The sequence below is a fragment of the Sporolactobacillus laevolacticus DSM 442 genome (assembly GCF_000497245.1).
Classification (GTDB): domain Bacteria; phylum Bacillota; class Bacilli; order Bacillales; family Sporolactobacillaceae; genus Sporolactobacillus; species Sporolactobacillus laevolacticus.
This window is the reverse complement of record NZ_AWTC01000012.1, coordinates 1-96,420: the sequence shown is the minus strand read 5'-3', so window position 1 is coordinate 96,420 and position 96,420 is coordinate 1. Positions and strand designations below refer to the sequence as shown.

Genomic DNA, 96,420 nt, shown 5'->3' with positions numbered 1-96,420 from the left:
GGTTTGGTCACTTTAATGATAACACCGGATTTTATAATGGTGTTTTATTCCTCCAACCTAGCTGGCTAATTTGATTTTACAACTGGCCGTTTTTCTTCTATTACAAAATCAACGTTAGTAGATATTTTTTGTTGAAACTTTATTTAAAAGCTACAATACTAAAAAGAAAACATTATTAATTCTTCTTTCATAATCGGGCGCTATTATACAGCAAGAATTCTTCTCTTTCTTTAAGATAAGGATCAGATAATTGAAGAAGTTAATTCGACGAAAAGGACATTTCTGGTAGAACAGGGATGCCCTTTATCACTGTTTTATTAGAATTTAAAGTCTAGAATCATCTTACTGGTTTGACCTGTAAATTTATAATTATAAGACCCTTGCAAGTTTTCTAAGTCACCGGTAGCTTTGATGATTGTTCCTGGAGAATCTAGATTTCCTTTATCAAATATTCCTTGCTCTATAGCTGCAAATGTCCCCTGTTTTCCTTTGTAAGTTCCTTCGAAATGCAGAAATCCGGAAATTTTAGAAGTGGCCAAGTGACCATCATCTATATTAGAGTCTATATAATATAATAAATATTCAACAAAAGCTTTTCCTGTTAATTCACCCTCTATATCATATTCGACATGGGCTATATTAATAGGAAATTCTTTTCTAATATCATCTACTGGCTTTTCGTCCCATTTGCTTACTGTAAATGTTACCTCCATGCATAAATCTCCCTCCATTATTAAATAGAAATCACCCTTTATTATAATATCCAGAAAGTACCATTGTCAATTTTGGAATAGGAATGTTTTTATTTGTTTTCTTTACTAATTTTTCGAAATATTGCACTAATTTAACGGGGGGTTAAGTTCAACAAATAAAGTAGCAATCATAATAATTATCTTAATCTTCAACAATCGGGCGCTTTTCCAGAGCAACAAAAAAACGAGCTAATGTTGGACAATCTCAAAATACTCTACCCAACGAATACATTATAAATTTCAGAAGTATTTTAATAGATTTCCCGAATAAAATTTCGATAGACTGCCAATGCAGCATTACCTGGGCTATCTGGAAACATATACTGTGGTGCATCTTTTGCAAGAACCCACTTGGCGGAGGCTAATTCGTCAGATATTTTGAAGTCTTGTTTAACAGTCGTACCAATGAATCCATGCATTAGTGCCTCATTCTTGGCAAACCAATATGTGCCTGAATATCGAAGACTAGTTAAAGAGATTCCCAGTTCTTCTTGTACTTCACGGTTAGCAGCAACTTCAGCAGTCTCACCCGGCTTCATGTAACCAGAGATTAATGACTCATATTTTTGCGAAAGATACGGCATTTTTACTAAAGCAATTTCATTTAGTTCATTTGTGACGAGGACAATCACGCAATCGGAAAATGTTGGGAACCAAAATTTGTCACATTGGGGACAAAATGGGGTTGGTCCATCGTCACCTGCAAGCTTACCAAGTAATTTTTCACCACACACAGGGCAATAATTATAGATCATCGAATATAGCACTCCTTGTAATTCAGAGTTAAGTTCTGAATCTTAGATTTTTACCTGGAACAATTTGATTGTAGCATCCCGCGCAGACATCATCTATCTTTTCGGGGTTGAATTATTCAATATAATAGTAGCACCAACCAATTCTACAGAGGTGATATGCGTGGCTGTTCAACTTATGGTCTAAAAAAGCAGAACTGCTCATGGTTTGTTGAACAGTTCTGCTTTTTTCAAAGATACTTTTCTGTGGAAAAGCGGGGTTCCCGAACTTAATGCGATGCCGAAAATAATAATTAAGCCACCAATTATTTGAGACGGGAGAAGTTTTGCACCCAGTAAGGCGCTGATGATCGCTGTGAAGATACAGATTAGATTCATCGACAGTCCGGCGACTCCGGGACCTAACATTTGCGTTGCCATATTCCACATCACAAAGGAAAGAAACGACGGGAAGATACCAATAAAAACTATTCCAATCACTGCCGACAAATTGAGATTTGATAGTTTTATCGGATACAATGGCAGGAACGGAAGCGTCACAATAAACCCTATAAATGAAGTGATGGTGATTAGTGTAATTGGGGGCACATTTTTTGCCGCCCGTCCGACAATGGAATAGATCGCCCACATAAAAATAACAATCAGCATGAGGGCATCCCCTTTATTGTAATGCGTCTGGAAGGCCAGCAACGGCTGTCCTTTAGTAATGACAAGTAATACACCTGCGAAAGATAGAACTAATCCAATTATTTGTCCGATCTTCATTCGGGCGTGCAGCAATATTGCCGAGAATAAGATAATCAGACCTGGATTAAGGGCGTTGATCAGTGAAGCGTTGAGTGATGTTGTGTATCTTAAAGCCGTATAGGTGATCCAATTGTACAGAACGGTTCCAATAACAGACATAAAAAGAAGGATTTGATAATTTTCTTTAAATAGTTTCCACCATTTTGGATGTTCCAGAAAGTGGGCAAGCGGCAATAAAAAAAGGAAAGCGATCAGCCATCTGGCAAATATCATCCAGACTGTTGGAAAATGCACGGTAACAAATTTCCCGACGATCATATTACCGGCCCAAAACAAATTACAGAAGAGCAAAAGCAGCCAGGCTTTTATTTTCATTCATTTTATCCTCCTTCAATCTTGTGACCTTGTACTAATACTTTACCAATTATATTCATCAAACTTTCTTACACGTGAGTTGATAAAAGATGACACATTTTTCTATTTACACGAGTTTGATTAAAAGGACACCCATTAACATGATAATCAGGCCGATGAGTTTGAATTTAGATATCGGTTTTTGCTGAGCCTCCAACCAGCCGAACTTTTCAATGAGTAAACTTCCAGCGATCTGTCCGAAGAGTACGATCGAAACTGTTAGACCCGTTCCGATCTTTGGCGATAAAAAGGCATTGCCTAAAATGAACAAGGAACCGAATAATCCACTAGTCCAAATCCACCAGGGCTGATCAGAAGTTACCCCTTGATAGATACCCAAGGATCGATCTTTTATAAGAGTGAGTATCAACAATGTGAGTGTTCCAATAACAAAAGAAATGAAGGTAGACTGTATCGGTGAATGAATCACTTCCCCCAAATGACCGTTTATTGCGGTCTGTGTCGCGTTGCACATGCCAAGTAAAATGCCGATGATTTGCCATGGCAAAAGCATACCTGATTTGACATTGTCGGTTGACTTGCTTTTCTGCTTTTCCAGTTGTTGATCCACTAATACTGCGAGAATAATACCCCCAAGGATCAGCAGAGAACCAACACCGCGTATCCAGTCAAAACGATGTTGTGCTAAACCAAACCATCCAAAATCGTCAATGAGCATGCTCATAATAATTTGACCGAGCACTGGCATAATGACCGTCTGTACACTGCCTAAACGAGGGAATAAAATAATATTTCCGGTCACATAAATAACACCCAAAAATCCACCGATCCATAACCACCATGGCTGTTCACTAATAATGATTGGATCGATTAATAGCGAATGACCGGACAAAATGAGAATCAGTCCTAAAAAAACGGTTGCGATGAAAAAAGTGGCAAATGCTGCACGAAGCGGTGATCTAAGCGCTTTTCGGAGCTTGACACTGATGGCTGTTTGTATCGGCAAAATAATCCCGGTTGCAATACCAATAATAACTTCAAACATAATTGACAATCCCCTCACTTCTCTAGATATTGAATCAAAAATCTTGCTTAAAACAGATGGCCTCCACCGATCATTTCATTGATTTATCCTCCTGCGATCTTGTGACCTAAGTATAGATAGGCTATAATAATAGATCAATACTATTTATTCTATATAAATGATAGATGTAAACTATATATAGACTTTTGGACAATGATCATGACACGTTTTTATGGGAGGGATTATGTTGGAGCTCCGACATCTTAAATATTTTGTATCGGTTTACCAGACGCTTCACTTTTCAAGAGCTGCAGAAAAGCTAGGGATCTCACAACCCACTTTAAGCCAGCAGATTCGAGTTTTAGAGGACGAGATCGGGTCACGTTTATTTGATCGTGTCGGTAAGAAGATATACCCGACACAGGCTGGAGAACTTCTTTACCAAACATCTTCTCGGATTTTCAATGAACTATCCGGATTTGAAACCAGACTTAAGAAGCTTCAGGGAAGTTCAGAAGGCACCCTGCGGCTTGGTTTTTCATGCAACGAGTTAATCACGCGTGTTTTGATTCAATACAATCACTTACATCCGGGCATTGTGATTCAGGCAAATATAAAATCAACGAAAGAGACAATAGAGGACATTGAGGAGAATAAAAAAGAGATAGGGGTTGTCCGTTCCTCATATCATTTACCTGATCTGACCTCCATTCCGCTTTACACCGAACATTTTTCATTGATCGCCACAAAAGACATTTTAAAAGATTTGCAAAAGAAAAAAGTCCTGTCGATTTGTGACCTTGTTAAAATACCCTTAGCATTATATCCGTCAAACTTTCTTGTCCGTGAAATGATAAATGATGAAGCTGAGAAACAAGGTTTTACGATTGATCCTAAATTTGAATTCTCGACGATGAATTCTTTAATCAAATTCGCTGAAAGCGGAGTGGCAGCGACCATTTTGCCTGAGCCATTTGTCCGCGAAATAAACAGTGATTGCGTGACGTGCCTTCCATTTGCCACGGAAGAACTCTCTCAATTGGTGCAGATCGTTTATTTGAAAGGGCGGCAATTATCGAAAGCGGCAGAACTGTTCGTTGATCTTTTGAAGGAGCAATATCGCGAGAAGGCAGACAGCGAAATGGTCTTTAATCACTGATTGTCTTTTACTGCCCAAATATAAAAAAACAACCCATCTGAGTGACCGGGTCGCCTTTTTGTATAAAAAATCAGTATTGCATAAAACCTTGCGACTTAAGAACATTGAGCATGGACATTCTTTTTTCTGGGTGCTTTTCCATGGCTTTTGCAATTTGATCGGTAAATGTGTCAATCCGGCGATTTTTGTTACGCAGGTCATAATACTGAGAAACGGTTTGATCATAATTTTCTAAGTCATGAACCATTCGCTCCGAAGAGTGATATTCATTTTCATGGTAAATCTCGATTTGAGGCAATCGCGGCTTTAATTCTGGCGATTGGTCAGGGTAACCAATCGCTATGCCGACAACCGGAAAAGTGTATTTTGGAAGATGCAATAAATCAATAACGGCCTGAGCATCATTCAATATACTGCCCAGGTATACGGTTCCAAGTCCCATACTTTCAGCAGCGATGACCATATTTTGAGCGGATATGAATGCATCACTAAAAGATCTCAGGCAATAATCGAACGAACCTAAAACTTCAGTGGATTTTCCTTTTTCCTGAGCAATTTCTGCGTTCCGGTGCAAATCAGCGGTGATAACAAACAACCGGTTTGATTCAGCAATGTAAGTCTGATTACCGATTTTGGCTAATGTTTTCTTCTTCATTTCATCCGTGACATCAATAATGGAGTACTGTTGCAGAAAGTTGTTTGTCGGTGCATGCTGTGCTGATTGAATTAATAGATCGATTTTTTCCTGTGAAATATTTTCAGTCGAAAATCCGCGAATACTGCGATGATGAAATAATAACTGGATTGTTTCATTCATTTTTAAAACCTCGCTTTATTTAGATATTTAGGGAATCACTAATCAAAATGACGCTTTTAATATACAATGGGGGCTTTTCTTTGTATAATAGTTAAAAATTAGATCAGGTATTAGTTATATTAATATCAGCGGGGGCTTCATTAATGGAACTAAGTGATTTACGTATTTTCCAGGCGGTCGCCAGATCCCAATCTTTTTCCAAAGCGGCGGAAAATCTGGGCTATGTACAACCAAATGTCACGTTGAGAATAAAAAAGCTGGAGAACGAGTTGAAAATTCCTTTATTTCGGAGAACCAATCGCGGAGTAGAAACACTTCCATCGGCTTTGACTTTGTTGACATATGCGGACAGAATTCTGTCGCTGATGGATGAGGCCGAAGAAAAACTAACTTCCCAGGCTCTGTTATCCATCGGAGCGACACCCATCTTATCTGCTCAATTATTCCCAAAATTTACTCAAGGGGTCCATCTCCATTTTCCACTGGTGAAAATCGAGTTGAAAACGGATAAAAAATCACAATTGTATTTAGATCTGAAACAGAATCTCCTTGATGGAATTTTTGTGAATGAAAGGACAATACCTGATGGATGCATCTCTATATTTTCTTACACTGAAAAACTTTTTTTAGTATCGGCACGATCCGTACCTGACAGTGGAGATGAAGGAATAGCTGTCGTGAATAAGAATCCGCAATGCCCTTATAGAAATACGTTGCTCCGTTACTTAGATAACAAAATGAATACAGTGGACATCATCGAATATGATACCCTGGAACCTATTATCAGAAGTGTCGAGAGTACGAACGCGGTAACCGTTTTGCCCCAATCCCTGGTCACATCAAAAATGAGTAAAGTTTCCCTGCCGAAAGAGATGAATTCAATCATCATCCACTTTGTTGTCAAGCAGGGGAGTGCGAAGAATAAAACAGTGAGAAAGATTATTGAAACGTTAAGCGAATAGTAATCAATAAAGGATGAGGACCAGTACTGCAAAAGCAAAAAAACGGTTGCCCATAGTGTTTAACTAGAGGCAACCTCTAATAAAGCAAAATAAAATTCTAACTTTCGCACTATTAATCATGTTTTACCCAAGTTAATCAGTAGTACACAGTGATCAATTTTTTGAAAAAGCAGCCCGCTTGGTAACCGGGTCGCCTTTTTATTACGCGTTTTCGTCAACTTTTCAGCAAAGATGAAGGCGACTACTTTAAAGACATTTAAAAAACGCTTTACCTAAGAACTGATTGAGACGTTTTAGCGACTATTGGCTTTTCCACATTCCTACTCCTGCCAGAAAAACGAGTGCGGCAAGACTCAGCCATGCCCACGTATATCCAACTGTGTCCACGATCCATCCGAACAGCGGGGGTGCTGCGATAATCATTGCTTGATTAAGTGTCAAGGCAAAACTTACCGTGACGGCAACCGAATCTTTTTCCGCCTTTTCGGCTACTTCCACAATAAAAAGACTATACCATCCCATCCCAAAAAAACCGAGTAACCCGCTAATCAAAAAAAGGATCCACACCGGATAAGTCAACGGTTTGAGTGCAAACAAACAGATCAATAAAAAGGTTGATACAATAGAAATCAAAAAAGGTCTGCGACGGTTGCCATGGAAAAAGTAATCGCTGATCCATGCAAGCAGAACCCTTCCCGCCATGCCGCAAAATAGCGCAACAGAATATACGAATCCGGCAAACACAGGAGTGAGCGCCTCGTTGTGAACAAGGAAGATAGTGAGATGACCAATCATAACCATTTGTAAGGAGATCATGCATATTCCTGTGAAACAGATCGGATAGAGCGACTTATCTTTAAGGATGGCTCCGATCTGCATATGAAACGTTTTTCCATACCCATATATAGAAACTCTATGAGAAGTTGGTGGTTCTTTGTAGAAAATCAGGAATAAGATCCCTGCTCCCGCGCATAATCCTGAAATGACAAAAACAGCAGAGGGCCATCCATACATGACCGAAATCGGGGGGATAATTAATCCGCCTAATCCGCCGCCAATAGGAATCCCCGCCTGCCGTATCCCCATTGCCAGCCCGCGAATTTCGCGGGGGAACCACTTGATTACAACTTTGCTTCCTCCGGGTTGTGCCGTACTGTAAAACATTCCTGCTACAAGTAAAGTGAAGAGTAGGGCTGGAAAACTGGGCACTTTCGCTACCGCCATGAACGAGAACCCGAGCAATATGGATCCCCAGCCGATAATCTGCCGCTCCTGCCAACGATCCAGCATTCGGCCAATAAGCAGCATGCACACGAGCGGCCCAATGCTCATCGCCGATATGATTGTTCCAGTCTGCATTTGAGTCAGATGATACTCCTGCTTCCAGAAATATGCCAGAGGGCCGACCCCATAGTTGACCATTGTCGCACTTGCCTGCGTCCCTGTCGCAAGTAGCAGCATTTATAACCTCCATCGTTTCACTGATTGGCTTGGTCATGTACCATGGTTGGCCTGCTTACGCAGTACTTTTAGTTGTACTCGGCTTAGGAACGGGCATCGTCGTCATATCGATTAATTCATTTGCCGCCAGTATGTCCGGCTATGATCACCGTTATGTCTTTAATTCAATTTATCTCGGACTTAACGTTGGGGTGGCCGTCGGCACGTCGATTGCCGGGTTCATCGCTGATATCAATATTACGCTTATATTTGCTGCTAACCTGCTGTTATACATCGCCTTTTTAGCTATTGTTTTATTTTTTTACAAAGATCTGGCGGTTGTGCATCATCCGGATCATCCTGAAGAAACAAAGAGAATAAAGACGGGCCGCAGAAGTCAGAAACAGTTCATGAACGTCCTTGTCATTTGTGCTCTTTATCTCGTTATATGGATCGGTTATGTACAGTGGCAGAGCAACATTGCAGCTCGTTTACCGGAATTACATATGTCAATGGAGCAGTATAGTTTCTTGTGGACCATCAATGCCGTGCTGATTGTTATCGGGCAGCCGCTTATCTCGCAGATTATTAAGAAAGCGGCACGGACTTATAAAGCACAAATTAATATCGGTGTTATTTCATTTATTTTGTCTTTCGTTGTTCTCATGTTCAGCGTGCAGTATGCGGGATTCTTAGTAGCAATTGTTTTACTGACCCTTGGTGAAATGCTCGCGTTTCCGGCGATACCGGCCATGATCAGTACGATTGCGCCAACCGGGCAGAAGGGAGCCTATCAAAGTTTTGTGAATATGTCATCCACCATCGGAAGAGCGATCGGACCAGTAATAGGCGGAATTATTGTGGAACGATCCTCTTATACTTACCTCTATATTGTGATCATCATTCTAATGGGACTATCGGTTTTCATATTTCACTATTTGTTAAAAAGCATATAAATCTAGATCAAACGATAGAAGCATGTTTGCAAGCTATTAAATTCTAAACATCAATCATCAAAATTTAGCGTTTGTGGGATCAGTTTAAAAAACAAACAATCGTTTGTTTGACTAAAAAATATAATCATCCAGCATAAAAAACTGTTATTATGAGCGAATCATAGCAGTCTTTCATAGAGTCTGAACCAATTCAATCCATAGTTTTCAAGTCCCAAATCAACGGTATCAATATATTTAAAACCACATTTTTCATACAATTTGATCGCAGGCATGTTTTTTTCGTAAACATCCAATCGGATTGATTTAGCGTGTGACTTATTACCGTATTCAATAGAAAAGTCCATTAATGCTTTGCCTACGCCGCATTTCAAAAAATTGGGATGCACGGCAAATGTATGTACAACAAAGACATCTGAATAGTCGTCAGACTCAAATTTCCACTTCGCTTTATCATATGCAGGCTCAGGCTTATGACTTAAAATAAGGGAACCAATAATTTTCCCATCATATCTTGCTACATAGAGATTACTCTGTGTAACTCCGTCAATTGCATTCTGCCTCACAGGATAAATACCTTTTATCCATCCAGGATAGTTAACTTCCCTTGCTAAGTGGTCATTCAAATCGTTATAAAGCTGTTCTAATTCATCAATATCATTGGTTTTTCCTAATTCAATCATGATGTCCATATGTTTAGCCCTTCTGCAGCATAAAACCAAACAACTATTTTTCCAAATGATAAAGTGATTTTCTCACAATTCTATTACGTAGTAAACATGAACTGCGAAGAAACGTTTCACTCGGCTTATCCATGATCTCTCTTCATTAAGATAAAGTATTATGTCAGAATCGTTCGTAAGGGGTATGGGGAGGGTACAATGAATAGGATAATTGCTGCTCATAACAAATGATGGAGATAAAAAATGTCGGTTGAACCTAAGTTAGTAGAACATCTCACTAATATTGGCTGTACGAAACAGTGGCGTTTTGTTCCTGAAATCAAAACAACCGAACAGTTATGGGTTAACTTTAAGAGAATTCTTGAAAAAAATAATCCTGATAAACTCAATCAGCTAAACTCATAGCCGTGTTATTCAGACAAAAGCAAAATAAAATCCGTTGGTGTTCTGGCATCAACGGTAGGGTGACAACAAAAATCGCTGAGCGATCATACACTGCGTGAATCACGAAAAAGTAATCCATCACAGGCTGCAAACCGGGTGGATTACAGCATCGGACACGAACGAAGGAAGTTTTGGATTGGATCACAAAGAAATTTCCAAATTTAAAGCCAAGAATTGCGTGGAATCAGCCGATGTTTACGGATCACGGTACATTCATTATTGGCTTTAGTGTGTCCAAACATCATTTGGCTGTTGGTCCGGAACGCGCTGGGATTGATCATTTTTCTGATGAAATTGAACAGGCTGGTTATGATCACACTAAGCTGTTGGTACGTATGCCTTGGGATCGTCCGGTTGATTTCTCATTACTTGAGAAAATGAACGCGTTTAACATTACGGATAAGGCAGACTGTTCGACTTTCTGGCGTAAATAGGAAAAATAAAATCTCTTATTTTGCATTTTGTATGTTCCGTTCACCGACTCGTCTGACGGCAGAAGAGTGACTTATGCCGTCATCATTTTTCCGTGCTTTTATCCGTGTCCAGCCGTTCTTTGATCCACCGGTGAACTTTTTCATCTGTTTCTTTTGTAAGCAGATTTTCTAATGATTGAATCATCTGCGCGCGCGTGTCGGGTTCGAAGCGATCCCACATTTGCTGAAGCGTCCAGGTGACGGTGCGGCGAATCACCGGACGTGGATCTTCGTTCAGCAGGCGAAGGAGTTCCGGTGCGGCGGAGACTTCTTTGTAATTGCCGAGTGCCACAATCGCATTGCGTTGGATCGGCTTTTTTCCCCGCCAGGAGCCGGACAGCGGGCCGAAGGTCTCTTTGAATTCACGATTGGACAGCGATAACAGCGGCTGCAAAAGGGGACGGGCCAGTTCCGGTTCTGGCTCCATCTCTTCATGGAAATGACTGTCTACATCACGGTTGTACGGACAGACCTGCTGACAGGTGTCACAGCCATAGAGCCGGTTGCCGATCGCTTTTTTGTATTCTTCCGGAAGTTCCTGCTTGGTCTGCGTAAGATAGGCGATGCATTTTTTGCTGTTAAGCTGTCCGCCCTGAACCAGGGCCCCGGTTGGACAGTGGTCGATGCAAATCGTACAGTCACCGCAAAGGTCGGTTGCCGGCTTGTCCGGCGGGAACGGGATATTGGTCAGCATCTCGCCAAGATAAACATACGACCCGAATTCTTTCGTAATGAGGTTGGTGCTTTTTCCAGACCAGCCGATTCCGGCACGTTCAGCCACCGCCCGATCAGACAATTCTCCGGTATCGACCATACTTTTGTATTGGGCTCCGGGAATTGTGTCAACCAGAAATTCGCCAAGCTTTTGCATGGCCTTGCGAAGAATCATATGATAGTCCTGCCCCCAGGAGACCCGGGCAAAAGCACCGCGACGATGACCTTTCGTGTTTGCCAGTCGTTCGGGCATTCTCTTCGGATACGCCATGGCGATTGAAACAATCGACTGCACACCATCCATGAGCAGAGACGGCTCGGTTCTTTTTTCGATATCCTTCTCCTCGAATCCGGACTGAAACCCAAGCGCCTGCTGCTGGTAGAGTCGTCCCTTTAACTCGGTGAACGGATCAGCCGTCGTGAAGCCAATCTTGTCCACGCCTATTTCTTTACTATATGTGATCAGCTGTTCTTTCAGCTTTTGAAAATCCGTCATTACTTTTGTATCCTTTCATCGCCTGTCGATAAAAATTTCGGGAGACAGTGCCATGTTTGATATTCCATTGATCCGGCTCTGAAAACTGCATTCTTAATTTCAAAGCTACTGATCTCATGATAGCGTGATTAGCGGATGCTCGCAAATAAGTGCTGATATGTAAAAATTGCTGTTTTTAATTCATTGCTTTCCGTTCATATATAGTTTTTTTAGAGTACGCTGAAAAAGTTGTACCGTTTCACTCCTTTGGCTATGATTATCTAAAATAGGTAAGTGGATGAAATGATGTCATGAAGTATTGGCCATATTGGCATGAAAAGATACATCGTTCAACAATAATTTTTTTAGGAGAGAATGACATGGAAGTCTTTGCAGACTATTTAGCACATATTGATAACCCGGAACATCGAGCTCGAACGGAAGAAGTATTGGCTTGGATCACTAAGAAATTTCCAAATTTAAAGCCAAAAATCGCTTGGAATCAGCCTATGTTTACCGATCACGGTACATTTATTATTGGCTTTAGCGTAGCCAAACATCATTTGGCTGTTGGCCCTGAAAAGGCGGGAATTGATCATTTTTCCGATGAGATTGTGCAGGCTGGCTATGATCACACCAAGCTTTTGGTACGTATCAAGTGGGAGCGTCCGGTTGATTACTCATTACTTGAGAAAATGATCGCGTTTAATATTATGGACAAGGCAGACTGTTCGACTTTTTGGCGGAAATAAAAAAAGGATATGAAGGATTCAATGAATTTTACTTCTATAATAAAATCACCCTTCGTAGCATGCTTTTGATCAAACTTTATTACAAATCAACTTCAGTGCTGAGAACCCCTCGGAAGATTCAAGAGGATTTTTGTCTCTATAACGGAAAATGTTTTTATGATACGAAGTAGTTTAGCGCCAAATCGATTTCTTTTATCAGAAATTGTAAAATGAAGCAAATAAAAAAGTGACATATAGAGTTCATATTTTCCCTTTACAGAATAAAAATCCAAGCGTATAATTGCCTCAAAAATTGAATCATTCTTTGTTCGCTGAATCCGTAAGGAGCGGGGGAACCAACACTGTGATGACCAGTATCACTTGGGGTGAATCCTTTAACGTAGGGACGGGCTACTCTCATGGTCCGAATCCGACAGCTAACCTCGTAAGCGTTAGGAGAGAGGACGTGAACTGATGATCGGAAAATAATTCGACCACAGGGTTGATCCTCTGTGGTCTTTTTGCTGTACCGATTTTTAATTGAATAGGTATTGGCCTTAATGGCGGATATTAACTAAGTAATAATAGTAATTTTAAGCCATATCCAAAAAATATAAGAAGATTCAATACGCGCTCATTATATTTTGAATAAGTCAGTCATCAACAGTTGCTTTAACGATAGTGATTGACTAAAAATTTTCAAAGAGGAGTTCAGTAAAGATTATGGATAATATAACAAACCAACGCTTGTCGCTTGGTGGCATGTTGGTTACTTTGGGGATTGTCTATGGCGACATTGGTACTTCGCCATTATACGTCATGAATGCGATTATTTCTGATGCCGGAAAAATGCAGGATGCCATTCCTGAATATATTATAGGCTCTGCATCTTTAATCTTTTGGACATTAATGATCATTACAACAGTAAAATATGTCTTCATAGCGATGCGCGCAGATAATAATCATGAAGGAGGCATTTTTGCTTTATATGCATTAATTCGCAATCGTGCTCGCTGGCTGATCTTTCCTGCACTCATAGGCGGTGCTGCGCTCTTAGCGGACGGAACGTTAACGCCTGCTGTGTCTGTAACCTCAGCGATTGAAGGCTTAAAAGGGCAGCATATTGGCCCGCTTGAATTCAGCAACAATCAATTCGTCGTCGTTCTCGTTGTGACGGCGATCTTATTAGGCGTTTTCTTGATTCAGCATTTTGGAACAGCTATTATTGGACGTTCATTTGGACCTATAATGTTTCTATGGTTCATTTTTATCGGTGTCACAGGTTTTATGAATATGGTGCCACATTTGGAAATTCTAAAGGCACTTTCTCCATACTATGCCATTCAGTTTTTATTCAGTCCAGTAAATAAAGCAGGAATTTTTATTCTTGGAAGCGTATTTCTAGCAACTACCGGAGCAGAAGCACTTTACTCGGACATGGGTCATGTTGGAAGGAAAAATATTTATGGAAGCTGGCCATTTGTGTATCTTATGCTGATGCTCAGTTATTTGGGCCAGGGCGCGTGGGTTATCGGTCATTACCAGAATGCTGCTTATCGTAATCTTCTTGATGTCAATCCTTTTTATGAGATGTTGCCGGAACAAATAAGATTATTTGCCATTGTCATTGCTACTTTAGCAGCGATCATCGCATCCCAAGCGTTGATCACTGGCAGTTATACATTGGTGAATGAAGCAATTGGCCTAAAGTTTCTGCCTCGAATGGTGATTAAACGCCCAAGTAATATTCGGAGTCAAATTTATATTCCTACCGTAAATTGGTTTTTGTGCATTATTACCCTGGGCATTGTCTGGTTGTTTCAAACCTCACATCACATGGAAGCTGCTTATGGTTTAGCCATCACTATAACGATGCTGATGACGACTCTGCTGTTGTTTGAATTTATCAAGGATAAGATTAATCAATTTGCTGCTTTTGGGATGGTTCTGTTTTTTGGCGTCATCGAAGTCCTATTCCTGACGGCGAGCCTCGTCAAGTTTGCTCATGGGGGCTATTTAACGCTTTTAATTACGCTATTAATCCTTTTTGTTATGGTTGTTTGGTACTTTGGCAATAAGCTGCGTGAGAACTATGAGCGGACGAGTGAATATGTTTCTTTGATGGACTATAGGAAACAGTTAATTCAACTGAGCAACGATAGTTCAGAGCTCCTTTATGCAACGAACCTAGTTTATATGACCAAAGTCGGACCCCATTACAGCATTAAACGGAAAGTCCTGTATTCAATTCTGGACAAGCGACCGAAACGGGCGAAACTGTATTGGTTTGTGACGGTTAATGAAACAGATGCGCCATATGAGAGCCAATATACTGTAGATATGCTGGGTACTCGTAATATCATCAATGTACAGCTCTATCTGGGTTTTAAAAATTCACAACATGTTAATGTCTATGTCCGACAGATCGTGAATGATCTTATTGATCAAAAGATCATTGATACACAATATCCTAAATATACAACGCTTAAAAATAGACGCGTCGGTGATTTTAAATTTGTCATCACAATGGAGCAGTTGATGGATTTAGCGGCAGATCCAAAAATGAATCGCTTTAATCGTTTACTGATCGGCGGACGTATTTTCCTACAAAACATCACTACATCTCCTGCGATTTGGTACGGTTTGAAATTCAGTGAAGTGGTTGAAGAACCCGTCCCATTAATACTTTACGATCCAGAAGTTCTACGCTTAAATCAAAAAGAAGTACGCCATGCAGTTAAGGACACAGACAAATAAAAGCCATACCAATCAATAACCAAAAATAATAGAACGGTTGCACGCGTGAAAAGGTCAGCCGAATAAACGAGAGGGATTTTTTCATCCCTCTCGTTTTCTGTCTTTTCTATAGTCTGGTACTAGTTAAATCAGTAATGTAGATTATAACAATCATGGTATTTACACATTTTAAGGTATTGGATGGTTTTTAAACCACGTTTGAATCGTATCCATCAATTCAGTTTGCTTATTTGTCAATGCATGATTTCCATCCGGAACTAATTTAAGCGTCACGTTTTTCCCGTCAGCTTTCATTTTGTCACTGAATCTCTGGACCGTTTGCCAAGGAATAATTTCATCCTTCTTTCCTTGAATTAAAAGTACAGGAACGTTTATCTTTTTATAGTCAATTGATTCCTTTATATATGGCGATTTTGAAGGATTATAAGGGCCAAATGCTTTCTCCATGTAAGTAAAATAATTTTTATAGGTGGAGTTATCCAGATGTTCTTTGTACCATGCCCCTAATAAATCAGCACCAAGATAAGGACTAATGGCAATAACAGAGGCAATACCCTTTTGTTGAGACGCCACTTTTAATGCAACGCCACCGCCTGTAGAGGTCCCTATCAATATGGTCTCTCCTTGGTAAATGGTAATTCCGTTCTTTTCTAAGTATTTTTTCGCTGCCGTGATCGCATTTTGCGTATCTTTTGTGTTCCCCTCTAGGCCATTAACTGTCCCTCCACTCTCCCCATAGCCCCGATACATTGGCACCACAGTGATGATGTTCGGCATTGAACCTTCGATTAAGTGCTTATCAAAGATAACACCTCCCACTGATGAAACATGTGTTTGTTTGACTGGTCCAATCCATCCACCATGCAAATTGACCTCTAGTGAATAGGTTCCTCCCCCTTTGGGGACCGATAAATAGGCCTCAGTTTTCACTCCGCTACTCCAATACATCATTCGATATGCCTTTAGACGATCGTCTAATTTTTGTAAATGGATCTGATGTACGGAAATTATTTGTCCATCTTTTCTGGAGTGATTCGGTGACTTTCTTTCAATCGGATGATTGATTGAACAACCAGTTATGAAGAATAGACTGATAAATAATAGAGTAATTAATGAGCCTTTCTTTCTAAAATTCATAAAATTACTCCTTCCTTGGGACTTCTTGAATAGCATGCAGAGGAACTAGGCGGGGTGTGGCTACCGTATGCTGATAACAGTAAAATTCACGATTTATCTGTTCGTACAGTTGTGAAAGCTTTTTCTGATTTATATAGCAAGATGAACAATTGGGCAATGACACCGATCATATAAAGAAAGAGCAGAAGAAAGAGTAAAGTTCCTTCGTTTCCGTTAAGCTGAGCAACTTCAGAGGAATTTATTGTGAAAAGGATACCTGCTGCTGTGAAGATAAATGTGACGATCAGATAGGACAAAAAGAACATACACGTCCGATTAGCTGATGAAGCTATTTGGATATTTTCAATACGCCGAGCCTCTTGTTCAATGCCCCTGCACAAATGATACACGCAGTAAGCAAGAAGTGACATATTTACGGCAGCAAATAGAAGTGAAAACATCCTGCCGCTAAACTGTGTGCTGTTGATGACACCGTTTAAAAGAACGGAATGTTGGATAAAGAAATCTAATCCCGATAGCAAAATCAGCAGCAAGCTTGAAAATTTTACATACACAAATTGATCATTGTGAACATGAGATAATAAGGTGCGTGTCCCGTAAAATACAAGAATATACCCGACCATATCAGGAAGGATATCAAACGAATTTATATTTAGGTGGAAGAAAATGAAGACAAAACCGATTAACATGAGGTGAAAACCCACAAAGAATAGCCCCAATCGTGTTCGATTTTTAATTCGTTCCTTGGTATCATTATACTATATATCAGCTGAATGAGAGGGGAATTGTCTGATTAATAGAAAAATATTGATTGCGTATGCCGTTGTCATTGGTCTGCTGCTTGTTTATGTAGGGTATACATTTTTCGATCAACTGTATCAATCAGCCTTGATTATCAATCCTCGTACGCTGCAAACACAAGATCAAGCTTTGCATTTGAAAAAGCGTATTCAGGGTGTATCGAAAGAACTTGGCTTGTCAGATTTTTCTCTTGCAAATCGATCAGATATAGAGCTGAAGCGGTTGAGCCAGTTGAAGGGTAAAATCGTTGATCGCGCGACGATCTATCTGAAGGTCGCCAAAGATCATGAGGAAAAATTGACAAAAAAGGAATACGAAGGCGCACTCTCTCAAGTCTCTCGTTCAAAGTTTCCGCAGCGTACACAATTCGTACGAATCCACTTGAATCTCCTTTACAAAGGTCAACGCACATTTGTACTTGTAGGCGATGAAAGGGTTGACTATAGTCCGGCTAACATGAGGCCATCATCAATTAAGATACAGTACAGGCAAGATTATCACCCGCTGGCGAGCAATGCAAAGCAGATCTGGGCAAGTGTACCGGAGTTCGACATTCATCAATTGACTATTGGCAGCAGATCTTATGGCCCTTCCGCTTTTTCAAATGATACAAATATGGATATCATGGATGACAGCAATGAAACAAATATATCTTATCATGTGGACTGGCAGCAGCCCGACATCTTTCGGGATATTGTCGGACTGGATTTTATTCATGTAACCGAGTTTGAAGTGCCAAAAAATGCATCGCGCGTGGATGTCTACGTGCAGCAAGATCAGCCGCATGTGTCGGAACAATTGACGTATGAGCTGAAGAGTCAGTCATTTGCGCCATGAAGATTTCTACGGCAAGTGGCATGAACGCGATCACGGTTATCGGTGATGCTATTTGTATGTGCTTGTTCGGGAAGACACCGGTAGCACGGTGGTCAATGGCATAAAGCCTTTATAAGGATGCCGGATGTGACGCTCGATTTGTGCTCTATCCCGGAGTAGAGCATACCATCACAAAAGAAATCCAGAACGACATTCTCCAGTTTCTGAAAGAAAACAGCAAGCCTGAATAAATACGTTTTTAAACTCAGATTTGCTGACAAGAGATGCTGTTGGAACATCTTAAACGTATTCTTCAGAGACGGAAGCTTATACCAGGCGCTTGATGTAATTAATCAAAAAGCTAGAAAGGTATGAAAAAGTAAACCTGTAATCAGTTCATCTAAGCTCAAAGTTATAGTTATTAATCAGCTCTATGAACTGTTTCTCAATGGGTGTTAATTTATGATTGCTTCGTGTGATTAGGTAGGAATCCATGCATTTAAAGGGCTTCGGTACTTCTAAATAGGCGTCAATTTTATAAAAGGCTGCAATGCGTTTGGGGGCTAGCGTAATGCCCATACCCATGGATGCAAACTGAATTAACGTTTCAAGGTCGCCAATTTCAACATAGTCTCCGGATGGAATGCCTAAAGTCTTATAGATGTTGCGTAAAATGGAAAAATAGAGACATTTCTTAGAAAGAATAAGAACGTTTTTCTTCGTTATATAGTCGGTAAAAACGGTGCGTTCATTTATTCCTGCACCGATGATCACCATTTCTTCAGTGCCTGTCTTTTCGTAATGGATTTGTTTGTTTTGAAGTGAACCGATGCTGAGCCCCACATCAATCTGTCCATTAATGAGAAGTTGGTCAATTTTCTCGGTTGAACCTGTCTTTAACGTGACATTTAAATCGGGATATCGTTTATAGAGAACATTTAGCGTTGCAGAAATCTGTTTTCCCCCAAAAGACACCATTGTCCCGAGCCTCAGATTGCAGTCACTATTGTTCATCTTGCCTTCGGTTTGTTCCCACAGCAGGATCATTTTCTTGTATTGGTCATATAACTCCTTACCTTTCTTCGTTAACGTGACGCCTTTTGAATTTCGTAAAAATAATTCAGTATGATAATGGGCTTCGATCTTCTTAATTTTTGCAGATATATTTGATTGCAGATGATTCAGTTTATGTGCTGCCGCAGACATATTTTGTAATTCAGAGACGGATACAAATGCTTTCATATCCTCAATATCCATCGTTCATTGACTCTCCTTTATCAAAAATAATGATGGCAATATCAAATATTAACGTTTTTAATGATAACATATAGGCGTTAAAATGACAGCAACAGCAATGAGGAGATGATTGGATGGCGCATCAACAGATTAATGTTGGCGTTGTGGGCGGGTCTCTTAATAATCAATGGGCAAGTCAAACGCATTTACCGGTATTAAATGAACATCCCAACTACACGCTTAAAGCGATTGGAACGTCTCATATGGAGAGCGCAAAGAAAAGTGCAGCATTATATAAGGCGTTACCCTTTGACGATCACAAAAAATTAACCAGATCAGAGGATGTTGATTTAGTGGTTGTCAGTGTTAAAGTACCTTTTCATTACGAGATTGTTAAGGAGGCTATCTCCGAAGGGAAGCTAATCTACTGTGAATGGCCATTAGGAAAAAATACGCAAGAAGCTGAAGAGTTGGAAAAACGAGCAAACCAGAAAAAGATACACCATGCTGTTGGACTTCAAGCAAGACAATCTCCTGAAATCAACTATCTAAAGAAGGCATTGGAAAGTAAGGAAATTGGAGAAGTACGCTCATGTACCATGGAGATAGCTACTCATGCTAAAGGTAGGATAACAGATCAAAGAAGTGCCTATCTACTAAAAAGAGAAAACGGAGCCAGTCTACTCACCATAAATGGTGGGCACGCGCTGGATGTTCTTTGTTACCTCTTAGGTGACTTTAAGGAAATTTCAGCAATCACAAACACAAATTATAAAGAAGCATTGATACGAGAAACGGGTAAGAGCGTGATGAAGGATACGGCCGATCAAATCATGATTCATGGAACGTTAAAAAACGGTATATCTGTCTCAGCTCACATTCAGGCAGGCGTATACCCAAAGTTTAAGCTGGAGATTAAAGGGGAAAAGGGTGTTTTTCGATTAACGCAGCCAAATTCAGTAGGTCATGTTCAATTTGGTGGTTTAAAACTAGAAAAGATCTCGCACCAGGACTACTCGGGCTTAGATAGTGTAGTAGAGAAAGCTCACATTGAAGAAGTCAAGGTTTCTCGGGAGAATGGAAAAGGTCCTAAAGAGTATATTGAGAATGCCTATACAGTGTTTGCTCAAGATATTCTTGAGCATAAACGAGAAATTCCAAACTTTAATGATGCGGTTAAACTGCACTATTTGTTAGATAAAGTGCAAGAATCAGCAGATACGGGTAGAAAGATTAAATTATAGTAATAGGAGTGAGTCGTTTGCCTTTCGTAAGAGTGTCTATGATCGAAGGAAAAAATAAGGACTATAAAGGAAAAGTAGCTGAAACCATTTATCGGTCATTGAGGGAAACATTTGATGTTCCGGAAAGAGACAAATTTATTGTGATTCACGAACATAGCAAGGACAATTTCATTTATGATGAAAATTACCTGGGTCTGAAAAAGACGGATGACTTAATAATCATACAAATCTTCGCGAATAACACAAGAACAATGGAACAGAAGCAGAGTCTCTTTCTCTCGATTACGGAGAACTTGTATCAAGAAGTAGGAATCGGAAAAGAAAATCTTTTAATCGGGATCGTGGGAGTTGGGAAGGAAAACTGGTCCTTCGGAAATGGAATGGCACAGTATGTCTAGAAACAGCGGTTGATTTCAAAGTGAATTTTAACTTTTGGTCATTAAAAAGGAGTCTCTTAGTAAAAAAATGACTAAGGAGACTCCTTTTTTATCTTGAAAAAAGGCTTCAGGCCGTTGTTAATTAATCCACTCTATATTTCTTCATAATCAGCACGGCATTATGTCCTCCGAATCCAAATGAATTGGAGAGTCCAATATTGAGTGTCTGCTTGCGAGCAACATTTGGAGTATAATCCAAATCGCATTCAGGATCTGCCTTTTCTTGATTAATGGTTGGAGGAACGATATTTTCTTGAAGACTTTTTATAAGGGCAATGGCTTCTACACCGCCGGTTGCGCCAAACATATGACCGGTCATCGATTTGTTTGCTGTGATCGGGATGTCGTATGCTTTTTTCCCAAACAAATGTTTAATCGCTGAGGTTTCGGATAAATCACCCGGTTTCGTGCTTGTCGCGTGCGCGCTGATCACGTCTATAGCATCAGCCGATATTTTTGCATCCTCAAGCGCTTTTTTCATGGCTAAGCATGCGCCTCTTCCTTCTGGTTCAGGAGCGACCATATTAAAAGCATCTGAACTGGCACCATAGCCAATTACCTCTGCATAGATAGGCGCTTGTCTATTCAGGGCGTGGGTCAGTGATTCCAGAATAATAATTCCTGCACCATCAGCCATGACGAAACCATCTCGATCTTCATCAAAAGGTCTGCTCGCTTTTTCTGGGTGATCATTTCTTGACGACAAAGCAGTTGCATTTTCAAAACCTGCCAATGAAAGTTCTGTAACTGCGGCTTCTGTTCCACCGGCGAACATGACATCCACTTCACCGCTGCGAATGAGTTTAAATGCTTCGCCGATCGATGTATTGCTAATCGCACAGGCGGTTACCGGTGCCATGGAAGGCCCTAATGCCTGCCATTTAATACTTATTTCGGCAGCTGCCATGTTTGCAATCATTGTTGGAACAAGCATCGGACTAACTCTTCGTGGACCACGTTCATGAAGTTTTTTGGCATTATCAAGCAGGGTTTGAATGCCGCCTATTCCCGAACCTACATAAACCCCTAAACGATCTGGTGCTACCTTGTCATTTTCTAGTCCGGCATCCTTCCACGCCTGTTGTGCGGCCGCGAGTGCATAATGGCAAAAGGGATCCAACCTTCGTGCATCCTTTTTTCCAATCCACTCTGCTGCATCGAAATTCCTTACAAGGCCTGCAATTTTTGTTTTAAATGGTTCCGTATCGAATGTATCTATTTTTCGAATACCCGATTTTCCGGCGACTAAATTGTCCCAAAACGTATGGACATCATTCCCAAGTGGTGAAACGATTCCCATTCCTGTAACAACAACTCTTTCCATTATGGTTCCCCCTTATGGCGATGATTGTAATCTGTTAGTTTAGTAATACACCTTGGATGATCCTAGTACAAGTTGTTGTTTATACTGGTATAATGAGTAACAGAGTAACCATAGAGAGGATGGAGCGGATGGGGGAGAAAACAAGACAAGAAGAACTTTCAAGTTTTTTAAAAAGGAAACGTGCTTTAATTTCGCCTCAATCGGTTGGCTTTCCAACGGGATCTAGGCGGAGAACACCCGGACTCAGGAGGGAAGAAGTTGCTCAGTTAGCAAACGTAAGCACAACCTGGTACACCTGGCTTGAACAGGGAAGGGATATTAAAGTTTCTTCGAGTGTACTGGACAGCGTTTCTTCGGCCTTGCAATTGACAGAAGATGAACGGACCTATCTATTCAATCTGGCGCTGGATATGAATGCAAAACTAGTACAGAAAAAAACGGTGCAAACGAAAATTACTTCATCCCTGACGACCATCCTAAAAGCGCTGAACTATTGTCCAGCTGTAGTCACTGACCGTTATTGCCAGATTGTCGGCTGGAATCGTGCGGCTGCCTATGTATTTCTTGATTTTGAAGAAATTCCTATTGAACAACGTAACCTTATTCGTTTACTTTTTACTCGAAAAGAATTAAAAGCGCTCGCTGTGAATTGGGAACACTTCGTCAGAGGATTTTTGGCCATTTTTCGCGTTTATTATGGGCGCTACGTAGAGGATGATTGGTATAAACAGTTTATTGACAACATGAGCCTATTGCATCCGGAGTTTCAACCTTTATGGCAACAGAGTGAAGTCAATACTGCACCGGATGTACTTATTGAATTTCGTCATTCAAAAGCAGGAAAAATGGAATTTAATCTAACTTCACTTGATGTACAGGGAAACGATGATTTGCGACTGAGTATTTATACGCCGGTACCCGGGACCGCTACAGAGAAAAAGTTGAGAGAATTTATGTGTTAGTCCTTCAGAAACTCATTAGTAGTATAGAGGGAAACAATTAAACCATTAACGGTTGTGATTATAGATATAGGTTTCAGTTTTTTTCAAGAGAGTCACTTCGAAATGTAATTTAACAAACAATAAACTACCACGGTAAAAGCAAGTGGTAGTTTGGCAGAAAACGGCATTCTTTCCTCGTGAGTTATTATTTGCATTGATCATCAAACCGTTTAATTAGAGAATCGGATGCTATTTATTTTATGGGCACGCAGATTTCGCAGTAATGATTGGCAACCATCTCTCCGATGTATCTTTCGAAAATTGGCCGATCATCAATCTGATACCCACCGTTTGATAACTCAGAAAAAATTATGCGCCACGCTTTTTGAATGGCCTCCGCTGTGTGTTTCACTTTGAATACGGCATATTTCCCACCGATAAATTCGCCTTCGTTAATGAAATCGTCCATTTGATAATCGTCTGAGATAACGATACCGGCATCGTAGCGGCAGTTTTCAGGTAACGTTGTTTCGGGGCTGTCATGTGAAATGCCAAGAATTATTGATGTATTGTTGATTAGATTTTTGGCCGAAGCCCATTTCTTTAACTGTTGCATCGTTTGAACATTTGCATGACCATATGGACCAACTTGTCGCACGTATGCGATACGGTATTTTGGAAGCATTTCGATTTTGATCTCCATTTTTTCTCTTCCCTTCCTGTTTTCGTTTTTCCTACATTCCGAATGCTAACATGATGTGAACTACATCGGCACTAAAGTACCGAGCTTCTGGGAACATTGCATACTTGCTTTTTTGTCCGAAGACGCAAAAGTAGAGGTGACAACTCTTTTACCAAGGCTTGTCCCAAGCCAATTGTTAAGATGTTTTTCGCAGCATTGACGTCGCGATCGTGATGATGATGGCAAGATGGACACGTCCATTCACGGACGTCCAAAGGGTGTTTTCCATCATCATGCCCGCAGTGGGAACAGATCTGCGATGTTTTGTAGGGGTTAACAACGATGAGCTGTTTTCCATACCACTCGCATTTATAGCTGAGCATTCGGCGTAGTTCTCGCCACGCTTGATTGGCGATTGCCCGTGCCAGTTTATGGTTGTGCAACAGGTTCTTTGTTTTTAAATCTTCAATGGCGATCACATCATACTGTTTGACCAGCTTCGTTGTCAGTTGATGCAGATAATTGTTACGTTGATTGGCAATCTTTTCGTTATATTTTGCCACCATTACCTTGGCTTTTCGGTAATTAACAAAATCAGAAAGAACTCTTGGATTCAACACTTTATTGTGTTTGTCCCATGCAATTTCTTTTTGAGCGATTAATCTGCGTCGCGCTAATCGTTTTTCCCAATAATGCTTTCTTTGGGCAAGTCGTTTATCAAATCGAATGGTCGGAACTTTTGTGCCATCCGAATAAACGAGCAGATCCTGGACGCCCATGTCTAAACCAATTTGCTGATTTGTTTTCTCAAATGCTTGGTTTTCGCATTCGACCAACAAAACCGCATAGTATTTTCCGGTAAACGATTGTTTTATCGTTACGGATTTAATTTTATCTGGAATCGGGCGTCCGGATTTAAAACGCAGGATGCCTAATTTAGGCAACTTGATGTACTTTGCCCCCACTTGTTTGATGTTCTTATTGACACATTTTGACTGATAAGACTGTTTTAAAAACTTCTTTGACTTAAACTTAGGAAATCCTTTGTGTTCGTTAAAGAACTTTTTATAGGCTTCAATTAAGTCATGATTGGTCGCCTGAAGACTGGTGCTTTCTGCATCCTTTAGCCAAAGGTATTCCCTTTTAAGTGCAGGTAAAAGAGTGTTTAACGCATAAGCATTTAAAAAGGGCGCTTTTGGATTGTTTTTATACCGTTCAATCAACATATTGAGCATTTGATTCCAGACAAAGCGGTTGTAGCCAAAGTTCATTTTAATTTTGATCTTTTGCGCTTTATTTGGATAGATCCGTACTTTTAGTCCTTTTAAAGGCATGATCTCACCTCTTTTCACTATTGATTATAGCACGTATGTTCGCTGCTTTGTTCCTTTAGACAAGGAGTAAGAGAACGGACACCGAAGCCGTTGATTCATCTCGGCAATAAATAACCAAGTTTTCTCAACTGATGTCCTATATAAAAATTTTTCGTTTGAATTTTTAAAAAATAATGGGCCGCATGACGAGACGTCAGCATCTCTGGGGAATACTTGTCTGGAAAATGACAGTTTTGTGTTTTCTGTATAAATAGTGTTGTGGGGCTTCAAAAAAGATCTATAATTGCTTTAATCTCAAAGGAAGTGAGCAAATGAAGCCGAGTAAGAGCGCTTTGAAAGCTATAGAGGCTAAGAAGAAACATTGAAACATTGTGATCCTAACGAGCATAAATCATTAATCGACTTGTTAACTGAATATAAGCATGAATTAAGTACTCAAGTGAATGATGTGCCTTTATTAAATAGTTTAATAAATAAAATTTCTTGGTGTATTTTAGAAAACGATTTGAAAGCACCTAAGGAAGTTACTGAGTTAGTCAGAACGCTAAATGTATTATTATATAAAGACCCAACTGTATTTTTGATAAACACAATACTTTAAAGTTGTGATATGGTCGCGATACGAAAAGTTGAAAGGGACACCATTTGCTTGCGCATTAGGGGTTCCTTTTTTTTACCGACTGCCCTAGGAACGCAATCGGCTAAGCGTCTTTTTCTTGACGAAGATAACCAAGGGCAGCCGGGGAAGCCTCGAAAGGATTTCGTGTTGTGAAGTATATTTTTGGATGAATTGAAAGCAAAAGTGTTCATTTTATTTTTACTTGAGGATTACATTAATTAAGAGAGAATTGAACTTCCAAAATAAGTTTGGAAGTTCAGTTCTTTTATTGTACTCAAGGACAATAAAGTTGCTTTAGACACAGCTATTGAAAGGTCATGGAACGATGCCAAGTTGAAAAATATAATTAGAACTGGAATCATTACAGTGGATGCATAGGCAGGATTATATTGGGAATCAATGTTTTGATAATAAAAAGGACACCAAGAAAAGGCGTCCTTTGAAATGTCCAAAAGCAATGGGAATGATTCAGCTTATTTTGCAGCCCAAGCTTCAATTTCCACTTTGATTTCGGGTCTGGCTAAAGCTGAAACGTAAGCCAAGGTTGTAGCCGGTGGCGTTTGATTAGCGAATTTACTCCATTCTTCTAAATAGCGTTCTCGATCCATTTTTTCAGTAAACCAAAAGTTGACTTTGAAGACATTCTTTAAATCAACGCCTTCACTCTCAAGAATGGATTTGATATTTTCTAAGGCATTTCCAAACTGTGTTTCAATATCTGTGGGCAATTGCCCGTTTTTATCGTTCCCAATTTGACCGGATAGAACAACCAGTTCTGCATCTTTTGGGATTACAGTTACGTGAGAATATTGAGCAACCGGAGGCGCAACGTTGGTAGGATTTGATTTTCGTATTTCCAATTCTGATGCTCCCTTACTAATTTGTTATTTAACCATACACATATTGTAAAATTTCAACAAGTGTTTTAGATTGAGTATCTGCGGAATATAAAAGGTCTTGAAACTATAACCAAGTCCTGTATACTCTTGATGCAAAACAAGGGTCCCACCTAAATAATATGAGATAAGTAGTCAATTTTTCCTCGTTCAGGAGACCGTGGAACAAGCAGACTTGAGTATTGGAGATGAACGTAATGAAAAAAGAGTTGGAAAAAGCAGTTGACTTAAGAAATAGTGGAAACCACAAAGAATCTAACCAATTACTTCTAAAACTTGTTCGAGATTTTCCTGAAGATGCCTCAATTAACTATCAATGCGCTTGGAGTTATGATTTATTAGGTGAGGAATCGAAAGCTGTTCCTTATTATGAAAAAGCTATACGCCTAGGGCTGCCCCCAGGCGAGTTAGAAGGAGCCTTGCTTGGGTTAGGGAGCACATATCGAACATTAGGGGCGTATGAAAAGTCAAAGAAAACATTTTTAAAGGGAATTGAAGCATTTCCAAACAGTAGAGCACTTAAAGTCTTTTATTCGATGACCTTATATAATTTGAACGAACATCGTAAAGCAATGGAGTTACTCCTAAAATGTTTGGCAGAAACCACATCAGACAATGAATTACTAAATTATAAACGAGCAATCCATTTCTATTCGGATAAATTAGATGAAGTTTGGGATTAGACAGTGAAAAAGTGTTCTATAGGAAACAAGGGGTACAATGCATAAATCGCCAAAATCTGCAGCACAAAAACTTATCTTTAAACGTAGTGGTCATTTTCGTTCTTCTTAGTGTAGGTGCGCATGTTACGAACTCCGATACCGATTAAGAACAGATGAGTTTGTGATACAAACGGGGCAAGGACAATCCAAATGAAAAAGGATATTAAGGGATGCTGAAGACGAATACCTGACCATGAATCATGCTGAATGAATGGTATACTAGCTGTAGTTATTTGCTGAGGAGTTTTGTCGATGAAAAACAATCAATTTGCACGGATTAATACCGATCACCAGACCGTGGTCGAAGAATTACAACAGATTCATTTTTTAGATGATGAAATCAGAGTTGCGCTAACGCCTGCTGCTGTCTATCATTTGCTGCTCAAAAAGGCGTTCTTGAAGGTTAGAGGAGGTCATGACTATGATGTCAAACTGAAAAACTATCTAGCGACCCCTGAAATTGATCTTAAAGATTACTTTGATGCCAGCAAGCCGATCACGGCGGAGGTATTCTATTTAATCGCTCTGCAACTCTTCGGTTTTTTAGCGGATGTTGACTATGAGATTACTGATCCACTGGCTGCGATGAAAAAGATGCAGCTGCCGATGATTGAAGCTGAAGGCGCATGGAACAAAGATCAGGTATTAGATGCTTGGTATCTGCTGCTCACATCCCATACGAAGAATGGACAGACGTTCCTTGATCAACTGACCAATCAAGGATATTGTGCTCCATTTTATGATTTGTCGGTAGAACAGAAGCCGCTTTTCTTTAATGGCAAAGCCCAAGCTGTGTTTGACACGTCCAAACTGATTCGCGAGGTTGTTTACGTGGAGTCTTCCGTTGATTCGGATCATGATGGTAAGCGAGATTTACTAAAAGTTGAATTTATTCGTCCGGCGGAAACGGAAAACGGACTCAAGGTACCGGCACTTTTTACAGCTAGCCCGTATAACCAAGACACCAATGATGAAGCCGGTGCCAAAGCCATGCATAAGGTCAATGTGCTGCTGGCCGAAAAGCAGCCGAATGATCTTAGCTATGAGGACATTGCCTACCAAGATGAGGAAATGGTGCTGCCGGAGCCGCGGCCGGTTGCCGGAGAAACAAAATACGCTACTGAGACGTTCAGTCGCGAATTTTCCTATACATTGAATGATTATTTCTTGGCGCGCGGTTTTGCGGCGGTATACTCCGCCGGCATTGGCACGTTAGATTCGGATGGTATTCAAACCTGTGGGGATCCGCAACAGACCGAAGCAACCATCGACATTATTGAATGGCTGAACGGCAAACGACGTGCGTTCACTAATCGCACGGATCACATAGCGATTACGGCTTGGTGGTGCACGGGTAACGTCGCGATGACCGGACGTTCTTATCTCGGGACCTTGGCAACAGCTGCTGCTACAACTGGGGTTGAAGGATTAAAGACGATCATTTCTGAAGCTGCCATTTCATCCTGGTACAATTATTATCGCGAAGGTGGCTTGATGGTTGCACCTGACGGATTCCCTGGTGAAGACGCAGACGTGCTGGCAATTGAGACACTGAGCCGAATGAAGGCGGCTGCCGATTATCATTTGCGCATCAAAGAATTTTTTACTGAGCAGATGAAACAGATGGTGCGCGATATGGACCGTGAATCAGGTAGCTACAACACCTTTTGGGATGCACGCAACTATCTCAAAAAGGTGAAGAACATTAAATGCGACGTGCTCATGGTTCATGGACTGAACGATTGGAACGTAAAACCGGGCCAAGTGGAACAGCTGTGGCAGGCATTGCGTGAGGTTCCGGTAACAAAAAAGATCATCCTGCACCAGGGGCAGCACATCTACATTAATGCGTTTCGCTCCATTGATTATACGGATATGATCAACCTCTGGATTAGCCATGAACTCTATGGTATCGAAAACGGAGCAAAGGAACTTCTGCCTAACGTGATCGTTCAGGACAACGTGACCCCGGAAACATGGAACGCTTATCAAGATTGGTCTGAGCCGAATACACCGAAGGAAACCTATCACTTTGCTGTCGAGAAACTAGTTTCAACTCCGGTCGGCCATGAAGTGCTGTCCATTAAAGATAGCCTTCCGGAGGACATCTTTAACCGTTACGCTGATCATATTGATCAATGGGAACAGGACATTCTGGCGGAGCGGAAAAATGATTTGAGTGAAAACCGCCTGTTGTTCAAGACCGAGCCGATTGAAGCGGACAAGATTATCGATGGCCGGGTGCGTATTCACGTAAAAGCAGCCTCAAATCAATCATTGGGGATGCTGAGTTTTCAGCTTGTTGATTATGGCGAAGCAAAGCGATTTAATGCAACGCCAACCCCAATTGGCATGAATGGAATTGATCAAGGGTACCGTTGGCGCGAAGATCGGCTGAATGAATTTACTCCGGCCAAGTTCGCCACACCATTCAAAATGATCACGAAAGGCCATATCAATTTACAAAACCGGGAAAATCCTTGGAAAGTTGATGAATTAAAGCCTGACCAGTTCTACGAGATCGACATTGATTTGCAGCCTACCTTCCACCGATTGGCTGCCGGGCATCAACTAGGACTTGTTATTTATGCGACCGATTTCGGAATGACCGTTCGCGGCAATCAAGATTTGCGTTATTCAATTGACTTAAGCAGTTGTCATTTAGATGTGCCGTTTAGGTAACTTTTTGTTGTTATTGTTATGGAAAAATAACACTTTGAGAAGAGGCCAAGATCATGGATGTAAATATCCTGCTCTTTCCAGATTTTGAAACGCTGGACGCTTTTGGACCGGTAGAAGTACTGGGGCAGATCAGCGAATATACTCTGCGCTATGTGTCTATGGACGGTGGGACGATAACGAGCAGACAGAAGACGCCAATAATGACTGAGCCGATTCACCACACAGATGTAACAGGTATTCTTCTGATTCCGGGTGGACAGGGGACGCGCCCTCTGGTTAATAATGATGATTTTATTAGGAAGCTGGGGGATGCAGCCAACCTATCTACCTACTGTCTGACGGTTTGTACCGGTTCGGCTCTATTAGCGCGAACATCACTTCTGAATGGACGAAAAGCAACGTCAAATAAATTAGCTTTTGAATGGGTAAAAAGTGTGAATCCCTCGGTACAGTGGATGGAACACGCGCGATGGGTCAACGATGGGAAATACTATACATCATCCGGGGTCTCTGCAGGCATTGATATGACTTTAGGTTTTATTGCCGATCAGTTTGGTGAGGCACAAGCGCGAGAAATTGCGCATCATATTGAGTATGTCTGGAATAGCGACAAAACCAATGACCCTTTTTCAATATGTTAACCAAATGCTAACCTGTTGAAAAAATCGCTATCGGAGGAACACGGGCTTGCCGTCTGCCATGTCGTTGCTACTTTACAAGTGACTGTGCTTTGATTTAAACTAAGAATAATCAAATGAACGGAAGGGTGAACCAAAGGCCGATGAAAAACTAATCCTATTTTCGAAATCCGGTAACTGAAAGATGTTTGTGAGCAGCGGATTTTTTCTGCACATATGTCTTCAGATCGGAGTTTTCAGGATAGGATTGGTTATCTGCGGCCGGCCGAAAAGATCGGGTTTCTTTTTGGTATTCGCCTATATATGCCTCCTATTCTGAGTCCAGATAGGGGGCATTTTTATACAAATAGGATTGTATAAAAATTAGCGGAAGCTAGTATAAGAAAATCTAAGGCTTAGCCTGCGTCAAAGCATTGGCTTCGCCAAGTTTTTCTTTATGTCCCCAGAAAATGATAAACGGGGATGATTCGATGATCTTGTTAGAAGCGCTTCATATAAAGCATTATGTAAAGGATCGTTTATTACTTGATGTAGATCAGCTACACATTCTTCAAAAGGATCGTATTGGATTGGTTGGCCGGAATGGATGCGGGAAAACAACGCTTCTGAATATTTTTGCTGAAAAGATCGTTCCGGAAGAAGGAACGGTGATTCAACGTACTCAATGTACCCTGTTGCCACAGCTAAAGCGAACCGATACAACGAAAAGCGGCGGAGAAGTGACTCAGGAATACATCCAAAAAGCACTTATGAGCCATCCGGAGTTGTTGCTTGCTGATGAACCAACGACCAATTTGGATACGGATCATATTGAATGGTTGGAGAAGAAGCTCAGTGAATGGCAAGGGGCGTTTGTTATTGTGTCGCACGACCGGGCCTTTCTGGATGCACTTTGTACAACGATATGGGAAATCAATGAAGGCAAGCTCAAGGTATACACAGGCAATTACAGCGATTATGCCAGACAAAAGGAAATAGAGCGTACAGAGCAACAGTCAGCTTATGAAAGCTATGAAAAGAAGAAACGGCAGCTGGAAGAAGCATTAAAACTAAAAGAGAGGAAAGCTCAGCGGGCAACAAAGAAACCGAAAAACTTGAGCGGCTCTGAAGCACGAATTACAGGAGCCAAACCCTACTTTGCCAAGAAACAAAAAAAGCTTCAGCAAACGGCCAATGCCATTGAAACACGATTAGAAAAGCTGGAAAAAGTTGAAAATGTGAAAGAGCTTCAGCCGCTTAAGATGAACCTTCCAAATGCAGAAACGTTTAAAAATCGAATCATTCTTCGTGTCGAAGATGTATCGGCGCGGTTCGGTAAACGTGAGCTCTGGCACAACACCAGTTTCTTTATCCGCGGCGGGGACAAATTGGCAATTGTCGGACCCAATGGAAGCGGGAAAACGACACTCGTTAAAAAAATCATGAATCAAGATCGCGGAGTTTCGTACTCACCGTCGATGAAACTTGGCTACTTTAATCAGAACCTAACGATCCTTGATGAAGAAAAGTCGATTATTGATAACGTCCGTGCGACCTCAAAGCAAGAGGAATCGCTGATCCGCACGGTGCTCGCCCGGATGCATTTTTTTGGTGAAGATGTGTATAAGCCGGTCGGTGTTCTGAGCGGCGGCGAGCGGGTCAAAGTCGCACTCACTAAAGTGTTTTTGAGCGACATGAACACATTGATTCTGGATGAACCGACGAATTATCTGGATATGGAAGCCGTCGCTGCATTAGAGTCGCTGCTTAAGGACTATGAAGGAAGCGTCATTTTTGTTTCCCATGATCGCCGGTTCATCGAAAACATCGCAACACGGATCCTGGAAATCCGCAGTCAGACGATTCACGTATTTGAAGGAACCTATCGACAATGGAAAAACGATAAACCGAAAAAAGTGCGCGATGACGATAAGGAAAAGCGATTGGTCCTCGAAACAAAAATAACGGAGGTACTCAGCAGGTTGAGTATTGAGCCTTCTCCAGAACTAGAGGAAGAATTTCAGCGGCTATTAAAAGAAAAAAGAGAAATGGGGAAACCGCATCAAAGATGAGTCGTTGATGCGGTGCTAAGTACCTGAATCTGTACTGAGAAAATCAAGTTAACGAATGGTTTCTGTTTAGGACGAGGCTGTCCCAAAAAGTAGTCTCCACAAAAAACTCGAGAGGGAATAAAATCCTCTCGAGTTTTTTTTCGAGAAAGCCATCTACCAGTTTCTGCCAAATGCAAGATTTTATTCTGCCTGAAAGGATCTGCTTCGCAGCACCAAATGGCTGTGCGTGTGTGCGGTTGCAGTGTGAATACGTTTTTTTCTGCACTTTTAAGACCTCAAGCAGATTGCAACAGGGTGAATGAACAGCGGAAGAAATCAATTGACAGCTAAAAAGCATACTATTAATATAGGATATACCACATTAATTTGATAAGTTGGTAATCATGAAAGTCAATTTAAATAATGTCCATATGTTGTATACAAGCCATGTATAGTGTTGGATAATTATGGAATATTTGACTAAATCTGATTTTTCAGATAACATACCATTAAGAGTTAAAGGAAATGGTTCATTTTGACCTAATGGATTGCAGGTATACACAATCTGAATCACAGGACCGAGTTTTCTTCTTTATCAAAATGGAGGTTAGAAAGACTATGACGAAATCATTGTATGCCATTGGCGGCGGCCAAATGGTTGAGGCAATCATTCGTGCATCGCTAAAAAATCAGGCGACTTCTCCTGAGACGACGCATGTGGTCGATATCAGTCCGGATCGGGTGCGCTATTTAGCAGATACTTATCACATTTCAACCAGCCGGGAATTTCAAACTCAAGCATTAAAGGATTCTGATTTAATTCTGCTCGGTGTTCGCCCACAAGATGACTGGGCAGGCATTTCCAAGCAGATTGGTGCAAGCGGCCAAAAGAAAACAATTATCTCTATTGTTGCTGGTGTCACGATTGAACAATTGACGGACGCAATCGGAGATGAGGATTATCCAGTTGTACGTATTATTCCGAATACACTCACGGATACGGGATTCGGAGTTTCCGGCGTAGCTTTGAATGCGTCGGCGAGGCAAGAGGATGTGGATGAATTTCTGAAGAGCTTCGGGAAAGTCGATTACATTCCTGAAAAACAAATTGATATTTACACAGGTTACGCAATAGCGGGACCAAATTATATTTACAACTTTTATCTTGCCTTAACAAACGCCGGTGTTCTTGGCGGCTTATCGAGAAAACAAGCAAACGAAATAGCACTTGAGAATTTGCAGGGCGCGGCGAAAATGCTGGAGATCACAGGCAAACATCCTTATGAGTTGTTGGATATCAACAATTCAGCAGGTGGGGTTGGCATTGCTGCTCAGCATGAGTTGGATGCTAGTGATTTTGCGGCAGGCGTCCAGAATGCGGTGTTGGCAGCGATCAAACGGACGACAGAATTGGGAAAGGAGAGCTAAAGAATGGCCGTTTTAAATTGGGATCACACAATGATCAATGTTCAAAATGTTGATGAGGCTGCGAAGTTCTTCGGCGATCATGGAATTGTCTTTGCACGCGGTGGCCGTCATGAAAAATGGGGTACCGAAAATGCCTTAGGGTATTTTGGCTTGAATTATATCGAATTGATTTCTGTGTATGATAAAGTACGAGCAAAGCAGTTTTCCCGCTCAGACGCTTCCGCAGTTTATGATGCGGTTAAAGATTATCAACAAAAAGTTCAGCGAATCAACACGATCGCGATCCGTACTACGGATATTGAAGCGGTTCACAAGCGTCTGAAGGATGCCGGGATCAATGTTGGTGAAATCGAAGAGGGTCAGCGCTTGGACGAACAAGGCCACCTGATCACATGGTTGATTTTCTTTATCGATGACACCATTGACGGATTGCCGTATCCGTTTTTCATTCAATGGCAGGGCAGCGATAAAGATCGTGAACAAAAACTCACGGAGCAAGGCTTGATCGTGCAGCATGCTGCCGGAGATTTAGTGGCGAGACAAGCTGTTTTCAGTGTTCCTGATCCGGAAAAAGTTGCCGGAATCTGGAGTGGATTATTGGAAAGCAAAACTGAGAATACAGATTCCGAATACCATGTTCAATTGGGCGATCGGCAATTGACTTTTAAACAGGGCCCGGAAAACCACATTGTTCAACTGAATTTTGACGGCGCTGGTGATCAGTTAAAACAACAAACATTAGCACTTGATAACATAAAATTTTCATTTAAATGAGGAGGATTCACAACATGAGGAAATTGGACAAGATTATTATTGGGGTTATAGCAGCAGTTGTCATTGTATTTGCCGGAGTTTATTTTCTCGGCAATCAGGGTTCGGATAAAACAAAGTCTTCCAGCAAAGCCAGCTCGGATCAGCCAAAGGTGATTAAAGTCGCATATGCGACCACGAACTTCCCGATTACTTATCAAAATGACAAGAAGCAAGGCGACGGTTATGATGTGCAGATCTTACGTGAAGTTGATAAATTATTGCCGCAGTACAAGTTCGAATATGTAGGTACCAGTGACGATGACGTTTTGATTGGTGTAAAAAGTGGCAAGTACCAAGTCGGCGTTAAGAATGTATTCTACACCGCGGATCGTGCCAAGACATACCTTTATCCTAAGAACTATTTAGGTGTGAGTGACTCTGGATTTGTTGTCAGAACAAAAGATAAAGATAAATTCGGCGGTTTAGCTAAATTGGCAAATAATAAAGGTAAATTGGTTCCCATCGCTCCGCAAAACGGACAATACGCAGTGATCGCTGACTATAACAAGAATCACAACCCTAAGATCGATCTAGGCAGTGCCGACACATTCGTCGTTTCTGATGCTCTGAAATGGGTCAATGAAGGCCGTTACGATGCTTACTTCGCGATCCGTCCAATGTTTGAAGCAAACGTTGAAAAGAAGAACGGTGCGAATGCTGATCTGAAAGGTAAGTTAACCTATGTTACGTTAGGCGGAATCAAGACGTACCCACTGTTTAACAAGGACCAGAAAGAATTAGCAGCAGCTTATGACAAGGCCATTAAGAAGGTTATTGATTCTGGTAAGGCAGCACAACTCTCAGAAAAATACTTCGGTCAGGATAACTTTAAGTTGTTGAACAAGCCGTTTGAATAATTCGAGTAAATAATAGATGAGGTTGTGTAAATGGAGAATATTAAATTAATCATTAATTTTTTAGGCCAACTATTACCAGCCATTAACATTACCTTGATTGTATCTGTATCATCGATCGTTTTGGGAAGTCTGCTAGGCCTAGGACTCGCGGCGGCCAAGCAAAGTCAATCGATCATTTTACGTGTGCTTTCCAGCATCTATGTGAGTGTTATTCGGGCAACGCCGTCAATCATCATGATTTTCGTTGTGTATTACGGAATGCCGCTCTTATTTAGCGGATGGCTTCATATAAACATTGAGGGCTGGAACCGCATGTACTTTGTCATTATTGCGCTGACACTGCTGTTTTCAGCACCTGTTTCAGAAATTATGCGGTCAGCCTATGAGTCGATTTCCAAGGGGCAGATGGAGGCGGGTCTGATGGTCGGCATGACGCCGTTCCAGACTTTTTATCGGATTCTGTTACCGCAGGCTTTCGTTGTCGCACTGCCCAATTTTGCGAATTCAGCTATTAACCTTTTGAAAGAAGGCGCGCTGACATTCACGATCGGGGTTGTCGACATGGTGGCCAAGGCTCAGATGATTGTAGCCAATAACTCTGGCGGCTATGCTTGGCAGACCTACTGTGCCTTAGCCTTAATCTACTGGGTGATCTCGCTGGCGATTGACAAAGGCGTGACCTTGGTTGAGAAATCCTATCAGGCAAAAAGAAAAACGATTGCCGCTTAAGGGGAGCATCTTAAATGTCATTAAATACAGATTTTATGGTTAAAGTTGCCCAAACGGCCATACAGGGTGTCCCCGTCACGCTGCAGATTGTTCTCGTTGCATTATTGATTTCATTGCCGGTCGGCTGCTTGTTTGCCTTAATCAGAATATATCGGGTCAAGGGTCTGGAACAAATCGTAAAGCTTTATGTGTCCTTTGTGAGAGGTACACCGATCATTGCGCAGATTCTGATTGTCTACAGTGCATTTCCAAGCCTGTTGAACATGATCATCGGCAAGGCTGCATTCAGCATAAATCCGATTTATTACGCGTACATCGTCTTCACATTGAACAGTATTGCAACCTTGACGGAAGTTTTTCGTTCAGCTCTGCAAACGGTTGATAAGGGTCAGATGGAAGCGGGTTTGATGGTCGGCATGCAGCCTCGCCAGACCTTTTGGCGGATCATTTTGCCTCAGGCGTTAATTTCAGCGCTGCCGAATATTACGAATGCAACCTTATACCTGATTAAGAATTCGTCGTTAGCGTTCATCATGTCGGTTAAGGATATTACAGCGATTGCTAAGACGGAAGCGGCCTTCAACTACAATTTTCTGGAAGCCTATTTGGTTGTTTGGATTTACTATCTGATCATCTGTTATAGTGCGGAAGTGATCTTCTATCTGCTCGAACGCTACTTCAGCAAATTCCGAAGATCAACGAAGAAAACAAACCTCTTCAACTGGCGTCCATTGAGTATCAAGCAGCCTGAAGTGAGGGCGGAAGCAGATTTAACAGAAAGTGAGAGGACCAATCATGCTCAAAATAGAGGGCTTAAAAAAAGGCTATGACGGTAATGAAATTCTAAAGGGCATCAGTTTGGATGTGAACAAGGGGGACGTGATTTCGATTATCGGACCCAGTGGTTCCGGGAAGACGACGCTTTTGCGAAACATAACCACTCTTGAGCAGGCAGACGGCGGGCACATCCAATTTGCCGGAGTCGATAATGACTTTCAAAAATTGAACAGCAAAGACATCCAGACCATTCGTCGCAATGTCGGATTTGTTTTCCAGAATTATAACCTTTTTAATAACAAAACAGCGTTGCAGAACATCACCGAAGGGCTGATCGTTGCCCGAAAGGTGAAAAAAAGAGAGGCTGAGAAAATTGCTCTGGAGGCACTGGAACGGGTCGGTCTGTCGGATCGCCGGAATCACTACCCGTCACAGCTTTCCGGCGGACAGCAGCAGCGGGTCGGAATTGCCAGGGCAGTTGCGTTGAATCCCCAGGTTATTTTCTTTGACGAGCCTACTTCAGCTTTGGATCCGGAATTGGTCGGGGAAGTGCTTAAAGTCATGCGGAATCTTGCTGATGAGGGGACGACGATGGTTGTCGTCACGCACCAGATGAATTTTGCACGTAATGTTTCAAATAAAGTGATCTTTATGGCTGACGGCTACATTGTCGAGCAAGGATCACCTGAGGATATTTTTGAACACCCTTCAGAAAAAAGAACTCAAGAATTCCTGACAGACATCTTAGCGAATGTCTAAAGAATAAACATAAAATCGTGGCAAAATTGCCTGCTTTGAGTGTTTCTTAAAAAGATTTCAAGAATTCGACGAGGTTTAAACCATTTTAGAAGGAGACACAGGCAGGTGGCAAATGAAGAAAAACATGTGATTGTTACTGGTGCAAGCAGCGGTATTGGTCAAGCAACTGCGATTGAACTGGCACAGCGAGGATACACTATTCATTTAATCGGTCGGAATGCAGAACGGCTGGCTGAAGTCCAGTCAAAGACGACGATTAACGGCGTTCATAGCCATATCTATCAACTGGAGTTGACCGATAAGGAAGCCGTTAAACAAACGTTTGATGATATTTATTTGAAAACCGGTCGAATTGACGGGTTAGTGAATTCGGCAGGCTTTTTCTATACAACAGACGTCTTAGATTATGATGATAAATCCTGGAAAGAAATCATGGATGTAAATTTCTTCGGCACCTTGTACCCAAGTCTAGCATTGCTGCCAAAGCTGGTTGATCAGGGCTTTGGAAGTATCGTGAACGTTACTTCTGTCGATGCTTTTGACGGAATCTTGGATTACGATGCTTATGCAGCTTCAAAAGGTGCGGTGACCAGTCTAACCAAAACACTGGCACTGGAGGGCGCTTCGAAAAATGTTCGCGTTAATGCGGTCGTTCCTGGAATTACTGATACTGAAATGACACATGAACGGATTCAGGAGAACATTGAAAAGTACCGCAAAAAGGTGCCGATGCAGCGTCCTGCCCAAGCTTCTGAAGTAGCTAAGCCGATTGCATTTCTGATTTCTGACGATGCCAGCTATATCACTGGTCAAAGTCTTCACGTCAATGGCGGCTGGCGTTTGGCATAATGATAAAAAATTGATAATTACGGGTGACTAAAGTGGCAGAAAACAAACATCAGATTTTCTTAGATACATTGGATAACAAACCCACTGATCGGATACTGTCCGGTTTCTGGCATCACTATCTGTCAAACGAGCAGCAGCAAGTGCTTGGATATCGTGATTCAGCTGTGATCGACAAGGTGGTTAAGTTGCAGCAGAATTTTTATGATCGCTACCACCCTGATTTCACAAAGATTATGAGTGACGGCTTCTTTTTGCATCCAAGTGTGATCGATAATGAGTTTGAGACACCGGAAGACCTGAAAAAAATTCAGCACATTGAACATGACGATCCTTGGATCACACGCCAAGTCGATGCGATTAAGGCAATTGTCGATCATTATGACGGGGAGATCGGCAGCTTCTACAATTTTTTTTCGCCGTGGTATCAGCTGCGTCTGCGATTCGAAATTATTGAACATGATCCCGAAAAAATTTATCGTTTATTCAAAGAGAATCCTCAGGCAATTGCCAATGCTTTTGATGTTCTTGCCGATGATCTGATTGTATTGAGCACCAAATTGATTAAGGATTCGGGGATTGACGGCATCTATTTGTGTGTGCAGCAACCCCAGGATTCGGTCATTAGTACAAAGCAGTGGCAGCACTATGTTCAACCAAGCGAAGTTAAATTGTTGCGGGCTGTTCAAAATGTTCATGATTACAATATGATCCACATCTGCGGCTTTGAAGGCAAACGCAATCGACTGGGCGATTACAAGGACTATCCGGTGAAAGCTTTTCACTGGGCTTCCTATGTTGAAAACGTCTCTCTGAAAGAAGGAAAGAAGCTTTTCAGCGACCGCGCAGTGATGGGTGGATTTGAAAACACGGAAAATGGTGTCTTTTACAAGGGCACAAGAGAAGATGTTCAGACTGAAACAAAGCGTCTGCTCAAAGAAAATGGCCGCAAAGGTATTCTCCTTAGCGCCGATTGTAGTATTCCTTTTGATACGGATGATTCACGTGCTGTGTGGATCTCAGAAGCTGCGAACGATTAACGTCAAGTTGTACGGAAAAGTGAAAATGTGTGGCAGAAAAAAGCCGATCATTGGCTCCTGGAAGGAGTAATGATCGGCTTTAATAGTTAGGTTTAAATTGCAGACTTCCTAAGCAGCTTGGGTAAGGTAAACTAGTTATTCCTTTTCGTTCTTTTCTTTAGTAGAGGTTTCTGCATCCTCTGTATTGACTAATGCTTTGATCTCCGGAACATCAGGCCGGGTGTGACCATACAGATTGATGTAGATTTCTTCAATTTCTTCTCCTGTGAGATCGCCGCGTGTCAATAATTCTCTGGAAATGGCATGAACAAATTCGGTGTGCTCTTCGATTAATGTCTTTACTTGGCTCATTTGATCCTTTAACAACGTATTGATTTTTGGTCTGAGCTGCTTGAGTGCGTCAGGTCGTGAACCTGTCGAAAGAAAGCTGAACAGTTCGTCCCCCATCCCAACTGCGCCGATGTAAGCACCGGCCAGTTCAGTTGCTTGCTGCAAGTCGGAGGTGACGCCGTTTAATTTTTTTCCTAAAAAGAGTTCTTCGGAAGCACGTGAGGCCAGGCATACTTGAATTTCTGCCAGCATTTCGCTGTCACTTTGGTTATAGCGCTCATGGGTTGGTTTCGTTGCGGCCAGACCGAGCGCGCTGCCTCGGCGGATAATGGTTACCTTCCAGACACGTTCATGAGGCTTCAGTAAATATTGAGCAACAGCGTGACCCGCTTCATGATAGGCAACATTTCGTTTCTCATCGGCATTCATTGAGCGAAGAGGCTGCTTAAGCCCCCATTCATAGGTTTCCATGGCAGCTCTGAAATCTTCATAGTTTGCGTTTTTCGCCTTGCGTTCGTGTGCAATGACAATCGCTTCGTTAACAATATGCTTAATTTGCGCCGGACTGTAGCTAATCGTGTCTAGAGCAGCCTTTTGCGGCGTTAAAGTTTCATCGTGGTTCACTTTCTTAAGATAATAGTCGAACACATCCACCCGGCCATCATAATCTGGTGGATAAACCCACAGTTTCCGATCAAAGCGACCTGGGCGAAGCAGGGCAGGGTCAAGCACATCAGGCAAGTTCGTTGCGCCGATGGTCAGGACTGCACGAGGCTCTGCTTTTTTATGTCTCAGCCCAAGCCCACGTAGGAGTTTAGCAAAACGTGAATGATCGATATTCGGCGGATCCATTTGCAGAAGCAGTTCATTAAGCAGCCCGGAGCCTCCCATGCCCATCAGTCCGCCGAGACCGCCGCCACCCATATTCGCTTGCCGTGACATGCCGATTGCGTCAATTTCATCGATGAAAATAATGCAGGCACCATACGGTTTTGCGAGTTTCCGAGCTTTTCTGTAAAGGCTCATGACTTTTAAGTTGCCGACACCGAAGAACATATTTTGAAAGCTTGGGGCTGAAGCATAGGCGAAGGGAACCTGGGCTTCGTTGGCGATTACTTGGGCGAGATAAGATTTACCAGTTCCCGGAGGCCCGCAAAGCAGCATGCCTCGTATCGCTTGTCCCCCCATTTTCTTAAAGCCTTTAACGCCTTTAAGCAAAGTGACAATACGTTTGGCATTTTCAACAATTTCTGGGTTGCCCCGATAATCATCCCAGCTCGATCCGGTTTCGCCAGGCATGATCCAGTAGGTCCGGCCCCTAGCAAGGAACCAGAAGAGCGCGACAAATTGAATGATCATCACGAGAATTGCGAAAAACAATTGAAACAGAAGGCTGAAGACCGTCCATGCGAAATTCTGTGCAACTTGTCCCCCTGCCCAAATAGAGCTAACGATGATGGCGATAACCGCAACAAAAATGAGTACTTTCCGCCACATAATCCAGCGATATTTTTTCATGACCTCACTCCTCGCTATACTTTTTTATTTGCTGTTTCATTCTCAAGGAATGAGATGGGAGGTACAAAAATCAAGAGAGTAAGTTCCCTCTGAACACATTGTTGACAGTTTATGATGGCGTGCGCTGAATGATGAGCCGACAATGTGTTACATAAATCTAAAAATTTTTACATATGTTCATTATAATAGTTTCAGGGATAATTAACACAAAATTGAAATTAAACACATGACTTCCAAATAATAACGAACTACTGAAAAAATCATAGAGGATAAATGATGCAACGATTCACGTTCCTTAAGACAAATTTCTATAGCAATAGAGCGTTTTTGTGTGTTATTTTTACTTTATGGAACAAAGATAATCATTTAACTTATACGCATCATAAAGCAGGAGGATAAACTTTTGAACTACTCGAATAAAGTTGCAGCGATTCAGCCTTCGCCTATTAGAGATATGATGGTACGCGCATCACGTATCGACGATGTGATCTCTTTTGCAGTTGGCGAACCTGATTTCATCTCAGCACCAAACATCATTGCGGCTGCTAAACGATCCCTTGATGAGGGAGAAACAAAATACGCACCTGGCGCAGGCATGACCAAGCTTAGAGAGGTCTATGTAAATTATTTAGAGAAGACGATCGGTGTTCCCTATCATGTAGAAAGCTGCCTCGTAACTACCGGAGGCATGGGTGCTCTTTTTCTGGGTCTGACCACCCTTCTTAATCCTGGGGATGAGGTCATTTTGAGCTCGCCATATTGGACCAATTATGGTCAACAAGTCGTGCTTTGCGGAGGGAATCCGGTCTGCGTCGACGTAACTGAAGAAAATGAATTCATCATGTCGCCTGATGATGTACGAAAAGTCATCACGCCAAAATCCAAGGTTATTCTCTTAAACTCCCCAAGCAATCCTACCGGGAGCGTTATGGATAAAGAATCGCTACGTGAGATCGCTGAAATTGCAAAAGAGCATGACCTTTTTGTCATCAGTGACGAGGTCTACCGTCATATTTTGTTTGATGATCAGGAATACACCAGTATTGCTACCTTTCCCGGCATGAAGGAGCGTACCTTGATTGTGGACAGTTGCTCCAAGACACATGCCATGACCGGCTTCCGTGTCGGTTTTGCTACTGGCCCCATCAGTCTTATTCGTGAAATGACGAAAATTACTGAAGACGTTTGGAGCTGTGTCAACTCTTCTGCGCAATATGCCGCAATTGAGGCATTTTCCAATGGCGCCGAATATAGAGAAATGATGGTGAAAGAATACGAAAAGCGGCGAAATTATATCTATGAACGGATTAATTCGATAGATAGGATTTCCTGTATCAAGCCTATGGGCGCTTTCTACCTCTTTGCGAATATCAAAGATATAGGTCTTTCCGCTAAGGAATTCTGCGACCGCCTTTTGGATGAGCAGCACGTTGCCGTAGTACCGGGGGATAACTTCGGGACCAATGCCTCCGGATACGTGCGTATCTCCTATGCAACCTCTATGGAGAAGATCAAAGAAGGCATGGATCGGATCGGAAAATTTATCATGAGTTTACGATGATCCGAATAAATCACTTATTTGAAGTTATTTTTCATTAAATTATTGCCAATTGTAAAAAAGGTTTGATTCTTTTTCTAAAATAAGTGATACTAGTGGTACATTTGCGGTAAGTGACCAATAGTAGGGGTTGTCAGAATGAAAGTTGTTAAATTTGGCGGAAGCTCACTTGCTTCCGGAGCGCAAGTCGAGAAAGTTTTTCATATTGTTGCATCGGATCCTGAACGCAAAATCGTGGTCGTTTCAGCTCCGGGAAAACGTTATTCGGATGATATTAAAGTCACCGATTTATTAATCAGCTGTGCGGAACACTATCTTAACGGTGAAGATGCAAGTGAACTTGTCGAAACCATTATTGGCAGATATAAAAGTATCGCTGACGAGCTGAATCTCTCAAATAATATTATTGAAAAAATAACGGATGATCTTTTGTCCCTGCTTAACGGTGACAAAGACAACCCGGCTTCCTTTATAGAAGCAGTAAAAGCAAGCGGCGAGGATAATAATGCTAAGCTGATCGCAGCAGTCTTTAATCATAAAGGCTTAGAAACACACTATGTTTCTCCAAAAGAAGCGGGGCTTTTAGTAAGTAACGAACCGGGGAATGCGCAAGTATTGCCTGAGTCGTATGAACGTTTATACGAATTGAAAAAACAATCAGGTATTATTGTATTTCCAGGATTTTTTGGCTACAACACGGAAGGCGATGTTGTGACCTTCTCACGCAGTGGTTCGGATATTACTGGTTCAATTTTGGCAAATGGTATAAAAGCGGATCTTTATGAAAACTTTACTGATGTCGATGCAGTTTATGCAGTGAATCCGAATATTGTTAAGAACCCGAAAGAAATTCGCGAACTAACCTACCGTGAAATGAGAGAGTTATCGTACTGCGGGTTTTCGGTTTTTCATGACGAAGCGCTCATCCCTGCGTTTCGAGCGGGTATACCGGTTAATGTGAAAAATACAAATAACCCCGAAGCACCTGGAACGCTAATTATGAGTGCAAGGGAAAATATAAACGGTCCTGTAGTGGGTATTGCCAGTGATGATAAATTCTGCAGTATCTATGTCGGCAAATACATGATGAACAAAGAAATTGGATTTGGAAGAAAAATTCTGCTGATTTTAGAAGAATTCGGCTTGTCCTTTGAACATATTCCATCGGGTATCGATGACATTACAATTATTGTCAGGCAGAACCAAATGGATGAAGAAATTGAGAAAAGTATTGTGAAAAGAATTATAGATGATCTTGATGCCGATGAAGTCAGGGTCGAGCATGACCTGGCACTAATCATGCTTGTTGGTGAAGGCATGCGCCAAAAAGTCGGTACGGCGGCTAGAGCGTCGAATGCATTAGCCGCAGCGAATATTAATATTGAAATGATTAATCAAGGCTCCTCTGAAACAAGCATGATGTTCGGCGTAAAGGATGCCGTTGAGAAAAAAGCCGTACAAGCGCTTTATGAAGAATTTTTTGCAGAAGTTAAGGTTAGATAATGTCACTGCCAAGTGTTTAGAAGTAAAGTAATCGAGATAGAGTTCTTTACTGATTGACGAACAGCGATCAGTAAAGAACTTTTTTGTATATTGATGTATAAATATATTTATACAATATACATAAAAACATAATTTGTTTTATATATAGTCTGGGATTAGAATGACATTGTAAACGAAAAAACTTTATAGGAGGTTATGGTTGTGTCAAAAAATATCTTAATGGTTGTCACGAATCATACGAAACTCACAGAAGGCAAATCCACGGGGATTTGGTTGTCCGAGTTTGGTGAAGCATATATTGAATTCAAAAAGAAAGGGTACAGTATTACGGTTGCGAGTCCGCTTGGCGGGGTAAGCACTCCTGATCCTGGTAGTGTAGATGAAAATACATCGCAGGAGATTCTTGATACGGAAAAGTATTTGAAGGACACTGTAAAACTTGATGATGTATCCTATGATTCTTTTGATGCGATTTTCCTCCCAGGTGGACATGGAGCAATGTTTGATCTCCCTGAGAACAAAAAGTTACAAGAATTGCTGCGTGATTTCTATGAAGCAGACAAAATTGTCGCTGCTGTTTGCCACGGTCCTGCAGGATTGGTTGGTGCAACGCTATCGAATGGCCAGCCGCTTGTCGCCGGCAAACGTGTGAATGCTTTTACGGACAAAGAAGAGGAACAGACAGGACTGGAACCGGTACTGCCATTCTTGTTGGAAAGCAAGATTCGTGATCTGGGTGCGATTTTCGTTGCTGCGCCAAATTGGACTACCCATTACGAAATAGACGGTAATCTGATTACCGGTCAAAATCCTCAATCCACGATAGCTGTAGCCAAAGCAGTGATCGAAACACTAGGTTAATCTACGAAAAGCTGGTATCTTAAAGAATATCAGCTTTTTCTTTTGTAGGAAAAATGAGGTGGAAACTATGGAAATGGCACTTGTTACCGGAGTATCTAAAGGACTTGGGTATGAAATTAGTAAACTTTTGATTGAACAGGGTATTGAAGTTATCGGTTTGTCCCGAAACACGAATGAAAGGTTACAAAACCTTATAACTCAAAGTGAGGGGCGCTTTTCGCACTACCCCGTCGATCTTATTAATGTAGAAGAAATCGAAGCGATTATAAAGGAAGTAAGCAAACAGATTGTTGAAAGAAAGCCTCAAAAATTATATGTCATTAATAATGCAGGAATGGTAGAACCGATTGAACGCTTAGGCTATCTAGATAACAGTGCGATCCAGCGAGCTGTCCAGTTAAATCTTCTTGCGCCTATGCTCATGAACAATACACTTTTGAAAGAATTAAGGGATGAAGAGCTTGAAGTGATTATTGTTAATGTAACCTCTGGTGCGGCTGAACGGCCGATTCATGGATGGAGTGTCTATAATGCGACCAAAGCGGCGATTAATATGCACACAAAGGTAGCCGGTCTTGAACAGGAACGTATAGATAGTGCTCACAGGATTGTAGCTTTTAGCCCCGGTATTATGGATACAGAAATGCAGGGGACAATCAGAGGCGCTGAAAAAGAAGCATTTATTGAACTTGATAAATTTCAAGACTTCAAAACCAGTGGAGCTTTACGGCAACCTGTTCAAGTAGCGAAAGCATTGGTTGATTTGGTGTTGAATAAACGTTTAATTAACGGACATGTTTATGATGTTAATGAACTGATCTGAGGAGGAGATTTTACAACTTGGTGGATTTTGAATGGTATCGCAGCTTTGTTTCTATATATAAATATAATTCGGTGTCTGAAGCTGCCAAGATCCGCATCATGACACAGCCGGCGATGAGTCAGCACTTAGCTTCATTAGAAGCTGAGGTTGGTGAACCGTTATTCGTACGGACAGCGAGAAAAATGGTGCCTACTGAAAGAGGAAAGGCATTATATTCACAGCTCGCGCCTCTTGTTGAATCCTTAGAGGAAGCTACCTTAAGTTTTAAGGCGGCTTCTTTGCCAACGCTTTCTATTATCAGAATTGGATCTGCCATAGAGTACTTTTATGAACATATTCTGGATCAGCTTGAGGAGTATCAAACAGGTACCGTTTCCTACTTTGGAACAGCCGATCAATTATTGGAATTATTGAAGGAAGATAAAGTCGATTTGATCATTACCTCGCAAAAGTCGCAAATACCGGGAATTGAATTCACAAAATTAGATGAAGAGGAATTTGTCATTGCTGCGCCAAAACAATTGGAAGTACCCATGAATGATGATGATTTAACTTCAAAAGAAAAATGGCTTTTATCACAGGATTGGATCAGCTATGGTCTGGATTTGCCAATCATCAGAAGGTTTTGGCGGGTACATTTTAAAAAACGCCCAATTATTAAACCAAAGCATATCATTCCTAATTTGCACTTAATTCTAAAGGCAATCGAAAACGGAGCAGGAATCAGTTTAATCCCGACATATATATTAAAAAATTCAATGGATGAAGAAAAAGCCAAGGTTATATTAGAGAAGTTAAGCGTTAAAAATGTCATTTATATTGCATATAAAAGCAAAAACAAGCATCTGCCCGCATTGAATCAGATCATGAAGATTATTCGGGAAAACAGGTAGAGTTATCAATTATCTGAACGAGTTGCTTGTCACTTTGTCTTCTCCTTTTTTACATTATTATTGTTTACTTAGGTGGACCATCATCAATTCTCTCAAAACCCAGTAGCAATGATGAGAATTGAGAGGGCAACCATCTTGTTAAAATGAAAAAAATTAATCAGCATGCCCAAAATTGCTATTTTAACATCGCCGGTCTCCGGAGATAATCATTAGCATTTAAGTCTTTATTTCTTTTAGCTCAAAGAGCTTAATTTTCACTGCAAAGCAATGAATGCAAGTATCTGAAACATACACCGCTCAATACAATTTGTTGTGTTCTGAACAGGGATAATAAGCCTACCACCCGAGACTGTACCTAGTGATACACCCAAATTTGCAAGGAATGCAAACGAACTATTAGTAAACTTAGGTGCCTCTAAAGCCTCAGTTGTAAGTAAAGCTTAGCAAGCAATGAGACCCGGTAAAATAGCTTCCACAAAATGATAAATGACATTTTTGTTTATAGCTTAGCTTCCTGTATATTACCGAACACCGATTGTAGAGGATGAATTTAATATGGAGCAAAAAAATACCACCATCCGATTGATGACCTTTAACATACTTGTCGACCGACGTACGGATGCCCCTTATTCGTGGGACTGTCGTTGTCAACAGATTGTATCATTATTGAGATATTATAATCCGGATATTTTCTGTGTTCAGGAAGCGTTAGAGCATCAAAAGGCTTTTCTAGCGGAATGTTTTCCGGAATATGCATGTTTTGGTATCGGACGTAATGATGGAAAATTAGATGGTGAACAAGTGCCTATATTTCATCGCAAAGATATGTTTACCCTAAAAGGTGAAGGAGATTTTTGGTTATCTGAAACACCGCATATTGCAGGTAGTATCGGGTGGGATGCTAAAAAACCTCGAACGGTCGTTTGGAAGCAATTAAAACATCAAGCATCCAACCACTCTTTGGTAATTGCAAATACTCATTATGATCACATTGGTAAGCTAGCAAATGCTAATAGTGCGAATGTAATCAACAATGAATTAGCCTTGGTTGAGCCGAACTGCCCAATATTTCTGTGTGGGGATTTCAACTCTCCGGAACAATCTCCTGCCTACGAACAGATTTTGCATTCTGGCTTTATAGATGCTTCGACAGCAAAAGAGACAATCTGCTATGGCTTACCTTTTACTTATCATCGTTTCTTGATGCATCAATATACGACAGATTTGTTGAGCTTACAGCAAAAACATGATCGGATATTCCGAGCAATCGATCATGTTTTTTATCGAGGAGTGGGAAGGATCAAGATTCTACTCTATGGAATTCTTGCCGATAATCAGTTAGGCATCTATCCTTCTGATCATTTGCCTGTATTATGTGATTTTAGCTTTACAGATAGCTAAAGGAAAATATCGCTTTTAAATATTTGTGTGCCCTGAAAGTTTCACTTTTTGGTGATCATCCTACGTAAAGAAAAGTTTGGTTAACTGTTTGTGAAATTAAGGTGTCACACTGCACTGCTCGGATGATTTGTAATAAGGCAGCCAAGCCTTGTGCAATAGTTTAATGCCTTGCTTTATATCATTCAATGATAACCCGCCGAATCCAAGTAAGATAGGCAGGGAACATGAAGTTTTGTTCTGATTTAGGTAGGAAGAGGTACCGTATACTTTTATACCCGCTTTTTCGGCACATGCGATGAGTGTGTCGGCAGGACAATTGCTCTTCACGTGAAGGACGATATGTAACCCCGCATTCTGCCCACTCACATGTACATGTTCTCCCATCACTGACTTAATGGTTTCAAGGAGTACCGCTTGCTTTTTCTTATATAGTGTCCGCATTTTACGAATGTGTTGCTCCCATTCTCCATTTTCAATAAACAAGGTTAACGTTTGTTGATGAAGCCGTGAAGCGGTTTGCCCCCATTCAAGATGTTTATAGGTTTCGAGAAGAGCTGGAGGAAGGACCATATAGCTCACTCTGATCGCAGGCATTAGGGATTTTGAAAAAGTGCCGATGTAAATCACGCGGCTATGTTCATCAATCCCCTGCAATGAAGGGATCGGCTTCCCACGATAACGAAATTCCCCATCGTAATCATCCTCAATTATCCAGCTCTCCTGCTCATTGGCCCAGGCAAGCAGTTGAATTCTTTTTGCGATCGGCATGACCATACCAAGAGGATATTGATGGGAAGGCGTAATATAGACTGCATCTGCTTGAACCTTTTTAAATTCACGAATGGATAGACCATCCTTCTCAACCGGGATTGGCACCAGTTTTATATCTTGCCCTTGTAAAGACCGCCGAACGCCTTGATAGCCCGGGTCTTCCATAGCTAAACGCTTATTTTTCCACCTTATAAGTTGATAGAGAATATGCAATATAGATTGGGTGCCTGAAGCGATAACCACTTGCTCCGGAGTACAATGGACACCTCGAGACCGGTGCAGATAATCAGATAAAGCCTTCCTTAAGCCCAACTCACCCTGATATTCTCCATATTTGAGCACATCCTTATGTTCAGAGTTTAGCAGTTTGTTCGCATACTTCCTCCAACTAGCCAGTGGAAAATGATCGGTATCGATGTCTGACATAAAGAAGTCGTATAAAATGTGCTTTTCTTTTTGCTCAGAAGAATCCTCAGAGGAAAGTTTTGTGCATGGAGTTACGGTTGATTCAATAAAATCACTGTCCAGTTCGGCAATAAAATAACCGCTGCGTGCCCTGCTTTCAATATATCCTTCAGCGAGAAGCTGTTGATAAGCCATTTGTACAGTGGTGTTGCTTACATTTAATCGGTCTGCAAGATAGCGGATGGATGGAAGGCGCATGCCTGTTTCAAAGGTAAATTGCTCAATTTCATGTTTAAAATAGCGATAAAGCTGAATATATAATGAATCCTTTAAACGATCGTCGAGCTTCGGAATGATTTCCACGTTTCTCCCACCTCTGTACTGGTCTAAAACTAGGAATCTGTATCTTTTAAAAGATACAACTGTTCTTATAATAAACATTATAAACGATAAATGACAGAAAAGGTGGAAAATAATATGCGTCCATTGCGTAAACAGATGTTCGAATGTCGTGATCAAGAGAAAATTAGTCAATTTTTGACGAAGGCTAGGATTGGTTTTTTAGGACTTTCTGATGAGGAATATCCTTATGTCGTTCCATTGAATTTTGTTTGGTACAACAACAAGATCTATTTTCACGGGGCAAGTGAGGGCAAAAAGGCAGATTTAATGAAAGCCAATGCCAAGATCTGTTTTACAGTTTGTGAAGAATACGGGACCATGGCACATCCAGTACCAGCGCACACAGACACCGCTTATATGAGTGTCATGGTATTTGGTGAAGTCACGCACATCTCCGATTGGGATGAAGCGACAGAAGTGATGCAAAGATTACTTGATAAATATGTTCCCGGATATTATGACCGGGCCTTGTCACGAAACCATGTTGAGAAATACCGCTCATCTCTTGGAAGTGCGACCGCAGTATTCTGCCTGCAACCGGAAGTGATCACTGCTAAAGAAAAACCGCTTGATCAAAGCCGGAATTTTGCGCCGGGAATGAAAGCGGGAAATCATGAAGTGTGAACGAAATCCAATTGAATTAGGGATCATGAGAAAAACGATCTGTTTAGATTATCAACTCTGATATTTTGTGTGCGTGTCTTATCATTTTCTTTTTCATTTCTTCCCATTTGTCTGTATCCTGAATGGGATTAAGTGTGAAGCCACCTAGCACAAGAATAATCTTTTTCCTTTCATCAAAGATGGGACAGGCAACGGCATTGATTCCGACGTTATATTCTCCGTTGCTTTGTGCAACGCCCTCTCGTCGAATTTGATCAATCTGCTCAAGCAATTGATCAAGGTGAGTCAATGAATGATCGGTATACGTTGGAAACGTGCCATTTGTCGTGTACTCACTTAATAATGCTGCCCTTGTTGCAGTATCTAAATAGGCCAAGAAGCATTTCCCCAACGCGCCTACATGTATCGGAAAAGTTTCCCCAACAGTAACCGTCAGCCTGATTTTTTGAAGCGGCTCTTGCTTGCCGATATACATCAGCCGATGATCAATCCTTTTAACTAATACAGCAGTTATCCCGGTGTCTTCTGCCACTTGGGGCAAATAAGCAATTGCTCGGCCAATACGGTCGTTGATTTCTTGTGACCTGATCCCTAATGGAATGAGTGAGAATCCTAAACTATAGTTCTTTGAATCAGAGTTATAGGAAAGATAACCTTTCGCCGTTAATGTTTTTAATATGCGTAAACAGGTGCTTTTGCTTATGTGCAAGTTATTAGATAGATCCGTTAGTGTTGAATACTTATGCTCTTCTTTTGAAAGCCACTCTAATATTTCTAAAGAAGAATGGACAGAAGGCACGAACAGTTCTTGATTCTCCATAATTATCATCCCTTGACAGTGTTAATCACAAACAATTATATTAGTTGTATCATATAAGAAACTTAGTTTCAAATATGAAACGAAAGGATGACAGCTATGATTATTTCAATTCTTACTTATGTAAAACCCATTCAAGAAGTAGAAAAATATCTGCAGCAACATAATAGCTATTTGGACAATTATTATAACGAGAAAAAATTTATCGCTTCCGGAAGAAGGAATCCACGAACGGGCGGAGTAATTTTAATGGACGCGACATTAGAGGAAGCTCAGGAAATTGCAAAGCACGATCCATTTTTGATTCATGAGGTTGCCGAGTATTCGTTCATTGGATTTCTGCCATCCAAGTGTGCGCCTGAATTTACTCATCTATTAAAATGAATCCAATGAAATCGCAAAAATCGATGAAGGGATGGGACTAAAATGATCTATCGAAATCTTGGTCGGACCGGACTTAAAGTATCCTCGATTGCTCTAGGCACAATGGCCTTTGGACGCTGGATTGATGAAAAAGCATCTAGTGAGATTATTGACCTTGCATTAGATAGAGGGATTAATCTCATTGATACGGCAGATTTTTATGGGAAAGGGCAGGATGAAGCATTTCGATTTGGTACCGGAGCTTCTGAAGAAATTATTGGCCGCGCTTTAAAACACAGGCGAGACAAAGTGATTCTTGCAACTAAGGTTGGGTTTCCGACAGGTCGTGGTGTTAACGATCAGGGGCTGTCAAAGATACATATTATGAAAGCTGTTGAAGATTCTCTGCGCCGGCTGCAAACCGACTACATCGATCTTTATCAGGTCCATTATTTTGATGAAGAAACGCCGATTGAAGAGACACTCGAGACGCTAACGGATCTGGTACGTCAAGGCAAGATTAGGTACTTCGGTTGTTCTAATTTTGCCGCATGGCAGATTGAAAAGTCACGGAAAATCAGCCAAGTAGCCGGACTGTCGGCGTTTATCTCGTCACAGTCACAATACAATCTCCTTTCAAGAGAAGCGGAGCAGGAGCTTCTTCCCTACTGTCAATCGGAAGGAATAGGCCTGCTTGTCTACAGCCCGCTGGCAAGGGGGATGCTGTCGGGAAAATATACAGAGAGTGCCGAATATCCGACAGAAAGCCGTGCAGCAAGCGGTGAGAAGTTAATTTTCCGCTACTTCACTGAGCAAAATTTTGAGAAGGTGCGAAAATACAGTCAGTTGGCGAAACGTCTGGATCGCAGTATGTCTCAATTAGCACTTGCTTGGATTCTGAATCGTCCAGGTGTAACTACGGCACTCGTTGGTGCCAGTCAACCGAAACATCTTGCCGAAGCACTGGACGTCAGCGATTGGAGATGGGACGACGCGCTAATAAATGAAGTCAGTGACATCTAAAAGCCAAGAGTGAAGGACGGGCATAAAAAGATATCTGCTTCAGAGTGCCAAACAAAAAGTATAATGAGCCAAAATAGACCGCGTAATGGCGGTCATTATAATTTATGATTAAAGCTAGAGAACATCCACTCCACAATTCCGAGATCTAGCAATCGGTTTTGCTGATTAATTATTCTTTATGATATTATTATGTGAATTTCAATTGCTAAAGAGAAAGGAGAATGTTGGTGAGAGTAACCTTGTTTGAAATCGGTGGTTTTGCCGTTCACTCATATGGTGTGATTATCGCCGTTGCCGTTTTGCTTGCCCTTGGTGTTGCGTACTTTTTGACGAAGAACACAATTTATCAAGCGCATCTGCTTGATTCATGCGTTTATGCAATTATTGGTGCACTAATTTTTGCGCGGATTTGGCATGTATTCTTCTTTCAATGGGGCTATTACTCCAAGCATCTAACAGAAATTTTTGCGATTTGGAACGGTGGAATCTCGATCATGGGCGCAATTGTCGGTGGAGCAATCGGGATCGTCATTTATGCATGGCGGAAAAAACTGTCGTTTTGGGAATATGCAGATTATCTTGCTCCGGCAGTGATATTGGGACAAGCGCTTGGACGGATCGCTTGCTTCTTAAACGGAGACGCCTTCGGATCGCCAACCGGTTCCGGATTTGGTATTGTTTATCCGGAAGGGACAATGGCTTATGACCGCTATGGATCACAGCCTCTATGGCCGGCTGAAATCTGGGAAGGGCAATGTGATCTCATAATTTTTGCGGTACTACTTATCCTGCGGAATAAGAGACTGCCTGCAGGTAGCCATTTCCTCATCTATAACATCTTGTACGCATTTGCCAGATTCATGCTGGAATATCTTCGTGGAGATTCACCGCGCTATGCTCTGCAGTGGACAGCCGGGCAATGGACAAGCGTATCCTTGATTTTTGGCTCATTGCTTTTAATCGGTTATATTTATACAGGTCGCCAACTGAGAAAACTCGGTAATTGATTACCACGATGAATCAGTGTCTCAGGCGACCTCATTGATAAAAGCGATCGTACGTTCTATAATATACTCATTAAGACGAAAACCAAGTTGCCACAAACATCACCTACTGGCTTGGGACGAGCCTTAGTAAAAGAGTTGTGACCTCTACCCATTTTTTGGACAAGTGTGCAATGTTCCTAGAAGCTCGGCATTTTAATGCCGATGTAGTTCACATGCGTTCGAGGCGGACACCTCAATCGGGCGAAAATCCAGTGGGGAGCCAAATAAGTAAAAAAAGGCAAGCCTCGTAGTCGAAAAGATGTGGGATTACTCCCTACATCCTTTCGGCTTATTTGCGTCCCAAAACAATGGGAAACTTGGGATCGGTGCAATTGCAATAAACTGAGTTATCTTAATTTAAACATTTATTGATTATCTTTTTTTACTCGTGTAATCATGCTGACAATCAGTTGTACGGCTTCATCCAGAAGAATCGTATGATCTAAATCAGGTCGTTGATTGAAGGCTAACTCGTCTTGAAGCGTGTCAAACATACGAAAAAGAAGGAAAAACTGTTCGCGCGGTTGTGGAAACGTATAGCCATGTGCTTCAACAATTTTGGTGACCATTTTGGCCATTCGGTCTTGAATTTGGACGAAAAAGTTAGCAACATCTGTGTCACGGTACTGAAGGGATGTAATTTCATTATGATAGAGTAAGCTTTGACGCTTATGAAAAGTTATGGTTATTTGCAGCACTTTTTTGGTCGTTTCATAGATATCGTAATCTTCAGGGATACGATTCAGTTCAGTTCGGATATGTTCGTGAAGATCATTGGCAGACTGTTCCATACAGGAAAGCAAAATATCTTTTTTGTCTGCGAAGTAAGCATAGATACTGCCAACGGAGAGGTCTGCTTCTTTAGCAATGTCGGCAGTGGATGTACTGAAATAGCCTTTTTTTGTAAACGTACGGTAGGCGGCATCCATAATACGCCTTTTTTTCTGGATTGACCGTTGTTGCTGTGGGATACGGACATTCTTTTTTTCCACGAATGATACCTCCAAAGTTGTGCTCTTTTTATATCTTAATAACCATTAAGATTGCTGTCAATATGAATGTAATTTCATATTTTTATTTACAAGTGTAAAAAACAAGTATAATATGAATGTGATTTCATATTTGATATTGTGGAGGTTCAAAATGAGTAAGGGGAAAACGATCGTTGGTTTCATCGCTCTATCCATTGCCATGTTCATGGGAATTCTGGACAGCACGATCATTAACATTGCTTTACCTGATATTACGGATTATTTTCATGCGAATCTGAGCGATACAAGCTGGATCAGCACGATCTATGTACTGGCGCTGTCCATCTTTACGATTACCGCATCAAAACTGGCCGATCAGTTTGGCAGAAAAAAGGTAATGCTCGTTGGTTTGTTTTTGTTTGGTGCCAGTTCGGCATTATGCGGTTTTTCTCAGTCACTGCTTTTCCTAATTATTGTGCGGTTTATTCAGGGACTTGGCGGTGCGATCCTAATGCCCGTGGCAATACCTATGGGAATTGCTTTGTTTGGCAAAAAGAAAATGGGCATGGTTTCCAGTGCAATGGGGGCAGTTACCGCGTTAGCGGCTGCAGGGGGTCCACTGATTGGCGGTGTACTTCTACATTACTTCAACTGGCAGAGTGTATTTTTTGTCAATGTACCTTTTACCGTGATTGCCTTTGTATTGATTGTCTTCTTCACAAGAGAGTCCTATGACACAACCGTATCGAAGAGTGTGGATTTTGCCGGAATGTTGCTCTTAACTGCTGCATTATTTCTGATGACGTTTGGTTTGCTGAAGGGCAATGACTATGGTTGGCATTCACCGACAATTGTCCTAATGTTTCTTGGTACGGCCGTCAGTCTCGCCTTGTTTCTTTTCGTCGAAGCAAAAGTCAAGGCACCGATGATTGAATTTCATCTGTTCCGTGAGTTAACCTTCACCGCATCCTCAGCGGTTTATATGATCTCAGGGTTTGGTATCGTGACGACGTCGCTGATTTTCAATTTTTTCCTGCAAAATGTGCTCAATTATCAGCCGCTCCAAGCAGCCTATATTGTGATGACGGTATCACTGACCATCATCATTGCGATGCCACTCGGAAATCTAATTTCCAGCAAATTTGGTTTTCGGCCGGTCAACGTTCTCGGTATTATCATTATGGGGGTTGCCACACTTTTATTGGCACGGCTGGATGTTGACACGTCCAAACCGATAATGATCATTGAAATGATTATTTTTGGGCTTGGGTTCGGCTTTTCCTGCTTGGCGATGGTTTCAGCGATTAAGTACCTGCCAGAGGAGAAAAGCGGGATTGGTTCAGGGATTGTAAATGCTGCGCGTCAGGTTGGTACATGTATCGGCATTGCACTGCTTGTCAGTATCCTGGATATGCATGTTTCCGATGCAAAAACGGAGATCAGGGATGAAGCCATTCATACCATTCGACAATTGGATGTGGCTTCTTCAGTAAAGAGCGTTGCAATCGGGGACATGAAACGGGTTTCAGCTCATTCGGGTTCTAAGAACCAAACTCATTTAGAAAACCAAATGAAGAAAGATATAAAAAAGGCATTAACTGCGTCTTCCTATGAATCCCATCCTTCTGATAACCAGACGCTTCGGAAATTGTATGATGGTGCTGACAGGATGCAAAACGGAGCACAGTCTCTTTCAAAATATGTGAAGACGTACGCAATGGGCGTCAATCAGACTCTATTTTTTATAATCAGAAATGACCGTATGTCTACACAGAAATTAACACTTTATCGGGAAGAACTTGCTCAGGAAGTATCCGATTATCAGGTAGCAACAGGCAAAAAGAAGGACCAGCTGCAAAAAGGCATAGCCAATCTTACCGGATTGATAACGTTGTATACAGTGGGAACGGATCCTTCTGTAAAAAATGCACAGATGTTTGAGGCAAAGCTTCAGCAAATGGCAAATCAGGATAAAAAGAATACAACGCTTGTTTCAGCCGGTCATGATTTGGAAGCAGCCGGGGCAAAACTCGAACACGGCAGTGCTCAGCTCAAAAAAGGGATTGCTCTTACTGGTCAAGCGGAAGCGATGCAAAAAGCGATGAAACATATTGAGTCAATAAAAAATGACAAAATTGCAGAGGCTTTTGATAAGGATTTCATGATTGCCGGCATTATTCTCCTCGCCTCTTCATTCCTTGGATTGTTTACTGACAAGAGGGTCAGAAAAAAATCGATTAAAGACTCTACTGTCAGTACGCAACATAGATAATCTTTGAATCACGTATAGAGTTAATGTCTCAGAAACATTGTTTTTGAGACATTTTGCCGTACACCGGATCTGATAAAGTATAGGCCAATCCGATGATTGACTGCGAGAAGATCAATGCTAGTATTAATGGTAGCAAATGGACTGAGGTAACGAAAAAAGAGCCTAAAATCATTCGAATTATATGGAAATAAAGGAGATACACCTCGTGTTTGAGAACAAGGATTATACAAATCCAAAGCGTGATAGGAGTCGCAGCAACTTACGTCCTGATTGTGGAAACTGTTTCGGTTTATGTTGTGTTGCACTGCCGTTCTCAGCGTCAGCAGATTTTGCAATCGAAAAAGATGCCGGTAAACCCTGCCCCAATCTGCAATCGGATTATCGCTGCAGCATTCATGAAAAGCTCAGACAACAGGGATTCAAGGGATGTACCGCCTTTGATTGCTTCGGTGCCGGGCAAAAGGTTTCTCAAGTCACTTTCGGAGGAGTCAGCTGGCATGAAGGTCCGGAAACGGCCAAGGAAATGTTCGAAGTGTTTCCCATTATGCTTCAACTCCATGAGATGCTTTGGTATCTGAATGAAGCGCTCACGATGAAAGCGACTCTTCCGATTCAAGAAGCACTTTGTTCCGCACTTGATCAGACAGAACGGTTGACTCAACTTAGTCCTAACGCACTTATGGATTTAGACATTCCGTCACACCGAATAGAAGTAAACGCGTTACTTATAAAAACAAGTGAACTTGTATGGAAGGAATCGCAACAGCAGCAAAAGGGTTCAAGAAAGCGTAAGCGAATCGATCGTAGGGGCGCTGATCTTATGGGTGCGAACCTTAGTGGCGCTGATCTCAAAGGAGCGAACTTAAGAGGGGCATACCTCATTGCCACTGATCTCCGTGATGCTGATTTGAGAGCAGCTGACTTTATAGGTGCTGATTTACGAGACGCTGACCTTAGTGGAGCTGATCTTACAGGGAGTGTTTTTCTCACTCAAGCTCAACTTAGTTCGGCGAAGGGAGATGCACGCACAAAATTGCCGCGCTTGCTTTCTCGCCCGTCCCATTGGTCTACTTTCTTTAACAAGAAACAAAATAATAATCCTGCGGAGGATATCTATGAAGATAAAAAGAGATGATTTAACCGGAACTCAAGTGATCGGATTGATTAGAGAACATCTTCAAGGCATGGAGAAAAACTCTCCGAAGGAAAGTATCCATGCACTGGATCTTGATGCTTTGCGAAAACCGGAAATAACCTTTTGGAGTGCATGGGACGGGGAAGAATTGCTTGGCTGCGGAGCGCTTAAAGAGCTTGATGATCAACACGGGGAAGTTAAATCCATGCGAACATCTTCGGCGCACTTAAGAAAAGGCGTTGCGAGACAGATCCTCCAGCACATCATCGAAGTGGCCACGCAACGCGGGTATCAGAGGTTAAGTTTGGAGACGGGCTCAATGGATGCTTTCGAACCGGCCAGAAAACTCTACGCAAATCTCGGATTCCATTTCTGTCAGCCGTTTTCGGATTACAAAGCGGATCCAAACAGCGTATTTATGACAAAGGAATTCTAATTTTTCTGCAACCCAATCAATTCAAAGGCTTTAATACTATTAAACTTTGTTTACCTTTGGGGAATAGACATGCTCATCCTATATTCTCTAGGAGTAAATGACACATGTTTCTTAAAGGTCTCTATATAGTAACTTGTACTGCCGAATCCGACGGAATCAGCAACTTGGCTAATCGTCAGTTCTGTCGTTTGCAGCAATTCTATGCTTTTGTTGATTCGGTAGTTCTTGAGATAGTCGAACACGGTGCATTTGGCAATACGCTTAAAGAAACGACAGCATTCACCTTTGCTGATATGAACAATGTCTGCTAGTTCTTGAAGTGTTATTTTTTCCATGTAATGCTCATGAATGTAGGACATGATCGTTTTTACCCGCTGTTGGTCCACGTATTCATTTGTGGTTATCTCTGGTCGGTTTTTCTGATTTGAGATGAGCGTCCGCCACATCGCTGCAAGTAGCATACATATGTCCAGCTCATAACCGAAAGCCTCTTGGGTATATAATTCATAAACTTCTACGATTTTTGCTCGAATGTCCTTGTGCCACTCCGCTTCACCATCTATAATGACTTCCGAAAAGCCGCTAAGCTTAAGATAAGGTTTTATATAGTTTTGCTCTACGGCACTTCCCGGGAAAAACGACAGCAGCTTAATATCGGCATCAATACAAATATAAGTGCTATCGGGCTCTGAAACAGGCCTAGACATATGTAGATAGCCGCTATTGATAAAAAGACCTTGACCTGCTTTTAATCTGTAGGATCTTTGGTTCACCCAAAACTCAACTTCACCTTTGGTAACTAGTGAAAACTGAATCTCATCATGCCAATGCCAATTGACGAAGCCTAAGCTGTTCCTATCCAGCTGATCCAGATAAACCGCCATTGGAAATTCATAGCTGCCATGCAGCGTTATTTCTCTATGATTTTGGTCAATAGGTATATCTTTTATCTGCATGATTTCTCTTCCCATCAATATAGCGATAGATTACGTTAATATTTTTGTAGAATAAAAAACTATATATCAATATAATTATATTACATTTTCAGTGACAAGAGTGATAAATCAAATGGTTAATGATGGGATGAACGATGGAAAAACAAACACAGGCAACACTTTATGAGACTAAAAGCTATTCTAGGATCAAGGGAGTGGCACTTGTTCTGACAGGAGCTATTCTGTGGGGCGTTTCAGGAACAGTCGCTCAATTTCTCTTTCAACATTTAAAGGTTAATGTGGAATGGTTATCGGTATTAAGAATGTTGATGTCCGGTGTTTTACTGTTGGGACTTTACTACAAAAAAGAGAGGTCCCGAATATGGGGCATTTGGGCAGATAAATCTGGAAGAATAAGCATTATACTTTTTGGCTTAATAGGAATGCTCGGTGTTCAGTACGCCTATTTTGCGGCCATTAAGCATAGCAATGCCGCAACAGCGACGGTCCTGCAAAGCTTAGGACCTGTAATCATTACGTGTTACTTAGCCGTTAACTTAAAAAGGCTACCTAACGTTAAGGAAATAACTGCGGTTAGTTTAGCTGTTTTAGGCACATTCTTTTTGGTTACGCACGGTAATATCCACCGTTTGTCGATCTCCGGCTTAACCCTATTTTGGGGCTTGAGTTGTGCTCTCGCAGCAGCTTTTTACACGTTGCAGCCTCGAAAGCTGCTCAGCAAGTGGGGTTCCGTAGTTATTGTCGGGTGGGGCATGCTTATTGGCGGAGTGGGTTTAAGTTTTGTTCATCCGCCATGGATCATTACTGGGGAATTTTCGCTTTATTCCATTGCACCTATTGCCTTTATCATTATTTTTGGAACATTGATTGCATTCTTCTGCTATCTAGAAAGTCTGAACTATTTAAGTGCTGCTCAAGCGAGTATACTGGCAACAGCCGAACCACTGTCTGCAGCAATTCTATCGGTAGTATGGCTTCATGTTTCCTTTGGCTTTTTTGATTATATTGGAGCACTTTTGATCATTAGTACAATTTTTATTTTATCAATGAAAGAAAAGAGGACTTACAAATAATTATGATGTTAAAATCAGAACCTTGGCTTAAAAAGCATAATCTAATCGGATAATCTTTAGCTTTTGTTACTTCTGCCTGAATGAAAATTGAACGTAAGGGAATTGGGAATCCCCTTACGTTCAATTTAAACCAATCCAAGATAGTATCCCTGGGAAAGTAATCTCTCAGTTTTATCCAGTAATTGAATAGCTTCATCTCGATTGTTTTGAAGTACTGCCGCCACGATATAATCAATTATGCATATCGGAGCTGCAAATGAATTCTTATACGTGACTTCCGAAACCGCACATGGAATAATAATATCCCCGTAACCTTTGAGAATGGAATAATTTAGACTGGTAAATAGAATAATCTTTACGCCGCTTTCTTTTAATGACGACACCAAAGTAGACGTGGTCTTTGAATAGCGAGGAAATAAGAAAACAATGCAAATATCTCCGCTTTTCGCTCCGGATATTTCTTCTGGAAAAGTCATTCCCGATGATTGAACAAGATGGGTGTGTCCTTTAATTTGGCCTAATCTGGATGCTGTGTAGAATGCTAAAGAAAAGGAACTTCTCATCCCGATAATATAAACGTTCTTAGCATCTATAATTAATTTTATCACTTCATCTAAATCATCTTCTGATTGGGCAGCAAGTGTCTTTTGTATATTATTGATCTCATTATTAAAAACACTTCTTAATAACTGGTTGCTTGGGATATCCCCTATCTCACTTACTCGGTGGGGCAATGTATCTTTATTTTTAATCCCATTTTGAATATCTTTTTGCATCTCTGAGTAGCCTTTGTATCCCAAGACCTTTGTGAATCGTATAACGGTTGTGGTACTGGTATCGATTTTTAAAGCAAGTTCCTCTAATGTGCTGAAAGCGACGGTTTCAAGATGGTCAAGGATATAATTAGCTACTTTTTTTTGAGATGATGTAAATTGATTGAAATTTTGATTTACATTTTGTGTAAAATGTTCCATTTTTCCTCCGGGAATTTCTTGTATGAAATTAATTTAAAAATAGAATCGACTGGTTGCTGGATCAAACGTTACTGTATCTCTGTCTTAGTCAATGTTTGTATGAGCATTAATGTTCGGTTCCAGTGTTGTTTAACGAGTTGAGGTGAAGCGTATGAATCTTTTCGTTGTAGAGCCTCTATAATATCCTTGTGTTCAAAATAGGATTTATGAAGATCAGTATTATGTTCAAAAAAAAGATACTCAAGTCGATATACATGATCCATTAATAGCGTACAAAACTCAATGACATATTGGTTTTCAGACATGTTGATTAAATATTTATGAAATTCCTGATCTTTTTTCAAAATATTGTTTGTCTGCCTCAAACTGATTGCCCTTTTAAATTCTTCATTAATTTGATTAAGATGATCCAAATTGTTTTCGCTGCAACGATCAATGCATAATGACATAGCAAGACCTTGCAGGGTGATCAGTGGTTGGTACAATTCGTCAATGTTATCTACTTCTAATTCAGTTACGACAGTGGATTTTCCTGGATAAGATTGTATCAAATTTTGTGTTTCTAATAATTGAAATGCCTCTCGGACAGGTGTCCTACTAACAGAAAAATAGTTTGCGATTTCATTGTGATCCAATTTTTCCAAAGGACAGAGTTGACCTTCAATGATCCATTTTTTCAGTGTTCGATACACAATTTCTTTTGATGATAATTCACCATGATCATTCACTTTTTTTATCTTTGGAATAGGCATATATACTCACCCAATTAATAGTTGTCTATAACTAAATATTACTTTGACAAAATAAGGTTCGTTTGTCAAAGTAATATATCAATTGTATAAATTTAATAAGAAAAGAAGGTTAAAAATAGAAAAACGTCTATGTTGTCAAATTTTTAGTCGAATTTAATTAAATGAGAAAGGTCGGCCAATTTAATCTCTGGATTTAAGCTGCAAATGCGCATTAAATAATTCAATTTATCTATTCTTTCCCCCGAACGTGGGGCGCCGTTTTTGATGAATCCGACTTGCAGACCCACGGCAAAATCCATGGCAATGTCCCCAATAACACCACCGGATCTACCGGAAGGTACAGCAATTAAATGATTCTTCTTGGCGTAATCGTAGGTTGCCAAAGCTTCGGTAAGTGTACCAACCTGATTAGGCTTCAGAATAAAGCCATTCACGGCACCCATTGTATTAGCATACTCGAGTTTGTCAGAGTTGGTTACGATGAGATCATCACCGATTATCATACATCTGTTCAGTGTTTTAGTAGCTTTAACAAAAGCAGGCCAATCATTCTCATCAAACAAATCTTCAATGAAAACAAAATTGAATTTCTCTGAAAGGTCCTTCATATAGGACAATAATTCATCTGAAGTTACCCGATGACCTTTTAATAAATAAGTATTGGTTTCTTTGTCATACATTTCACTTGATGCGCAGTCTAATGCAAACGCCATCTTTTCTGTGTAGTGGCAATTGTCGATGGCCTCCTGAATTAAGGAAAACACGACTTCAGGATCTTCTGAAGGAGCGGCATATCCATATGAAGGTGCAGTGGTTGGTTTTTTGCCCAGATATTTTGTAAGTACTTTCTCTAGTTCTTGAAAAGTATTAACTGCCATTTCTACCGCTTCGAAGATTGATTCGGCTTTATAAGGCATGATAATAAATTCATTAAAGGGTTGAATGAATGTGTCATATTTGCCGCCATTAATGACATTAAAGCTTGGAACTGGTACCTGTGTGATATGATCTTGTGAAATATATTGATAAACTTCCTGTTTTCTGACTTTGGCTGCAGCTCTCATACATGCAATAGAAACAGAGTAAATCGCGTTTCCTCCCAAATTTCTCTTGTTGTCTGTTCCATCTAGTTGAATCATTTTGTAATCAATCGCTTTTTGATCAAGTACGTCCATGCCAATTAATTGCGGTGCGATAATATTAATAATATTACTAATCGCTTTATGCACGCTCATTCCATGATATTCGTAGTCGTCCTGGTCTCTCAAAACAAATGCTTCGTACATACCGACTGAGGATCCGGTGGGTGCGCTTCCTCTGCCGATACATCCATTTTCAGTAATGACATCTACTTCAATCATAGGCCTACCTTTACAATCTAAAAGTTGTCTAGCCAGAATCTGTTTAATTTTCATAGTTGTTCTCCTTTTTTAGGAATATATAAAATATTTAGATCGCAAACATTTGTGCCTGTGTTTCCTGTAATAACGATATCTCCGATTTCGGACAGCGCTTCATAACATGAGTGTGAACGTAGTGCGGAGAATAAATCCACTCCCTTGTTTTTTGCTTGTTCCATACTTGTTGCGTCTGTAATTCCACCGGCAACCTGTGTTGTGCCGTCTGTACCTTCGGAATCAATTGAGAGCATGCACGCACCAGGAACTGCAGCAATGGATGCTGCAAAGCTTGCTGTCAATTCCTGAGATGGGCCGCCATGCCCTTTAATCAAGCGGTTATCCAAAATCTCAGTTGTTGTTTCCCCTGTACTAATTACAATGCAGGGTGCTTTCACCGGATTTCCGTATTCTTGTATTTCTTTTGCGATACTTGCGAAAAAGATCCCGGCTTCTTTACTTTCACCTTCCAAGTAAGATGATAGAATAATAGCCTTTATTCCCAATTCTTCTGATATTTTTTTTGCATAAATACCAGAATCAGGCAAGGTGTTAATTAAGTAATACGTATTATCTGGGAACTCTTTTGGTGTTTCTTTTTCTGGTCCTGCGTTCATCAAATAATCAACAACACTTTTTGGAAGACGATCCTGCACATTGTACTTTTGAATAACATGTTGCGCGTCTTCAAATGTTGTCTTATCCGGACCTATTGGTGTACTGGAATAATTTTTATATGGAATACGGATATTTTGTGTCGGAGGATTACCAACGGCGTCACTGATTCCGAACCCTATCAGCTCAGCGCCTTTTTCTTGGATGCGCTTTGCAAGCATTCCGCCATTCATTTGTGATATGTGCCGTCTGATTGCGTTGATTTCATAAATGCCGGCACCTGATTTCAACATGATATCCGTTGTTACTTTTTCATCCTCGAGAGTTATTCCGTCAATTGGACAACTCATCAATGAAGAACTTCCGCCGCTTACCACTGCAAGAAACAGATCATCGGAATCTGCAGAATCAACGAGCTGGAGAATTTTCTTACTTGCAAGATATCCTTCATGATTGGGCAATGGATGTCCCCCAACATAAACTTCTGTTTTGTTATATACATCTGTTTTTTCTAATACTTTCACAATAATAATGCCTTTTGTCAGCTTATCTCCAAGAATTTCATCAATTGCTTTGGCCATTGCATTGCATGCTTTACCGGCGCCGATAAGGTAGATGTTTTTCTTTTGAGACAGGTCCCACTTTTTTTCCCCGATAATCAAGGTATCATCTTCCAAATGAATGATTTGCTTCATTCTGGAATAAGCATCTAGTTCATCTAGTGTTCTATTCACTATATCAAGAATAATTTTACGAGAATGACTATATCCGTGTGAGATCAGATCGTCATAATTTCGTATTTTTCCCATTATCATCAGCCTTCCGTTGTAATTAAATATACTATTTGTATTATTTTATACTAAAATTATATTGCGATATATCAATTTGGTCAATTAGCAAAAAGATTTAGGCTGATTTGTGTTATGTTTTATGACAAAAAATGCCAAAAACAATAAAAATCATAAAGCAAATCTTATTAATCACCTGATATTATATAAATTATATAGTTTAATGTTAGTATTTGTGACTTTAATAGCGATATATTATTGACAGTAAAAAAGTATGATGATATTCTTTTTGTATTAAAACATATTTTTCTAGATAGAAACAATAGAGAGGGAGAGTGCATAGTGCCTAAAAAGACTGAATTTTTGTACCTGTCAGAATCAAACGTGATTGATGCAGGTGTATTAGATACAAAAAGAAATGTTGAAATCGCTGAAGAAGTATTTACTTTATTAAGTAAAGGTGACTATCTAATGGGTGGCAGTAATCACAATAGTCATGGCTTAGGTGTCTCATTTCCCCAGAGAAGTCCTTTTCCAAATATGCCGGTTGCAGGACCAGATAGAAGGTTTGTGGCTATGCCGGCATACTTGGGAGGAAGATTCGATGTGTGTGGAAATAAGTGGTACGGATCCAATGCTGAAAATAAAGAAAAAGGACTACCAAGATCAATATTAACCTTAATGTTGAATGATAAAGAAACTGGTGAACCTTTAAGCTTGATGTCGGCTAATCTTATCAGCGCTTGCAGGACAGGAGCCATTCCTGCGGTAGCAACAAAGTATCTGGCAAATCCAGATGCAGAGGTTTGTGCTGTTATCGGTTGCGGTCCAATCAATAAATTCTGTTATCAATCCATTGTCTCGCAGGCACCTAATATTAAGAAAGCGATTTTCTATAATCGTACTGTTGAAAAAGCCCAACAACTTGCAGATTGGTCAGCAGAATTTTTGGGCATTAAAGGAATTGTAAGTACTTCATTGGAAGAGACGTTAAGAGAGAGTGACATTGTGACTATAGCGGCTTCTAGAGCCAAGCCACTTTATTTAAAGAATGAATGGATTAAAAAAGGTTCGATCATACTTTTTAGTGGTCCGGCAAATGCTGACCGTGCATTTTGGGAAACAAATAAAATTATCTATGATCATGTGAAACTTCATGAGAATTATGTTGCAGAAGCAGAAACTTCAGTTGATAAACAAGCTTATTACGATGGAGTTATTGGCGGTCCCATCTATAAGCTGATCGATGAGGGTAAAATTGAACCACTTATCCGATCAACGAGTATAGGAGACGTTATTTTAAAAGAAAAGGAAGGAAGAACAAATAAAAACGAAAAAATAATATTCGTGGCATGTGGAATGGCCGTTTTTGATGTGGCACTTGGATACGATATTTACCAGAAGGCATTGGAAAAGGGAATTGGGACAAATTTGTTGCTTTGGGATACCCCTTATATGGTTAAATAAACAATCCCATAGTGAATTAATTATAAAACAAGTTCTAAATTAATGAGTTTCATTTAACAATGCATGCACTCTCTGTTAAAAAATACATGATCCATTGGAGGAAATAAGAATGAAGACAAAAAAATTAAGATTAATATCGATCTTTGTGTTTTTGGTAATAAGCGTATTAATTACCGGATGTTCAAGCCAATCGGGAAGCAGCAAGAAAAGTGATAAAAAATACGTAATTGCTATGGATATGAATTATGCCCCCTTTGAGTACAAGGAGAATGGAAAATGGGTTGGAATTGATGTTGAGTTACTAAAAGCAGTATCTAAGGTTGAGCATTTCAAGTATGAAGAAAAACATATGAATTTTAATGGTATTATCCCTGCTCTCCAAGCAAACCAGGTCGATGCGTCTCTAGCAGCAATGTTCATCACCGATGAAAGAAAGAAAACGTTAGACTTTTCTGATGGCTATTATGAGTCAGGGGTTGGGGCATTTGCGAATAAAGACAATAACAAAATTAACAGTGAAAAAGACTTCCTTAATAAAACGGTTGCGGTAAAAAAAGGTGAATCTGGAGCAGCGTGGGCTGAAAAAAATCAAAAAAAATATAACTTTAAAATTCAATACTTTGATGATGCACCAGCCTTGTTCCAACAAATAGCAAATGATAATGCCGATATTGGCTTAACTGATTACCCAGTTGTCGCTTATCGAATGACTGTAGATAAAAACTCGGGAATAAAAATGGTCGGAAAATTTGATAAAGCAAACTATGGGTTTGCTGTTAAAAAGGGTAATAATGAAGAATTACTCAAAAAATTTAATGATGGAATTAAAAAACTAAAAGCTAATGGTGAATACGATAAAATTATTAGCAAATATATTAAAGTTAAATAATTTAGAGCGGGTGATTTAATTTGGATTTTTTTAAACTGTTTGAGGCGAGCTTACCTGCTCTCTTGGCCGGATTGGTACTGACATTAAAAATAATTAGTGTCGGCATCATCGTTGCTGTAATTATTGGATTAGTGCTTGGAATTATTAATGTCGGACACAACAAAATTCTAAAATTAATTGCGAAACTATATATCGATTTAGTTAGAGGGACACCACTTCTTGTTCAGGTATTCTTTATCTATTTCGGATTACCGAGCGTCTTAAATTTCAAATTGGATGCTATGCTAGCCGGGATCATTGCTATTGGTATCAATGCTAGTGCTTATATTTCAGAAATTATTCGTGCGGGTATCAAATCGATAGACAGTGGGCAAATGGAGGCTGCAAGAAGTTTGGGACTTCCTTATGGGGTATCCATGAGGAAAGTGATATTGCCTCAGGCGTTTAAAAGGATGATTCCTCCATTGGTGAATCAATTCATTATTTCATTAAAAGACACTTCAATTCTCTCTTCGATCGGGGTAATAGAACTTACATCTAGCGGACAAATCATAATCGCTTCATCATTCAAAGCTTTTCAGGTGTGGATTATGGTTGGTATATTATACTTCATGGTAATAGAAATCTTGACGCTGCTATCATCCAGACTTGAGAGGTGGGTATCATGATTGAAGTTCAGAACCTAAAAAAAAGTTATGGGATCCACGAAGTTTTAAAAGATATTGATTTACATGTTAAAAAAAATGAAGTTGTTTGTATTATTGGTCCGTCAGGTTCTGGAAAGAGTACATTACTCAGATGTCTGAATGGATTAGAGAGCGCAACGGCTGGCTCCATTTCGATAGAGAAGGTCGAACTCACAAATAAAAAAGCTAACATTAATAAAATTAGAGAAAATATTGGTATGGTGTTTCAATCTTTTAATCTATTTCCAAACCTCAGTGTCCTTAAAAATATAACCCTTGCCCCTATGTATATTAAGAAACTAAAAAATGGCGAGGCAGAACATTTAGCACTAAATCTTTTGGGACAAGTAGGGCTTAGAGAGAAAGCAAACGTTAATCCTGACACACTTTCTGGAGGACAAAAACAGCGGGTAGCTATTGCAAGAGCCCTAGCCATGCAACCTAATATTATGCTTTTTGATGAGCCAACATCTGCCCTTGATCCTGAAATGGTGGGGGAAGTTTTAAATGTAATGAAAAAGTTAGCAAAAGAAGGTATGACAATGGTTGTTGTTACGCATGAAATGGGGTTTGCACGTGAAGTATCTGATCGTGTACTTTTTATGGAAGACGGTCGGATTATTGAGGAAGGAAGCCCCGAGCAAATTTTTGAAAAGCCTACCCAAAAAAGGACTCAATCTTTTTTAGAAAAAGTTCTATAATTGAGTTATTAATTTAAGTTCTTTACTCAAAGGATAAACATCCTTTGAAAAAGAACTTTTTTTGTTTAAGGAGAGTTCTTGATTGCGAAAATCTGTTTTTATGTCACCGTATCTTTTACTAACGGTGGGTGTCCTTTCTGTTTCCTTTTCAGCGATCTTTGTCAAATGGTCAACTGCGCCTGCATCGATCATCGCGATGTACCGGATGCTGCTGACTGTGTTGATGCTGCTGCCGATCGGTGCATGGCGGTACGTCATTCATGGAAAACTGAATAAGTCAGATTGGATCCGACTCATGTTATCCGGAGTGTTTTTAGCCATGCATTTTTTATTTTGGATGGAATCTTTGAAATTAACGTCTGTAGCAAGTTCAACAGTAATCTTAACACTTCAACCGGCATTCACAATGGTCGGCATGTTGTTGTTCTATCGATCTAAAACGAGTGGTGCACGAATAACGAGTCTTGTGATTGCTATCTTAGGCTCCTTGATTATTGCCTGGGGAGACATCGGTTTATCAGGAAAAGCATTGCTTGGAGACTTCCTTTCAATGCTTGGTGCTGCGGCTTACGCGATCCACCTGTTGTTTGGACAACAGTTAATGAAAAAAATGTCAGGGGAATCCTACAGCTTTATTGTATTTTTCATCGCAGGACTTTGTTTGCTCGTATTCAATGTGTTCACGAATGTTGAGATGTACCGCTACTCATTAAATAATTGGCTCGTTTTCATTCTTCTTGCTCTTGTTTCGACCGTATTAGGCCATATGCTCTTTAATATCAGCCTAAAGTATGTTGACGCAACAATGATATCGATGTCTGTTGTTGCCGAACCCGTCATTGCATCGGTCTTAGCCTTAATTTTATTACACGAAGCGATTGTGCCGGTACAGTTCGTTGGCGGAATCATAACTCTTTTCGGGGTTGCCTTGTATTTTATGAATCCTAAAAAGGGAATTATACGGGGCCTTCGTTAACGTTCTTGAGATAAGGTACAAAATGACCAGCATGCTGCACCCTGATTATCAATGTACATCATCACGAATTTGTTACTGCTTCTTCGTTTTTCTTCAATTTATTTGAAGCATCTTCGGATACGTGCATCGCATTATCCACGCAATCTGGCAAACCAACGCCGTGCAGAATAGCACCACATGCATAAATCCCGCTGATTTTCGCAAGAACTTCTTCAAATACTTGAACACGTTGATTATGGTTGATGGTGTATTGCGGCATATTATCGATCTGGCGGGTGATGACTGAGAACAAAGGTGTCCCGATTTTTCCGATCTTTCTCAGATCGGCCAGTGCTTTTTTCTCGATCTCTTCATCGCTTTGCCCAACGATTGCCGCATTGTCAGCCGTCCCAACGTAGGTGCGGATAAGCGTGCAATCTTCCGGGGCGGTGTAGGACCATTTATGATCCATGAAGCTGCACGCTGTAATATTCAATCCTTCTTTTCTGGATACAACATAACCGGTACCATCCAGCGATTCTACCTCACCTTTTTTAAAAGCAAGAGCCACAGTTGCCGTTGTTGTTCGCTTATCATTACTCAGATTCCAAGCTTCGGGAAAATCAAGCAGCGGGCCAAGTTGTTTCGGTGATGTCGCCAGAATAATGGCGTCAGCTTTCAACTCAGTGAAATCTTCTAGGGTGACCTTCCCAGATTCGATCCGGCGTACTGGTGTATTCAGCTTGATCTCGTCCGCATAGGAAGCCAGCTTCTCTACCAGGACATCAAGTCCGCATGACAGGGATAAAAATCGTCCCACGGCTTTTTTCGATGCGCCAGCCTGCTTTGGCGGCTGAATGCTTTTCATGCCCAAAATCAGACTTCTGTGCTTCTTCTCAATAGCTGCAAATTGAGGCAGTGTCGCTTCCAGGCTCATATCCGATAGATTGCCATTGTAAATGCCGGACAGCAAGGGTTCAATCATATTAGTGACCAGTTCTGCCCCAAGACGCCGTTCGAAAAATTCATTTAGCGAAATGTCTTTGTCCTGATAAACGCGCGGAATCAGCAGATCCAAAGCTGCACGCAGTTTTCCGAGCGGGCTGATTAAACCAGTTGTAACCATGGGAAGCAATTTGGTCGGTATCCCCATGACGGAACCGTTCGGCATTTTTCTGAGCCGATGATTCACGTAAATGTAGTAGGTACCGCTGCCGGAACGAACCAGCTTATCGCCAAGGCCAATGTCCTTGATCAGGTTTGTCAGTGTTGGCTTGCGTGCCATATAACCTTCAGGACCGCATTCAATGATAAATCCATCTCGCCGCACAGTCTTGATCTTCCCGCCGATCCTGTCAGAAGCTTCCAGTAAAGTAACCTGTGCCTCCGGATTTTTCTTCTTCATATAATAAACAGCAGCCAGTCCTGAAATACCGGCGCCAACAATGATAACCTTCTGTTTCTCCGACATGATTAACCTCCGTCTAGCATTATTCCGTTCCATTCGTGATTCTGAGTAAAAAACTACGAATTCAATCACTGTTAATCTAATATTAGCACGTCAGGGCAAGCATTGTTCATTATAATGGTATTAAATGGAGTGTGCTTATTAAATTTACAAATAGGAGACGCACAATGAAAAAATTGATCATCATTAATGGAACAATGGGTGTAGGGAAAACCACCGTATCCGAAATCGTGTCCGAGAAGCTAGAGCCAAGTGTATTTCTTGATGGCGACTGGTGCTGGAAGATGAATCCATGGGTCTTTACGGAAGAAAATAAAAACATGGTCATAGACAACATTACGCATCTGCTCAATGCATTCTTGAAGAATTCAGGCTTTCACTACATTGTGTTTTGTTGGGTGATCCATCAGGAGCAGATCTTTGATGATCTGTTGTCTCGATTGAGCGGTGACTACGAACTCCACAAAATCTCATTAATCTGCTCCGAAGCTGCGCTTAGAGATCATATAATGAACGATGTAGAAAAAGGGACAAGAACCATTGATTCAATAGAGGGAAGTATTGCTAGGATGAAGCTGTACAAAGAGATGAATACGCAAAAGATTGATGTCAGCACCATTTCAGCTGTTCAGGCTGCTGATCAGATTGTTAAGCTTGTTAAATAGAGATCATCCAAGCAAGAATGCCGAAGCTAATCAGTTAAATCTGAAAGTGCTCCGAACGAATGGGCGAGCGCTCCGAACAAAGAGGTGCGCTCCAGAGTTGGTAGATTTCGATCCAAACCTGTAATGTTTCACTCCAAAGTGGATTGCACTTCTCCTTAAAGTAGAACGTTTTACCACAAAAAACGAACCATGATGTATAATGTCATTAATCAGTTGATTATAGAGGTGAGACAAATGTTTTCAGCTCCGTTATTTGAAAATGATGTGCCAGCAGCACTCCTCCGTCCTTAATGGAGTAGTGTCTACGCTCTCCGTTAGGGGCATGTATTGACCTGATTATAAATACGGAGGGTGCAAAAATTGAAAAACACGTGGTTAGGTTCATTATATTTAGCTTTAGCTGCCAGTATTTGGGGCGGAATGTATGTCGTCGTTAAAGTAGTTGTTTCCGTGATACCGCCGATCGAACTTGTTTGGATGAGGTATTGTGTTGCTTTTATCGCGCTGCTTATCATTGGGCTGATCAAACGGCAGTCATGGCGCATTCAGAAACGTGATCTCTTATTACTTGTCATCATTGGGATCATTGGCAACACGATTTCAATTGTTACGCAAGAATATGGCACGAAATTCTCCTCGGCACAAATGGGCGCAATCATCACTTCTTCTACACCGGCATTTATGGTCATTTTTGCCCGCATATTGCTTAAAGAGCGGCTGAACGTGAAAAAGATACTGTCCGTTTGTTTAGCCACAATAGGCGTATTGCTGATTGTCGGGAACGGCACGATTGACATGTCCGGTCAACTTGGCGGGATCTTCCTTCTGATTGCGGCTTTAACATGGGCATTGATGTCTGTTCTTATAAAACGTGTACCAAAAAGTTATTCACCTATTGCGATAACCACTTATCCGATTCTGGTTGCCATTGTGCTGCTCACCCCGTTTGTTTTGGGCAGGCTACATGAGATTGATACTGCTCAATTGGTTCATCCGACGATATGGGGCGGCGTTTTGTATTTGGGCATTATTTCAACCGCCTTGGGATTTTTACTTTGGAATCGCGGATTACAATTGTTGAATGCTTCAAGCGGCGGGTTGTTTTTCTTTTTCCAGCCTTTAATGGGAACACTACTTGGATGGCTTCTGTTAGGAGAAAACATAGGCGGAACATTCTGGATTGGCGCTTTCTTAGTGCTCATCGGTGTTCTCATCGTTATTAAGGAAAAAGACTAGATTATAGGTTAATTCAATCCCTTTAGATATTTTCTATCTGAAGGGATGTTTTTTTTTTCGAAAAAAGAAAATGCATCAGTTAGTTCTTGTTAAACATCGTTCCTTTTCCAAAAAGACTCAGGAATCATTCTCTTTCCAAAGAACTTCTCCATTTCGGGTAAGATCCAGCGGTCCAACTGGTTTTGCTCCCCTTTTTCAACCAGTCGATTAACAAGGACATCATGCCAGATGTAGTCCTCCAGCAAGAAAATGTGAACAGAATCATCGGTATAAAAAGCATTTTCGTTTTTTTCAGCGGCGTGGCCATATAAAAGTTTCCGGCTGTCTACAGATAAAATGAACCATTTATTCGATGACAAGCTTGACATATAGTCATTGCTTCTGTGAACGATTAGTTCAGGCATAGGGTTATCGATTTCAAATGCAATGCCCCGTATTTGACAGCCTTTGCTTGCTTTGTCTTGTAAGTCCGGAAGTAAAACCTGATACATCGGATTCCATATGGACAGCACAATTTGGTGTTCTGCCTGCTGAATTAATGTTTTACAAAAAGAGAGAATGCTGCCTTCCCCTTTGACCGTGGAGACATAGCTCTCCGATTTGGCTTTCTGCTCATCCAGGATTTTTAATTCAGTTTCCATTACTTGATAGGAATCGTTCCATTTTTTCCTTTGCTGCTCCAAAAAAACGTCTATGGGTATTGCACGATAGGTTTTCGTGCCGTCATTCATGACCTCTCTCATGGCCAGTCCTTTTTCAACAAGAGAGTCTAACGTGTCGTAAATGCGGGCTCTTGGAATGCCGGAAAATTTACTGATTTGAAACGGTGTATTGGCCCCGTTACTAACCAGCGTGATAAATGTTTTTGATTCATACTGTGTTAAGCCAATGGATTGCAGAGTATCGAGTAAATCCATTTATATTTTCCTCCAAACCAATGATAAAGCTTTCCTAAACACATCTTATCAGAGTCAGAGATGGATTTCGAGAAACCTTCGCTTGTTAAAGACCAGAGTGCTTAACGGTAAAAAAAGATACTTGTTATTTTTCACGGATGAACTTATTATAAAAGTAGCGTTACTACTACGATAGTAACTATGTTAACTTGAAGAAAAAGTACGTAAGAGTAATGCCAAATGAAATACATTAAGGAACAGGAGCCTCATTATGATTACTTTAGGATTTTCTCAACTTGTAATACTTATTGTCGGAGGATTTTTCGCTGGAGTTGTTGATACGATTATTGGTGGTGGAGGACTGTTCAGTATTCCTGCCCTTTTTCTCGTTGGCGCACCAGCACAGGTCGTTTTGGGTACCAATCAATTTGCTCTATCGATGGGTTCTTTAATAGGAACGGTAAAATTTTCGCAAAAAGGGTATATGCGCTGGTGGCCGGAGACACTAATCTGTTTAATTGGTACGCTGCCGGGTACGATTTTAGGCGTCGTAACAACCATTCAAATCCCTCCTGAAATCCTCCAGGTGATTATTATGATTCTATTAGTTGTGATTGGGGTGATTGTCCTTCTGAAAAAGGAATTTGGAACCCAAGAGAGGATAGGAAAGGGTTCTTTAACTTTAGCTAGGGCTTTGATCATTTTTTTGTTAGGTCTTTTCTTCGGATTCTATGAAGGTTTTTTTGGACCCGGATCCGGACTGCTGATTATTTTCTCATTGACCATATGGTTTGGGTTTTCGCTTTTGCAAGCAAGCGGTTCAGCGAAAGTGATCAGTCTCGTGGGAAATGTAACTGCGTTTATCGTTTTTGCAATGCATGGCAGCGTACTCTGGGTCGCCGGATTGGTCATGGGCATTTCAGTCATTATTGGAGCCTATGTAGGTGTCTATTTTGCACAATATGGTGCTAAAATCCTTCGTCCGGTTATGCTTACCGTAATTGTGTTGCTAATCGTGAAAATACTATTACCTATTTTTTGATGAGAAGGGAACCTGCAAACGTGTTAAGGAATACGGCCGATGCATGATTAAGCTTGAAATTGTTTCAAAAAAGCGGCAACGGCTTTGCAAAAAGCCAATGGTTCATCGTCATGAATGGTGTGCCCGCTCTTTTCAAAGAATTGATAGGTTGTATGCTTGCGCTTTTTGGCCATTTCAATGATCTGTTCATCAGAAACGACGTGAGAAAGCTTGCCATGCAGTAATAGAGCAGGACAGTCCGTTGCCAGAAAATCATCCCACCATGCTCCATTTAAATAGTTTTGAGAAAAAGGGATATTTTTCTTATCAAAACGAAAGTTCCAACCGTATTCGTTTTCATAGGCGCTCTCAATGAAGTAGTTATCGTCATCTATTCCAACAGCTTTCAGTCCTTCTCCGAGGGCGTGCAAAGTCGGCTTTGGTTCCATTATCGAAGAAGCAAAACTTAAGTCATCATCAATCACCGCCCCAATATCCTCAATAATTAATCCGCGGACACGCTGTTTCAATCTTGCCGCTGCTTGGTAGGCATTAACACCGCCTAATGAATGACCAAGGAGGACCACTGGTTTATTCTGAAGTACGTGATCCATAAACGTTAGTATATCCCGGACATAATCTTCCCTTTGATAATCTTCGCTCTCTGCATGTTGGCTCCATCCATGCCCTCTTTGGTCGAGGCTGTACACATGCCAGTCCGGCAGCTTTTCTGCTAGGCGTGCAAACATTGCAGCATTGCCAAAGTGGCCATGAAGGCATAGAAGTATAGGCTTGTCCCTGCCTTCAAAGTCTAGATAAGATAATCGGAGTTCAGCTGATTGATAATAGTTTCGCTTCATCTATTTTTTTCTCCTCTAGCAATTCATTCAGATTGTTGGTGCGACACGCTTTTTGGTGTGTTTCCAGCTAATGATAACATGCATATCGGCGTTTTGACTATGAATCAATGCATACCGAAAATCGGCTAAAATTTCCAGATCAGTATCCGGATGCCAATCGTTCAAAAATATAGCGTAAATATGATTTTTTTCTCGTTTTTTGTAAACGAACTGTATCGCTGCTGTCAATTGCGTGTTACGGCTTTGCAATTTTGGGAGCCTATGATTGATTTTGTTGGCAATCGTTTACATAGAAGAGCGAACAATAAAAAAAGAGGCTTAGGAAGGTCTCATCTGGGGGCAAAACGATGAAACGAACTCTATTATCAGTTACGTTAATTGGAGGGTTGGCATTAACGAGTCTGGGAACACATCAAGCCCATGCTGCATCATCCGTTTCAGCAGTGGATTTAGCGGAACAAGGCATTGGCAAAGCGTATTCATGGGGACAAAATGACTGTTCAGGATTTACGATGCGTGTCTTTTCACACTTTGGCATTCAGTTGCCGCACAGTGCGGCGGCGCAAGCAGGTTATGGGATGGCGATTAACCGCTCGGACTTGCAGCCTGGTGACCTAGTTTTCTTTAACACATCAGGCAGCGGTATTTCACATGTCGGTATCTATGTTGGCAATAACCGCATGATCAGTGCTGAAACAGCAAAGATTGGCGTCCGTGAAACACAGATCTTTGGTGGTGGAGCATCAAGCTATTGGGAACCACGATATGTCACTGCACGACGGATTGTAACGAGCAACCAAGCGCAGCAATCATCGAGTGCACCACAGACTCAGTCACAGACATCAACGCCGTCTCCTCAAGCATCATCGACACAAACCGATTCATCACAGAGCTCTTCAGTTTCGCAAACGAATAACAGTGGATCAACCACTCGGATTTCTGCAGCGTCGCAGCAAGGGTCTGAACCTTCTGGTAGGACTGGCACACAGAATGCTTCGGGGGTTTATATTGTGCAGGCAGGAGACACGTTATGGTCGATTTCCAATCATCATGGACTTTCCGTGCAGAAGATTGAACAATTGAACCAGCTGAACGATTCAATGATTTATCCTGGGCAAAAGATCTATGTACAGGAAGTATCTGAAAATTACACGATTAAATCAGGAGATTCGCTTTGGTCGATTGCCAAAATATACGGAACAACCGTTGAGCAATTGATGAAGATCAATCATTTGTCATCGGATCGAATCTATCCAGATCAAGGGCTTGCGCTTCCTGAAAAGTAATGAACACATGACAATTGAATGCAATTCATTGGGACTGTTGGTATGAGTCAATCATAGCGACAGTCTTGTTTTATTTCGTCAAAGAAAAAACGTGTTATAGAAATGTGGCTTTTTAATAGAACTCAAATGGTTTATTGTGTTAATCACAAAATAATGATCGAATCTCAAACACTCGCTAGAAATGAATCAATAAATTGCAGGATCTTTTTGACTCCGCGGTACACAGGCTACTTTGCATTTTCCAGCCATTCATTCACTTTTTTATCGAGCTGGTGTTGGATTGCCTCGACACCAGTACCCTTAATTGCTTCGTTGGCATATTTCGGCGGGAACATTTTCTTTATGGACGGTGTCCAACCAGACCCATCGTCAGGCTCTTTATAACCGATCACTTTATATTGATTGTCTATCTTCTTTAATTTTACTAAAGCAGGTAGAGACCCTCCAGACTTTACCTTGTTTTTTGACTCTTTATCGAATCCCTCGTAAACCGAATAGATGTATACATCTATGCCACCCTTGCCGTTTTTTGAGGCACCATACAGTTTATGAACTTCAAATTGTTTGTCCGTTTTTAGATACTTGTTTTTGTTGTACTTTAGAATATAATGCGAGATTGCTCGATCCATGGGATTCGTGATTTTCACCGGTTTGTTTTCTTGCGAACACCCCATCAATAGAGCACCAAGAACAGTTCCAATAATGATAAATATAAATCCTTTCTTCAATATAATCCCCCTCCTGAAGCAACTCCTGCTAATAATCTTTATTTTTATCCTAACATGAGTGCCAGAAGGGAAACAATAGGGATAGTTACAACGGATAGAAGGGTGGAAACGGTCATCAATTTAGTGGGGAAGGTTTGGTCGAAATCGTTGAGCAAGGCGAAAAGCACAACGATGCCGGCGATTGGGCAGGCAGACAAAAGGATTACAGAGAGAAGGGCGGTCTGGCTGATTCCTGTCAAATGAAGCAGCAAAATCGCCACTGCAGGCACGATTAAATTGCGCATGATTACGCCTGGCCATATTCCACGGTCATTGAAGAAGCTGAGCAGCGGCAGAGCGGCAATGCTGTCACCGATCACAATCATACTCAGCGGCGTATTCAAATGACTGATGTACGTCAGTCCAGTGACCAAAAACAGTGGCAGCTTTAAAGAAAAAAGAAATAGGATCAGCCCAACCTGGACTGCGATGATATTCGGGTTGAACATATTCTTGATGATTGTCCTTCTGTCTTTCTTTTTTCCATAGAGCCCAATACCATGCGTCCAGCAAAAGAGATTGAATCCGGCAAGGTAGGTTGTTGCATAGAAAACACCTTGTGTTCCAAGCACGGCATTGACGAGTGGGATGCCCATGAATCCGGCATTTGAATAGGTCGCACTGAATTTCAATGCGTTTCTTCTTCCCTCATCTTTAATTAAGCGTCGGTTGAAAATCAGCCGAGATGCCGTGATGGAAAAGAGGAAGATACAGACAACACAGAAAAAAGAGATTAGGAGCACGTGCAGTCTTCGAATGGTGAACGGCTGCTGAAAAGCAAGAATGATGACGCAGGGAGACACAATATAGAGTAAAATTTTTGTCATGTCTTTTGCGCCGCTTTCATGGATTAAGTTCCATTTGTGAGCAAAGAATCCGACAGCCATAAGCGTAAAAATCATGAAAACCTGGTAAAGAACCGTTGAAAATTCCATTTTTAATCGATACCCCGCACTCTACTTACAACATCATCAATTTACCAAAAAATAGCATAGATCAGAATTTGTGTAAACGAGACTGGGTAGAAGCTTTAATGCGTTTGATTAGTGAAGTGTGCGTGTTTTCAAGAATATGTACGATTTCTTTTGTTCGTAACGAAACGTGAAAAAGTGGTTCCATTTGAAAAAGTAAACATGATGAAAATCGTGTTGATAACTAGTGATCTAAGCTCTCGATCCGAGATCGGAGTACGTTCTCGAAAAATTAAAGCACATTTTCGTTACTGAATAGTGGATGTTCTCAGGGTATAGACTACGTAGAGGTGAAAATACCTAACGAAGGGAGCAATGCACGATGATTACAACCGTCACACTGAATCCTGCACTGGACAAGTTGCTTGAGACAGACGCGTTAGAAGTGGGAAAGTCGAACCGCATGCGGCTTTTATCCGTTTCAGCGGCAGGAAAGGGCATCGATGTTGCCAAAGTCTTGTGTGATCTTCACAAAGAAGTTGAGGCGACCGGATTTCTCGGCGGAGATGTTGCTGACATCTTTGTCCGGTGTTTTCAAGAAGAAGGCATTGGCAACTCTTTTGTAGCTATTGAGGGGTCGACAAGAACCAATATCCAGCTTTTTGAGAAGAACGGGACACGCACCGAGCTGCTGGAAAATGGACCAACCGTTACCGAAGCAGAATGCACTTTGTTAATGGACCGATTCCGGTCATTGGCTGAAAAAAGCGATGCGGTAACCATTTGCGGAAGTGTGCCACAAGGTGTCAGCACTGATTATTTTCGTGAACTGCTGCGCACAGCAAGAAAGTCTTGTAACTTTGTGATTGCGGACACATCCGGCGAGTGGCTTAGCATTGCTGTTGAAGAAAAACCGGATCTGATTAAGCCGAATCGTGACGAAATGACCGATCTTATGGGCAAGGAAGAAGCGACCGATGAGGAGATTATTGTGTTTGGACAGCAACTTGTCGGCAAAGGAGTCCCTTATGTACTCGTTTCTTTGGGCGGGGAGGGTGCCATGTTAATCTGCAAAGATGGAGTATGGCGTGGAAAAGCTCCTGAAATAGAAGTGAAAAGCACATTGGGGTGCGGAGATACGATGGTTGCTTCACTCAGTGTTTCGCTCTTTGAAAAGCGTCCTCCTGAATACGTGTTGCGACATTCCATCGCTCTGTCGGCAGCCAACGCGATGACTTTTGAAACTGCTCATGTGATCCTGGAGGACTACAAAAAGCTGATCCCATTGTGTGACGTTGTAAAACTTGATGTACCCGCGCTCTCCTAATCTGAGGTGACGAAAAAAACTTTCTTAGAAAGTTTTTTTTCTATTTTCATCATTGATCTATGATTCGGAAAGAGTTAGAATAAATCGACTTGAGTTGAAAATGTTACCTGAACTCAGCGTATTTTATCGAACGTTCCTTTTTCACGGATACCAGCTCAATGTGATGTTGAGCAGACACACGAAATGGACTTTAGAAAGGAAATGTACGTGTTAGCAAAGCATACAGTATATGTAAAAAGTAGTGAGAACATCGGTTATTTTGTACTTTCAATTTTTCTTAACGCGTTAGGAAATGCACTGACCGTTTCATTAAATTTGGGGAGCGCACTATGGACTGCTTCCGCGGTTAACTTTACTCAGATAACAAGTATTCCTTTGAGCCTGATTCTGTTTGCTTCCGGCGTTATTGTGATTATGGCCAACGCCCTGATTATTGGAAAATTTGATTGGCGTCGCGTTTTGGGCAACCTGATTTTTTTAGGCCCATTCAGCTATTTAATCGGGATCATTAGCACTTACTTAATTAGTCTAGGTATTAACGAATTACCCTTAACAGTAAGGATTATTTTAGATGTCGTGGGCATATGCTTTATCGCAATGGCGATCTCTATTTATCAACGGGTGAACATAATGCTTCATCCATGTGATGATTTAATGCAGATTATCCGTTTTAAATACTTTAAAGGCAGTGCCACTATCGCACAGTTGGTGACCTTTTCACCACCGATTGTAATCATTCTTGTGTGCTGGATCGACGCGCATCAGCTTTTTGCAATTAATGTCGGCACTATTTTTGCGCTGATCTTTCAGGGCACATTGGTCGGTATTTTCGATAAGTGTATTTTTCCAACGCTAAAGCACCAGCATGTGGAGCATACAGTGAACCACCAGCATGGATTGAGCTATTGATCCGGTGAATCATTAAATCAAGAAGATCGAAATCACACGATGATTTCGGTCTTTTTTTTTACGTATGTGAAATGGCTAACTAAGTGATCATGCAAAGTATCGATCCTTTGAGCTTAGCGAACACTAGCCCAGAGGAGGTGAGAGACTTTGGCTAAAGATGTGCTTTGTGAAGTCAACAACTGTACCTTTTGGGATTCAGGAAACAAATGCGCGGCGGATGCCATTTATGTTGTCAGTCATAAGGGTAAACAGGCAGCCAATAACGAAGAAACGGACTGCAAGACGTTTAAAGTGGAAAAATAACTGTTGATGAGATTTGTAACTAATACGGAAGAGCGAGAGGGCGGGCTTGCACTCTCGCTCTTTCATAAAATAATGATTTCGCTTTTTTTCTTATAATGAATGGGCGGACGTATTTCTTTAGCCTTAAAGGGATTAACACCTGGTTTCTTTAGGGTAAATGGTCTTCAATAGTTTGCGAATTATTGAAAACGTCTTTGGAAGTGTAAAAATATCGCTGTGCAAAGCCTCAGAAATTTCAAAAGCTCCGGGCAATTTGCGGCAGGTCTCATAGATTTCAGGAATGTCGCGTGTTCCATACAGAACGTATTGATCTGTATGATTCGCAAAATCGGGCATTCGGAGTGTTTTAAGCAAGTGATTCAATAGGTCAGGTGAAGACGGGTGAACACGATATGCGCGCAGATCCGCCAGTTTTTGCATTGTTGCTTTGCCAAAATGTTGATTCATTGCAGGGGAGATACCAATAGCTGCATCGGCGTGACTGATCAGTGCAAGTCTTCCCCCTAATGAATGTCCAATAACCGTGATCTTTCCAAAGTTTCTGGATGTATTTATTAATTCCTCAACGTCTTCCAATACTCGTGAATCGAATGGTAAGGAGTTTTCCCCGTGTCCGCGTAAATCAATAACAGTTGTTTTCAAACCTAATTCACTGACGCCTAATGCAAGACCTAATTGTTCTTCTTTAGATCCGCCGTAGCCGTGGATGATGATTGCACTTCCGATGATTTTCTCAGGAGTCAGAGTAACGGCTGGAATCTTTACGCCATTATTAAGGATTAACTGTCGCTTGATGTCCATAAAATACCTCCTCATAATAGTTTGATATCAAACTATAATTTTAAATTTTTTTAAAAGTTATTATGAATTTTTTCAACGAGTTGATGAAAATTAGCAATCTCATTTGGAGTTAATCCGTCATAAGCTGTCTCATATAATTCGCGGGATATTTTTTGGAAAATTTCTTTTAAACTTTTTCCCTTATCAGTCAGGCACACCAAACTTGAACGGTGATCTTGAGGATTATCTTTGCAAAAGACATAATTTTTTTTGACCAGCTTTTTAACGAGCTGAGTAACGGTTGACTTGTCGCGATGAATTAACTGAGCAATTGACATCATGGTGACGCAGTCTTTCTTAAATAACGCGGCCAAAATATCTCCATGGGAAGGAGCGAGATCGGTAATGCCATACTCATTCAAAGACGAGATCAGCTTTTTATTCGCTTTTTCATGGATTCTTGCCAATAAGTTAAAGGTATTATCTGTTTTCATAACTATATTATAGTTTGATATCAAACTATATGCAAATAAAAACAATACGGTTTTCTCAGTACCCACCAAGTCACAGTTCAGTAATCTTATTCAGGAACGGTGACCAAGCGTTGACTTTAAAAAAGCCCGAATAACAAATTCACGCTGGGTATCATCACGAACGTCTTTACCCGCATATTTGAAGAAGTCTTCTGCTTTTATCATCAACACTTGTAAAAAAGAAATGATTTCAAATGCGATCATCTTTACCTCAAAGTCATTTCTTTGATCTCCATAAATTTGTTCGAGCAGTGGGATAATATAGTAGGGCAAATGGATGTCCGTTTTTGTTAATTCATAGATCGTTGTGGTTTTTGTAAACGAATAATACTGCATCGTTAGTTTGCTCAATTGCAAAAGCATGTGGAGCAGTTTTTCATAAGGAGATTGAGTTGAATCGGCTACGTTCATCCAGTTATCGGCAGCGCTTTTTATTAATAAATTAACAGCAGAGTTGATCAATTCATCTTTAGAATGAAAATAATAATTGATCATCGCCAAATTTGTTTCTGCTTTTTCAGCAATTTGTCTTGAAGTGATGGTTTCTGCATGTCCTTCTTCTAACAACAATTCAGTTGTGGCTTTAATCAGCTTTTCTTTAACATTTGCCTTTGTCATTTAATCCCTCATATCCTTGTTCTACTCTTCTTCAGATCCTGCAAATAGCCGCCCGATGGTTCCACCTATAATGGTGCATGCACCTAAAACAACGATAAAAATAATATACCCATAACCCATAATTAAGGCAACGATACCGATACATGCACCCGCTGTAAGACCGAATGATTGCGAAGCATGCCTATATGCTGAGTGGTACGCGCGTCTCCCCATTAAAAGCCATCCAATCCCAGTACCGGCAGTCAAAGACATTAAAAATAATGTGCCGATAATTACCCAACGTATATCCGCCTGATTTACATAAATCGAATCTTTATTTTGTTGTTGCAAATATAAGAAAACTATTCCATCAATCAATAATCCAATAAAACATCCCAACCCATTGTAAATCTGAACTAATTTTGGATCTTCTTTTCTCATATTCATCCCGCCAATCATTAAATTAAACATGTATTAAACACGTTTAATTTAACGTAAACTGAGCGTGCTGTCAACTCTGTTTGTTGTTGTAAACGCACGCGGTTTCGATTAAAATGAAATTAATCGAACGTGTGTTTCGCTTTTTGATCTAATATGGAGTAGTTCGTCAATCAATAATGAAGAATCGATACTTGGCTATGGATGTATTTTCAATTAAATGGGAAGGGATGTTGCATAAAGATGAATGAAAAACAGATCGTATTCGTCATTCTGGAGGAATATGCGGACTGGGAAGGCGCTTATCTCGCTCCCGAAATTATGAGGAAATCGGGAGAAGAATTAAACGATTATTGTGTCAAAACAGTATCCATATCAAAAGAACCGGTTCATTCAATAGGTGGATTCACTGTCCTGCCAGATTATGATATTGATTCATTGAATGATGATTTTTACGGCTTAATACTTATTGGGGGGAATTCTTGGAGGAAAGAATCAAGTAAAAAAATTATCCCTCTTGTAAATAAAGCATTAGAGAAGAATGTTGTTTTAGGCGCCATTTGTGACGCTACCGTTTTTTTGGGAATGAATGGATTTCTCAATGAAATTGAGCATACAAGTAATCAATTAGAGGAATTACAGCGAGCGGCGGGAAAGAACTACACTGGGGAAAGGAAGTACATAAATCAACAAGCGGTCCGAAGCGGGAATGTTATCACTGCTAATGGAACGGCTACGTTAGAATTTGCCAAAGAAGTTCTAATCGCTTTGGGGATTAGAACTGAGGATGAAGCAGACAGTTGGTATCAATTTCATAAGCTTGGCTACTATGAATATATTAAAAATATAAAGTAATAGTTAGATCGTGCTCTTGTATGAGACCAAGGCCCATTCCCATGACTGTTATGTCATGATGGCGCCTTGAAATAAAGTTTGATAAAAATCACTTCATAAGACATCTCTATCTTTAAGAAGTGATTTTTTCTGTCATATGTCATTATTCCCCACAGCAAAGTACCCCTTCAGCAGCAAGAACGCGGCGGTAGCCTACTAAAATATTTTCACTTTGTCTGCAATCGTTTATTCATGTTAAACCACTGAATCCCGGCATGTACGGAATCTGCAATACCTTGATTCGCATAGCCGTTTTTTTCATAGAAAGGGATCAATTCTTTGCGGCACGTTAATGTAACGGTTAAGCGTTCCTTCTTTTGCGCTTGTTTCTCCAATTGTCTGAGTAATAAACTGGCAATGCCTCTCCCTTGATATTTAGGATTAACCACGATACCTAAAATGCTTTGATGGCCGCCTCTCTCTGGGTTAGGAACCGTTGTATTAAATAAATCATCGGTGATGAACGGAACAGGAATAACGGGGCCATTCACGTAGCCGACGATTTCTTGATTTTCCTCAGCAATGATAAATGTATCCGGGATGGTTTTGGTCCGGTTGATAAAGGCTTTCTCAGTTGCGGCCTCTTCAGGAGTAAAACCTGTGTTTTCAAGCCTAACTAACTGGTTCAGGTCTTCTTTACGTACGTGCCTAATGTTCATTCGCTCTACTTCCTTTCATCTAAAGCTTCCAATTCAGATGTACGAATTATAAACAATTATATCAGGATTACAGAGGAGGGATGCAGGTTACACGGTGGCAGAAGGAAATACCTGGGCATTTGTGGAAGAACTTAAAAGTTAGGCTTGACGGCGAATCATGACAAATCGAATGGCTCGCATAGGTAAGTCACGGAAAAAAGGTGAGTTGCTTGGATAAATCTAGGTTAGGAAAAGAAATCAAAAAATGGCGAAAAAAACGCGGATTAACCCAGAAGGATCTATCCCAAAATGTATGCCATCAATCTGAGATCAGCAGAATTGAAAATGGTGAGGTTTTTCCCAGCATTGATCTGCTGCACTTGTTCTCCTCAAAACTAAATGTTCCTGTTGACTACTTTTTTAAAGTGTTGGTGTATGAAGATTTTACGTATAAGAATGCGATTGTGAACGAGTTGTTCGAACTGAGTAAGCAAAAGAAGTATGAAGAGATTTTAGCATGCATTGCTTACGAGCAAAGTAACCACTCGGAACACTTTGAATTCAATAAGATTCTGTCCTGGCAGTATTGGTTAGCCTCTTATCGGTTAGGAAGGGTTGAAGGTTATACCTGCATTACAGAGCTTAATTTGTTATTACTAAATAAAACGCCATCCGCCATCTATCTTCATTTAGATTTTTATATTAAGAACTCTATCGCAAATGTGTATGCGGAACAAAACAAAATAAATGAGAGTATCCGGCTTTATAAAGAAGTTATTCACTATGAGTCTTTTGAGAAAAATTTTCTCAGTTTAAAAATTAAAGCATTATATAACTATAGCAAACTTCTTTTTCAAAAAAACGAATATGATTCAAGCATACAGCAAATTAATCAAGCATTGATGCTATCGATTCAACTAAACAATATGGCTTTGCTCGGGCAGTTATATTATCAAAAAGCCGAATGTATAGAAAAAATTAAGGGTTCAAATGATGAAATCGCCGAGCTTTATCGAAAAGCCTACTTCTTTTTTGATCTGTTGCATTTGGATTTTTATAAACAAATAAGCTTCAAAAAGAAATATAGATACCTAAAAGATGAGATTAGTATGGTTGATGAATAACAGATAAGATCACTGTAAAAAAACAAACAGATCATCTCGTGTTAAGATGGTCTGTTTGTTTTGTGATGTTAAAGAGAGGCTATTTGCTTACTGGTGATACGACGTCCTCAAAGGGCAGATCCGATTTATCAGACGGGGTGGCAACAAAAGGAATGGCTAACGTCAGTACGCAGATAATCAAGCTACACTTAATTAAAAGTTTTTTCACGAATAATTCCTCCCTATGCTCTTAAAATAGTCACTTTTATTGGAGCTATTATACTCCAATTAAATCGGATAAATTATGTAATATTGCATATTTTTATAAGCTATTTTCCTACATAATACGACAAAAAAATAATGAACATGCTGTTAATATGTATTCAATCTATTAATCTAATATTTTTAAGGAGGGAAAAGAATGAAATCACTAATCAGAAAAGTAGAGTTTAGCGTTGCAGCAGTTGTGATCGCAGTTTTTAGTCTCTTTGCCACGTCATCATCATATGCTAGTGCAAAAACAGTAACGCCAGCCACACCGCCTAAGGGTTGGGAAGCTCATAATCCAATCCATTACAAGCCGATCTCTAAGGGTATTAAGCCTAATGTCGTGTCTAATGTCTTCTCGCCTTCACAGATCAAAAAAGCATATGGAATTGATCAACTAAACGAGACGGGGGCCGGACAAACGATTGCACTTATCGAAGCCTATGGAAGTCCAACCATTGTCAATGATCTTAACACATTTGATCAGCAATTCGGTCTCCCTGATGCCAACATCGAAGTAGATTATCCAAGCGGAACGCCTACAACTAATGGAGGATGGGCACTCGAAACCGCCTTGGATGTTGAATGGGCTCATGCTCTTGCTCCAGATGCTAAAATTATGGTTGTTGCAGCAAAATCAGCGTCTACTACTAATCTTTTAACTGCTGAAGATTATGCAACGAATCATGGAGCGACCATAGTCTCAAATAGCTGGGGCGGCTCCGAATTTTCAGGAGAAACCACGTACAACACGCATTTTAATCATACGGGCATTACGTATCTTGCATCTTCCGGAGATAGCGGATCAGGGAGTTCATGGCCAGCTTCCTCTCCTTATGTTGTTTCGGTCGGCGGAACATCTTTGGATGCGGATAGTGTTGGAAACTATATCAGTGAGACCGCTTGGTCGGGTTCTGGCGGAGCTACCAGTACCTATGAAAGCAGACCAACGTTCCAGTCGAATTGGACAAGCATCGTCGGTACGAAGCGAGGCATTCCTGATGTGTCATTTGATGCGGACCCGAATACCGGTGTCTATGTATACACCAGCACACCTGATCAAGGACAATCAGGATGGTTTCAAGTCGGCGGAACAAGCTTCAGCGCACCGGCATGGGGCGCCCTTGTTGCATTAGCAAATCAAGGACGAACTCAACCATTATCGAGTACACAAGTACTAAGTGACATTTACTCAATTGCCGGAATTGCAGGCAGCAGTGGTTATAATTCGGATTATCACGACATTGTCTCAGGAAGCAATGGGGGCTATTCTGCAAATTCTGGTTATGATCTGGTTACTGGAATCGGCAGTCCGGTGGCTAGCCAATTCATTCCGATCCTAAGCAGCAAATAATTTATCTAAATAATGTGCAAGCCTCTCTGCAGTTTTTCTTAGGCAGAGAGGCTTTTTCTTTACGCCTATCTGTCGAATGGACCTTCAAAATCAATAATTCTCTTTTGTGCTTTCAAACAGCTCGATAAACCTCTGAGCTTTCTTGGTCAGGTAACGGTTTTTCAACCAGATAATGCCGACATCGGATTGTACGGTGATATCAGGCAGATCGAAGAGCTCAATGTCGGCGACCGAAAAGGCCGATAACACCGATTTCGGCAAGATGGTCACACCAATTCCGGCAATGACCAAAGCAATCGTAATGGACACACTGGAACATTCACAGATAATATTGGGTTCAAATCCTAATCGCCGGCATTCATTGACGATTTTTTCATTCAATTGAATTGTTTTATCACTTTTCAAGGCGATCAACGGTGTCGTTGCTAAATCTTTCAATAAAAAAGAAGATTCTGTTTGACGCCAGTTCCGTTTCTTAGGAACGACAATCACAAACGGATCTGAGGGTAGTCGGAGTGATTCATAATTGCTTATGTCGTAATTTGACTCAAATGGCAGTCTTGTGACCACGAGTTCGATACTGCGATCTTCCAAATACTCGCCTAGTACCACATGATCGCCTTCCAGGATTTTGAATGTGACGCGTGGATAACGCTCACGGAAAAAGGCGATTTTTTCCGGCAATAAGGACACACAGGAGAAGACGGACCCGATTGAGAGCATGCCTTGAATCCCTTGATCGATCTCCTTGATTTCCGTAACCGTCTCATTCAGTTGACGGACAATTGCTTCTGCTTTGGCTTGCAGCACGGTACCGGCTTCAGTCAATGTCATGCGTTTACCATTTCGATCAAATAACGTGACTCCGAGTTCCTCCTCGATCAGCTTCAATTGCCGGCTCAAAGGCGGCTGCTCAATGTTTAACGTTTTTGCTGCACGAGTAATTTGGCCTTCTTTAGCGATCGCCAGAAAATAACGTAGCTGTCTGACATCCATCGAAAATACCTCCTAACTATACCTTAACAGTATGATAAACAAACAAAACAGATATTTTCCGTATAGTTAAGGTGATGATATCATAAAAAGTAAGCAGTAAGAAAGGGGTAGTCCTATGAAAACCCAACGTATTTCCGTGATCGTCAAAAATCAACCGGGTATCTTAGCTCAGGTTTCTCATATGTTTAGCCAGTTCGGCCTAAACATTGATACATTAACTGTTGGCACATATAAAGAAGCAAATACATCTAGAATGAAAATTTCACTCCAGAGCGAAACAACAGTTCTTGATAAAGTGATTAAACAGTTGAACGGTTTAATGGATGTTATTCAAGTGAATGTGATGCGTCCAAGACCTGCTCTGCATGGTTTGGATAATAAGCTAAGCAGCATCTTTTCAAATCGTGCAGTCGCCTTTTGGCTCGTTGCGTACAGTTTATGCATTACGCTTCTAGGTACCAATATTCCTTCTCCATTGCTCGCACTTTATCGTGTTCAATGGCATCTGTCACCGAGCATGGTGACCTTGCTTTTTGCCATTTACGCAGTCGTCGTCATTCCAACAATTATTATTTCCGGGCAGCTTTCCGACCAATTGGGACGAAAAAAACTGCTGATTCCTGGTGTCTTCTTCATTATTATCGGGTCAGTATTGTTTGTCCTGTCCACTAATTTTACGATGCTGCTTATCTCTAGAATCTTTCAGGGGCTATCGGTCGGCATGATGAATGGCGTGGCGGTCGCAGCGTTAACTGAACTTGATGAAAAGCGGAATCGGATTAAAGCGGCTTTTATCGGGTCAATGGCGGTCACAGTGGGCAATGCACTTGGTCCTGTCCTATCAGGCTTTCTTGGTGAGTACGCACCGTTTCCGATGAAATTGGCTTATTTTATTCACATGTTTTTAGCTATTCCTGGATTTGTGGGTCTTCTTTACATGAGTGAAAAGATAAAGCGTTCCGGAGCTGTTCGTATTCATCGTCCGGCGGTTCCGCGCAGCATCCTGGGCCGATTCTATCTTTCAGGCATGACCTCATTCATCGCCTGGTCGATCATGAGCCTGATGCTGTCCATCATACCGAGTTATACAGATCAATTGGTGGGAAGCTCGAATTTAGCGGTAGCCGGAGCGATCGTTGCACTTGTCCTGAGCATCTCAACAATCAGTCAAATCGTGTTGAAAAAATTACCCTTGCAGAAATTAGTAATTATCGGATTTGTTCTGATTCTTTTGGGACTCGTAACTTTGGTCATGACCCTGCAAACAAAATCATTGATCTTCTTACTCTTAACGACCGTGTTAATTGGATTCGGGCATGGTCCAACTTTTGCGGGGAGTTTGGCGTTAACGAACCACATCTCACCGGATCAATCACGTGGGGACATTATCGCATCCTTTTACGTTCTAACCTATTTAGGCGTTAGTCTTCCGATCTTGGGTCTTGGCTTTGTCGCCCGATGGGTTGGGCTCAATGGCTCCATCCTGTTATACGCTGCGTTGATGGCAGGCATGATTCTTGTCAGTATAGTGTATTGGATCCTCGATAGGAGAAATGAGAGACAAGCAACTTTCAAATAAGTGCCTTGTAGTAGGCATGACGTGTTAACTTATCGAATGATAATGCAGAAGGCTGGTCCGCAGATCTTTTTGATCGTGATCAGCCTTCTTTGTTATGTTTTTGGTATCAGGGCAGGTTTAACGAAAGATACTACGCGGTATTATGTGAATAAGCAGTTCAATACATTACCATGGAAATGTCACTGGAACACGATGAAATATAAGGAGGAGATATCAATGAAAAACAAAATGAATTCGAAGATAGATGGTAGGGAGCTTATTTTAGAGCGCGTTTTTGATGCGCCGCGTGAGCTGGTGTTCAAAGCATTTTCAGAATCCGAGCGCCTGAAGCAGTGGTGGGGACCGCGTGGTTGGAAACTTCCGGTTTGCAATATCGATTTTCGTCCAGGCGGCGTTTGGCACTACTGCATGAAATGTATGGATAAAAACCAAGGCGAATTTTACGGAATGGAATCTTGGGGCAAAGCGATCTATCAGGACATTGTAGAGAATGAGAAGATTACCTATACCGATTATTTTTCTAATGCTGAAGGCAATGAAGCGGAGGGGATGCCTCCATCACATATTACAGTGATTTTTACTGAAGAGGAAGGAAGGACAAAGCTTGTCAGCAGGGCAGTGTTTGATTCCACTGAAGCGCTCAAAACCGTTCTGGATATGGGAATGGAGCAGGGGATTTCTGAAACTTGGGATCGGTTGGACGAATATTTGTTAACGCTTTAAATAAACCCTGTCTTAATGTCGTGCTATGAGTGAATGGATTCAGATGAAAGGTAGTCACAAAGTTAAGTACTTATTGAGCAATGCGTGTGCGTCAACGCTGCATATCAGTTATGTTACAATGGTAAAAACGATAAAGGAGAGTTGCCGATGAACCAGGCTTTGCTCGTCATTGATTCACAAAAGGCGTTAATTGAAGGCGATGAACAAGAACGTGGAGTTTACAATAAAGAAGGATTACTTCAAAAGATCAATTCCGTAATCGAAAAAGCGATTCAATCGGAAAGTTCAGTTGTATTTATCCGCGATACGAGTGTTGCCGGTGGTGAGGGGGAAGGATTCCAAGTCCATCCTGCGATTCATATACCAGAGGGTGCGCCAATTTTTAATAAAAGCGCAACGAGCTCTTTTTATCACACGCCATTATTAAGTTATCTTCAGGAGCGCGGCATCGATCATCTCGTGATTGCCGGATGCCAGACTGAATATTGTATTGACACAGCTGTTCGAATGGCTACAGTCAACGGATTTGATGTCACACTTGTTGGCGATGCACATTCAACAGCGGATACACCGGTTTTGCCTGCGGAACAAATCATCAAGCATCATAATCGGACGCTGCACGGTTATGACAATGACGATCATTTTTCGATGGTCCGAAATGCAGATGAGGATTTATTTCAACCCATTCATGACAACTATCGATAACAGCATTAGCATGCGGACTCAGAACGGTTGATACTCATAAATGATGATTATAGATAAAACAGGAGGGCACTATGCGTATTTTAGTACTAGGAGCTGGAGGCGTCGGCGGCTATTTTGGCGGCCGTTTAGTAGAAAAAAGAGAAGACGTGACCTTTCTTGTCCGTGAGAGGCGGAAACAACTTCTTGAAAACAACGGCCTAGTGATCCGAAGTGTAAAAGGGGATCTCACCTTTAAACCAAAATTAATCACCAAAACGGATAAAACAGATCCGTTTGATTTGGTACTCTTTTCAACAAAAGCTTATCATTTGGAAGAAGCCATAAACGATTTGAAGCCCTTTGTCGGCGAGCAGACAGTCATCTTGCCGCTGTTAAATGGGATCGCTCATCTGCCATTGCTTAAAAAGGCGTTTGGCGATGATCAGGTCATTGGCGGGCTGTGTTTCATTGAAACAACATTAAATAAAGCGGGAGAAGTTGTCCATACTAGTGCGCTAGACCGGCTCGTATTTGGCGAACCAGATCACCAGGGTTCTGAGCGAATCCAACGGATCACCGACGCACTGAGTGACACGAAAGCAGAGTTTGTTCTAAGTGATCATATTACGCAAGATATGTGGCACAAATACTTATTTATAACTGTTATGTCGGGTGTGACGACACTCATGCGCGCTCCAATTGGCCCCATTCGTGAAAGCGACGGCGGTCGGGACTTTATTCGCCGGTTGTTTGAAGAAGGGGCACAGATCATGAAAGCATCCGGGGCTCCTATTGATAACGCAATCGTGGACAAGCATATGCAGTTGATCGACCAACTCGGGTATGACATGAAATCGTCGATGCAGCGCGATATGGAAAAAGGCTCGTTAATTGAAGGCAAGCATTTACAAGGCTATTTATTGCAATTAGCAAAAGAATCCCATGTCGATGCGCCATTGTTAAGTGTTGTTTATCAGAATCTAAAAGTGTACGAAAAGATGGTTTAAGAGGCAACCTGTATTATTTTGAAGTAGGGCGTCATTTTTTAAAACTTTGCTGCTGAATTAAAATAAACCTAAGTAAAAAGTTCTTTATTGAATGGTGAGCACACCAACAATAAAGAACTTTTTTTCATCATTGAAACCGAACGGTTTTACTGGGAGAAGTACACGTTCATTAAATGCTGTAGCCGCTCCTATTTATTTAAAGCATCCAACCTGTCCAAGGCTTCATGATAATGGCCAAGTGTCTCAGGATCCTTTACTTCCACACTTGATTGATAAAAGGTAATAGCTCCGGTACCCCCACCGATCTGCCCGCGCTCGCGTAGTATACGTTTTAAATTATTGGCTGTTCCAATACTCCCGTCAATAATATCTGTTTCATCTGGGAATAGTTTTTTGACACTATCTTTAAAAAATGGAAAGTGCGTACAACCGAGCACCACAGTGCCATACTGATTCAAATCAAAAGGCATCAGCTGTTCTTTTAAGTAGGGAACAACCTGATCTTCGTGAAAATTGTACTGTTCAGCAAGTGTAACAAGACCCGGAAGTGGAAGCCCGTCAACAATATCATACTTATCAATACATTCTACTAAATGATGGTATTTCTCTTCTTTCAGTGTTAGTCGTGTGGCTAAAACCAACACTTTCTTTCTCTTTTTCTCGCTTTGTTGAATCGCAGGTTTTACCGCAGGTTCAATTCCGAGTATAGGAAAAGAGTAAATTTTGCGTAAGTCTTCAATGGCAATGCTAGTTGCCGTATTGCAGGCTACAACCAGTGCTTTTATATCCTGGGCAGCGAGAAAATCAGCGGCCTCCAGAACATATTTTTTTACCATTTCTTTTGGCTTCTCACCATAAGGAACATGCGCTGTATCTGCGTAAAAAAGATAATCTTCATTTGGCAGGATTTTCATCGCTTGATGCAGGACGGTCAATCCACCGATACCGGAATCAAAAAAGGCTATTTTCATCAATTTCACTCTTTTTTATTTTTTATCTTTACCATTGCTCAGTATACCACTTATCCCATATAATTCAGTTTAATTTTGTGTTCGCAGAAATTAAACAAACGTTTATATCTTTATGGGGAATGTGAGTTCATTAGATGGATTCAAATTCCTCCTCTATTGTGCGAGCCACAAAAGGAAGGGCTTGTCGTTGTAACTAGGCCTTGGTAAGATTAAGTCTCATAAGTCGAACGTTAAAAAACAAATGTTGTGTTTGAAGAGAATGGATTTCTTAATGCACATAGAAAACAAATTTTCATATTGGTCGCAACTTATGGCGCTACATAATAATACCTGAATCAACGAGAGTTAACTTCAATGTACTATTCAAAGGAGCTGAAGCCGTGAAACATCAAAGACTTGCCGATTTATCACTGCTGTTTGTAGCAATCGTTTGGGGATCCAGCTATTTAGTTACAAAGGTCGTTTTGCAGGATCTTTCTGTTTTTTCATTTTTATTTATTCGCTTTGCAATTACTGTTCTGGTTATGCTTGTGTTCACCTGGAAAGTTCTGTTGCGATCATCAAAGCAGACATGGTTATCCGGACTCATTTTTGGTTTATTTCTCTCTGCGATTTTTATAAATGAAACTTGGGGGATAAAGTATACCTCTGCCGCAAATTCAGGCTTTCTGATCAGCTTGTTTGTCGTGTTTACGCCTCTTTTTGAAGCGGTTATTCTTAAGAAAAAATTACGTCTTGGAATTCTCGCAGCTGTGATGATCAGTGTCATCGGAACATCGCTTTTGAGCTTAAAAGAAGGCTATCATTTTAATATTGGTGATCTGCTCATCCTATGTGCGGCGGCACTAAGAGGCATGCAAATGACGCTCACTCAGAAACTATCGCATGCCGAGATGGATTCACGGGCGCTGACCACGATTCAGTTAAGTGTTGTCGCAATCATCATGGGGACATTGTCTTTGTTTTTTAGACCTTCGAATGAGAGCATGTTACCAGCGGATCTCAATTTCTGGTTACTGACCATCTATCTTTCGCTCTTTGGAACTTTGCTAGCCTTCTATATTCAACTTGTAATGATCAGAAGAACATCACCAACGCGTGTGGGGTTATTGATGGGCACAGAGCCGGTGTTCTCAACCATCTTCGCCGTGTTTATAGGTGGAGAACACTTAACCTGGCAAGGATGGCTAGGTGGAATCCTAATCATTCTGGCAACCTATTATGGCCGATATACCGAAAGCAAGCAGAGTCAGCACAGCAATGAAATGATCCTTGAGGATCAAGGATGACATTGAGGTGTTGTGTATTGTGTTGCGCATCCTTTAATAGGTGAAACATAACTTGACAGTTTATAGTGCACTATTTTAAACTAACCGTATAATGAAGTCGTAAAAATAAATTCGATGACGAGAACGAGTAATTATAGATCCCTGATCTACAGAGAGTTGATGCTTTGGTGAAAGTCAACGATTAGGACTGTAGTGAAAATCCTCTCCGAGAAGCAAAGCTGAGGTGAAAACTAAGCTTTGACGGGATTCTGCCGTTAAAAAGAACGCGTATGTTGGTACGTTGTATGAGCGCTGTAAATGAGTAATTACGTGATTCATTTGCAGAAGCAGGGTGGTATCGCGGGTAAAACTCGTCCCTACACAGGGGCGGGTTTTTTTATTTTCTTGTACTGAAAACCCTAGGCTATGCCTGGGGTTCCGGAAAGCTTCCAGCGATGTATCAAAAAAAGCCTCCCTTCGTGCTAAGA

Annotated in this window: 93 protein-coding genes, 1 riboswitch and 1 other annotated feature; of the genes, 57 read left to right on the top strand and 36 right to left on the bottom strand. The window is 41.0% G+C overall.

What is annotated here, in order from left to right; all coding sequences use genetic code 11:
• Positions 1 to 317: 317 nt before the first annotated feature.
• The 4 genes from P343_RS30955 to P343_RS30940 all read right to left on the bottom strand — a co-directional run bounded on the left by P343_RS30955 (position 318) and on the right by P343_RS30940 (position 3,671).
• A complete protein-coding gene (locus P343_RS30955) occupies positions 318 to 713 on the bottom strand; it encodes a DUF3224 domain-containing protein (RefSeq protein ID WP_023510746.1) in 396 nt (131 codons plus the stop codon).
• A 290-nt stretch (positions 714 to 1,003) separates the two neighbouring features.
• Complete coding sequence (locus tag P343_RS30950) at positions 1,004 to 1,507, bottom strand: NAD(+) diphosphatase (protein WP_023510745.1); 504 nt, start codon at positions 1,505 to 1,507, stop codon at positions 1,004 to 1,006.
• 198 nt (positions 1,508 to 1,705) lie between these two features.
• The gene (locus tag P343_RS30945) at positions 1,706 to 2,626 is read right to left on the bottom strand and encodes a DMT family transporter (protein WP_023510744.1); all 921 of its coding nucleotides are present in this window, start codon (positions 2,624 to 2,626) and stop codon (positions 1,706 to 1,708) included.
• A 106-nt stretch (positions 2,627 to 2,732) separates the two neighbouring features.
• The gene (locus P343_RS30940) at positions 2,733 to 3,671 is read right to left on the bottom strand and encodes a DMT family transporter (RefSeq protein WP_023510743.1); all 939 of its coding nucleotides are present in this window, start codon (positions 3,669 to 3,671) and stop codon (positions 2,733 to 2,735) included.
• Positions 3,672 to 3,897: 226 nt separating this feature from the next.
• Between P343_RS30940 and P343_RS30935 the strand changes: the two genes are divergently transcribed.
• Positions 3,898 to 4,809, top strand: a complete 912-nt coding sequence (locus P343_RS30935) for a LysR family transcriptional regulator (RefSeq protein ID WP_023510742.1) — start codon at positions 3,898 to 3,900, stop codon at positions 4,807 to 4,809.
• Positions 4,810 to 4,879: 70 nt separating this feature from the next.
• Here P343_RS30935 and P343_RS30930 read toward each other — a convergent pair whose 3' ends face one another.
• Positions 4,880 to 5,626, bottom strand: coding sequence for an NADPH-dependent oxidoreductase (locus P343_RS30930; RefSeq protein WP_023510741.1), 747 nt, complete (start codon positions 5,624 to 5,626; stop codon positions 4,880 to 4,882).
• Positions 5,627 to 5,769: 143 nt separating this feature from the next.
• Between P343_RS30930 and P343_RS36445 the strand changes: the two genes are divergently transcribed.
• Positions 5,770 to 6,588 (top strand): LysR family transcriptional regulator, encoded by an 819-nt coding sequence (locus P343_RS36445; protein WP_023510740.1) that lies wholly within the window; start codon positions 5,770 to 5,772, stop codon positions 6,586 to 6,588.
• 300 nt (positions 6,589 to 6,888) lie between these two features.
• Here P343_RS36445 and P343_RS30925 read toward each other — a convergent pair whose 3' ends face one another.
• Positions 6,889 to 8,049, bottom strand: coding sequence for an MFS transporter (locus P343_RS30925; RefSeq protein ID WP_037593939.1), 1,161 nt, complete (start codon positions 8,047 to 8,049; stop codon positions 6,889 to 6,891).
• A 35-nt stretch (positions 8,050 to 8,084) separates the two neighbouring features.
• On the opposite strand from P343_RS30925, the gene P343_RS30920 reads away from it, so the two are divergent.
• Entirely contained in the window at positions 8,085 to 8,984 is a 900-nt protein-coding gene (locus P343_RS30920) for an MFS transporter (RefSeq protein ID WP_051384765.1), read from the top strand.
• A 158-nt stretch (positions 8,985 to 9,142) separates the two neighbouring features.
• Here P343_RS30920 and P343_RS30915 read toward each other — a convergent pair whose 3' ends face one another.
• The gene (locus P343_RS30915) at positions 9,143 to 9,673 is read right to left on the bottom strand and encodes a GNAT family N-acetyltransferase (protein WP_023510738.1); all 531 of its coding nucleotides are present in this window, start codon (positions 9,671 to 9,673) and stop codon (positions 9,143 to 9,145) included.
• A gap of 512 nt (positions 9,674 to 10,185) precedes the next feature.
• On the opposite strand from P343_RS30915, the gene P343_RS30910 reads away from it, so the two are divergent.
• On the top strand, positions 10,186 to 10,542 hold the full coding sequence (locus P343_RS30910) for an iron chaperone (protein ID WP_031264068.1): 357 nt from the start codon (positions 10,186 to 10,188) through the stop codon (positions 10,540 to 10,542).
• Between the two features lie 82 nt (positions 10,543 to 10,624).
• Here P343_RS30910 and queG read toward each other — a convergent pair whose 3' ends face one another.
• Positions 10,625 to 11,791 (bottom strand): tRNA epoxyqueuosine(34) reductase QueG, encoded by a 1,167-nt coding sequence (queG, locus tag P343_RS30905; RefSeq protein ID WP_023510735.1) that lies wholly within the window; start codon positions 11,789 to 11,791, stop codon positions 10,625 to 10,627.
• Positions 11,792 to 12,150: 359 nt separating this feature from the next.
• On the opposite strand from queG, the gene P343_RS30900 reads away from it, so the two are divergent.
• Entirely contained in the window at positions 12,151 to 12,522 is a 372-nt protein-coding gene (locus P343_RS30900) for an iron chaperone (protein WP_023510734.1), read from the top strand.
• Positions 12,523 to 12,821: 299 nt separating this feature from the next.
• Positions 12,822 to 12,969: riboswitch (cyclic di-AMP (ydaO/yuaA leader) on the top strand.
• A gap of 255 nt (positions 12,970 to 13,224) precedes the next feature.
• Entirely contained in the window at positions 13,225 to 15,258 is a 2,034-nt protein-coding gene (locus P343_RS30895; protein WP_023510733.1) for a KUP/HAK/KT family potassium transporter, read from the top strand.
• Positions 15,259 to 15,426: 168 nt separating this feature from the next.
• Here P343_RS30895 and P343_RS30890 read toward each other — a convergent pair whose 3' ends face one another.
• Complete coding sequence (locus tag P343_RS30890) at positions 15,427 to 16,395, bottom strand: alpha/beta hydrolase family protein (RefSeq protein ID WP_023510732.1); 969 nt, start codon at positions 16,393 to 16,395, stop codon at positions 15,427 to 15,429.
• 86 nt (positions 16,396 to 16,481) lie between these two features.
• Positions 16,482 to 17,099, bottom strand: a complete 618-nt coding sequence (locus P343_RS30885; protein ID WP_023510731.1) for a hypothetical protein — start codon at positions 17,097 to 17,099, stop codon at positions 16,482 to 16,484.
• 103 nt (positions 17,100 to 17,202) lie between these two features.
• Here P343_RS30885 and P343_RS30880 point away from each other — a divergent pair, with 103 nt between their 5' ends.
• Positions 17,203 to 18,033, top strand: a complete 831-nt coding sequence (locus P343_RS30880) for a hypothetical protein (protein WP_023510730.1) — start codon at positions 17,203 to 17,205, stop codon at positions 18,031 to 18,033.
• A gap of 375 nt (positions 18,034 to 18,408) precedes the next feature.
• Here the strand turns inward: P343_RS30880 and P343_RS30875 are convergent, their stop codons facing one another.
• The gene (locus P343_RS30875) at positions 18,409 to 19,269 is read right to left on the bottom strand and encodes a LysR family transcriptional regulator (RefSeq protein ID WP_023510729.1); all 861 of its coding nucleotides are present in this window, start codon (positions 19,267 to 19,269) and stop codon (positions 18,409 to 18,411) included.
• Positions 19,270 to 19,382: 113 nt separating this feature from the next.
• Between P343_RS30875 and P343_RS30870 the strand changes: the two genes are divergently transcribed.
• Positions 19,383 to 20,492: a Gfo/Idh/MocA family protein gene (locus tag P343_RS30870; RefSeq protein WP_023510728.1), complete on the top strand. Its 1,110-nt coding sequence runs from the start codon at positions 19,383 to 19,385 to the stop codon at positions 20,490 to 20,492.
• 17 nt (positions 20,493 to 20,509) lie between these two features.
• Positions 20,510 to 20,890 (top strand): tautomerase family protein, encoded by a 381-nt coding sequence (locus P343_RS30865; RefSeq protein WP_023510727.1) that lies wholly within the window; start codon positions 20,510 to 20,512, stop codon positions 20,888 to 20,890.
• 121 nt (positions 20,891 to 21,011) lie between these two features.
• Here the strand turns inward: P343_RS30865 and fabF are convergent, their stop codons facing one another.
• A complete protein-coding gene (gene fabF / locus P343_RS30860) occupies positions 21,012 to 22,253 on the bottom strand; it encodes a beta-ketoacyl-ACP synthase II (RefSeq protein ID WP_023510726.1) in 1,242 nt (413 codons plus the stop codon).
• 128 nt (positions 22,254 to 22,381) lie between these two features.
• On the opposite strand from fabF, the gene P343_RS30855 reads away from it, so the two are divergent.
• Positions 22,382 to 23,215: a helix-turn-helix transcriptional regulator gene (locus P343_RS30855; protein ID WP_023510725.1), complete on the top strand. Its 834-nt coding sequence runs from the start codon at positions 22,382 to 22,384 to the stop codon at positions 23,213 to 23,215.
• Positions 23,216 to 23,447: 232 nt separating this feature from the next.
• Here the strand turns inward: P343_RS30855 and P343_RS30850 are convergent, their stop codons facing one another.
• Positions 23,448 to 23,897, bottom strand: a complete 450-nt coding sequence (locus P343_RS30850; RefSeq protein ID WP_023510724.1) for an AraC family transcriptional regulator — start codon at positions 23,895 to 23,897, stop codon at positions 23,448 to 23,450.
• Between the two features lie 71 nt (positions 23,898 to 23,968).
• A complete protein-coding gene (locus P343_RS30845; protein WP_023510723.1) occupies positions 23,969 to 25,210 on the bottom strand; it encodes an RNA-guided endonuclease TnpB family protein in 1,242 nt (413 codons plus the stop codon).
• 361 nt (positions 25,211 to 25,571) lie between these two features.
• Between P343_RS30845 and P343_RS37810 the strand changes: the two genes are divergently transcribed.
• The gene (locus P343_RS37810) at positions 25,572 to 25,811 is read left to right on the top strand and encodes a bacteriocin immunity family protein (RefSeq protein WP_084297805.1); all 240 of its coding nucleotides are present in this window, start codon (positions 25,572 to 25,574) and stop codon (positions 25,809 to 25,811) included.
• 491 nt (positions 25,812 to 26,302) lie between these two features.
• On the opposite strand, the gene P343_RS30840 is transcribed toward P343_RS37810, so the two are convergent.
• Entirely contained in the window at positions 26,303 to 26,689 is a 387-nt protein-coding gene (locus P343_RS30840; protein WP_023510722.1) for a RidA family protein, read from the bottom strand.
• Positions 26,690 to 26,922: 233 nt separating this feature from the next.
• On the opposite strand from P343_RS30840, the gene P343_RS30835 reads away from it, so the two are divergent.
• From P343_RS30835 to P343_RS30775, 12 genes are all read left to right on the top strand, one after another.
• The gene (locus P343_RS30835; protein ID WP_023510721.1) at positions 26,923 to 27,408 is read left to right on the top strand and encodes a tetratricopeptide repeat protein; all 486 of its coding nucleotides are present in this window, start codon (positions 26,923 to 26,925) and stop codon (positions 27,406 to 27,408) included.
• Positions 27,409 to 27,699: 291 nt separating this feature from the next.
• Positions 27,700 to 30,129, top strand: coding sequence for a Xaa-Pro dipeptidyl-peptidase (locus tag P343_RS30830; protein ID WP_023510720.1), 2,430 nt, complete (start codon positions 27,700 to 27,702; stop codon positions 30,127 to 30,129).
• 53 nt (positions 30,130 to 30,182) lie between these two features.
• Complete coding sequence (locus tag P343_RS30825) at positions 30,183 to 30,770, top strand: DJ-1/PfpI family protein (RefSeq protein WP_023510719.1); 588 nt, start codon at positions 30,183 to 30,185, stop codon at positions 30,768 to 30,770.
• Between the two features lie 467 nt (positions 30,771 to 31,237).
• Positions 31,238 to 32,818: a Vga family ABC-F type ribosomal protection protein gene (locus P343_RS30820; RefSeq protein WP_023510718.1), complete on the top strand. Its 1,581-nt coding sequence runs from the start codon at positions 31,238 to 31,240 to the stop codon at positions 32,816 to 32,818.
• Positions 32,819 to 33,415: 597 nt separating this feature from the next.
• The gene (locus P343_RS30810; protein WP_023510716.1) at positions 33,416 to 34,225 is read left to right on the top strand and encodes a pyrroline-5-carboxylate reductase family protein; all 810 of its coding nucleotides are present in this window, start codon (positions 33,416 to 33,418) and stop codon (positions 34,223 to 34,225) included.
• Positions 34,226 to 34,228: 3 nt separating this feature from the next.
• Positions 34,229 to 34,999: a VOC family protein gene (locus tag P343_RS30805; RefSeq protein ID WP_023510715.1), complete on the top strand. Its 771-nt coding sequence runs from the start codon at positions 34,229 to 34,231 to the stop codon at positions 34,997 to 34,999.
• Positions 35,000 to 35,013: 14 nt separating this feature from the next.
• Complete coding sequence (locus P343_RS30800) at positions 35,014 to 35,895, top strand: transporter substrate-binding domain-containing protein (protein WP_023510714.1); 882 nt, start codon at positions 35,014 to 35,016, stop codon at positions 35,893 to 35,895.
• A 30-nt stretch (positions 35,896 to 35,925) separates the two neighbouring features.
• Entirely contained in the window at positions 35,926 to 36,624 is a 699-nt protein-coding gene (locus P343_RS30795; RefSeq protein ID WP_023510713.1) for an amino acid ABC transporter permease, read from the top strand.
• 14 nt (positions 36,625 to 36,638) lie between these two features.
• Entirely contained in the window at positions 36,639 to 37,454 is an 816-nt protein-coding gene (locus P343_RS30790) for an amino acid ABC transporter permease (protein ID WP_023510712.1), read from the top strand.
• Positions 37,420 to 38,160, top strand: a complete 741-nt coding sequence (locus tag P343_RS30785; RefSeq protein ID WP_023510711.1) for an amino acid ABC transporter ATP-binding protein — start codon at positions 37,420 to 37,422, stop codon at positions 38,158 to 38,160. Before P343_RS30790 ends, P343_RS30785 begins: the two co-directional genes overlap by 35 nt.
• Before the next feature lie 105 nt (positions 38,161 to 38,265).
• Positions 38,266 to 39,009: an SDR family NAD(P)-dependent oxidoreductase gene (locus P343_RS30780; RefSeq protein WP_023510710.1), complete on the top strand. Its 744-nt coding sequence runs from the start codon at positions 38,266 to 38,268 to the stop codon at positions 39,007 to 39,009.
• A gap of 32 nt (positions 39,010 to 39,041) precedes the next feature.
• A complete protein-coding gene (locus P343_RS30775) occupies positions 39,042 to 40,046 on the top strand; it encodes a uroporphyrinogen decarboxylase family protein (RefSeq protein WP_023510709.1) in 1,005 nt (334 codons plus the stop codon).
• A gap of 135 nt (positions 40,047 to 40,181) precedes the next feature.
• On the opposite strand, the gene P343_RS30770 is transcribed toward P343_RS30775, so the two are convergent.
• Positions 40,182 to 41,894: an AAA family ATPase gene (locus P343_RS30770; RefSeq protein WP_023510708.1), complete on the bottom strand. Its 1,713-nt coding sequence runs from the start codon at positions 41,892 to 41,894 to the stop codon at positions 40,182 to 40,184.
• 403 nt (positions 41,895 to 42,297) lie between these two features.
• Here P343_RS30770 and P343_RS30765 point away from each other — a divergent pair, with 403 nt between their 5' ends.
• From P343_RS30765 to P343_RS30740, 6 genes are all read left to right on the top strand, one after another.
• A complete protein-coding gene (locus P343_RS30765; protein WP_023510707.1) occupies positions 42,298 to 43,455 on the top strand; it encodes a pyridoxal phosphate-dependent aminotransferase in 1,158 nt (385 codons plus the stop codon).
• 135 nt (positions 43,456 to 43,590) lie between these two features.
• Positions 43,591 to 44,955, top strand: coding sequence for an aspartate kinase (locus P343_RS30760; protein ID WP_023510706.1), 1,365 nt, complete (start codon positions 43,591 to 43,593; stop codon positions 44,953 to 44,955).
• 201 nt (positions 44,956 to 45,156) lie between these two features.
• Positions 45,157 to 45,816, top strand: coding sequence for a type 1 glutamine amidotransferase domain-containing protein (locus P343_RS30755; protein WP_023510705.1), 660 nt, complete (start codon positions 45,157 to 45,159; stop codon positions 45,814 to 45,816).
• A gap of 67 nt (positions 45,817 to 45,883) precedes the next feature.
• The gene (locus P343_RS30750; RefSeq protein ID WP_023510704.1) at positions 45,884 to 46,639 is read left to right on the top strand and encodes a (S)-benzoin forming benzil reductase; all 756 of its coding nucleotides are present in this window, start codon (positions 45,884 to 45,886) and stop codon (positions 46,637 to 46,639) included.
• A 20-nt stretch (positions 46,640 to 46,659) separates the two neighbouring features.
• On the top strand, positions 46,660 to 47,532 hold the full coding sequence (locus tag P343_RS30745; protein WP_317134710.1) for a LysR family transcriptional regulator: 873 nt from the start codon (positions 46,660 to 46,662) through the stop codon (positions 47,530 to 47,532).
• Positions 47,533 to 48,087: 555 nt separating this feature from the next.
• Positions 48,088 to 48,933, top strand: coding sequence for an endonuclease/exonuclease/phosphatase family protein (locus P343_RS30740; protein ID WP_023510702.1), 846 nt, complete (start codon positions 48,088 to 48,090; stop codon positions 48,931 to 48,933).
• Between the two features lie 96 nt (positions 48,934 to 49,029).
• Here P343_RS30740 and pdxR read toward each other — a convergent pair whose 3' ends face one another.
• Positions 49,030 to 50,472, bottom strand: coding sequence for a MocR-like pyridoxine biosynthesis transcription factor PdxR (pdxR, locus tag P343_RS30735; protein WP_023510701.1), 1,443 nt, complete (start codon positions 50,470 to 50,472; stop codon positions 49,030 to 49,032).
• Between the two features lie 114 nt (positions 50,473 to 50,586).
• On the opposite strand from pdxR, the gene P343_RS30730 reads away from it, so the two are divergent.
• Positions 50,587 to 51,135, top strand: coding sequence for a pyridoxamine 5'-phosphate oxidase family protein (locus P343_RS30730; RefSeq protein WP_023510700.1), 549 nt, complete (start codon positions 50,587 to 50,589; stop codon positions 51,133 to 51,135).
• 43 nt (positions 51,136 to 51,178) lie between these two features.
• Here P343_RS30730 and P343_RS30725 read toward each other — a convergent pair whose 3' ends face one another.
• Entirely contained in the window at positions 51,179 to 51,955 is a 777-nt protein-coding gene (locus tag P343_RS30725; protein ID WP_023510699.1) for an IclR family transcriptional regulator, read from the bottom strand.
• 96 nt (positions 51,956 to 52,051) lie between these two features.
• Here P343_RS30725 and P343_RS30720 point away from each other — a divergent pair, with 96 nt between their 5' ends.
• The 3 genes from P343_RS30720 to lgt all read left to right on the top strand — a co-directional run bounded on the left by P343_RS30720 (position 52,052) and on the right by lgt (position 54,345).
• Positions 52,052 to 52,336, top strand: a complete 285-nt coding sequence (locus P343_RS30720; RefSeq protein WP_023510698.1) for a YciI family protein — start codon at positions 52,052 to 52,054, stop codon at positions 52,334 to 52,336.
• Positions 52,337 to 52,378: 42 nt separating this feature from the next.
• Positions 52,379 to 53,338, top strand: coding sequence for an aldo/keto reductase (locus P343_RS30715; protein ID WP_023510697.1), 960 nt, complete (start codon positions 52,379 to 52,381; stop codon positions 53,336 to 53,338).
• Positions 53,339 to 53,559: 221 nt separating this feature from the next.
• Positions 53,560 to 54,345 carry a prolipoprotein diacylglyceryl transferase gene (gene lgt, locus P343_RS30710; RefSeq protein ID WP_023510696.1) on the top strand — a complete coding sequence of 262 codons (786 nt, stop codon included), beginning with the start codon at positions 53,560 to 53,562 and terminating at the stop codon, positions 54,343 to 54,345.
• A gap of 404 nt (positions 54,346 to 54,749) precedes the next feature.
• Here the strand turns inward: lgt and P343_RS30705 are convergent, their stop codons facing one another.
• A complete protein-coding gene (locus P343_RS30705; RefSeq protein WP_023510695.1) occupies positions 54,750 to 55,376 on the bottom strand; it encodes a TetR/AcrR family transcriptional regulator in 627 nt (208 codons plus the stop codon).
• 151 nt (positions 55,377 to 55,527) lie between these two features.
• Between P343_RS30705 and P343_RS30700 the strand changes: the two genes are divergently transcribed.
• The 3 genes from P343_RS30700 (at position 55,528) to P343_RS30690 (ending at position 59,198) form a co-directional block, all read left to right on the top strand.
• Positions 55,528 to 57,627 carry an MFS transporter gene (locus P343_RS30700; protein ID WP_023510694.1) on the top strand — a complete coding sequence of 700 codons (2,100 nt, stop codon included), beginning with the start codon at positions 55,528 to 55,530 and terminating at the stop codon, positions 57,625 to 57,627.
• A 205-nt stretch (positions 57,628 to 57,832) separates the two neighbouring features.
• Positions 57,833 to 58,762 carry a pentapeptide repeat-containing protein gene (locus tag P343_RS30695; RefSeq protein ID WP_023510693.1) on the top strand — a complete coding sequence of 310 codons (930 nt, stop codon included), beginning with the start codon at positions 57,833 to 57,835 and terminating at the stop codon, positions 58,760 to 58,762.
• The gene (locus P343_RS30690; RefSeq protein WP_023510692.1) at positions 58,743 to 59,198 is read left to right on the top strand and encodes a GNAT family N-acetyltransferase; all 456 of its coding nucleotides are present in this window, start codon (positions 58,743 to 58,745) and stop codon (positions 59,196 to 59,198) included. Before P343_RS30695 ends, P343_RS30690 begins: the two co-directional genes overlap by 20 nt.
• Positions 59,199 to 59,248: 50 nt before the next feature.
• Here P343_RS30690 and P343_RS30685 read toward each other — a convergent pair whose 3' ends face one another.
• The gene (locus P343_RS30685; protein ID WP_023510691.1) at positions 59,249 to 60,154 is read right to left on the bottom strand and encodes an AraC family transcriptional regulator; all 906 of its coding nucleotides are present in this window, start codon (positions 60,152 to 60,154) and stop codon (positions 59,249 to 59,251) included.
• A 134-nt stretch (positions 60,155 to 60,288) separates the two neighbouring features.
• On the opposite strand from P343_RS30685, the gene P343_RS30680 reads away from it, so the two are divergent.
• The gene (locus P343_RS30680) at positions 60,289 to 61,227 is read left to right on the top strand and encodes a DMT family transporter (RefSeq protein ID WP_023510690.1); all 939 of its coding nucleotides are present in this window, start codon (positions 60,289 to 60,291) and stop codon (positions 61,225 to 61,227) included.
• 125 nt (positions 61,228 to 61,352) lie between these two features.
• On the opposite strand, the gene P343_RS30675 is transcribed toward P343_RS30680, so the two are convergent.
• The 4 genes from P343_RS30675 to P343_RS30660 all read right to left on the bottom strand — a co-directional run bounded on the left by P343_RS30675 (position 61,353) and on the right by P343_RS30660 (position 65,774).
• Positions 61,353 to 62,201, bottom strand: coding sequence for a MurR/RpiR family transcriptional regulator (locus tag P343_RS30675; protein ID WP_023510689.1), 849 nt, complete (start codon positions 62,199 to 62,201; stop codon positions 61,353 to 61,355).
• Between the two features lie 68 nt (positions 62,202 to 62,269).
• Positions 62,270 to 62,953 carry a GntR family transcriptional regulator gene (locus P343_RS30670; protein ID WP_023510688.1) on the bottom strand — a complete coding sequence of 228 codons (684 nt, stop codon included), beginning with the start codon at positions 62,951 to 62,953 and terminating at the stop codon, positions 62,270 to 62,272.
• Between the two features lie 143 nt (positions 62,954 to 63,096).
• Positions 63,097 to 64,368, bottom strand: a complete 1,272-nt coding sequence (gene eno, locus P343_RS30665; protein WP_023510687.1) for a phosphopyruvate hydratase — start codon at positions 64,366 to 64,368, stop codon at positions 63,097 to 63,099.
• Entirely contained in the window at positions 64,365 to 65,774 is a 1,410-nt protein-coding gene (locus P343_RS30660; RefSeq protein WP_023510686.1) for a glycerate kinase type-2 family protein, read from the bottom strand. Before P343_RS30660 ends, eno begins: the two co-directional genes overlap by 4 nt.
• Before the next feature lie 321 nt (positions 65,775 to 66,095).
• On the opposite strand from P343_RS30660, the gene P343_RS30655 reads away from it, so the two are divergent.
• The 5 genes from P343_RS30655 (at position 66,096) to P343_RS30645 (ending at position 70,472) form a co-directional block, all read left to right on the top strand.
• On the top strand, positions 66,096 to 67,220 hold the full coding sequence (locus P343_RS30655) for a tyramine oxidase subunit B (protein ID WP_023510685.1): 1,125 nt from the start codon (positions 66,096 to 66,098) through the stop codon (positions 67,218 to 67,220).
• Between the two features lie 109 nt (positions 67,221 to 67,329).
• Positions 67,330 to 68,109 (top strand): transporter substrate-binding domain-containing protein, encoded by a 780-nt coding sequence (locus P343_RS0118955; protein WP_031264060.1) that lies wholly within the window; start codon positions 67,330 to 67,332, stop codon positions 68,107 to 68,109.
• A 20-nt stretch (positions 68,110 to 68,129) separates the two neighbouring features.
• Positions 68,130 to 68,777: an amino acid ABC transporter permease gene (locus P343_RS0118950; RefSeq protein ID WP_031264059.1), complete on the top strand. Its 648-nt coding sequence runs from the start codon at positions 68,130 to 68,132 to the stop codon at positions 68,775 to 68,777.
• Positions 68,774 to 69,496 (top strand): amino acid ABC transporter ATP-binding protein, encoded by a 723-nt coding sequence (locus P343_RS30650; RefSeq protein ID WP_023510684.1) that lies wholly within the window; start codon positions 68,774 to 68,776, stop codon positions 69,494 to 69,496. The genes P343_RS0118950 and P343_RS30650 overlap by 4 nt, the downstream gene beginning before the upstream one ends.
• Before the next feature lie 82 nt (positions 69,497 to 69,578).
• Positions 69,579 to 70,472 carry a DMT family transporter gene (locus P343_RS30645; protein WP_023510683.1) on the top strand — a complete coding sequence of 298 codons (894 nt, stop codon included), beginning with the start codon at positions 69,579 to 69,581 and terminating at the stop codon, positions 70,470 to 70,472.
• Positions 70,473 to 70,533: 61 nt separating this feature from the next.
• On the opposite strand, the gene hemG is transcribed toward P343_RS30645, so the two are convergent.
• Positions 70,534 to 71,922, bottom strand: coding sequence for a protoporphyrinogen oxidase (hemG, locus tag P343_RS30640; RefSeq protein WP_023510682.1), 1,389 nt, complete (start codon positions 71,920 to 71,922; stop codon positions 70,534 to 70,536).
• A 164-nt stretch (positions 71,923 to 72,086) separates the two neighbouring features.
• Here hemG and P343_RS30635 point away from each other — a divergent pair, with 164 nt between their 5' ends.
• Positions 72,087 to 72,584: an AAA family ATPase gene (locus P343_RS30635; protein ID WP_023510681.1), complete on the top strand. Its 498-nt coding sequence runs from the start codon at positions 72,087 to 72,089 to the stop codon at positions 72,582 to 72,584.
• 360 nt (positions 72,585 to 72,944) lie between these two features.
• Entirely contained in the window at positions 72,945 to 73,820 is an 876-nt protein-coding gene (locus P343_RS30630) for a DMT family transporter (protein ID WP_023510680.1), read from the top strand.
• Positions 73,821 to 73,909: 89 nt separating this feature from the next.
• On the opposite strand, the gene P343_RS30625 is transcribed toward P343_RS30630, so the two are convergent.
• Positions 73,910 to 74,737, bottom strand: coding sequence for a TrmB family transcriptional regulator (locus tag P343_RS30625; RefSeq protein ID WP_023510679.1), 828 nt, complete (start codon positions 74,735 to 74,737; stop codon positions 73,910 to 73,912).
• A 250-nt stretch (positions 74,738 to 74,987) separates the two neighbouring features.
• Here P343_RS30625 and P343_RS30620 point away from each other — a divergent pair, with 250 nt between their 5' ends.
• The gene (locus P343_RS30620) at positions 74,988 to 75,758 is read left to right on the top strand and encodes a sulfite exporter TauE/SafE family protein (protein WP_023510678.1); all 771 of its coding nucleotides are present in this window, start codon (positions 74,988 to 74,990) and stop codon (positions 75,756 to 75,758) included.
• A gap of 47 nt (positions 75,759 to 75,805) precedes the next feature.
• On the opposite strand, the gene P343_RS30615 is transcribed toward P343_RS30620, so the two are convergent.
• Positions 75,806 to 76,597, bottom strand: coding sequence for an alpha/beta fold hydrolase (locus P343_RS30615; protein ID WP_023510677.1), 792 nt, complete (start codon positions 76,595 to 76,597; stop codon positions 75,806 to 75,808).
• Between the two features lie 347 nt (positions 76,598 to 76,944).
• Between P343_RS30615 and P343_RS30605 the strand changes: the two genes are divergently transcribed.
• Complete coding sequence (locus P343_RS30605; RefSeq protein ID WP_023510675.1) at positions 76,945 to 77,883, top strand: C40 family peptidase; 939 nt, start codon at positions 76,945 to 76,947, stop codon at positions 77,881 to 77,883.
• A gap of 227 nt (positions 77,884 to 78,110) precedes the next feature.
• Here the strand turns inward: P343_RS30605 and P343_RS30600 are convergent, their stop codons facing one another.
• A complete protein-coding gene (locus P343_RS30600) occupies positions 78,111 to 78,611 on the bottom strand; it encodes a hypothetical protein (RefSeq protein WP_023510674.1) in 501 nt (166 codons plus the stop codon).
• A 44-nt stretch (positions 78,612 to 78,655) separates the two neighbouring features.
• On the bottom strand, positions 78,656 to 79,585 hold the full coding sequence (locus P343_RS30595) for an AEC family transporter (protein ID WP_023510673.1): 930 nt from the start codon (positions 79,583 to 79,585) through the stop codon (positions 78,656 to 78,658).
• Between the two features lie 358 nt (positions 79,586 to 79,943).
• Here P343_RS30595 and pfkB point away from each other — a divergent pair, with 358 nt between their 5' ends.
• From pfkB to P343_RS36775, 3 genes are all read left to right on the top strand, one after another.
• A complete protein-coding gene (gene pfkB / locus P343_RS30590) occupies positions 79,944 to 80,888 on the top strand; it encodes a 1-phosphofructokinase (protein ID WP_023510672.1) in 945 nt (314 codons plus the stop codon).
• A 183-nt stretch (positions 80,889 to 81,071) separates the two neighbouring features.
• Positions 81,072 to 81,797 carry a DUF6198 family protein gene (locus P343_RS30585; protein WP_023510671.1) on the top strand — a complete coding sequence of 242 codons (726 nt, stop codon included), beginning with the start codon at positions 81,072 to 81,074 and terminating at the stop codon, positions 81,795 to 81,797.
• Positions 81,798 to 81,944: 147 nt separating this feature from the next.
• Positions 81,945 to 82,100 (top strand): DUF1540 domain-containing protein, encoded by a 156-nt coding sequence (locus P343_RS36775; protein ID WP_023510670.1) that lies wholly within the window; start codon positions 81,945 to 81,947, stop codon positions 82,098 to 82,100.
• Positions 82,101 to 82,232: 132 nt separating this feature from the next.
• Here P343_RS36775 and P343_RS30580 read toward each other — a convergent pair whose 3' ends face one another.
• The 4 genes from P343_RS30580 to P343_RS30565 are packed head-to-tail and all read right to left on the bottom strand — an operon-like array spanning position 82,233 to position 84,451.
• Positions 82,233 to 82,901: an alpha/beta hydrolase gene (locus P343_RS30580; RefSeq protein WP_023510669.1), complete on the bottom strand. Its 669-nt coding sequence runs from the start codon at positions 82,899 to 82,901 to the stop codon at positions 82,233 to 82,235.
• A gap of 50 nt (positions 82,902 to 82,951) precedes the next feature.
• Positions 82,952 to 83,440: a MarR family winged helix-turn-helix transcriptional regulator gene (locus tag P343_RS30575; protein WP_152525297.1), complete on the bottom strand. Its 489-nt coding sequence runs from the start codon at positions 83,438 to 83,440 to the stop codon at positions 82,952 to 82,954.
• Positions 83,441 to 83,464: 24 nt separating this feature from the next.
• Positions 83,465 to 84,031 (bottom strand): TetR family transcriptional regulator, encoded by a 567-nt coding sequence (locus P343_RS30570; RefSeq protein WP_023510667.1) that lies wholly within the window; start codon positions 84,029 to 84,031, stop codon positions 83,465 to 83,467.
• A gap of 21 nt (positions 84,032 to 84,052) precedes the next feature.
• A complete protein-coding gene (locus P343_RS30565; RefSeq protein ID WP_031264056.1) occupies positions 84,053 to 84,451 on the bottom strand; it encodes a hypothetical protein in 399 nt (132 codons plus the stop codon).
• 240 nt (positions 84,452 to 84,691) lie between these two features.
• Between P343_RS30565 and P343_RS30560 the strand changes: the two genes are divergently transcribed.
• The gene (locus P343_RS30560; protein WP_023510665.1) at positions 84,692 to 85,303 is read left to right on the top strand and encodes a type 1 glutamine amidotransferase family protein; all 612 of its coding nucleotides are present in this window, start codon (positions 84,692 to 84,694) and stop codon (positions 85,301 to 85,303) included.
• A gap of 206 nt (positions 85,304 to 85,509) precedes the next feature.
• Here P343_RS30560 and P343_RS30555 read toward each other — a convergent pair whose 3' ends face one another.
• Complete coding sequence (locus tag P343_RS30555; protein ID WP_023510664.1) at positions 85,510 to 86,001, bottom strand: GNAT family N-acetyltransferase; 492 nt, start codon at positions 85,999 to 86,001, stop codon at positions 85,510 to 85,512.
• Positions 86,002 to 86,210: 209 nt separating this feature from the next.
• Between P343_RS30555 and P343_RS30550 the strand changes: the two genes are divergently transcribed.
• Entirely contained in the window at positions 86,211 to 87,104 is an 894-nt protein-coding gene (locus P343_RS30550; protein ID WP_023510663.1) for a helix-turn-helix transcriptional regulator, read from the top strand.
• A gap of 400 nt (positions 87,105 to 87,504) precedes the next feature.
• Positions 87,505 to 88,704, top strand: coding sequence for a S53 family peptidase (locus P343_RS30545; protein WP_023510662.1), 1,200 nt, complete (start codon positions 87,505 to 87,507; stop codon positions 88,702 to 88,704).
• 90 nt (positions 88,705 to 88,794) lie between these two features.
• Here the strand turns inward: P343_RS30545 and P343_RS30540 are convergent, their stop codons facing one another.
• Positions 88,795 to 89,700: a LysR family transcriptional regulator gene (locus tag P343_RS30540; protein ID WP_023510661.1), complete on the bottom strand. Its 906-nt coding sequence runs from the start codon at positions 89,698 to 89,700 to the stop codon at positions 88,795 to 88,797.
• Between the two features lie 115 nt (positions 89,701 to 89,815).
• Between P343_RS30540 and ilvN the strand changes: the two genes are divergently transcribed.
• The 4 genes from ilvN to panE all read left to right on the top strand — a co-directional run bounded on the left by ilvN (position 89,816) and on the right by panE (position 93,693).
• Positions 89,816 to 91,279: an acetolactate synthase small subunit gene (ilvN, locus tag P343_RS30535; RefSeq protein WP_023510660.1), complete on the top strand. Its 1,464-nt coding sequence runs from the start codon at positions 89,816 to 89,818 to the stop codon at positions 91,277 to 91,279.
• A gap of 216 nt (positions 91,280 to 91,495) precedes the next feature.
• Positions 91,496 to 92,002, top strand: a complete 507-nt coding sequence (locus tag P343_RS30530) for an SRPBCC domain-containing protein (protein ID WP_023510659.1) — start codon at positions 91,496 to 91,498, stop codon at positions 92,000 to 92,002.
• A 147-nt stretch (positions 92,003 to 92,149) separates the two neighbouring features.
• On the top strand, positions 92,150 to 92,707 hold the full coding sequence (locus P343_RS30525; protein WP_023510658.1) for a cysteine hydrolase family protein: 558 nt from the start codon (positions 92,150 to 92,152) through the stop codon (positions 92,705 to 92,707).
• A 71-nt stretch (positions 92,708 to 92,778) separates the two neighbouring features.
• Positions 92,779 to 93,693, top strand: coding sequence for a 2-dehydropantoate 2-reductase (gene panE / locus P343_RS30520; protein WP_023510657.1), 915 nt, complete (start codon positions 92,779 to 92,781; stop codon positions 93,691 to 93,693).
• Positions 93,694 to 93,881: 188 nt separating this feature from the next.
• On the opposite strand, the gene murI is transcribed toward panE, so the two are convergent.
• Positions 93,882 to 94,664 (bottom strand): glutamate racemase, encoded by a 783-nt coding sequence (gene murI, locus P343_RS30515; protein WP_023510656.1) that lies wholly within the window; start codon positions 94,662 to 94,664, stop codon positions 93,882 to 93,884.
• 380 nt (positions 94,665 to 95,044) lie between these two features.
• Here murI and P343_RS30510 point away from each other — a divergent pair, with 380 nt between their 5' ends.
• Positions 95,045 to 95,953, top strand: a complete 909-nt coding sequence (locus tag P343_RS30510) for a DMT family transporter (RefSeq protein WP_023510655.1) — start codon at positions 95,045 to 95,047, stop codon at positions 95,951 to 95,953.
• Positions 95,954 to 96,058: 105 nt separating this feature from the next.
• Positions 96,059 to 96,314, top strand: a binding site (T-box leader).
• Positions 96,315 to 96,420: the final 106 nt, after the last annotated feature.

Coding starts and splice junctions, on each gene's coding strand:
- P343_RS30955 (WP_023510746.1), bottom strand. CDS start 713: ATGGAGGTAACATTTACAGTAAGCAAATGGGACGAAAAGCCAGTAGAT.
- P343_RS30950 (WP_023510745.1), bottom strand. CDS start 1,507: ATGATCTATAATTATTGCCCTGTGTGTGGTGAAAAATTACTTGGTAAG.
- P343_RS30945 (WP_023510744.1), bottom strand. CDS start 2,626: ATGAAAATAAAAGCCTGGCTGCTTTTGCTCTTCTGTAATTTGTTTTGG.
- P343_RS30940 (WP_023510743.1), bottom strand. CDS start 3,671: ATGTTTGAAGTTATTATTGGTATTGCAACCGGGATTATTTTGCCGATA.
- P343_RS30930 (WP_023510741.1), bottom strand. CDS start 5,626: ATGAATGAAACAATCCAGTTATTATTTCATCATCGCAGTATTCGCGGA.
- P343_RS36445 (WP_023510740.1), top strand. CDS start 5,770: ATGGAACTAAGTGATTTACGTATTTTCCAGGCGGTCGCCAGATCCCAA.
- P343_RS30925 (WP_037593939.1), bottom strand. CDS start 8,049: ATGCTGCTACTTGCGACAGGGACGCAGGCAAGTGCGACAATGGTCAAC.
- P343_RS30920 (WP_051384765.1), top strand. CDS start 8,085: ATGTACCATGGTTGGCCTGCTTACGCAGTACTTTTAGTTGTACTCGGC.
- P343_RS30915 (WP_023510738.1), bottom strand. CDS start 9,673: ATGGACATCATGATTGAATTAGGAAAAACCAATGATATTGATGAATTA.
- queG (WP_023510735.1), bottom strand. CDS start 11,791: ATGACGGATTTTCAAAAGCTGAAAGAACAGCTGATCACATATAGTAAA.
- P343_RS30900 (WP_023510734.1), top strand. CDS start 12,151: ATGGAAGTCTTTGCAGACTATTTAGCACATATTGATAACCCGGAACAT.
- P343_RS30895 (WP_023510733.1), top strand. CDS start 13,225: ATGGATAATATAACAAACCAACGCTTGTCGCTTGGTGGCATGTTGGTT.
- P343_RS30890 (WP_023510732.1), bottom strand. CDS start 16,395: ATGAATTTTAGAAAGAAAGGCTCATTAATTACTCTATTATTTATCAGT.
- P343_RS30875 (WP_023510729.1), bottom strand. CDS start 19,269: ATGGATATTGAGGATATGAAAGCATTTGTATCCGTCTCTGAATTACAA.
- P343_RS30870 (WP_023510728.1), top strand. CDS start 19,383: ATGGCGCATCAACAGATTAATGTTGGCGTTGTGGGCGGGTCTCTTAAT.
- fabF (WP_023510726.1), bottom strand. CDS start 22,253: ATGGAAAGAGTTGTTGTTACAGGAATGGGAATCGTTTCACCACTTGGG.
- P343_RS30855 (WP_023510725.1), top strand. CDS start 22,382: ATGGGGGAGAAAACAAGACAAGAAGAACTTTCAAGTTTTTTAAAAAGG.
- P343_RS30850 (WP_023510724.1), bottom strand. CDS start 23,897: ATGGAGATCAAAATCGAAATGCTTCCAAAATACCGTATCGCATACGTG.
- P343_RS30845 (WP_023510723.1), bottom strand. CDS start 25,210: ATGCCTTTAAAAGGACTAAAAGTACGGATCTATCCAAATAAAGCGCAA.
- P343_RS30835 (WP_023510721.1), top strand. CDS start 26,923: ATGAAAAAAGAGTTGGAAAAAGCAGTTGACTTAAGAAATAGTGGAAAC.
- P343_RS30830 (WP_023510720.1), top strand. CDS start 27,700: ATGAAAAACAATCAATTTGCACGGATTAATACCGATCACCAGACCGTG.
- P343_RS30825 (WP_023510719.1), top strand. CDS start 30,183: ATGGATGTAAATATCCTGCTCTTTCCAGATTTTGAAACGCTGGACGCT.
- P343_RS30820 (WP_023510718.1), top strand. CDS start 31,238: ATGATCTTGTTAGAAGCGCTTCATATAAAGCATTATGTAAAGGATCGT.
- P343_RS30810 (WP_023510716.1), top strand. CDS start 33,416: ATGACGAAATCATTGTATGCCATTGGCGGCGGCCAAATGGTTGAGGCA.
- P343_RS30805 (WP_023510715.1), top strand. CDS start 34,229: ATGGCCGTTTTAAATTGGGATCACACAATGATCAATGTTCAAAATGTT.
- P343_RS30800 (WP_023510714.1), top strand. CDS start 35,014: ATGAGGAAATTGGACAAGATTATTATTGGGGTTATAGCAGCAGTTGTC.
- P343_RS30795 (WP_023510713.1), top strand. CDS start 35,926: ATGGAGAATATTAAATTAATCATTAATTTTTTAGGCCAACTATTACCA.
- P343_RS30790 (WP_023510712.1), top strand. CDS start 36,639: ATGTCATTAAATACAGATTTTATGGTTAAAGTTGCCCAAACGGCCATA.
- P343_RS30785 (WP_023510711.1), top strand. CDS start 37,420: ATGCTCAAAATAGAGGGCTTAAAAAAAGGCTATGACGGTAATGAAATT.
- P343_RS30770 (WP_023510708.1), bottom strand. CDS start 41,894: ATGAAAAAATATCGCTGGATTATGTGGCGGAAAGTACTCATTTTTGTT.
- P343_RS30760 (WP_023510706.1), top strand. CDS start 43,591: ATGAAAGTTGTTAAATTTGGCGGAAGCTCACTTGCTTCCGGAGCGCAA.
- P343_RS30750 (WP_023510704.1), top strand. CDS start 45,884: ATGGAAATGGCACTTGTTACCGGAGTATCTAAAGGACTTGGGTATGAA.
- P343_RS30740 (WP_023510702.1), top strand. CDS start 48,088: ATGGAGCAAAAAAATACCACCATCCGATTGATGACCTTTAACATACTT.
- P343_RS30730 (WP_023510700.1), top strand. CDS start 50,587: ATGCGTCCATTGCGTAAACAGATGTTCGAATGTCGTGATCAAGAGAAA.
- P343_RS30725 (WP_023510699.1), bottom strand. CDS start 51,955: ATGGAGAATCAAGAACTGTTCGTGCCTTCTGTCCATTCTTCTTTAGAA.
- P343_RS30720 (WP_023510698.1), top strand. CDS start 52,052: ATGATTATTTCAATTCTTACTTATGTAAAACCCATTCAAGAAGTAGAA.
- P343_RS30715 (WP_023510697.1), top strand. CDS start 52,379: ATGATCTATCGAAATCTTGGTCGGACCGGACTTAAAGTATCCTCGATT.
- lgt (WP_023510696.1), top strand. CDS start 53,560: ATGTTGGTGAGAGTAACCTTGTTTGAAATCGGTGGTTTTGCCGTTCAC.
- P343_RS30700 (WP_023510694.1), top strand. CDS start 55,528: ATGAGTAAGGGGAAAACGATCGTTGGTTTCATCGCTCTATCCATTGCC.
- P343_RS30690 (WP_023510692.1), top strand. CDS start 58,743: ATGAAGATAAAAAGAGATGATTTAACCGGAACTCAAGTGATCGGATTG.
- P343_RS30685 (WP_023510691.1), bottom strand. CDS start 60,154: ATGCAGATAAAAGATATACCTATTGACCAAAATCATAGAGAAATAACG.
- P343_RS30680 (WP_023510690.1), top strand. CDS start 60,289: ATGGAAAAACAAACACAGGCAACACTTTATGAGACTAAAAGCTATTCT.
- P343_RS30675 (WP_023510689.1), bottom strand. CDS start 62,201: ATGGAACATTTTACACAAAATGTAAATCAAAATTTCAATCAATTTACA.
- P343_RS30670 (WP_023510688.1), bottom strand. CDS start 62,953: ATGCCTATTCCAAAGATAAAAAAAGTGAATGATCATGGTGAATTATCA.
- eno (WP_023510687.1), bottom strand. CDS start 64,368: ATGAAAATTAAACAGATTCTGGCTAGACAACTTTTAGATTGTAAAGGT.
- P343_RS30660 (WP_023510686.1), bottom strand. CDS start 65,774: ATGGGAAAAATACGAAATTATGACGATCTGATCTCACACGGATATAGT.
- P343_RS0118955 (WP_031264060.1), top strand. CDS start 67,330: ATGAAGACAAAAAAATTAAGATTAATATCGATCTTTGTGTTTTTGGTA.
- P343_RS30650 (WP_023510684.1), top strand. CDS start 68,774: ATGATTGAAGTTCAGAACCTAAAAAAAAGTTATGGGATCCACGAAGTT.
- hemG (WP_023510682.1), bottom strand. CDS start 71,922: ATGTCGGAGAAACAGAAGGTTATCATTGTTGGCGCCGGTATTTCAGGA.
- P343_RS30635 (WP_023510681.1), top strand. CDS start 72,087: ATGAAAAAATTGATCATCATTAATGGAACAATGGGTGTAGGGAAAACC.
- P343_RS30625 (WP_023510679.1), bottom strand. CDS start 74,737: ATGGATTTACTCGATACTCTGCAATCCATTGGCTTAACACAGTATGAA.
- P343_RS30620 (WP_023510678.1), top strand. CDS start 74,988: ATGATTACTTTAGGATTTTCTCAACTTGTAATACTTATTGTCGGAGGA.
- P343_RS30615 (WP_023510677.1), bottom strand. CDS start 76,597: ATGAAGCGAAACTATTATCAATCAGCTGAACTCCGATTATCTTATCTA.
- P343_RS30605 (WP_023510675.1), top strand. CDS start 76,945: ATGAAACGAACTCTATTATCAGTTACGTTAATTGGAGGGTTGGCATTA.
- P343_RS30595 (WP_023510673.1), bottom strand. CDS start 79,585: ATGGAATTTTCAACGGTTCTTTACCAGGTTTTCATGATTTTTACGCTT.
- pfkB (WP_023510672.1), top strand. CDS start 79,944: ATGATTACAACCGTCACACTGAATCCTGCACTGGACAAGTTGCTTGAG.
- P343_RS30585 (WP_023510671.1), top strand. CDS start 81,072: ATGGACTTTAGAAAGGAAATGTACGTGTTAGCAAAGCATACAGTATAT.
- P343_RS30580 (WP_023510669.1), bottom strand. CDS start 82,901: ATGGACATCAAGCGACAGTTAATCCTTAATAATGGCGTAAAGATTCCA.
- P343_RS30570 (WP_023510667.1), bottom strand. CDS start 84,031: ATGACAAAGGCAAATGTTAAAGAAAAGCTGATTAAAGCCACAACTGAA.
- P343_RS30565 (WP_031264056.1), bottom strand. CDS start 84,451: ATGAGAAAAGAAGATCCAAAATTAGTTCAGATTTACAATGGGTTGGGA.
- P343_RS30560 (WP_023510665.1), top strand. CDS start 84,692: ATGAATGAAAAACAGATCGTATTCGTCATTCTGGAGGAATATGCGGAC.
- P343_RS30555 (WP_023510664.1), bottom strand. CDS start 86,001: ATGAACATTAGGCACGTACGTAAAGAAGACCTGAACCAGTTAGTTAGG.
- P343_RS30545 (WP_023510662.1), top strand. CDS start 87,505: ATGAAATCACTAATCAGAAAAGTAGAGTTTAGCGTTGCAGCAGTTGTG.
- P343_RS30540 (WP_023510661.1), bottom strand. CDS start 89,700: ATGGATGTCAGACAGCTACGTTATTTTCTGGCGATCGCTAAAGAAGGC.
- ilvN (WP_023510660.1), top strand. CDS start 89,816: ATGAAAACCCAACGTATTTCCGTGATCGTCAAAAATCAACCGGGTATC.
- P343_RS30530 (WP_023510659.1), top strand. CDS start 91,496: ATGAAAAACAAAATGAATTCGAAGATAGATGGTAGGGAGCTTATTTTA.
- P343_RS30525 (WP_023510658.1), top strand. CDS start 92,150: ATGAACCAGGCTTTGCTCGTCATTGATTCACAAAAGGCGTTAATTGAA.
- panE (WP_023510657.1), top strand. CDS start 92,779: ATGCGTATTTTAGTACTAGGAGCTGGAGGCGTCGGCGGCTATTTTGGC.
- murI (WP_023510656.1), bottom strand. CDS start 94,664: ATGAAAATAGCCTTTTTTGATTCCGGTATCGGTGGATTGACCGTCCTG.